The sequence below is a fragment of the Rhodococcus sp. WAY2 genome (assembly GCF_009859915.1).
Taxonomy (GTDB): Bacteria; Actinomycetota; Actinomycetes; order Mycobacteriales; family Mycobacteriaceae; genus Rhodococcus_F; species Rhodococcus_F oxybenzonivorans.
Map to the genome: position 1 here is coordinate 6,409,483 of NZ_CP046572.1, position 112,990 is coordinate 6,522,472.

Sequence of the window (112,990 nt, forward strand, 5' to 3'; positions counted from 1 at the left end):
GATGCCCTGGCACTCGCCATCTGTCACTGTTGGCGAGCGCCGATGATCGAACGCATGGCCCGGGCCGAGGCGGCCGCGGCCGAACAGAAACGTCGATACCAGGCCCGGTTGGCCGAGGTGAAGAAGGCAGGTACACGATGATCGCGTCCGTCCGCGGCGAGGTACTCGAGATCGCGCTCGATCATGCGGTGATCGAGTCCGCAGGGGTGGGATACCGCGTCAACGCGACCCCCGCCACCCTCGGCGGGCTGCACCGCGGAAGTGAAGCCCGCCTGATCACCGCCATGATCGTGCGTGAAGACTCGATGACGCTGTACGGCTTCCCCGATTCCGAGTCGAAGGAACTGTTCGGCCTCTTGCAGACGGTGTCGGGGGTGGGACCGCGGCTCGCCATGGCCACGCTGGCTGTCCTCGAACCGGACGCATTGCGCACAGCCCTGGCCGAGGGCAACGTGACCGCGCTGACCCGGGTACCGGGGATCGGCAAACGGGGAGCGGAACGAATGGTGGTCGAACTGCGCGACAAGGTGGACGCGGTTGCGTCGTCGTCGGGGGCGGTGACGATCGCCGCTGGGAGCGGTTCGATTCGCGATCAGGTCGTCGAAGCCCTCGTCGGCCTCGGATTCCCGGCCAAGCAGGCCGAGCAGGCCACCGACTCCGTCTTGGTGGAAGCGCCTGAATCGACGACGTCCGCAGCGTTACGCTCCGCCCTGTCCCTGCTCGGGAAGACACGATGAATCTCGAATCCCACGCGGACTTCGAAGACGAGTCACCGGTATCGCCCGACCTCGTTGCCGGCGACGGCGACATAGAAGCCAGTCTGCGCCCCAAGAACCTGCACGACTTCATCGGTCAGCCCCGTGTGCGGGAACAACTCCAACTCGTCCTGACCGGCGCGAAGATGCGCGGCGGCACCCCCGACCACATTCTGCTGTCCGGACCACCCGGCCTGGGAAAGACCAGTATGGCGATGATCATCGCCGCCGAACTCGGGTCGTCGTTGCGGCTGACCTCCGGACCGGCGCTCGAGCGGGCCGGTGATCTCGCCGCCATGCTCAGCAACCTCGTCGAAGGGGACGTGCTGTTCATCGACGAGATCCATCGCATCGCCCGTCCGGCGGAGGAGATGCTGTACCTCGCAATGGAGGACTTCCGGGTCGACGTCGTCGTGGGCAAGGGCCCGGGCGCTACGTCGATCCCCCTGGAAGTGGCCCCCTTCACGCTGGTCGGTGCCACCACCCGCTCGGGGGCGCTGACGGGGCCGCTACGCGACCGGTTCGGGTTCACGGCGCACATGGATTTCTACGAACCCGCCGAACTCGAGCAGATCCTCATGCGGTCGGCAGGAATTCTCGGTGTGCAGCTCGGTGCGGAGGCCGGGGCGGAGATCGCCGGCCGGTCCCGCGGAACCCCCCGCATCGCCAACAGATTGCTGCGCCGGGTGCGTGATTACGCCGAGGTTCGTGCCGACGGCGTCATCACCCGCGACATCGCCCACGCGGCACTCGCCGTCTACGACGTCGACCAACTGGGCCTCGACCGTCTCGACCGTTCCGTTCTCAGTGCCCTCGTCCGAAGCTTCGGTGGCGGCCCTGTCGGCGTGTCCACCCTCGCTGTCGCGGTGGGTGAGGAGCCGGCGACGGTCGAAGAGGTCTGCGAGCCGTTCCTGGTCCGGGCGGGCATGATCGCCCGCACACCCCGCGGTCGAGTGGCAACGGCCGCCGCGTGGACCCAACTCGGGCTGACGCCGCCGCCGGACGCCGTCGCCGGTGGAATCGAGGTGCGGGTCAACGAACCGCAGGCCTCGTTGTTCGATCCGGAAGACCCCTGATCGGCCGGGCGGAACGCGCCGCCGCATGCCGACCGAACCGATGTACGGGACGGTAATGGCACACTGGTGTACTGCATCGGTCCAACCGGGACCGGTGCGCTACGGATCGTGCGACATACCTCGAGGTTGACTTACCGATGGACTTTCTCTTCCCGCTGCTCATTCTGGCGCTGCTCGTCCCCATGTTCCTGGGGATCCGCCGGCAGAAGAAGGAGATGGCCAAGACCACCGCTCTCCAGGAATCCCTCTCGGTCGGCGACCGCATCCTGACCACTGCGGGGCTGCACGGGACGATCGTCGCGATGAACGACGACACGGTCGACCTCGAGATCGCCCCCGGCGTGATCACGACCTGGTCGCGCCTCGTCATCCGTGAGCAGATCGTCGACTCTCCGATCGAGCCCGGGGAGCCCGCGTCTGACGCTGCGCCCGATGACCGCGAGAACGGCGGAGACACCACGCCGCGGTTGACCAAGGATTGATCGACGCATCCGCTGCGTACCGCGCGTAGCCGTCGCGTCCGAGGCGCGGCGGGCGTTGCACGGGGCCGAGCCCTGCAGGGGCGGCGGGGTGCCCACCGAACGTTCCACTCGAACTGCACGTACTGAGGAGACATAGAGATCGTGGCACCTTCCACAGGATCGGTGCATCCCGTCCGCTACCTCACCGTTTTTGCGGTGCTCGTAGCGGTTCTGTATGCCCTGGTGTTCTTCACTGGCGACAAGTCCGCGACACCCAAGCTGGGCATCGACCTGCAAGGCGGGACCCGAGTCACCCTCACGGCGCGCACACCCGACGGTAGTAAGCCGACGCCGGACAGCCTGCGTCAGGCGCAGGAGATCATCGAGACCCGTGTGAACGGGCTGGGAGTCTCCGGCTCGGAGGTAGTCATCGACGGTGACAACCTGGTGATCACCGTTCCTGGTGACGACAGTGCTCAGGCGCGTTCGCTCGGTCAGACCGCCCGCCTCTACGTGCGTCCTGTGCAGACGTCGCAGGCGGCGGCTGCCCCCGGCGCGCAGGCTCCCGCCGGCGAAACCCCGGCCGAGCCCACCGGGACACCGGAACCTGCCACGCCGGCACCGGCACCACAGAACCGTCCGTTCCCGGCGCAGGATCCGTCCGCACCCGCCGAACCGACCCCGTCCGACGAGGCCGCCCCGGCCGACGGCTCCGGGTCCGAGACCGCTGAGGCCGCCGACGAGATCGCAGCGGCACGCGCGAGCAGACAGAGTACGGACCCCGCAGTACAGCAGGCGGCGATGGCGACGCTCGACTGCTCGGTTCCCGACCCGCTGCGGGGAAACGACGATCCGGCGCTGCCCTTGGTGGCGTGCTCCACCGACGGCCAAGCGGTGTACCTGCTCGCGCCGTCGATCATCGACGGGCAGGAGATCGCCGACGCCACGTCCGGCTACAACTCCCAGCAGTCGCGGCACGAGGTGAGCCTGACGTTCAAGACGGAGGGCAGTAACACCTGGGCCGCGTTCACGTCGCAGAACATCGGCAAACAGGCAGCTTTCACCCTCGACTCCAAGGTGGTCAGTGCGCCGGTGGTCCAGGGCGCCACACCCGCCGGCAGCTCCACCTCGATCACCGGTTCGTTCACGGCGACCAGTGCCAAGGAACTGGCGAACACGTTGAAATACGGCTCGCTGCCCCTCTCGTTCGCGGCATCCGAGGCGGAGACGGTGTCGGCGACGCTCGGTCTCGCCTCGCTGGAGGCGGGTCTGATCGCCGGCCTCGTGGGTCTGATCCTCGTGCTGCTCTACTGCCTGCTGTACTACCGCATGCTCGGGGTGCTCACAGCGTTGTCGCTGGTGCTGTCGGGTGTGATGGTGTACGCGATCATGGTTCTGCTCGGCCGGTACATCAACTTCACCCTCGACCTGGCCGGTATCGCTGGTCTGATCATCGGTATCGGTATGACTGCAGACTCGTTCGTGGTGTTCTTCGAGAGAATCAAGGACGAGATGAGGGAAGGCCGGAGTTTCAGGTCGGCTGTTCCCCGCGGTTGGGCTCGGGCGCGCCGCACGATTCTCTCGGGAAATGCGGTGAGCTTCATCGCCGCCGCCGTCCTCTACGTGCTCGCGGTCGGTCAGGTGCGCGGGTTCGCGTTCACGCTCGGACTGACCACGATCCTCGATGTCGTCGTCGTCTTCCTGGTGACGTGGCCGCTGGTGCACCTGGCGTCGAAGTCGCCGTTCTGGTCCAGGCCGGGCGTCAACGGGCTGGGAGCCGTGCAGCAGATCGCCAAGGAACGTAAGGCTGCCGCAGCGTCGGCGAAGGAGTCACGAGTATGAGCGAATCGACCACGTCCCAGGCCGGATCCCCGGCGGACGCCGAAACCTCGCTGTCCGACTCGGGTGTCGACCAGGCGTCCATGCCGAAACACAGCCTGCTCTCCCGGCTCTACACCGGAACCGGCGCCTTCGAGATCATCGGGAGGCGACGCTTCTACTACATCCTGACGGGTGTCATCGTGCTCATCTCCCTGCTGAGCATCCTCGTCCGTGGGTTCACTCTCGGTATCGACTTCGAGGGAGGGTCGCGCATCCAGTTTCCCGCGGGTGACGGCGTCGACACCGCGCAGGTGGAACAGGTGTACAGCGAGGCGCTCGGAACGGATCCCGTCACCGTGCAAACGGTGGGGTCGGGATCGAGCGCAACGGTGCAGATTCGCTCCGAGGCGCTCAACGCCGCTCAGGTGATCACGCTCCAGGACGCGCTGTACGAGGAGTTCCAGCCCAAGGACAGCAACGGCGCGGTGAGTAAGAACACCATCAGCGTCGCGGATGTCAGCGAGACGTGGGGCGGTCAGATCACCCAGAAGGCGCTGATCGCGCTGCTGGTGTTCCTCGTCCTCGTCAGCGTGTACATCGCCGTCCGTTTCGAGCGGGACATGGCGATCGCGGCAATCGTCGCACTGTTCTTCGATATCGCCGTGACGGCGGGCGTGTATTCACTGGTCGGCTTCGAGGTCACGCCCGCGACGGTGATCGGCCTGCTCACCATCCTCGGTTTCTCGCTCTACGACTCGGTGGTGGTGTTCGACAAGGTCGAGGAGAACACTCGCGGCATCCTGCACCTGACCCGCCGAACGTACGCGGAGCAAGCGAACCTGGCGGTCAACCAGACGCTGATGCGCTCGATCAATACCACGCTGATCAGCGTCCTGCCGGTCCTTGCGCTGATGGTGATCGCGGTGTGGATGCTTGGTGTGGGCACCCTCAAGGATCTAGCGTTGGTTCAGCTCGTCGGCATCATCGTCGGTGCGTATTCGTCGATCTTCTTCGCGACGCCGTTGCTGGTGTCACTCAAGGAGCGGTGGGGTCCCGTGGCTGCACACACACGTAAGGTGCTCGCTCGCCGAGCAGCGCTCGCGGAGGGCGCGTCGGTGAAGACGGCCGCCGCAACGTCCCCGACCGGAGTGAGCGCCGGGGCCACGGCGGGGGCCGCGCCGCGGCGTGCCGCCGGCGGTGCGCCCCGGCCCGGAACGCGTCCCACCGGGAAGCGCCACAAGAAGAGGCACTGACATGCGCGCATCGGCCCGAGTTCGAACCCGACACCACCGCGCTGCGGCGGTGTCGGGCGCCGGCCTGCTCGCCACCGTCGTGCTCGCGGGCACGCTCGTCGGATGCTCCGACGAGGGGGAGCAGATCCCGTCCATCGGGTACGCGATCGACAGCACCGTTACCACCTACAACGCCGGAACCGTGGCCGGCTCGGTGTCGGGGGCACGGCAGGCGTTCGCCCGCGTGCTGCCCGGATTCACCTATACCGGGCCGGAGGGTGGGCCAGTGGCCGACACCGACATCGGCACGGCCAACGCCGTGCCGGGGGACGCGCTGACGGTGCAGTACAAGCTGAATCCCAATTCGGTGTATTCCGATGGAGTTCCGATGTCCTGCGATGATCTCGTGCTCACCTGGGCCGCGAACAGCGGGCGGTTCACCCGACCCGGCGAGGCAACGGTTCCGCTGTTCGATGCGGCCAGTACCGCCGGCTACTCGGACATCGACCGTGTCGACTGCCAGACTGGGGCAAAGGAAGCCACGGTGACCTTCAAGGCGGGGCGAAACTTCACGGATTGGCGGTCGCTGTTCGGGGCGACGTCGATGATGCCCGCCCATGTGGTCGCCCGCGCCGCCGGTGTTCCCGACCTTGTTGCCGCCGTTCAGAATTCGGACAACGAGGCGCTCGCCCGGATCGCAGACTTCTGGAACGACGGATGGACGATGACGCCCGGCGAGCTCGATCTCGCCCTCTTCCCCGCGTCCGGGCCTTACAAGGTCGAATCGTTTTCCGCGGACGAAGGCCTGGTGCTGGTGGCGAACGACCGCTGGTGGGGAAATCGTCCCGCCACCTCCCGAATCGTCGTGTGGCCCAAGGCGGCCGATTTGGCTGCGCGCATCGCAGACGAGTCCGTCGAGGTGGTCGACGTGGCCACGGGATCGGTCCCGGACATCGAACTCGGCGGCTTCGACGTGACAGACGTGCCCTCGCGCAGCGTCGAGCAGTTCGTGCTGTCCACGTCGGGGCTGTTCGAGACCCCGGCCGGGCGCCGCGCCTTCGCCTCCTGCCTGCCCCGCGAGGAGTTGGCCGCGGAATTCGGAAAGGCCGCGGAGGACGGTGCCGCCGCGGCCTCCGTCGACACCCGGTTCACGGCACCCGACAGCCTCGTGTACGAGTCGGTCGCGGCAACCGCCGGTGGCCGGTACGAGACGTCGGATACGACCGCAGCCACTGCGGCGCTGGCCGAGACCGACAACACCGCGGCCACCGTGCGGATCGGATACCTGGGACCCGATCCGCGCCGTGCCGCGATCGTGGCTGCCGTGGCCGCGGCGTGCGCCCCGGCCGGAATTACCGTGCAGGACGCGGGGTCCGAAGAGTTCACTCCGTCGATGCTGCGAGACGGACAGGTGGACGCGCTGCTCGCGGGAACGGCGTCCGCTCCGGGCGCGGCCGGGACTGCGGCGCCGACTACCTCGATGTACGCACTTCGCGGCGGTAGCAGAAACAACTTCGGGGACTATGCCAACAGCCGGGTGGACCAGATCGTCGATCAGCTCGCGGTCGACAGCTCCACCGCAACACAGCTGGCCTTGTCCACCGAGGCCGAGAACATCCTGTGGTCGGAGGTGCCCACCGTGCCGTTGTTCAATCAGCCTCGCACCGTCGGGTTCGCAGCGGGTCTGGAGGCCGGAACGGTCAATCCGACGCGTTCCGGCGCCGGATGGAATATGGACAGGTGGGTTCTGCGGCGGTGACCGACACTTCTTCCGCACATGACGTCGTCACCCGGCTCACCCGGTGGGCGGACGACTTTCCCGAGCCTGGGGTGCGGTTCGCGGACCTCACGCCCGTCTTCTCCGATGCCACCGGATTCCGCGTCGTGGTCGATGCGCTGGCCGCATGCGCGCCGGATGCGGAGGTGATCGCCGCCGTCGACGCGCGAGGATTTCTTCTCGGCGGCGGGGTCGCACGGGAGCTCGGCTCCGGCGTGGTGGCGGTGCGCAAGGCGGGCAAGCTACCGCCGCCGGTGCTCGCACAGTCGTACACCCTCGAATACGGTACGGCGACGCTCGAAATCCCTGCCGACTCCCTTAAATTGGACGGCCGCTCGGTGCTCGTCGTCGACGACGTCATGGCCACCGGTGGGACGATCGAGGCCACCGCTCGCCTCCTCGAATCGGCAGGTGCCGTAGTGATCGGTGTGGCGGTGGTTCTCGAGATCGCGGCCCTCGGTGGCAGGACGCGGCTCGGAAAGTACCCGCTCACGTCCCTCGTCACGGTCTGAGTACTAAAGTTGTGCCTGGTGGTGCCGAAAGGCCCAGCTAACCAGTGGTAGGAGGTGACGGCATGACTTCGAATCTCGATCGGTCGCAGAACGCGAAATCCCCTTCGTCTGCACAGTCCGATGCCGAGTCACCTGTAGCGGATCCCGCTTCCGGCAACAGCCGCGGAGCGCAGGGATTCGCCGTTCCGGCGTCTGCATCGCGCCGGGTACGAGCGCGACTCGCCAGGCGTATCACGGGGCAACGGAACGCGACCATCCGGCCGGTTCTCGAGCCCCTCGTCAGTCTGCATCGCGAGCTCTATCCCAAGGCCGATCTGGCCCTCCTCCAGCGCGCGTACGACGTCGCCGAGGAAAAGCACGCCAGTCAGAAGCGCAAATCCGGTGATCCGTACATCACCCATCCACTCGCCGTCGCGAGCATCCTCGCCGAGCTCGGCATGGATACGACCACTCTGGTCGCGGCGTTGCTGCACGACACCGTCGAGGACACCGGGTATTCGCTCGCTCAGCTGACCGAGGAGTTCGGCGACGAAGTGGCGCACCTCGTCGACGGCGTCACCAAACTCGACAAGGTCGTTCTGGGTAACGCGGCCGAGGGTGAAACCATCCGCAAGATGATCATCGCGATGGCGCGCGACCCCCGCGTGCTGGTGATCAAGGTGGCGGACCGCCTGCACAACATGCGGACCATGCGGTTCCTGCCGCCCGAGAAGCAGGCTCGCAAGGCACGTGAGACTCTCGAGGTGATTGCCCCGCTGGCGCACCGGCTGGGAATGGCGACCGTCAAGTGGGAGCTCGAGGACCTGTCGTTCGCGATTCTGCATCCCAAGAAATACGACGAAATTGTGCGGCTGGTCGCCGACCGGGCGCCGTCGCGGGATACGTACCTGGCCAAGGTGCGCGCGGAAATTAACGCCACCCTGACGGCGTCGCGTATCAACGCGGTGGTCGAAGGCCGACCGAAGCACTACTGGTCGATCTATCAGAAGATGATCGTCAAGGGGCGCGACTTCGACGACATCCACGACCTGGTCGGTGTGCGGATCCTCTGCGACGAGGTCCGCGACTGCTATGCGGCAGTGGGTGTGGTGCATTCGTTGTGGCAGCCCATGGCAGGCCGGTTCAAGGACTACATCGCGCAACCCCGCTACGGCGTCTACCAGTCGCTGCACACCACCGTGGTCGGGCCCGAGGGCAAGCCACTCGAGGTGCAGATCCGCACCCACGACATGCACCGTACCGCCGAATTCGGGATCGCAGCGCACTGGCGGTACAAGGAGACCAAGGGCAAGCACTCCGGTGATGTCGCCGAGGTCGACGACATGGCGTGGATGCGGCAGCTCCTCGACTGGCAGCGTGAGGCCGCCGATCCAGGCGAGTTCCTCGAGTCTCTCCGCTACGACCTCGCGGTCAAGGAGATCTTCGTGTTCACCCCCAAGGGGGACGTGGTCACGTTGCCCGCAGGGTCGACGCCCGTCGACTTCGCCTACGCAGTCCACACCGAGGTCGGGCATCGCTGTATCGGCGCCCGGGTCAACGGGCGGCTTGTCGCCCTCGAGCGCACCCTCGACAACGGAGAAGTGGTGGAGGTCTTCACCTCCAAGGCGGTCAATGCGGGCCCCAGCCGCGACTGGCAGTCGTTCGTGGTGTCCCCGCGGGCGAAGACGAAGATCCGGCAGTGGTTCGCCAAGGAGCGCCGGGAGGAGGCGCTCGAGAACGGTAAGGACGCGATCGCGAAGGAAGTGCGACGCGTCGGTCTCCCGCTGCAGCGACTGATGAACGCCGAATCGATGGCGGCCATCGCACACGAACTCCACTACACGGACGTGTCGATGCTGTACACCGCGGTCGGGGAAAGCCACGTGTCTGCGCAGCACGTGGTGCAGCGACTGGTGGCCCACCTCGGTGGTGTCGGAGACGTGGAGGAGGAGCTGGCCGAGCGGGCCACGCCGTCCACCATGCCGATGCGCCCGCGCAGTACCGGCGACGCCGGTGTCCTGGTGCCGGGAGCGGAAGGAACCGTCGCGAAGCTCGCCAAATGCTGTACGCCGGTTCCGGGCGACGAGATCATGGGCTTCGTCACCCGGGGCGGCGCGGTCAGCGTGCACCGGACCGACTGCACCAACGCCGGGTCTCTCCAGGAGCAGTCCGAGCGCATCATCGAGGTCCAGTGGGCGCCGTCACCGTCCTCGGTATTCCTCGTTGCCATCCAGATCGAGGCCCTCGATCGGCACCGGCTGCTCTCCGACGTCACCAAGGCTCTTGCGGACGAGAAGGTGAACATCCTGTCGGCGTCGGTGACGACGTCGGGTGACCGGGTGGCCATCAGCAAATTCACCTTCGAGATGGGCGACCCGAAGCATCTCGGCCACGTGCTGAACGTCGTCCGGAACGTGGAGGGCGTCTACGACGTCTACCGGGTGACCTCCGCCGCCTGACAGCTCCGCCCTGTCCCGCATGCACGAACGGGACGTTCGTTCGGTTAGACCGAACGAACGTCCCGTTCGTGCATGACGGGGTACGGGACCGGGCGCCGGAAAGTCGGGCGGTCAGCCGACCTTCGCGGTCTCGATCTGAACCGGGGTGTTCGGCTTGCCGCCGCCCGCGGACATGGAGCCGTCGTCGCCGTCGGCCGCCACCTTCTCGACCGTTGCGAGGCCCTCCTCGGAGATCGAACCGAACACGGTGTAATTGGGCGGGAGCACCGAGTCGGCGTAGACGAGGAAGAACTGGCTGCCGTTGCTACCCGGCTGTCCGCTGTTCGCCATCGCGACAGTGCCGCGGGGGTAGACCACCGGCTCGGCCAGCGCCGGATCGTTGCCCGCGAACGCTGTTTCGGGATATTCGGTGTCGAACCCGTAGCCGGGACCGCCGGTGCCGACGCCGCTCGGATCACCACATTGCAGGACCTGCAACCCTTGTTCCGTCGTCAGGCGATGGCACGGGGTGTCGTCGAAGTATCCCTGCTCGGCGAGGCTCACGAAGCTGTTCACCGTGCACGGTGCCTCGGCCCGATCGAGGGTCAGACCGATGGGGCCGGCGCTGGTGGTGAGGTTCACCGCGACGGTGCCTGCGGTGGACACACCGGTGGCGGACGGGGCGGTGACGTCCTTGGCGGGTGGTCGACCCGCCGGGTACGAGCAGTCGACGGTTGGCGCGGCGGGTGCGGGGACCGGTGGCAACGTGCCGAATCGAGAGAGGTCGAGCGACTGCGCCGCGGCGCTCGTGGGGGATGCCTTCGAGGTGCCGGTTGCCGAACCGCCGGAGTCGGACGAGTCCGAACAACCGGCGAGGAGGACCGCGAGGCCCACGCCTGCGACGAGAATCGAGGTGCGTTTCATCGGTCCATCCTCACATGTGGCGGCCTCAGTCCATCCGGACGGACTTGATGTCGATCGGCAGGTTCGGCTTGCCGCCGCCCGCCTGCATCGAGGCATCGTCACCGGCGGCCGCGACCTTCTCGATGGTGGCGAGGCCGGTCTCGTCGATGGTTCCGAAAGCGGTGTACTGCGGAGGCAGCTGGGAATCGGCGTAGACGAGGAAGAACTGGCTGCCGTTGCTGCCGGGCTGGCCGCTGTTGGCCATCGCGATGGTTCCGCGCGGGTACGTGACGGGAACCTGCAGCGACGGATCGTCGGCGGGGTACTGGTCGGTGGGGAATTCGTTCGTGAAGCCGTAACCGGGTCCACCGGTACCGGAACCGGTCGGGTCACCACACTGCAGCACCTTGAGGCCTTCGGAGGTGACGAGCCGGTGGCACGGCGTGTTGTCGAAGTAGTTCTGGCTCGCGAGGCTGAGGAAGTTGTTGACCGTGCAGGGGGAGTCGGCGTTGTCCAGCGTCAGTCCGATATTGCCCTGGGTGGTCTCCACGCTGACGCTGACGTCGCTGACCGTGGTGTCGATGTCCTCGGTGCGCGGCGGGTTCACCTGTCTGGCCGGCGGCTGACCGTCCGGGGTGTAGGTGCACGACACCTTCTCGGGGAGCGGCTCGGCGCGTCCTGCGGGCATGACACCGGGCGACTGGGGCGAGGCGGACACCGAGTCGGCGGAGGCTTCGGTCGTGTCGTCGTCACCGCTGGTGAGGGCGAAAACGACCGCGCCGGCCGCCACGACGAGCACTACACCGAGCACCGAACCGGCAATGGTCAGCTGCTTGCGCTTGCGTGCTCTGTTCGCGCGGCGCTCGAGTTGACGCTCGAGCTTTCGTTTCGCTGCTTCCCGGCGCTGCTCGTTGCTCGGCACTGCGGTGGTCCTCCCGTATCGGTCTTCTCTGGCAGTCGGTCGATATAGCAGTTGGTCGGTGTGATCTACCCCCGGCACACGACCTCCAGAGTGTGCCATCCAAACCTGAGAACGAGCTGGCGGGGCGGCAGCTTAGGCTGTAGCGACTGCAATGATCACTCGAACAGGAGCGTCGCGCGTGCTCGTCACAGGATTTCCGGCCGGGATGTTCCAGACCAACTGCTACATCCTCGCCCAGGACGATGCCCGCGAGTGCGTCGTCGTCGACCCCGGTCAGGATGCTGCCGGCCCGCTGATCGACTTTCTCGCCCAGTCGAATCTCACACCGACGGCGGTGCTGCTCACACACGGTCACCTGGACCATGTCTGGAACGCGCACGAGGTGTGCGACAAGTTCGGCATCCCCGCGTACATCCATCCCGGGGACCGGTACATGTTGTCCGACCCCGGACGGGGCATCGGGCCGACGATGAAACCGTTCATCGAGGGGATGGATTTCGTGGAGCCGAGCGAGGTGATCGAACTGTCGGACGGCGATCACATCGAGCAGGCGGGCATCTCGTTCGTCGTCGATCACACTCCGGGGCACACACAGGGTTCCGTGGTCTTCCGGACCCGGGTCGAGCAGGAGACCGGTGGGGTCGAGCTCGCCCTCACCGGGGACACCCTCTTCCAGGGATCGATCGGGCGCAGTGACCTGCCCGGTGGCAACCACGAACAGTTGTTGCAGTCGATCGCCGACAAGCTTCTGGTCCTCGCCGACGACACGGCGGTGCTGCCCGGGCACGGCGGATCGAGTTCCATCGGGGCCGAGCGCACATCCAACCCGTTCCTCGTTGGACTCCCGGGCTCGAAGTAAGGAAAAGTAGCGACAGTGAGTAAAGCCAGCACCTTCTCCGCCCCCAAGGGCGTTCCCGACTACGTCCCGCCGCAGTCCGCCGAATTCGTCGCGGTCCGCGACGGGCTCACCCGCGCTGCGCGACTGGCCGGCTACGGCCACATCGAGCTTCCCATCTTCGAGGACACCGGACTGTTCGCGCGAGGTGTCGGTGAATCGACGGACGTCGTCAGCAAGGAGATGTACACCTTCGCGGACCGGGGTGATCGATCGGTGACCCTGCGCCCCGAGGGGACCGCGGGCGTGATGCGCGCTGTGATCGAGCACGGTCTCGACCGGGGCCAGTTGCCGGTCAAGTTGAGCTATGCCGGTCCGTTCTTCCGCTACGAGCGTCCCCAGGCGGGACGTTACCGACAGCTGCAGCAGGTCGGGGTCGAGGCCATCGGTGTCGACGACCCGGCCCTGGACGCCGAGGTCATCGCAATTGCCGACGCCGGGTTCCGGGGTCTCGGGCTCGAGGGGTTCCGGCTGGAGATCACGTCACTCGGTGACGACACCTGCCGGCCCCAGTACCGGGAACGTCTGCAGGAGTTTCTCTTCCGCCTTCCTCTCGACGAGGAGACGCGTCGCCGCGCCGAGATCAATCCACTGCGAGTTCTCGATGACAAGCGCAAGGAGGTGCGGGAGATGACCGCGGATGCGCCGCTCATGCTCGACCACCTCTCGGATACCGCGAAGGCGCATTTCGACGAGGTCCTTGCCCACCTCGACGCATTGGGCGTGCCGTATGTCATCAACCCGCGGATGGTTCGCGGCCTCGACTACTACACGAAGACCACGTTCGAGTTCGTGCACGACGGTCTCGGCGCGCAGTCGGGCATCGGCGGCGGCGGACGCTACGACGGCTTGATGGCGCAACTCGGCGGTCAGCCGTTGTCCGGCATCGGTTTCGGGCTCGGCGTCGACCGCACCGTCCTGGCGCTGGCTGCGGAGGGCAAGACGGCGGGGTCGACCGCCCGTTGCGAGGTTTTCGGGGTTCCGCTGGGTGACGAGGCGAAGGCGAAGCTGGTGGTGATCGCCCAGCAGTTGCGCGCGCAGGGCATTCGGGTCGATCTCGCCTACGGCAACCGTGGCGTGAAGGGCGCGATGAAGGCCGCGGACCGTTCCGGTGCCGCACTCGCACTCGTGCTGGGTGACCGTGACATCGCCGAGGGCACCATCGGGATCAAGACTTTGGCCACCGGTGACCAGGAATCGATCTCGGCGACCGATGTCGTCGCGCACGTCGGAGCGATCCTTGGCGCCTGAGCACGATCCGCCGGTGTCACTCGACCTCGTCCCCATCGAGCTGATTGCGCCGCGCCTCAGGCGGGTCGCGATGATCGCCGTACTGATCGGCGTGGTCGTCGGTGCCGTGCTGAGCCTCTTCACTCCGTTGTGGCTGGCCGTGGTGGTGGGTGGTGTGATCGCCGTCCCTACCGCCCTGTCGGCGCTCGTCACCCTGCGCCGCAAGGTCGTGCTGGAACGCGGTGTCATTTTTTCGACCGGGGGTGTGCGAACCCGTCACGTCGATGTCACGAAGGCGGTCGCGGTCGAGGTGGTGGTGCGCTCGGCTCGGGTCAGCGAAGTGAGTGTCCGCATCACCGATTCCGACGGCGTTCTCGCGGTGCCGTTGGCGTTGTACACCACTGACGGCGGCCGTGAACTGGACGTGCTGGGGCTGCGGAAGCTGGCCGACGCACTGACCACGAGCGAACTGGTGGCGGCCGCAGCGATCGCCTCGGTGCTCATCGAGCAGTTACGTGCCGAGGCGCGCGACGCCGCGCTGACCGAGCGCCCGTTGTTCCGGGCGGTGGAGTTGGTACGTGCAGCCGGACGAGTCCCGATGACCACGCTCACCGATCACGAAGTAGCAGCGCTCGTCGAGTAGACAGACCCAGGTGGGGCGGCAGTGCCTCCTCCCCACCTGCGGCTGTCAGTTCCTGGCGTCGATCTGGCCGTCGTCGAGTTCTTCGCCGCCGATGACGGCCGGAGCCACCATTGGGAGGTCGCCGACGAAGGCGTTGCTGTCGCCCGCGTTCACGAGGTAGCCGGGTGTGGTTCGGCCGCTTAGCTGTTCGTCGCCCCCGCGACCAGCCCCCGCCATTCCTGCGCCGCCGCCCATCGCGCCCACCGGCCCGCCGGCTGTTCCCACTCCGGTCGTTGTCGACGTGCCGAGTGCTCCTGGCGTGCCCGTGGCAGCCGGAGTCGCCACACCGGCAGCGCCTGGCGGAACGGAACCGGCCACCGGTGCGCGCGGCACGGAAGCGACGCCCCCAGAAGCTGTTCCGCCGCCGGCGCCGTACATGCCGATTCCGGTACCACCTGCGATGCCCACCGAGCCGGGGACACCGTGCGCTGCACCGGCCGGCGCGGGCGAGCCGGACCTGGCCGCGACGGAGTCGGCGGACACGTCACTGGGCGACACACTCGCGGCTTGCGTCGTGGCCGAGACGAGTTGATCGAGGCTGTCGGTGACTGTGGAGACCATCGGGGCACCGACGCTCTCGAGCACAGTGCTCGCGACAGCAAACGGTGATGTCGCCGCTGCGGCGGACGGTCCGGGCGGCGGCGGCGGTGGCACGGGCACCGGTGCCGCGAGGCCGTTCATGGTGAGGGTCTGCTCGTTCAGCTCGGTTCGTGTCTGCGTGACCACTCCGATCGCGGCCTTGATGTGTTCGGCGGCCGACGCGAGAAGCATCGCCTGCCCGGGCGGCGTCATCACCATCGGTGCTGCAGCGACCGCGGTGGACGCGAATGATTCGGAGATGGTCATCAGATTTGCGTTGCCACGGGCCACCGAAGCAGCGGCGGTCTGGGTGGTCCCGGAAATCTGCGTGCCGCGCTCGCTCAGTTCTGCGCCGCTCACCTGAGCCTGCTGTCCCTGGACCTGCGCGGCCTGCGCCGCCTGGCTCTGCCAGATCTGATCGAGCGCCTTCAGTCCTGACATGCTCAGCGACATGGCCTGGTCGATCAGTCCGGAGGACATGTCGAGCACCGATGTCGGATCGACGGAGCCGAACGTCCCGGTACCGAAGGCACCCGCAAGGTCGGTGAGTGGCTTGAACAACTCGTCGATTCCCGGCAGTCCGGGCAGGCCTTGTCCCTGGAGGAGGGCCTCCACCGGATTGGGCGGCAACGGCGGAAGAGCAGGCAGCGGTGGGAGTTCGGGCAGCGACGGCACGCCGATCGGGGTGTCGAGTAGCGGGCCGAGCGGCGAACTCTGCAGTGCCTCGAGCGGCGTGCTCGGCAGAGGCGTGTTCACCGCCGCACCGAACGCGGAACCTTGCAGCAGATCCAGGATCGACGGGTGCGCGATGTCGCCGGCGGGCTCGGGAGACGTCACGCGAGGTCTCCGATGGTTCCGCTGATGTCTCCGAGGGCGCCGCCGTTGGCGTCGTCGACGGAATCGTAGGAGTCTGCGGTGGCCCCGGACGCGACAGCGGTGTGCGCGTAGTGGGATGCGAGTTCGGCGACCGACTTGGCGTGGTTGCCCTGCGCCACCGCGAAGGACGCGAGGAAGTCGGCTCCGATCGGACCGAACACCGGCGCCAGCGCGGCGAGGTCGGCACCGAGGTCGATCGCTGCAGCACTACTGATCTGCTCCGCGGCCTGCGCCGCCGTCGCACCGTAACGCCGAATGCCGTCTGTGACGACGAAGACATCGCTCAAGATAACCCCCCAGGTAGTAAGCGTTCGCCAGACTTTATCTCACAGATCCGACGCCGGCGGCGGAAGGTCGCGGGAGGTGCCACCTGCCGTGTGGTCGAGGAGAATCCGCGACTGCGCTCGGATTTCGTCGAGTGGCTGCGACCATCCGAGTGCGCGCAAGCAGGCGTCGGCGAGGAGGGCAGCGGCATCGGTGTTCTCGGGTGTCGGTACCGCTCCGCTTTCGACGTCCGCCCGGGTGGCGATAGCGCTCTCGACGATGCGAAAAGGGAGATCGGTGAGGCCGGGTGCTGATTCGGTGTCGCCGGCCGTGATCTCGGTGAGCGCCTGTTCGGCGCAATGCTGATAGTGCGAGCGCAGAAGAGTGCGTTGGGCCCGGAACGGGGCGAAGCGTTCGGTGCGTAGCTCGGGCAGGAGGTAGAGGGCTCCGAGATTCCAGCGCGTGCCGGTGAGCTGGGTGACGTCGTAGGTGGCGAGTGCGTGCAGGCGTACGACGGCAGGCGCATCGATCTTCTCGAGGACTCGGGCGGCGGCGAGCGCGGGCGACACTGTTTCCTCGAGGAGCGCCACCAGGATCTCCTCCTTGTTGGCGAAGTGGTGATAAAGCGATGCCTGTCTTATGCCCACCATGTCGGCGATCTCGCGCGTGGAGGTGGCGGCAAAGCCCTTGGTGGTGAACAGCTCTCCGGCGGCGTCGAGTATCTCCTCGGGCGTCGTCCGACCCGGCCTGCGTTGACTGGTCAGTCGCGGTCTTCCCGGCCCGGTGCTCACCTACTCATGATGTCAGGTCGGTTTTCCACGCCACCGTGGACACCCGCCGTGAGCTTTTCGTCATACCTTCGAAACGTTCGCAACGATCCTGTTACGGCGGGGGCCGATCTGTATACGTCCGCGTCACCCATCCGGTCGGGCGCGAGAGAAAACTATCGATCGACAGATATTGCTCTCGCCGAAGGAGAAGGCCCTTGAGTACACCTACGAGGACTGCGCAAGTGCCGTCCGCACCGGTACTTGCACCTCCTGTTCCGACCGGGGCCGGGAGAATCGACGACTCCGGCGACCTCGGTAAATTCGGCTACGAGCAGCAACTGCACCGGAAACTGGGGAAGTTCGCTTCGTTCGCGGCCGGTTTCTCCTTCGTGTCGATCCTCACGACGATCTTCCAATTGTTCGGTCTCGGTTTCGGATTCGCCGGACCGGCGTTCTTCTGGACGTGGCCGGTGGTATTCGTCGGTCAGTTCATGGTGGCGCTCAACTTCGCCGAATTGGCTGCTCGGTATCCCATCTCCGGTGCCATCTACCAGTGGTCGCGCCGGATGGGCGGGGAGGTGGTGGGCTGGTTCGCCGGCTGGTTCATGATCCTGGCGCAGATGGTTACGGCCTCGGCCGCGGCGATCGCACTGCAAGTGGTGCTTCCGAACGTGTGGAGCGGATTCCAGATCATCGGCGAAGACAGCACGTTGACGTCCGCCAGCGGTGCCGCCAACGCGGTCCTGCTCGGATCGGTCCTGCTGGTACTCACCACCTTTATCAACTGCATCGGTGTGAACTGGATGTCGCGCATCAACAACATGGGTGTCACGTGCGAGATCGTCGGAGTCGTCGCTGTGGTCGGCATGTTCTTCACGCACGCGCAGCGGGGACCGCAGGTCGTACTCGACACGGGTGCGGCGGGCACCGACTCCGGATACGGCTGGGCCTGGATCGTCTCCGGCCTCATGGCCGCCTACGTGATGGTCGGGTTCGGTTCGGCGGGCGAGCTCGCGGAGGAGACGCGGAACCCGCGGCGGGTGGCCCCGCGCACGATCCGGCTGGCGCTGTCTGTCTCGGCGCTCGGTGGTGGCCTGATGATCATCGGCGCGCTGATGGCGGCTCCGAGCTTGACCGACGGACGCCTCGCCGCGGAGGGTCTGCCGTACGTGTTGTCGTCGATTCTCAGTTCGCCTTGGGGCACATTGCTTCTGGCCGATGTCGCGGTCGCCGTGTTCGTCTGCACACTCGCCATTCAGACCGCGGCGTCGAGGTTGGTGTTTTCCATGGCCCGCGACGGTCGGTTGCCCGCCTCGCAGGTGCTCTCGAAGGTGAACGCGCGCACAGGAACTCCCATCGCCCCGTCCGTCCTCATCGGTGTCGTCTGCATCGCGATCCTCGCGGTGAACGTCGGAAACTCCGCAATATTCGCCACCTTGTCGAGTGTCTGCATCATCCTGATCTACCTCGCGTATCTGATGGTCACGGTGCCCCTCCTGGTCCGCCGCCTGAAGGGCTGGCCGCACGGTGGCCCGCAGGTGGACGCGGACGGCCGGAGTTTATTCTCGCTGGGACGACTCGGCCTACCCGTGAACATTCTGGCTGTCGGCTACGGCGCCCTCATGGTGGTGAACCTCTCGTGGCCGCGAGCCGAGGTCTTCGACCCGAGCGGTGCCTACCCGCTTCTGCGGTGGGCCGCACCCGTCACCGTCGCCGCTGTGATCGCACTCGGAATTCTGTGCTTCCCGCGCGGCCGCAGCACCCCCAACCCCGTCACGATCGGAGCCTGACATGACCTCAGCGGATACCTCGACCACCACTGCCGCGAAAGAACACGCGCGCGCCCAGGCGGGCGCGGTCACCGGATCGATGCCCGTGGTCCCGGCATCGGCGTGGCCGGCGCCCCCCGCCGATGTCGACCCGGCGGCCCTGACGTGGGCCGAGACGGTTCCAGGCGGCCGTTACACCAGCAAGGTTCTCGAACGCGGAACACGTGTGCGGTTGCGAGATGTGGAGGGGTTGGCCTGCGCACACCTTCTGCTGTTCCGCGCAGACGCGCCGTGGGAGCGGTTGAACGTCGCCGACACGGTCAAAGTGCCGTGGCAGGCGTATATCGGTGAAGGACATCCGCTGCTGTCGGATCAAGGCAGGTTGCTCGCCACCGTCGTCGCCGACACGTCCGGACACCACGACGCACTGTGCGGCACTACGTCGCTCGCGTCCAACGCTGCGAAATACGGTGACGGTTCGTTGCATTCACCGTCACCGGCAGGCCGCGAACTCTTCACGGTGGCCGCGGCGAAACACGGGCTCGAACGACGTGATCTGCCACCGTCACTGTCGTTGTTCCACGGAGTACGAGTCGGCGCGGACGGCTCCCTGAACAGCATCGGTTCGGCGGGACCGGGCGCAGTAGTCGAGCTGGTTCTGCATCTCCCACTCGTCGTCCTGATCGCGAACACCGCTCACCCGCTGGACCCGTCGCCGACCTTCGACACGACCGCGCTCGAGATACTCGCGTGGTCGGGCGGACGCTTCGAAGTACCCGCAGCAGCCGAGCCGGAATACCGGCGGGCATTCCTCAACACTGAAGACATCTGGGCTGCCGCGCAGTCGCAGGGGCAGGAGCAGGCATGACCACCAGCATCGACACCGCCGCCCTGGTACCGGGTACGGTCGTCCTGGACGAAGAAGTCGGCGCCCGTGGGCCGTGGTCCGCCGTCGTCGAGGCCGGCGACGTCCTCACCATCGTCGACCTGTACGGCAATCAGGCCGTGGACACCCTTGTCTACGCCGCAGACGACCACCGGCAGCGGTACTCGGCGGCCGCGACCGTGTCTGCACAGCGCAATCTCTTCCTCACCACCGGAAGTGTCCTGAGATCCGACGACCACGACGCCTTGATGACCCTCGTGGCGGACGAAGTCGGCTCCCACGACACCGTCGGTGGAGCCTGTTCGCAAGAATCGAACACGCTGCGCTACGGCCACCACACCAAACACCAGCACGCGTGCGTGGAGAACTTTCTCGCCGAGGGTTCCAAGTGGGGGATAGCCAAGCGCGACCTCGTGTCGAACATCAACTTTTTCATGAACGTCCCCGTCGAGGCGGACGGGACACTGGGGATCGTCGACGGCCTCTCGGCCCCCGGCAAGCGGCTCGCTTTGCGCGCGGAACGAGATGTTCTGGTACTGGTGTCCAATTGCCCGCAGATCAATAATCCGTGCAACGGTTTCGATCCGACACCGGTGCGCATGATCGTGACACGCCCGACGGGAGTCCGGCGATGACCGGCAAAATCACCGTGCAGCGGCCGGGCATGCTCACCACGGTGCAGGACTTTCCGGGCCGGACCGGCTACTGGCACATCGGAGTTCCGCCGTCGGGCCCCATGGACGATCTGTCCTTCCGGCTCGGTAACAGTGCGCTCGGAAACGACGAGGGCGCCGCCGGACTCGAGTGCGCCATGGCAGGTCCCGCCCTGCAGTTCGACAAGGACACGGTGGTGTGTGTGACGGGTGCACCGGCACCGGTCACCGTCGACGGTGACCTGGCGGCGCAATGGCGCCCCATACACGTACCGGCTGGGGGAGTTCTCGACGTCGGTACCGTGTCCGGTCCCGGACTGCGGATCTACGTGCTGGTGCAGGGCGGTCTCGAGGTCGAGGACTACCTCGGGAGCGCCTCGACGTTCACCCTCGGCAAGTTCGGCGGTCATCAGGGCCGGACCCTGCGACCGGGTGACATCCTCGCAATCGGTGACGCGAACGGGTCCGTGAAGGGCGTTCCCGCGGAATATGTTCCGGCGATGTGCCGACGCTGGGAGATCGCGGTCACCGAAGGGCCACACGGCGCTCCCGAATTCTTCACTCGGTCCGATATCGACACGTTGTACCGAACCGATTACGAGGTGCATTTCAATTCGGACCGCACCGGGGTGCGGCTGATCGGTCCGAAACCCGACTGGGCCCGGACCGACGGCGGCGAGGCGGGACTGCACCCGTCCAACATTCACGACAACGCGTATTCCGTCGGCGCACTCGACTTCACCGGGGACACCCCGATCCTGTTGGGACCCGACGGACCGAGCCTCGGGGGTTTCGTCTGCCCGGTCACCGTGGTCGCGGCGGAACGATGGAAGCTCGGCCAGCTGGCCCCGGGCGACACGGTGCGATTCGTACCCATCAAAGCAAATAGGGCGGCGTCGACCCGCGCGCTCGGTCCTGCCCGTCGCGCTGCGCACTCCTCGGTGTTCTCCACCGCGGGTGACGGCGACGACGGCGTGATCGCCCGCCGCGACGGTGACACCGCCGTCACCTACCGTCGATCCGGCGACGACAATATCCTGGTCGAGTACGGTGACATGACCCTGGATCTTGCTCTTCGGGCCCGGGCCCACGCACTGCATCAGCGGCTCGAGATCGAGAAGCCGGCCGGCCTTCTGGACCTCACCCCGGGGATCCGTTCTCTGCAAGTCCGGGTCGATCCGGATGTGTTGCCCATTCCCAAGCTCATGGGATTGCTCGGTGACGCGGAGGACGCATTGCCCGCGGCGAACGAGCTCGTCGTTCCGAGTCGGTCCGTTCGGATGCCGCTGTCCTGGGACGACCCCTCGACGCGGGAAGCAATCCAGCGGTACATGCACGGAGTTCGCGCCGACGCCCCCTGGTGCCCGTGGAACATCGAATTCATCCGCCGTATGAACGGTCTAAGCAGTGTCGACGACGTCTTCGACACCGTGTTCGGCGCCGAATACATGGTGCTCGGTCTCGGCGACGTCTACCTCGGCGCGCCCGTGGCAACACCCCTCGACCCACGTCATCGGCTCGTGACGACGAAGTACAACCCGGCACGTACCTGGACCCCCGAGAACGCGGTCGGGATCGGCGGGGCGTACCTGTGCATCTACGGAATGGAAGGACCGGGGGGATACCAGTTCGTCGGCCGCACGACCCAAGTGTGGAACCATCGCCACCCCGAGAAGTCCGGTCCGTTCGAGGACGGAACTCCATGGTTGCTTCGCTTCTTCGACCGGATCTCCTGGTATCCCGTGGAACCGGAGGAACTGATGGATCTGCGGTCCGACGTCGCAGCAGGGCGCGGGGGTGGCATCGACATCACCGACGGCACATTTTCGCTCGCCGATCATGAGCGGTTTCTCAGCGCGCACGCCGATTCGATCAGCGAATTCCGCGCTGGGCAGACCGTCGCCTTCGCCGCCGAACGGCAGAGATGGTCCGCGGCGGGGGAATTCACGACAGTGGGGTGAGGAGGGCGCTACCCGTCAGAGTCCACCGAAATCGGACAGTACTTCCAGCGCGGCGTCGGTTGCCTGTGCCAGTGCCGCCATCTCCGCCTCAGCGACCGGCGCCGAGTTGGGTGACTGCAGTGCGAAGCCGTTGGCGAGAGTGAGAGTGGTGTAACCACTGTCCGCAGCGCGTAGGAGAAGATCCGAGGGAACATCGGATCCGGCCAGGCGATCGAGACCCTCGCCGACGAAGTAGAACCGCCACAGAGGCCCGAGATCGGCACCGTAGATTTCTTTGGTACGGGAGACGATGGTGTCGCCGTCGCGAGCAATGGAATCGACGATCTCGTAGTAGTCGGGAATGTCATCGGCGGCGGTGCCGGAAGACGCAACTGCCCGTGCCAGATCTATCGTGATGTGCGCGTTGTACCCCACCATCGCGACACGGGCGGGACTCAGCGAGCACTGCTTCGACAGCGAGAAGTACCGCTCCCACTGTGGCTCGACGGCAGTGCCCGTGAACTCGGCATGCAGGTTGCGGAGATACCGGCGCAGCAGATCCGAACTGATCGCAGGTGCCCACCGGCGATCCGCGAACGCAGTGGGGTCGCGCTGCAGAGGCATCACCGCAGAGTGTTCCACCGCGTCGAGTCCGAGGGAGAACAGTCCGCGCCGATCGTGATGGCGCACAAGAACGGCGGTGATCTCCGCGTGACGGGCCACCTCGTCCTCGAGGCGTTCCAGTGACGGGGTGTCCGGGAGAGTCGACAGGTCGGAGAGTTCGATGATCCGCGCGAGCTCCAGCTTCGTCAGTGCCTCACCACATGCCGTGCTCACGGAACTTGGCGGCTGCGCCGAAACATGCGCGGGAAGGGCTCCCGCGCTGATGATCACTGCGCAGAGTGAAATGACCGAGCGTACGGCGATCGACGATCTCGCAGAGTGCATCGCCGGAGCATAGCGAGTCGCCGCCGGTGTTGTGCGGTGACTGCACGGCATCTCGGCGCGATCAGGCCACCGTCTTGAACGGGTCGTGTTCGGCAATCAACTTCTCGAGCCGCGCCTCGTCCACGCGAACGCGTACCGTCGATGCCTCCTGATGCTCACGCACCACCTTGGCGAGCGTGAACGTACTCGTCACCAGGAACAGCAACGTCATGCAGAGAAAGCCACGCTGCCACGGATCGATGGGCAGATAGGCGATTCCGATGAGCGATCCTGCGAAACTGATGGCGAAGGCGATACCCGCCTGAACGAAGAAGGCGGTCGTCGTTCTGGGTGTCGGTGTCGGTGTCATGCAACCCAGTTTGGCGGTTGACTCTGCGCGAAACATGAGTAGCACTACCCGACTTCCGTAGGGTAGATCCGCGTGGTCGCGCCGGATTCCGGCCGGGCAGAGGATTACCTCCCACGTCGAACGGAAACCGGCGCCGAGCATGCGACTCTAGGTGTGGCTGAGTCTGCGGTTGACCTCACGAGTGAGCCACGCGGGGGAGAAGCGGGACCCCAACGACAGCGCTTTCGATTGCAGGCCCACCGGGAAATGCACCTTGTGGTACGGCCGCTTCGAGGGACGAGTCGCCTTGAAGATGCTCGTTGACACGTCGTCGGCGCTCAGTTTGATACCGAGCGAGTTGGTGGTGCCCGTGGATACGCCTGCAGTCATGGCGGTGTTGACGAACAACGGCCACATCGCCTTCACTGAGATGTCGTACTCGGCCCATTCGAGGTCGAGTGCCTCGGTGATGCCGCGCACGGCGAACTTGGTGGCACTGTAGGTGGCGAGTTCCGGTTGACCGTAGATCGCCGAGGCGGAACACAGATTGATCACCTGTGCGCCCGGCGTTGCCTTCAGGTAGGGGAAGGCGGCGTGTGTTCCGTAGACGACCCCGTTGACGTTGATGTCGATCTGCCGCTTGTGTACCTCCAGCGGAATTTCCTCGAACCGGCCCGCGACCAGAATGCCGGCATTGTTGACGAGGATATCGAGACGACCACCCGCTTCGGCGTCGAACTCTCTCAGGCGCTTCTCCCACTGCTCGGGGTCGGTGACGTCCAGAACGCCCGTGACGACGCGCCCACCGGCCGACGTGATCGCCTCCTGCAACGAGGCGAGGCCCGTCGCGCCGATGTCGTAGGCCCCGACGAGGTATCCGGCGCGGGAGAATTCGAGGGCAGTGGAACGTCCGATCCCGGCTGCAGCGCCGGTGATGAAGACCGTTGGAGTGGGCATCTCGACAGGATAGACGTTACCGCGATTATCGGTAAGACCTCGTCGACGTGGCGTGAAACGGAGCATGCGGAACGCGATCGAGTTCGATGGGTAGCCTTCTCCCATGTCGGAGCTTCCTCCTTTCAGTCCCACGGTCGCGCTGCTGACGGTGGGCCGAGTGTGGGATGCCGCGTTCGCCGAGGGGTTGAAGCCGCTCGGGTTGACCACCCGGAGGTACGGGTTGTTGGGGCACATTCGCGGAACGCCGGGTATCTCGTTCAGCGAGCTTGCTCGGCGGTCCCGCATCACTGTGCAGAGCGCTCACACGGCGGTCGCGGCGTTCGTCGAGTCCGGGCTGGTCGACGACGGGACTGCGCATGCCGGGGCGGCGTCCACTCTGCGGGTCACGGCGAAGGGGGAATCACTGCTGGCTCGGGCGGCCGAGGTGGTTGCCCGACTCGACGCGGAGTTCGCCGCGCAGCATCCCGAGCTGACCGAGGCCCTGCGGGTGCACATGCTGCGGGTGATGTCGGCCACCGACTGACCCCCATCACCAACCTTCAGTTAGGCTGAAGGTTATGGAATCGCTGTTGCTTTCCGTCCATGTCGTGGCGGGCATCCTCTTCGTGGGTCCGGTCGCGGTGACCACCAGTCTGTTCCCCCGATACGCGCCGGTGACCGCCCCGGCAAGTGGTGCGACGCAGGTCGAGCGGAGCATCCACGCCGCCCGTGTGCTGCACCGGATCACCCGCGTCTATGGGGTCCTGGCGCTCGCGGTCCCCCTCGTCGGCCTGGTCCTCGCATCCGTGCAAGGCCGCACGAGCGAGGTCTGGGTGGTGGTCGCGATGGTGCTCACTGCCCTTGCCGGTGGACTACTCGCCCTGCAGATCGCCCCAATGCAGCAACACGCGCTCACCGCACCCGGCGACGGAGACCACCTCCGGCGCCTCGGCATGGTGACCGGCCTGTTCAACCTGCTGTGGGTGGTCGTCGTTGTGCTCATGATCGTGCGGCCCGGATCGGATTACGTATGACCGGGTTGCTGCGCATTCTTGCGGCGCTCTCGGCGCTCGAGACCGTCAGTGTCCTGGCGTTGCTGGTCAACCTCGGCACCGTGCACGACGCCACGGTGGCTCGCATCCTCGGTCCGATCCACGGTGCGCTCTACCTGGCCGTCGCTGTCACGGCGCTTCTCGGTCGCGGTCTGACGACCCAGACCCGCGTCGGTGCGCTCGTGCCCGTGCTCAGCGGCCCCCTCACGATGGTCAACCTGCGGCAGGAGGCTCGCAGCGCATGAGTTTTCGACATTACCTGTACCGGCCGCCGGCAGTCAGCGCCGCGGAGGCGGTTCGCCTCGTCGAAGATGGCGCGCTCGTTGTCGACGTCCGACGCCGGTTCGAGTGGAATCGGGTCCACATCCCCGGCGCCGTGCATGCGCCACTGGAGGAATTACTCGATCGGTGCCTGGAGTTCCCTGACGACCGCCTGCTCATCACTTTCTGCACGGGCGGAATCCGCTCGGCCGGTGCTGCGAACCTGTTGGTGGAGAACGGATTCGACGCGGTCAACATGAGCGGCGGCCTCGTCCACTGGCGCACTGCGGGCGGGCCCCTGATCGCCCGGTGAGGGTGTGATGTGGCGGCGCAGCCAAGCGCAGCCCCCGCCAACGATGTATATCAGCGGACGGGGGCGCTACACGGACAATCTGCACGTAGTAACGAGCAGCGCAACAATGATTTTCGATAGCCGACGCCCCGAAGTCCAGAGAGTGTGACCCACGCCATTGCACTATTTTCGGCGCACCTCAGTAACCGACCGGTAGGTGCGATGTCGACTATTCGTGAGAACGTGTGGGAAACGACTGACCTCAGGTTCGAGGCCCCCGTCATGTGACGTATAACACAGCTCAATTCTTCGGAGAAGCCTGGCGTTCGGGGATGTTGGGTTGCCAACCTATACCGGGACCCAAACCTCCAGACCTGATTTCGGGTATGGGTGTAGGTAGTTCGGCCGATGTGCAGGTGTCGAAGACGGTCCAAGGTAGCTGGTAGGCCGTACGCCACCGTCGATGTGGCAGTCGAGAATATTTGCACGTGAGGAAGAGATGTCATGGCACGAATTACCGAGAACCTGGGCTCGAATCTGCTGAATACTTTGCGGGTCGGTGTGGTTGGCACCGTTCTTTACGCCGCACTCATCATGGGCGTGATTGTGGTGGCGGTGTGGAAGTTCCCGATGCCCGGCGTGTAGTCCCGCGGCGCTTCATGGTCTCCCGCCGATGCCTGGCGTCGCGAAGTAAGACGCGGGGCGGTGGCCGTGCAGCGATGGAGCTGACGGGGGCGGCGTGGTTGTGCCTGTGGGTACCGCCTGGCCTGTGATCAATGCGGGGTACCTGTGACGGTGCCTGTTGGTATGAGAGGAACGGCAGTGTTCGGGACGGGCATGGGTGCGATGGTGGCTCTACTGGTGGCTGCACTGTTGATGGTGCCCGTCGCGTTCGGTGTGGCGGCGCGAGCGGACGCGAAGGTTCGCCGCCTCTCGACGTCCCGAGCGTCCGATCCGAATCTGAGCGGCTCGGACGTAGACGTGGACGAGCGGTGCGAGCGGTGGCGGCAACTGGCGACGCGGGCGTGGTTGATCTGCGGCGGCGCTTCGCTGGTTGCAGTGGCGGTCGTGGGTGTGCTGGTCTGTGTCGGGTGACGGCGGCATCGACCACGCCAGTCTGTCGGAAAGCCGAATCGAGTGGTCAGCTGATTGAGTCGTCTTCGGCCTCGCCGGCGGTAGGCAGGTTTATTCGCAAGGGTGTACCGCCTTCTTCGCAGAGGACGGTGACAAACGCCGGAAACACTATTCGCCAGGAACCGGCAACGAGCGTGAGAGCGCTCGCACCGAAGTCAGCCCATTGATTCGGCAGCAAGGTCACCGGCTCGTCCTGTAGCCAGTGTGGCGTCGGAATGCGGCGGTTCCGCTCCTCCGCGGGGTCGATGACGAATCGCACGTCCGTGACCGTGCCGCCCCCGACATTCCGAAGCCGGAACCGGTCGACCGCTCCCCGGATGCGTTGTACGTGGAAGTCGACGTTCTGCGGACGTGGGCATACCTGCCGCACGGCAGTCCGCCTTATTTCGGCAACTTGCGCTAATGCCGCGTCCCGCTCGGCTTCGGCGTCGAGCCTTGCCTGATCGGCAAGGTATGCCCTCCGCCACGCTGCGGCAACGGCGGCGCCGGACAGCACCCCGGTCGCCACGCTCAACCACGATGCGGCTCTCATGTGCGGAAACATACCTGAACCCGCCAGCCCCCTTCCGGCAGCCTGACGTCCACCTGATGCCGGAACTCACTGCCCGTCTCTTGGACGAGTGACCGCAGTGAACGATGTAATGACGTCCTCGGTGGCACCGTGCCGGTGAACGGTGCCCGATGCTGGCAGGATCATGCATGAGATCGGGGCTTCGCTGTGAGGTCCCGGCTCGCACTTTGCTGCAGGGAGACGAAGCATGGCACAGGGCGTTGTGAAGTGGTTCAACGGTGAAAAGGGCTTCGGATTCATCACGCCGGACGATGGCGGAGCTGATCTTTTCGTCCACTTCTCCGAGATTCAGGGCAGCGGCTACAAGTCGCTCGACGAGAACCAGCGTGTCGAGTTCGAGGTCGGCCAGGGGCAGAAGGGTCCGCAGGCCCAGAGCGTGCGGGGAGTCTGACAATCCTCCACGGGGCCGCATCCACTCGGATGTGGTCCCGTCCTGGGCGTGTACCCCCCGGTCTTCACAAGATTCTCCTGCAGTGAGCTTGGTCTGACCCATCGCGCCGCACAGAAAGACTGACAAGGGTAGCCGGTCGATGACCGGCCCCTGAGCCCGTCTCGGACGGCGAGTGCGTCCTCGGCCGTGTCCGATCGCGGCAGGTTCTGCCGATGTCGAGCGCGCGCGGGCCGTCGTGCACGACGTCGCCGAACTGCGGTCCGGCACGCAGGTGATAACCGCGCTACCGCCGCCGTCGACATGAACGGGCTCGAAGGACCGCAGATAGATATCGACTGCGGGACAAAAGAACCCGACGTCGATCACTGGGAGCTGGGCATCACCCGACGTGGGAGCAGTTCCTGGCGCCGTGCCGGTTCACCGCAACCCCGATCTCCTTCTTCCTCCGCGAGCCCCCGGACCTGCGCGCGAGCGAGCCGACCCTCCTCTGTCACCTGCCGGCGAGGATGCTGCGTGAACTCACCGCGTTCACCCGGGAAGCGATCGCCGCGACCCTGGCCGGCCGCGTCTACACGTTCTTTACCGACGGCGGATTCAACGCGCGAGCGCAGATCACCGCCTTGATGCGGACAGTGTCGGCGTTTCCGGCGTTCTGGCAGTTCATCGGAATCGGCAAGTCTAGCTGTGGGATTCGGCAACTCTCGGACCCGGAAGACGAGGTCCCGGGCCCGCACGTGCGGCACTGGTCTGACCGCCCAGGATGAAGCGCTGTCAACGGACAGGAGGGTGCCTGGGCCGGCGGACATGAGCTCTCCGCATCTGTGGACATCAACAATCCGGATGTGTAGTCGTAAAGACCGGTGGTGACCGGTGCCGTTGGTCCGGCGTCGTCTGTCGAGTGGGTGCACTCCTTTGCCGGTGAGGGCGTCGGGGAGGCGGTGTGAATTGCCCTTGGTCACGATGACGTGGGCGTGGTGCAGGAGCCGATCGACGGGTGAGATCGCGCAGCGGCAGTACCGCACCATGGACGCTGAAACCGTCGCGTTCCTCGACCTGTGCGCGAGCCGAGCCGGGGTCGCCTCGGTCACCACCTCGGCCGAACAGGTCCCGGTTCATCCTCACGTGGATGAATGGGCTGGTGTTGCGCTGGCTAGTCGATCGGGACGAAGCCGCCGCCTCGTTGCCGCGACGACCTCGTGTAGATCATCACCGGCAAAGCCCGCTGACCCCCAGCCGAAGCCGCATTGTTGTTGATACGTCGGAACCACGGCGTGAGACCACGACCCTGCACGGGCCCGGCGGGCCACGGCCGCAGGGTCGGTGGCGGCTCCTCGACCCTTAGGTGATACCGACTCCCGCGGCGGATTCCGAGCATCTCCACGTTCGACGTCAACGTCGATAATCGACCTCCGCCGTGTGCCTTACGACGACCGACTCAGCGAAATTGCGTTTCCGAACAAGCCGCGCGGGTATCCCGTTCGAGGGACGAGGAGGTCTGAGGAATGCCTGTTTGGGGATGGATCTTGATCGCGGTCATCGTCGTGATTGCCGTGGTGGCGGTCATCGTTGCGCGCTTGGTCAGCAGCCGTCAGCGGACGGAACGGCTGAGGGGACGCTTTGGTCCCGAGTACGAGCGGACTGTGGGAGAGGTCGGCAACCTAGATGCCGCGGAGGACGAGCTCGCCGCACGCGAACGAAAGCGGGAGAAGCTCGATATCGTCGCGTTGCCGCCCGAGGCGCGTGCGAAGTACGTCGACTCGTGGCGGACGGTGCAGATCGAGTTCGTCGACAATCCGTCCGGTGCGGTCGGGGCTGCAGACCGGCTCGTGATCCGGGTCATGCGCGAGCGTGGTTACCCGATCGACGACTTCGATCAGCGGGCGGCCGACATTTCGGTGGATCACCCGAAGGTCGTCGAGAATTACCGAAGGGCACACAGCATTTATCTGGCGCAGGAGCAGGGCGACGTCGGTACCGAGGATCAGCGTGAGGCGTTCGTGCACTATCGGGCGCTATTCGAGCAGTTGCTCGAGACGGATGAGAACAAAGACAAGCCGAAGGAGACCCGCGCATGACCACCCCAGATCAGCAACCCGAGAGCGCCAGCGGAACCGGGCGGGTGGAATCACCGCCGACGGCGCCCGGCACGTCGGGTGAGGGAACCGCACGGCGGACCGAGACAACCGAATCGTCGACCGAGGCTCCCGGCCCTGCAGCCGAGAGCACCCAGCGGTCCACGGACACCTCTGGTTCTCCGGTTGAGGAGCAGCGGTCCACTGACACCTCTAGTTCTCCGGTTGGGGACCAGCGGTCGACTGATGAGCCCGTCCGCTCGACGGAGAAAGCCCAACCGTCCGCTGAGGAGACCGAATCAGCGTCTAATCAGACACTTTTTGGTGAGGACGAGTTGTCGGTCCTCCGCTTGCGTTGGGACGAGGTTCAGTCGGGCTTCGTCGATGATCCGAGAGAGTGTGTTCACAAGGCCGATGGTCTCGTGTCGGACGTCGTCGATCGGATCACCACCGGATTCTCGGAGGCCCGTTCCCGGCTCGAGGAGCAGTGGGCTCGGGGCGAAGAGGGCTCGACGGAGGATCTTCGTCTCGCGCTTAAGCGGTACCGCGAGTTTTTCCAGCGGCTGCTCGCACTCTGAGGAGGACAGAGCCAGGACAATGGGCTGCGGAGTTACCCCGGAACCACTGCATCCCGCCGCAGTGTTGGCGTTCTCATCGGGGCACGATATGACACGTTCGAAGTTCGTCGAGCACCGGGGAGCGAGACCGGTGGTTGGCGCGGGGGTATCGGTCGACCCGACGGGGACGGCGCAATGTGACTGTGCCGCAGTCACATTCGAGCATCAAGATGCCAAAAGTGGGGGGGAGCTGGTGGATGCGCCACGAGCTTGTCGGATAGGTAGCGCTGAGGGCCGCGGCGCCGATACACAGCACGGTCGGGAAGTTATCCCGAACTACGCAGTCATGACCGGTGCAGTGTTCGACCTTCCTGCAGGTATCGGGAACGTGACGTTCTGGCCGTGGACGTGGTGGAACTCGTTCGCGTCCTAGTGGAATCAGTTCTAGTGGAGTTGGTGATGATCGGACTGTTGCCGGACCTCTTCTTGGCGAATCCACTCGAGGAGGGCGTATGGCCGTTGATCCTTGAGTGGAACAACTTCGTCCGATGGTGGAACCCGCTCTGAAATCCCGCCAAACCGCGTCGCATGGAGACTGTCGCGCACGCCGCGTCGAGGATACGACTGTCCTATCGAGCTCCGACGTCGGCGGGATGCTGCGGTTCAACGGTGCTCGGTGATCACACCGACCTCCCGGGCCTTCCAGCCTCGACCCCCGACCCGTCATCGCCACGTCGCGCCGACGCCACCGACTGCGGTGACGTGTCACCTTTCTGCGGCGCGCCTCATTGTCATGTCAGGTCCTGATGCGAAAACAGAAGTGGCACTGCATAGGTATAGGGCGGATATATGGCGGGGCAGTGTCATTGGTCAGCGCCGAGACCGAGACCGATGGCGGCGCGGCCGATCCGCCGGTGTGGGAGGCACTGCCGGCGGGGGAGGCCGCGGATGGGCATGCGTTGATCGTGACCGCCGCCGGGACGTATACCCCGTCGGGGCGGGAGTTGACCGGTCCGGTCGTTTCACTCGAGAAGCTGGACAAGCTGATTCGGTGGGCCTCTTTGACCCCGTTGGGTGCACCCGCGCAGATCTGGGTCGTCGGGTTGGCGGCGTGTGAGCTACTCGGGTGGGTCATCGATCCGGGCAGTGAGGACGACGTCGACGACATGGAAGCGTTACGGACCCGCGCCGCAGCCGAGTTGACCGCCACCCTGCATGCCACCCTGCCACCGTTGCTCGATGCGGGGTGGGAGCTGCGCGGGGAACCGGGGCATGTGGTGCATTTGTCCCGCACGATCGGGAACTTCACGTCGATGGTCGATGTGGTGATCGAACCGTATGTGTGGACCTATTGGAACAAGGACTTCGGCTGGCACAACCGGGTCGGCGATATGGGTGTCCTCGGCTCACCCACTGCAGGAACGTATCTCCCGGACGACGACCTACCCGCTGCCCGGGAGTTGGGCCGCCGGCTGGCATGGTGCGCACAGCATCTCGGGGTGCTCCCCGGGCCGACACCGGCCCGCACCGGCGCGGCGATCATCGACAAGATCAAGCGGGAACGCACCCGCAGCGGTAAGGGCATCGTCGTGACGACCGCGGGACCGGTGCCGCCGCTCGATGTGGCGCCGCGTGGGGACCTCGAGCCCGCGGTCGGCTGGACCCGGGTACCGGAGGTGAGTGATCTCGCGGATGCGTGCCGGTTGGTGTCGATCGACCAACGCGCCGCCTATTTGGCCTCGGCCGGGATGCTCGAACTCGGTTACGGGCAGCCGAAGCATCTGATCGGCGGTGCGGTGGTGGGGGGCAAGGGCGCCCCGTTCGGGTTGTGGCGGATCACCCTGCCTGCGGGGCAGACTTTGTCGCTGCCGGAGAAGCTGCTCTGCCGCATCCGCACATGCTCGCCGATCAGCTGGTGCAGACCTGGGTCACCGCCGTGACCCTCGATGCCCTTTCGGGAGCCTGTGGCGGATGGTGGGATCGGCGCGGATCTCGACGACCTCGAGATCGCCGAGGCGTGGGTGTATCCGCAGCAGGGGCGGGTGCTGGACAAGTGGGCGAAGATCCTGCGGGAGGCCCGCAAGACCGCGGTGGACACCCGGGATGCGGCGATGAAGGGGTTTATCGGGTACTGCTACAAGGGGTATATCGGGCGGATGGTGAACCCGGACATGTGGACCGCGACCCGGATGCAGCATCATCACCAGCCGTTGTGGCGGGCGTCGATCATCGCGCATTGCCGGTGGCGGGGCCGCCGCGTCGCGATGCGGATCGCCCGCGAACATCATCGTTGGCCGGTCCGCACCGTCACCGACTCCTGGGTGTACCTCCTCCCCGGTGGTGAGGACATTGCCGACCCGAGCGAGGCGCTGGGAAAGATGACGGTGGAAAAGGACGTAATCCTCACCGACACCCGCCTCGCCTCCATGGCGTCGGCTGCGGATGTGCACGAGGTGAATCTGGCGATCAAGGCCGCCTTCACCGACCACGAGGACACCGACGACGATGAAGGGGCGGGGGTGCCCTGATGGCTTTGCATCTGCCGAAGCCGCGGACCAGGAAACCGGCGCAGCAGGCGGTCGGGCTCGACGGCCTCAAAGTCTCGGTGGCGAATGCCGCGACCAGTGGGGTGGAGAAGTCGAAGCAGGTGAAAACCGGGGGTTTGGCCGGGCTGACCAGCAAGGTCTCCGTCAAACAGCTGCGGACCGAACTCGGCAACGAGGGTTTACGGCAGGCGGCGGTCGACGCCGGCCGCACCCCGCCGTCGGATCGCACGTTGCGCCGGTGGGCGCAGCAGGGCCGGATCCCGCACGCGGATGTTCTCGAGCGGGCGCAACGGCGGGCGGCGATCGAACGATTGGGTGGTATCGATGCGGTGGCCGCGAAGATCGGACGGTCCCGCTCGGCGGTGTCCCGGTACCGGTCGGGGGAGACGAACGAGTTACGTGCCGACGCCAGCAAGAAACTCAAGACCGTCAAGGCTGAGGACATCATGAAACGTGCCGGGGTATTACGCCCCGATGGAACACCGAAGACCGCGGTCATCCGCGTCAGAGGCGGCGTCATGGTCCGCAACGGCGCCGACGAGGGCTACGACTACCGGGTCCGGACCCTGGACTTCGCGAACTCCGACACCCCGTTCACCCCTGACGAGTCCCGCGAACTCGCCGCCGCCCTCGCCAACGACGATCACGCCCGGGTCGTCGCCTTGCTCGAACGGCACGCCACCCTCGACTACCCGGAGAACAAGGCTTCGACAGATACAGCGACCAATTCGGATTCCACTTCGACCACATCGACTCCGTCCACATCGACTGGATCTGGGCTGAAAGGGGACGTGCCGTTTCTGCATACCGCGCTGATTCGCCGTTTCGTTCTACGGCGCCGCGGGTTCGTTCGCGGGCGGTGATGGGAAGATGCTGCGCATTTTCCTTCAGTGTCAGAGACTGGGTGGCGTCTTCATTGTGTGTTGATCGTGCGCGCGCGGTTGCGCGTCCCGTAGCCGTCCGCTGAGGGGAGCCTTCGGATAGGGGATCCACCTCCCGTGAAGAGGGGGTTGTTTCGTGAGGACGCTTCACGTGCGGCTGGCGCGGCGGCGGTCGCGCTACTGCTGCTCTGCGCCCGAACTTCCTCCTTGAGTGCCGCACGGAGCGAACTGGTGCTACCGGAATTCATAAGTGCCTTGGTTTCGGCTAAAGCCACCGGAGGTCCTGCGGTGAGACGTGGGCCACCACCGAGGACCGAGATTTGTCTAGCCCGCGGGAGAACCTTGTCCTCGAAGGGACGTTCAGCTGGCCGGGCCTCAGCCAGCGGCTCATGCGGGACCTTGGGTACGCCGACTAGGAGAAGTTCACCATCCTCACCCGGTGGTGGCGGGGCGGGCAAGAAGCGCTGCGCGGCGGCGACGGGTTCGGTGGCCGGTTCACCCCGAGATTCGTCATCGACGCCCTCTACACCGGCAGCTCCGAGGAGGTGGTGTGCGCGCGAAACGCCCGGGCCGCATTTGATCACCCACTGTCGGAGGAGATACCGACCTTTGAGCTGCTCGTCGAGCATGCCAACGGCGTCGACGAGACGTGGGTGAAGGAGAACTGCGTCGTGGTCTACCTGCAGACTCCGGCCGACCCACCCGAGCCCTAACCGTCCCGGTCAGCGAACGGACGGTCCCCGCCTCCCGGTGCGCGCCCCGGTGGTCTCGCACCGGCCTGGGAGGATGAGCACAGGCGCATCCGAGCCGCGCGGCAGTGACTATACTCATAACTGAGGTAAGTCATAGTTTTCTCAGGAGGAACACTGATGCCAGTCGCGCCCCAGCCGCTCGGGCGACGCGAGCGGAACAAGCAGGCCAAACTCGAACGCATCACTGCGGCCGCCAGCGAACTCTTCGCCGAGCACGGCGTCGACGAGGTCACCACCCAGCAGATCGCCGATGCGGCCGACATCGGCACCGGCACCCTGTTCCTGTACGCCAAGACCAAGGGCGAACTTCTGCTTCTCGTGCAGAACGCCCACTACGCCACCGCACTGGTCCGCGGCCGCGCCGCGGCCGCGGGCACGGCGACCACGTTGGACGGGGTGCTGGCGCTGCTTGAACCGATCGTGGAGTGCAACCGTGTCCAGGTCGACAACGGCCGCACCTACCTGCGGGAGATGGTCTTCGGTGATCCGGCCGAACCCCACCACGCCGAAGCGCTGTCCATCGTCGCGCAGACCGAGGAGGCGATCGCCGGCATCCTTGCCGATCGGGCGCAGCTCGGGGCGCCTGAGTCGTCGACACTGGCTCGAGTGATCTCGGCCATCATGTTCCTGGACATGGCGGCGAGCGTGAACGCGGGCTCGAGCACCGAAGAGATCCTCGCGAGCATCCGTACCCAGGTCGCTGCCGTTCTTCCCGGCTAACCGCGGTCGGGTTGTCGGCGTGTTCCTGGATGGTGGCCCCGGAGTGCGCCGTTCGGGTGGTCATGAGTTCACCTGTTGCGGGCTTTGCGGATGGCGATGGAGATGATGGCTGCGACGGCGCAGAGACCGGCGGCGGTGGTCTGCGGCATGCCGTGATCGTGCCCGCTGGGGATTAAGTACGTTCCTACCAGCCCGTTAGGGTGGCCCGCGGATCGCGAAGCCCGCCCGCTAGCGCCCAGAACGTGCGCGACCGGCTCGCTTCACGCAGCGCCGTCAGTGCGGCGTTCGCGGGATTCCCCGCAGGCCGTTCCGGTGGCCGCCACCCGTCGGATGTGCCGAACGGGGTGATGCCGAGCTGTTCGGATCGGTCGCGCAAGAGCCCGGTCACGAACGGCACCATCATCAGCGGCGCCCGATGCCACGGCTAGGGTCGCCCACCGCCACGCGGAGGTCTCCACGACCACCGCGACGAGCGGGAGGAAGACGAGCTGCCCCGATCGCCAACCTGCCGTGAGGATGCCCACGACGAGCCCGCGGCCTTTGAGGAACCGGTGTCCGCGATCGATGCGGCGCACACCTGCGCCATCGACCCGGTTCCCCAACCCCCCCACGTCATGGTGCGCATCCACGGTGCCGTCGCGAACCGACTGGCCGGCACCAACTGCCATGAGGTGGGCGTGAGCGTGAGGGTCGTGGCCCACCGCACGCCGAAGCGTTGGATGAGTGCCGCCGCGAATTGGGCCGTCCACCGCGAACAGCAGCACGCTCACGGTCACGGCGAACGAGATCGCTGACGTCGACCACCTGAACTCCGACTGCAGTGGCGGGATCAACGCCGACGGTGTGGCACGAAACCCAGCTGCCGGCCACCAGCGCCAGGACGTGACAGCGGCGATCAGCAGCGCCGGATGCACCCGCCGCGGCCGAGACACTTCGACCTCGTCTTCCCTCATGCCGGCGATGTCGAAGGACACCAGGCGCGGGAGAGTGCTACGCCTTCAGTGCTGAGTAGTCGGCCCCGGTGGCATCAGCGGAGACCTCCCAGAGGCGGCTGGCAGTGTCTCGGTCACGGGCTCGGCGGCTCCGTGGGACGAGTGCGGCCGAGCCGGAGGATTGCAGCAGACCGTACGGTCCGTAGAACTCGTCACCGACAGCGGATGGGTCTGTGGCGGCGCGAAGGATCGGGAGCGCGCCTTCTTGCGGGGGTTGCATGAATCGCCTCGCCAGCGGGCGGGCGGCTGCGGAGGAGGTGCGGTCGCTCTGCCCGATGCTGGTGGCAGATAGACCCGGGTGCGCGGAGAGGGCGATCGTGTGCGCGCCTGCCGCGTGCAGGCGCAGGTTGAGTTCCGTGGTGAACAGCAGGTTCGCGAGCTTGGATTGCGCGTACGCAGTCTTCGAGGAATACCGGCGTTCACTGTGGAGGTCATCGAATCTGATCCGACCGAAACGGTGCATATAGCTGCTCACCGAGACCACGCGAGAGCCCGGCGTGGACAACAGCGCTGGGAGGAGGCCCGCGGTGAGGGCGACGTGACCCAGATGGTTGACGCCGAGCTGCGCCTCGAAACCCTGGGCGGTGACCGACCGAACAGACGCGGCGATTCCGGCGTTGTTGATGAGCAGGTCGAGCCGGTCATGCTTCCCGGCGAATGCGGCCGAGGCCGTCTCGACGCTGCGGAGGTCCCCCAGATCGAGGTGGACGACCTCCACGGTTGCGGTCGGTTGACGCTCGCTGATGCGATTCGCGGCATCAGCTCCTCGGAGCGGGTCCCGGCAGGCCAGCGCGACGTGCGCGCCGTGCTCCGCGAGGGCTCGGGCGATCTCGAACCCGAGCCCGCTGTTGGCGCCGGTCACCAGGCACACACGGCCTTCCTGGTCAGGGATTTCCGCCTCGGACCATCTGGACCGCACCATCGATATTCTCGCTCCCTCCATGACTACGCGGAGTGTGGGCAGGTCAGTCCTCGTAGTGGGGCAGGATTTCGCCGTTCCTCACGTACGTCAGGGTGGCGGTCACCTCGTACGCGTGGATCGCCGAGGCGTACGGGACGATGAGCTCCGTGAGTTTGCTGACCCGGGTGCCGGTGAAGAACGTGTCCCGGGCGTCGTTGTCGGTGAATCCGAGGATGAGTGAGGCGTGCAGGTGCTGTCCGGCGGGGTTGTCGTGGGCGACGTTCGGGGTGTCCCAGAGTTTCTCGCTCCACGGCAGGAATACCTGCGTGCGTAGTTCCTTCAGAACATCGGTGCTGGCCAGGGCGGGCGCGAGGCTCTTTTTCACGAACCGGTGGGAGTCCATCGACCCGACGTCCCCGCGGCGGCGAAGGTAGACGACGGCGCGCGATCCGGGTTTCTCTCCGGGGGCGACGTCGTACCAGCGTGACGAGTTCGGGGGACCGGCGTAGAGGAGGGTGCGGCGGAACACGTTGATCTCGTCGTCGAACGCCAGCGCGGTCTGCTTGCGGCCGGCCAGCGGGGACAGCGCGTTCTCGAAAGTGACTTCGGCGATGCCGTCGATTTTACGGTCGGCTGGTATCGCGGTCTCCACGCCATCGATGGCGGGCCAGCGGCCGGGGTTGTCCGCGGCGAGGTGGATTTGCCGGTACTCCTCCAGACCCGGCGTGTTGGCGATGATGCCGGAGTGCGGGCCTTTCCAGTAATCCATGCCGGTCTGGCGTGGCTGGTCGGTGCGCATCCACAGCAGGATTGAGGAGGAGAAGTGCTTCGACACGTCCGGCTTCATCGTCGTGGGCTCGCTCATGGTCATGCCTTCCGTTCCTCTTGTGTGCTCTCGGCGGTTAGGGGGTGAGGAACTTCGCGGCGACGGGGGCGAACTTCTCCCAGTACTGGAAGATGCCGCCGTGGCCGGAGTTCGGGTAGATGATCAGCTCGCTGCCGGTGATTCGCTGGTGCAGGTCCTCGGACAGTACGGAGGGGACCATGCGGTCGTTGTCGCCGTTCGCGATCAGCGTCGGTTGGGTGATCTTCGACAGGTCCGACCGGGCCGAGCGTCCATACCGCTGGATGGCCTTGAGTTGGGTGCGCAGGGCCTTGACCGTGATCGGCTTGTCGCGGTCGACGGTGCGCTCCTCGAGGCGCTCCACGAAGGCCTTCCCGGCCTGCTTGCCAGTCTTGTCGCGGTTGAAGAAGAGGAACTCCTTCGGGTCCGACCGCGTCACCGCGGCGCGGAGCATGTCCCAGTAGGTGACGCCCACGACCTTGTCGATTCCCTTCCCGCCGCGCGGACCGGTGCCGGTCAGGACGAGCTTGCGGACCAGGTCGGGGTGCTTGACGATCAGGTCCTGCGCGATCATTCCCCCCATGGAGAAGGAGAAGATGTCGATCTTGTCGAAACCGAGAGCGGTGATGAAGGTGTAGGCGTCGTCGGCGGCCTCCTCCATGGTGCCCGGGACGGTGCCGGAGGAGGCGCCGACGCCTCGTTGGTCGAATGTGATTACGTGCCGGGTCTTTGCGATGGCGTCGACGATGCGGGGGTCCCAGTTGTCCAGGGTCGCGGCGAGGTGCACGAAGAACACGACGGGAATACCGCCCTTGGGCCCCAATTCCCGGTACGCGAATGTCGTACCGCCTGCGGTGATGGTCTTCGCCGGGGCTTTCGCGTAGGAGGTGATAGCGGGTTCGGTGTTGCTGCTGCTCATGATGGCTCCTTCAGAGGTTTGTATTGCTGGCTGGTTGTGATCGGTGTGATGGGGTCAGGGGCCGGTGATGACGGCTTTGCCGCGGATACCGCCCTGAGCCAGTGCTTCGAGGGCCTGCGGGGTGTCATCGAACGAGAAGGTCTGTCCCACAACCGGTCGCAGCACCCCATCGTCGACCAGACCAGCGATCTCGCGTAGCTGGTCTCCGCTGGGGCCCATGAAGAGGAACTCGTAGGTCACGCCGAGCTTCTTCGCCTGCCTGCGGATCTTTCTGCTCAGCGCGGTGATCGCGAGGCGCAGTACCGGGTTCAGGCCGGCCTCGCGGGCGAAAGCGGGGTCGGGCGGGCCGGAGATCCCTATTGCCTTCCCACCGGGACGGAGGATGCGCAGCGACTTCTCTAAGTTCGCCCCGCCGAGACTGTCCAGAACCAGATCGTAGCCGGAGAGTTCGGTCTCGAAGTCCTGCGTGCGGTAGTCGATTACCACGTCGGCGCCGAGGTCGTGGACGAAATCCGCGTTCTTCCCGGAGGCGGTGGTCGCGACGTGGGCGCCGAGGTGCTTGGCCAGCTGGATCGTGATCGACCCGACCCCGCCGGCGCCGGCGTGGATGAGGACCTGCTGGCCCGGCTTCACGTTGCCTTTGACCACGAGCGCTTGCCACGCGGTCAGTGCCACCAGCGGCAGGGATGCTGCCTCGACGGGGCTGATCGTGGTGGGCGCGAGGGCGAGGTCGGACTCGTCGATCGCGATGCGTTCGGCGAACGTTCCGATCCGGTGGTCCCGTGGCCGGGCGAACACCTGGTCGCCGGGCTTGAAGTTCCGGACCTGCGCCCCGGTGTGGATAACGGTGCCGGCGACGTCGTGGCCGAGCGTGAGGGGGGTCTTGTAGGGCAGGATCGCCTTGAACTCCCCGCCCCGGATCTTCTCATCCAGCTGGTTCGCCCCGGCAGCGATCACGCGCACCAGCACGTCCCGGTCGCCCACAGTGGGTTCCGGCACGTGCGCCTCGTGCAGGGGCTGCTTGTACTTGTCGAAAACGAATGCTCGCATGATTTCTCTCCTCAGAAACGGCTGTGTGGGTTATGGCAGCGCCGTGGTGTTCAGCGGCGGAGGAACCGGTCGATGGTGTCGGTGACGGCCTGTCGGTTCTGGAACACGACGCCATGCCCTGAATCGGGGAAGATCCGCACCTGGGCGTCGGGGAACCGTGCCAGCAGGGCGTCCGCGTTCCCGAGTGGGACCATGCGGTCGCTGTCACCGTGCAGGATCAGTGCCAGGCCGCCGGCATCCGCCGGTGACGCAGGTTGCTGCCGTCCCCATCGATTCACGGCGCGCAACTGGGCCCGAAGTACGCCGGCGGCGACGGGATTGTCCCGCCCGGTGCAGCGCCGCTTCAGCCTCGCCTGGTAAGCCCCGGCAGCCTGCTTGCCGTTGCGGGTGCGGGTGAAGAACAGCAGCGTCGTCGGGTTCGTGAACGTCACCGCTCCGCGCAGGATCGCGCGGACCATGACTCCGGTCATCCGGGTCAGCCCGGGACCTCCCTGCGGGCCGGAACCGGCCAGGACGATCCTGTCCACCAGGTCGGGAGCCTGCTCGATGATCGCCTGGGCGACCATGCCGCCCATCGACAACCCGAACAGATCTACCTGGGAGAGGCCGAGGGTGCGGATCACGGCGATCGTGTCGGCGGCCATGTCCTCGAACCGGTCCCGGACGGTGCCGGTGGAGCTGCCCACCCCGCGGTAGCCGATCAAGATCACCCGGCGCTCGGCCGCGAGCGGATCGATGACCTCCGGGTCCCAACTATCCAGGTTCGCGCCCAGGTGCGTCAGCGCCACCAACGGCACGCCGGCGCCGCAGTCGGCGCCGAGGTCCCGGTACACGAACTGCGCACCCGCGGCCGTCACCGTTCTGGTCGGCGCATCAACGAACTGCGCCGAGGTGGACCCCGCTTCATCCGGTGACGTCGTCATAGCTGCTCCTGGCTTCCCGTCCTGTTCGGTTCGGCATCGAGGTTCCGACGCCCACTCATCCGAGTATACTCAATCATGAGCGTACTCAGTTATTCTGTCAAGGAAGGTCGTCATGGGAGTGGACGGTGCCCAGCTGGGGCGACGTGAACGCGCGAAGGAGGACAAGCGTCGCCGGATCGCGGCCGCCGCCCGTGCCCTCTTTGCCGAGCACGGCGTCGGGGGTGTGACGACGCAGCAGATCGCCGACCGTGCCGATGTCGCAATCGGGACGCTGTACCTCTATGCGGCAACGAAGGCGGAGTTGTTGATCATGGTGCAGAACCAGAAGTTCGCCACCGCCATCGACGAGGGTCTCGCCGCCGCAGCGGCCGCCGAACATGGCACTGTAGAGGAGCTGTTGGCACTGCTGGAGCCGGTGGTGGCGTCTATCAGAGACCATCCCGAAAACGGGCGCACCTACCTGCACGAGCTGGTCTTCGGCGACCCGGGAGAACCCCACCGCGCCGACGGCCTGGTCTTCTCCCTGCGGTTTAAAGAGGGCCTCGCCCGGGGTCTGGCCCGCGACGCCGGCATCAGCGCAATCGACGCGGTCACGCTCGCGCGGGTGATCACTGCGATCATCCACGTCACCACCACCGTGTGCACCTGTACGACACGCTCCCGGAGATCCTCGGCCCATCCGCCGGCAGATCACCTCCGTCCTGCCACACCAGCACCGGCGGCACGAACCCCCACCATGCTGGAAACTGGGTCACACCAAGAAGGAGAACCCACGAGCACTACCACCAGTCACGTCGGCGTCGTCGTCTCGGCGCCGGTCCTGGCGGGTGCGTCGCCGCGATCCGCGCCGCCCAACTCGGCGTGACTGTCGGCGTGATCGAGCGGCAGGGGGTGTGCCTCAACGTCGGCCGCATCTCCTCCAAAGCTGCGGGAGAAAGGGACTCAAACACAACGTCCTCGCTGCTGCTCGCAGCGGCGCAGGAACTCCGACAGCAACCCGGCGGTCCGCTCGGGTTGTTCGTCGACGAAGAAATGCCCACCATCCACGGCGGCCGTCTCGAGTTCGAGACATCGGGCACGCCACGTGGCGGCGATGTCGTAGCGCCGGGCCATCAACCCCCGTGCTCCCCAGGCCGCAAGGGTGGGGCAGCCGACGGTGCGGTGTAGATCGGCACTGTCATGGTCGTAGTCGATCGTCAGCGCCGCGCGGTAGTCCTCACATGACCCGCGGATCATCTCGGGGTCGTTCCAGCAGCGGCGGTATTCCGCGAGCAGCGCCGGGTCGAACATCTCGACGGATCCTGCGCCCCAGGTCGCAATACTGTTGTGGAAGAAGAGGTCAGGATCGTGCCCGATCAGAGACTCGGGTGTCGGGCTGGGCAGGCTGAGAAAGAACCAGTGCCAGTATCCGGCTGCGGTGTGTCGGTCGATCGAGTCGATCAGAGTGTGAGTGGGGACGATGTCGAGGACGGCCAGAGATCGCAGGGCGTCGGGATGGTCGAGGGCGGCTCGGTGCCCGGTCCGGGCGCCGCGGTCGTGCCCGACGACGTGGAAGGAGCTGAAGCTCAGGTGTCGCATCAGCTGGACCTGATCGGCGGCCATGGCGCGGAAGGAGTACGTCGAGTGGTCCGGGACGGACGCGGGTTTGCTGGAGTCGCCGTACCCACGCAGATCGCTGCACACGACCGTGAAGTGTTCTGCGAGTACAGGTGCGATCGGAGCCCACATCGCCGAGGTTTGTGGGTAGCCGTGCAAGAGAAGGACCGGCGGACCGTCCCCGCCGACACGGCAGTGGATCTCGGCGCCGTCCACGGCGATCGTGAGGTCCTGGAACTGCTCGAACAACGCCATCGGTGAAAATCGGCCCTTCTCTGTCGATGTCGATCAGCTTCTGACTGACGTAGTTGGTGCGCACCTTCCAGACTGGGTGTCGAGGCAGTCGACGAGGATGACCGAACGGATCGATACCAGAGCGCAGGCCGCCCCGGCACGCTTGCGACATCTCCGGAGGTGTCACCGGGCAATGCGTCCTCGGTGCCGAGCAGGTCAACGATTTCCTCTTCTTCCTCACGATCTTACGGAGCTTGGACTCGGACATCTCTGCATGTGATAAAGATGCTTGAAAAAAGCATACCATTGACAATATTACTTGGAAGTTCTTACTGTGATCTGCATCAACATAGTCAGCCGGCGTCGGTCGGTCGCAGGCGCGGAGGAGATCTGATGGATGACAACGAGAACCGGATGTCGGTCGACGGAAAGGTCGCGGTGATCACGGGTGGTGCCCGTGGCGTCGGCGCCGCGACTGCGCAGCTCCTGGTGGACAAAGGTGCGCGCGTTGCGATCATCGATCTGGAGGAGTCTCCGGTCGTCTTCGATCGCGGGTCCGCGAGCATGTTGTCGCTCAAGGGCGACGTGACCGACGCCAACGATATGGCCGCCGCCGTCGAGAAGGTGCTGGATCATTTCGGACGGATCGACATCGTCATCGCGAATGCCGGTGTCGCCGCGCGCGGATCGACCGTGCGCGCGTCGTCGACTCAGGTCAACGATCGGCTGTGGAACATCAATGTCGGGGGTGTGCTCACCACCGTTCAAGCGTGCCTGCCGTCGGTCATCGCCAACCGAGGACACGTCGTTCTCCTGTCCTCGGTGTTCGCGTTCTTGAACGGTGCCGGCACCCTTCCGTATGCGATGAGCAAAGCGGCCGTTGAACAACTGGGACGGGGACTGCGGGTGGAGCTCGCATCTCAAGGCGTCACTGTGACGACCGTGTACTTCTCGCTCGTCGACACGGAGATGATCCGTCGGAGCGTCGACAGCGATCCCACCGCGCAGAAACTGCTCGGAACCCTGCCTCGCTCGTTTCGGAAACGGATCACGCCCGCGGAGGCCGCGGCGGCGATCGTCGGCGGAGTCGAGCACCGGAAGGCGAGGGTGTTCCGTCCACGACGATGGGCCGGCGTCTCAGCCTTGCGAGGCGTGGTGGGTATGGCGCTCGATGCCCATCAGGCCGCCGATGTTACGACGCAGACAATGCTGCGCGAACTCGACCAGCGAGACGGCGAAGGCCGATTGACCAGCTGAGCATGACTCCTGAGCGGGCGGTTGCCTAAACAGCTAGTTAACGCTATTGTTTTTTAAAGTTTGCTATCGGAGTTGAGCTTCGGCCCGCCACCCTTCAGGAGGATCACCGCATGTCTGTCGCATTCAAACCGGTACGGATCGGATCCTGGGATCTGCCCCAGTCCTTCGTCATGGCGCCGCTGACTCGCAGCCGCGCGGGCGAGGGCAACGCGCCGACCGCGCTGAACGCCGAGTATTACGCCCAGCGCGCCGGGGCGGGCCTCATCGTCACCGAGGGCACCGCGCCCAGCGCGGTCGGTCAGGGCTATCCAGCGGTGCCCGGCCTGTATACCGACGAGCAGGTCGCAGGCTGGCGGCTCGTCGCCGACCGCGTGCACGAGGCCGGCGGAACGGTCGTCGCGCAGTTGATGCATGTCGGCCGGGTCGCCCACGCGAGCAACAAGGGCGGGGTCGAGACTGTCGCACCCAGTGCGGTTCAGGCTTCCGGGCAGATGTTCACGTTTTCGGGCATGGTGGACCACGACGTGCCGCGGGCGCTCGAGTCGGGGGAGATCGCCGGCGTGATAGCGGAATTCGTTGACGCGGCCCGGAACGCGATCAGCGCCGGGCTCGACGGGGTCGAAATTCACGGGGCGAATGGTTACCTGCTGCACCAGTTTCTCGACCCGACGGTCAACGTGCGCGACGACGAGTTCGGCGGTTCGCCGGAGCGGCGGGCCCGTTTCGTCGTTCAGGTCGTGACGGCGGTGGCCGATGCCGTCGGGGCGGACCGTGTCGGTCTGCGGCTCTCGCCCGGCCATCAGTTGAACGGTATGGGTGAGGTTCCCGGGGAGGACCTGAGCGCCACCTACCGGGCGGTCGTCGACGGGATCGCTCCGCTGGGTCTGGCGTACCTGAGCATCCTCGCCAACCCGTTCGAGGCCATCGAACCGCTTGTCCGCGAACTGCGTCAGCGATTCGGCGGCTCGGTGCTCCTGAACCTCGCTGCTCCAGCTGCCACCTCGCTGCAGACGGTCGAGGAGCTTCTCGACAAGGAACTTGCCGACGCGGTCGTCGTCGGGCGGGGTTTTTTGGCCAACCCGGACCTCGTGGAGCGGTGGCGCACCGGTGCCGAGCTGAACGAGGTCGACTTCGGCACCCTCTACGGCGGCGACGCCCACGGATACACCGACTACCCGACCCTGGCCGAGATCTCTTGACAAGAAACTTCTTTCGTTGACCCGATGCGGGTCGACCATCACAACCTCTGCGAGGAAACGACATGAGCACCTACACACCGATCAACACCGCTGAGAACCTCCAGGTCGACGGAGCGCTGGGTCGCTTCACCTACCGCCGGTTCGGCCCGCGCGGTGGTATCCCACTCGTTCTCGTCCACCGCTTCCGTGCCACGGTGGACTGGTGGGATCCGGAGTTCCTCGACATCCTCGCCGCCGACCGCGACGTCATCCTCTTCGACAACATCGGGATCGGCTACACCGGCGGTGATGCCCTCATCACTGTGGAGGGCTTCGCGGCCGGCGCGATCGACTTCATCGACGCACTGGGACTGAGCGAGGTGGATCTGCTCGGATGGTCCTTCGGCGGCGTCGTCGCGCAGGCCATCACCCTGATGCGACCGAGCCTCGTCCGTAAGCTGATCGTCGCGGGAAGCGGATCCGGACTCGCCCCCGACATGCCGAGCATCACCGAGCGCGTCCTGCAGATCATGGCGAAACCGAACGCCGACCTCGAGGACACCCTGTACCTCTTCTACCCGGAGACCGAGGAAGCTCGGAAGCTGGGGCTCGAGCACTTCGACAAGGTCTCCGCCGCGATGCCCCCGGGCGCACCGGCCGTCAGCGAAGAGGCCGCCATGGGTCAGCTCCAGGCGATCACCGCGAGCCTGGCGACTCCGTGGGAACAGGTGGTGGAGAACCTGAAGACGATCACCCAACCCGTCCTCTACGCCAACGGGATGCACGACGTGATGATTCACGCCTTCGCCTCCTACTCGGCGGTCGAGCACCTCCCGTCGGCCAAACTCGTGCTCTACAGCGATGCCGGTCACGCGTTCCTCTTCCAGCACCTCGACGAGTTCACCACCGAGGTCAAGCGGTTCCTCGCCGACTGAGGCGCCGGTGGCGACCGTCGCGATGAGTTGCGGTGTCTGACCGCTGCGTTCGACTCATCTGGTGCCGCGACGAAAAGCTGGCCTCTCGGCGTGGGTCTCCCGCGGACGTGGTGGTCGGCTTCGTCGCGGCACGCTTGTCCACGGATGTCTGGTGGAGAATGCAAGCAGAAACAACGTGAAAATGAAGTAGTGACTATACTATGGGTATGAATGCTCGAACGTACGGCCAGAATTGTGGGCTCGCTCGTGCGCTCGACCTACTCGGCGAGCGGTGGACCCTGCTCATCCTGCGTGACCTGGGAATGGGTCCCCGCAGGTACAAGGACTTGGCGTCGGGGCTGCCGGGTATCGGCACGAACCTACTCGCGAGCCGTCTCAAGAGCCTGGAAGAGGCCGGTGTGATCGAACGAATCGTGCTACCTCCGCCGGCATCGGTCGCCGCGTACGCACTCACCAACGCCGGTGAAGAACTGCGTCCGATGTTGGGGCAGTTGGCCGCCTGGGGACTCCGGCACGGTGCGGGGTTCGATGACGCGGACATGACTCGCGCAGAGTGGATCATCCAGGGGATGTTCGCGCGCGCCGACGCAGACGCGGCCAGTCGCTTCGGTGGCGTGGTCCAGTTCGACGTGGGCGAAGAATCCGCATGGATCGGTCCGTCGGCGAACGGCATCGTGCTCAGGCCGGGCGCCGCTCCCACGACACCGAAAGTGCGTCTTCAGACCGATATCTCGACACTACTCGCCGTCGCGAACGACGAGATCACAGTGGCAGAGGCCATGAAGTCCGGCACGCTCTTCGTCGAAGCGAGCGCCGAGGATATGGACGAGTTCCTTCGCGTGTACGCCCTCGGCGGCGTGGGGGCGTCGGCGAGCTGATCCAGGCGCGCCACGAGAGATCGCGGGGAGTTCGCCCCCTGGATTACGTGCGAAGGACCATGTCGGAGGCGATTGGTGACGCCGCTCAACTCGACCCGCCTGACTTCGTTGTGGGGCCGAACCGGCGAGCGACGGGGCCGAAGCCTTCGGCTGCGGTGAGAGCCAACGAGCCGGTCATGACGCACCAATAGTGCGCACATATGCGCCCAAAAGCCAGTGCCGCACGGTATGGGGTGACCGCCGGCGTGGTCCAGATCGTGGGTGGCGACGGCGCGTAAAGCGTGCAGCTGCCATGTATTCGGCACTTCCCAGATGTGAGGTCGAAATGGCTCTGCTCCGGGAACTTCGGTTACACCAACGCTTGCGTTTCGGTCAACGAAGGCGAACCGGGGTGGTCGGCACGTCTGTGCGGTCGCGACCACGTGCTCAGAAGTCGAAGTCAGTCCGCCACAGCGCTCGAGGCCTCGAGTGCGGAATCGTGGGACGCGTAGGCCACCTCGACGGTGTCGCCCAGCCCGATCAGGACGTTCGTTGCCATTGGCCGCAGGACACGGCGCACAGGGTTGCGGAATTGGGTGAAGAGGCCACTCAATTCCAGACTGATGAAGCCGTGGACGCAGCTCCAGAGTTGGGTGGCGACGATCTCGGGGTCTTGGTCGCCACGGATGCGGCCGCTGCGCATGAGACGAGTCCATGCCTGGACAACATGGGTAACGGCGGCCTGGAAGGTCTCTGACCGTGCGTTGGTGCCGGGAATCGGCGATTGAATCGGTCGGTAGCTTCCGCGTGTAAGAAGCCCGAACACCAGATAGTAGAGGTGCGGGTTCTGCTGGGCGAGTCGGCGGCTGGACAGTGCCATTGTGACGAGTTCGGCCACGTGTCATCGCTGGGACGGACCGCTCCGAAGGCCCGGTCGAGGTCACGGAATCCTCGGTCGACGACGGCCTGAATAGCTCAGGTAGTCCGCCGAGTGGTAGTAGACCGCCACGTGGATACATTCACCGTCTCGGCGACCGATCGTGCTTTGATCTCGGCAGGGCCCTTCTCGGCGAGCAATTTGGTGGTGGCGGCGTCGACGAGTCGCTCGGCGATCTGTTCCCGGGCCAATCAGGTGGTGGATTCCCTAGTGGGCCTCGGCACGACGCCGCGAACCTCCGTTTGCAGGACTCCGCTGGTGTTTTGTAGGAACGAGACAAGGCTGACGGGACGGGCCTGGGTGTCGCCCGATCGACGTCGCCCACCTCGAAAAGGGGGCGCCTGGAACGCGCTCGCCGTCCGTGCCGGGCGGGTCCATTACTCGAACAACCCCAAAGTTTCACCGCCGAGGGTGAGGGGGACCAGATCGTAGTCGTGCAGGATCTCCGTGAAACCGTCCTTCTTGTGGTCGATCACGGTTTCCGCACTCAGGCGCTTGGCCCACTCGGCATGCGTCGTGCTCGTTGTCGTGGCCACGGACGCACACAGATGCTTGGCCAGTTGCCGCACCCCGGATTCGACGCGGACGACGGGACCGGCAAGAACATTGCCAAGCACCGGTCGGCAGACGGTACGGCAGAAGGGGTTTGATATTCCCCGGAACTGCCGGCGCCATACCGTGAGTAAGAGCTTCTCGATGCGGGTCGGCGGCGCCGCGCTCCTGACCGACTCTCATCAGTTGGTTACGGATGTGCCGGCGGCACGGTGGGGCGCGAGCTGAGCTCGCGCTTGAGGATCTTGCCGGTGGCGGTCATCGGCAGTGACGCCACGATCTCGACGATGCGGGGGTACTTGTAGCCCGCCATCTGCTCCCTTCCCCAGGCGACCAGCTCGTCGTCGGTGGTCCGGGCACCGGGATTGAGGATGACGAACGCCTTGACCTCCTCGCCGTGGCTCTCGTGCGGCACGCCGACCACGGTCGCGAGGCTGACGTCGGGGTGCGTCATCAGCACCTCCTCGATCTCACGGGGATATACGTTGAAGCCGCCGCGGATAATCATGTCCTTGGAGCGGTCGACGATGTAGAAGAAGCCGTCTGCGTCCTTGGCTGCGAGGTCGCCGGAGCGGAACCAGCCGTCCTTGATGACCTCGGCGGTGGCCTCCGGACGCCCGTAATAGCCCTTCATGACATTGTGGCCCTTGATCGCTATCTCCCCGATCGCACTGCCCGAGCCGTCGTCTGTGATTTCGTTCCACTCGTCGTCGACGAGTTTGCACTCCACACCCCAGATGGGGACGCCGATCGAGCCTGCCCGTGGCTCCCGGTCCGGGTCGCTGAATGTCACGACGGGGGAGGTCTCCGAGAGTCCGTAGCCCTCGAGGATCTGGACGCCGAGCCGCTCCTTCACCTTGGTGATGATCTCGAGCGGAAGGCTGGCCCCGCCGGAGACGCCGATGCGCAGGTTTCCGGCGATCCGGTCGATGTCGACGTCGTCGGTGAGCGCATCGAGCAGCGCCCACCACATCGTCGGTACCCCGGCGAAGAAGGTGACGTCCTCCTTCTGCATGAGTCCGATCACCTGCTGCGCGTCGAAGCGGGGGACCAGGAGCAGCGTTGCCGCCATGGAGAAGCCGGCGTGCATCTGCACGGTCGCACCGAAGGTGTGGAAGAGCGGAAGGGTGAGGACGTGGGTGTCCCCGGCAGGCTGGTTGTCGAAGAGCCGGTTGACGGTGAGGGTGTTGAGCATCGTGTTCGCGTGCGACAGTTCGGCGCCCTTGGCCTGCCCGGTCGTGCCGCTGGTGTAGAGGATGATCGCGGTGTCGGTGGCCTCCGTGACAACGGAGTCGAAGGTGGTGGGCTGTGCCGCCAGCGCCTGGCCCAGAGTCTCGAGGCCCTCGATCGGGCTCGGCGCCGCGGGATCGGCGGTGATCAGGAAGAAGTGCTCAGCGGGTGACTCCCGGAATCCGGCGTGGCCCTCGGTGCCGATAGCCAGGTCGGGTGTGCCTTCGAAGCAGAAGTACGCCTTCGCGTCGGCGTCGGCGAGGTGGTAGGCGACCTCGCGGCCCTTGAGAAGCACGTTGAGCGGGACGACGACCGCGCCGGCCTTGAGGACGCCGTAGTAGATGATCGGGAACCAGGGCAGGTTCGGGCAGCTGAGCGCAACCTTGTCGCCCGGCTGGATGCCGCGTTCGACGAGGAGGTTGGCGACCCGATTGGCGTCGGCGTCGACTTGGGCGTACGTGAGCCGCGTGTCGCCCAACACCAGCGCGGGACGGGTGGGATACCTGCGGGCGGAGTCCTCGAGAAGGATCGACAAGTTCAACATGACACTCCCTGGGGTCAGCCGCGCTTGGGCAGGAAAGACGTTCGACCGTTGCGCCGCACCATGGCGACGGCAGTAGTGAGGCGTCCGCGGTTCGGATCCGGTGCAAGTCCGGCGCCGAGGCGGTGCAACTGGTCCGTGTGCCAGTTGAGGTCGAGCAAGCCGTCGAGTGCCTTGACGTCGGCGATCTTGCCGAGCACCCGGCGCATGCCGAGGCGTAGCTGATGGGCGACGAGGGCCGGAGCGCGTCCGGTGAGGATGACCTCTGCGGCATCCGGAGTCGTGACCGTGGGGCGACCGATGCCGACGACATCGCATTCACCATTTTCGATGGCGTTGTCCATCGCAGTACGCGATCGGAAGCCGCCGGTGACCGCCAAGGGGATGTCACCTACCAGTGCGCGGACGGTGCGGGCGTACTCGAGAAAATAGGCCTCCCGAGCCCGCGTCGATGCCGCCGCAGTGCCCATCATCGCCGGAGACTCGTAGCTGCCGCCGCTGACCTCGATCAGATCGATGCCCTCCTGGGCCAGTGCGGCGAGAACGCCGCGGGACTCCTCCTCGGTGAAGCCGCCGCGCTGGAAATCGGCCGAGTTGAGCTTGATGCCGACGGCGAAGCTCGGTGAGACGCGGGACCGGATGCGGCGAACGACCTCGAGTACGAAGCGCATGCGGCGCTGCGGGTCGCCTCCCCACTCGTCGGTGCGCTGATTCGACAGTGGCGAGAGGAATTGCGCGACAAGGTAACCATGGGCTCCGTGCACCTGGACACCGTCGAAGCCGGCCTCCTCGCACACGGCCGCGGCGTTCGCGAAACGCTCGATGATGTCCTCGATCTCGGCCGGAGTCAGCTCGCGCGGCGCAGTGGCACCGGGAAAGTCGAGCGGGATCGGGCTCGGGGCAACGGGAGTGTGGCCGATCGCGAGTGGGTTCGACTGGCGGCCGGGATGATTGAGCTGCACCCAGATCGGGACGCCCGCGTCCTGTGTGGTCTTGGCCCAGCGCTTCAGCGCGTCCAGATCCCGGTTGTCCTCGATCACGACGTTGCCGGGCTCGCCGAGCTGACGGCGATCGATCATGACGTTCCCGGTGATGATCAGCCCGTACCCGCCCTCACCCCATGTTCGGTAGAGCTGTTCGAGCCGGTGGTCGGCGGAGTTCTTCTTGTCGCCGAGCGCCTCGCTCAATGCGGACTTCATGATCCGGTTGGGCAGCACCCGGCCGTTGGGCAGGGTCAGGGGTTCGTGCAGCGAGGTCACGATGTGCTCCTTGGGATGCGGATTCGACAACCATGAAACTTCATAAAAGAAGAGTTGATGGTGTCGCTCATGAACTGGAATGGTTTCGAGGGTGGTGAGGGACCTCTGGGCCGTGACCGTCGAGCAGCTGGTCAAGCCCGGCGTCCGGGTCACGATCGGCGAGCCGCCGACTTGCGCGGAGCGGGGTGGACCTGGGATGCGCCGGCGCCTCGCGGGCACGAATGCCGCTGTCGGGCAGGGCAGGATGAGATGCACGCTGGCGTCGGCACCGATAGCGACTGGCCTGCTGAGTTTGCGCCCCGCCGCATTATGAGTAGGCCGGTGGTGGCACGTAGCCCTCCACCTCACGGCCCAGCAGCGCCGCGAACTCGATCGTGGTGAGATCGCCCCCGGCGGGACCCAGTACCTGCAGCCCGACCGGCAGTCCGGTCCGCCCCCGGCGCACCGGGATCGTGGTGGCCGGCCCACCCGAGATGTTCGCGAGGGCGCTCCACTTGACCTGGTCCCAGTAGGGGCGCTGTTCGCCGTCGACGTCGATCGAGCGGCCGAACTTGTCGACCAGCCTGTTGTGGTGGGGAGGTGCGACCGTGGGGGCGACGGGCATCAGCACGACGTCGAAGTCCTTGAAGAACTCGATCCATCGCAGTCGGATCGCGTGGCGGGCAGTGTCGGCCTGCATCCAGCTGTAGTGCGACTGGAACGTGCCCTTCAGGGCGTGCCCGGCGTCGCCCCGGGGGTGCTGCAGCAGCCGACCGAGGAGTGCGGCGTTCGAGGCCGGTGTCAGTCCGGAGCGGTCGTAGCTGAATGCGCCCATGATTACCGCCCCAGCGGCGCGGAGCCTGGTGACCGCCTCGGCATCCTGCTTCGGCACGTAGCCCTCGAGATCCCGGCGTCCGCACACCGTTCGCATCCCCTGCGTCTCGAAGCTGTCCTTCAGGGTGATCGGCAGGCCGTGCAGCAGTCCGAGCTCCTCGCCCGCGGCGCGCTTCGAATCCGCGGCGGCGGCCTCCGCGCGCGCCCGGTCAGGATCGAGGGTCACGATCGCGTTCAGTCGGCGATTGTGAGCAGCGATCCGCTCGAGATGCAGGTCGACGAGCTCCACGCTCGATACCTCACCGGAAGCCACGGCTCGGGCCTGCTCACGGGCCGGCGCGAAAGTGATGTCACTCATCGGAACTCCATTTTTCAAGTAATGACTTGAAAAAAACGTAGCACATTTGACGGTGTGAAGGAACCGTACAGATTCGCGCGGGCACCGGGGCGAGATGGCTGTTGATCTTGACTGCTGTGTGCCGGTGTTGTTTTCGCCCGGCGATCGGGCAGCGTTGCGCGGAATGAGCTCGTCGCGCTCGCGGACCTTCGTGCTGCCCGGGGGGTGACCTTATAGAACAGGTCGCCGCTGGCGGTATGCTTCCATTATGGAACGTACCAGCTACCGGGACATGGATTGCCCGATCGCGCTCTCGCTCGAGCGGGTGGGGGATTGGTGGAGCATTCTCATCCTGCGCGACGCCACGCACGGCATCACCCGTTTCGACCAGTTCCAGAAGAGCCTCGGGATATCGACCAACTCGTTGTCTCGTCGGCTCGGGGTTCTGGTCGAGGCGGGTCTCCTGGAGCGGCGTCAATACAGCGAACGCCCACCGCGGTACGAGTACGTCCTGACCGAATCCGGGCGGGCGTTCCGTCCCGTGTTGATCGCGCTCTACGCCTGGGGAAATGAGCACTTTCCGCCTGAAGCGCCCAACGTCCTTCTCGTGCACAAGGAGTCGGGTGACGACGTCGAGCCACTGCTCATCGACCGCACTACGGGGGATCCGCTCGATGAGGAACACACGAGCTTTCGGCCCGGACCATCCGCCGATGACAGATTGCGCGCCCTACTCGATCGGCAGAACGGGGTCAATGCCTGAAAGGCGCAGTCAGCAGCGGACGGTGACACTTACGGCGACGGAACGGCGGGTGGACCAGTATGGCTGGGCCACCCGCCGTCCTGTTGAATCTCTATGATGCGCTCAGGCGTTGACGTCCACCACTGTCCGTCCACGGATGGTCCCGGCGAGGACCTGTTGTGCCACCGCCGCAGCCTGATCGAGCGGGACCGTGGTGGTCATCTTCTCGAGGAGGGCGTCGTCGAGATGTTTGTCCAGTAGGTCCCATGCCTCGTCCCGGCTGCCGGTGGGGGCGTTGACGGAGTCGATCCCGACGAGGGTTACGGCTCGGAGGATGAATGGCGCGACCGAGCCGGGGAGGTCGAGTCCTTGGGCGAGCCCGCAGTTCGCCACCGTTCCTCCGTAGCGGATTTGGGCAAGAACATTGACCAGCGTGTGGCTGCCTACGGTGTCCACCGCCGCCGCCCACCGTTCGGCGCCGAGTGCGGCCTCGGCAGGTTCTGCCAACTCCGAGCGGGCGATAATCTCCTCGGCTCCCAGAGTCCGCAGGTACGGCTCCTCGGTCGGCCGCCCGGTCGAGGCATGCACCTCGTATCCGAGCGCGGCCAGCAGGGCGATGGCCACCGAGCCGACACCGCCGGCGGCGCCCGTCACCAGCACGGGACCCTGACGCGGGGTGATGCCGCGGCGCTGGAGCGCGACGACACTGAGAGCCGCCGTGTATCCCGCTGTCCCGATCGCCATGGCCTGCCAGGTGGTGAACCGTGCAGGAATCCTGGTCAACCAGCCCGACGGTACTCGTGCGCGTGTGGCGAACCCGCCGTTGTGGTCGACGGCGAGCCCCCAGCCGTTTACCGCGACGGCGTCGCCCGGCGCGAAACCCGACTCGGCGGGGGCGTCCACGACAGTGCCGGCCAGGTCGATTCCGGCGACGACCGGGAACCGCTGAACGACCGGAACGATGCCCGTTACGCCGAGGCCGTCTTTGAAATTCACCGCCGAGTAGTCGACTGCGATGGTCACGTCACCCTCGCCGATGTCATCGTCGGCGATCTCGGTCAATTCTGCGCGCTGCCCGGATTCGTCCTTCACGATCTGTACTGCTCTCACTACACAGTTCCTTTCACATACGGGTAACACTTTGATGGGATGGTGTCGCCCGGCGTCACGCCAGGCAGAATCCGGCGTCGATCTTCATCTCGAGGCCGGTCACGTAGCGCGCCTCGTCGGATGCGAGGAACAGCACCGCGTTGGCGACGTCCTCGACATCGACCCAGGGCGTCGGCATCGGGTTGAGGGTGGCGAACGCCTCCGCGGCCTGCTCGCGGGTCGGGTCTTCGACGTCTGGGACGAAGAGCTGATGCACGGCGGGGTTCTGCACCATGAGCGTGTCTGCGATGCTGGGGTTTACGGTGTTGACCCGAATCTTCTCGGCGGCGAGCTCGAGCGCCATCGCCCGCATCAGCCCGATCACGCCCGTCTTCGCGGCGACGTAGTGCGGGAGGTTGGGCATGGCACGGATCCCGAGCGCAGAGCTGCTCAGGATCAGCACCCCACCTGCGCCGCCCGCTCGGATGTGCGGGATCGCGGCCTTGGCTGCGTGGTAGACACCCGTCAGGTTCACATCGATCATGTCCTGCCAGCTCTGCTCCGCCAGGGCCTCGGTGGGCGCCGCCGAGAGAATGCCCGCGTTCGCCACGGCGATGTCCAGGCGCCCGAACTCGGCGACACCCGCGGCCACCGCCGTCTCCAGTGCGGCGAGGTCGCGCACATCGGCCCGGCTTGCCACGATCCTTCGACCGAGGCCCTCGACCAGGCGCACTGTCTCCTTCAGGTCGGTGTCGGTCGCCAGCGGGTACGGCACCGAATCGATTGCCTCGCAGAGGTCTACGGCGATGATGTCGGCGCCCTCCGACGCCAGCCGCACGGCATGCGCACGACCCTGTCCACGGGCGGCGCCCGTGATGAATGCAACCTTGCCCTCGACACGTCCGGTCATGATTCGTCTCCTCAGTTCTTGTTGTTGAAGCCGGCGTCGACGGACAGGGTCGTTCCGGTGATGTAGCGGCCGTCGTCGGATACCAGGTAGAGCACTGCGTTGCTGACGTCCTGGCACGGCAGTAGGTCGATCGGCATGGGGTTGGTGATGTCGGGCGCAAGATGCGGATTCGCCTCGACGAAACCGATCATCGATTCGGCGGTGATCATCGGCGTCTCCACGCCCGAAGGGTTCACCGTGTTGACCCGGATCGAATGGGCTGCAAGGTTGTTGGCGTACGAGCGCATCAACCCAACCAGGCCGTGCTTGGAGGCGACATAGCCGAGAGCTGCTCGGGAAGAGCCGAGGATACCGCGCAGGCCGGCGGTGGAGCTGGTCAACACGATGGCGCCACCCTGTCCCCGCTCGACCATGGCAGGCACGACAGCCTCCAGCGTGTTGAAGACGCCCGTGAGATTGATGTCGATCGTGTCCTGCCAGGCCCCGTGAGCCTCGTCCACCGCGAAAAGAGCGACGCCGGCGTTGGCAATCACGATGTCAACTGGGCCGATCTCCGACACACCTTCGCGGAGTGCCTGCGCGAGTTGGTTCTCGTCACGCACGTCGGCCTCGACGCTGACGCAACGTCTCCCGAGGGCCTCGACCGACTTACGCGTGTCTGCAAGATCGTCCGGCGACGCTAGCTCGTAGCGAGCCGACGCGAGTGGCTTGCACATGTCCAGTGCGATGATGTCCGCCCCCTGCTCTGCGAGCAGCAAGGCGTGGCTCCGGCCCTGACCACGGGCAGCACCGGTAATGAAGGCGACTTTCCCTTCGACTCGTCCCATGTGGGTTCTCCTTATTGTTGGGACGACACGGCACGGTGACGTGGACAACTTCCGTGGGGTTCGTCCTCCGGGTGAACGGACCCGGGATCGGGGCCGTCTCGGGTCTGTCAGGCGTCAGTGAACCGACGCCGGGAAAGTGCTGCGAAGTCGTTCCAGCACAGTGGCGTCCTCGATGGTCGGCGGCACGTGGACAGGCTCACCGTTTGCCAGGTCGCGCAGGGTCCGGCGCAGGATCTTCCCGGACCGGGTCTTGGGAAGTTGGTCGACGACCAGTGCGGTGCGAAAGGCGGCCACGGCACCGATCCGGTTGCGGACCATCTCGACGAGCTCGCTGACGACGGCCTCCGGGTCCCGGCTCACCGAAGACCTGAGCACGACAAGGCCCACCGGCGACTCACCTTTCAGCGAGTCGGTCACTCCGATCACCGCGCATTCGGCCACGTCAGGATGGGCCGCGAGTACCTCTTCCATCGCACCGGTCGAAAGGCGATGCCCCGCAACGTTGATGATGTCGTCGGTGCGGCCCAAGACCCACACGTCCCCGTCCTCGTCGACATGCCCGGCATCGCCCGTGCGGTACCAACCGGGAAAGTCATCGAGGTAGGACGCGCGGTACCCGTCGTCGTCGCCCCACAGGGTCGGGGCGCACCCCGGTGGCAGCGGTAGCCGCAGCGCGAGGTTGCCTGTCTCACCCGACGGCAACGGAACGCCGTTGTCGCCCAGAGCCCGAACCTCGAAACCCGGACTCGGCCGCCCCCCTGAACCGGGCTTGAACGGCGTGAGCTCACCCCCACGGAAGCGTGCGGTGATCGGCCAGCCTGTTTCGGTCTGCCACCAGTTGTCGATGACCGGCAGGGCGATCCGGGACTGTAGCCATGTCGCGGTCGGCGGGTCGCACCGCTCACCGGCCAGGAAGACCGCACGAAGGGAAGACATGTCGTACCGGTTCATCAGCTCGAGATCTGTGTCCTGCCGCCTGATCGCGCGGATCGCGGTGGGCGCCGTGAAGAGAACATTCACCTGATGCCGGGCGATCATGTTCCAGAAAGCGCCGGCGTCCGGGGTGCCGACCGGTTTGCCCTCGTACATGACTGTCGTCAGACCGGCGAGGAGTGGCGCGTAGACGATGTAGGAGTGACCGACCACCCAGCCGACATCCGATGCGGCCCAGATGACGTCGCCCGCCTGTAGGCCGAAGATCGTCGCGATTGATGCGGTGAGTGCCACAGCGTGGCCACCGTTGTCCCGGACGATGCCTTTAGGCCGCCCCGTCGTTCCCGACGTGTGCAGGATGTACAGCGGGTCCGTGGCCGCGACGGACACCGGATCGTGCGGTTGCGCCGCTGCCTCGGCCACCAACAGGTCGTGGTCGCGGCCCGGGACAAGCTCGGCGATCGCCTGTGAACGCTGCAGGATGAAACAGGCCTCGGGACGGTGGCGCGCCTGCGACAGTGCCGCATCGAGCACGGGCTTGTAGGCGACCACGCGGCCCGGCTCCACGCCGCAGGACGCGGCAATGATCGCCCGCGGGGCGACAGCATCGATCCGGGAGGCGAGCTCGGAGGCGGCGAAGCCGCCGAACACGACCGAGTGGACTGCTCCCAGCCGTGCGCACGCCAACATGGCGATCGCCGCCTCCGGCACCATCGGCATGTAGATGACGACACGATCGCCCTGGCCGACGCCCACTGCTGCCAGCGCACCCGCGACTTTCGCGACACGGTCGCGCAGCTCGCGGTAGGTGTAGCCGGCACTTTCGCCGGTCATCGCGCTGTCCCAGACCAGCGCGAGCCGGTCGCCGGCGCCCGCCTCCACGTGACGATCGAGACAATTGTGGCTGGTGTTCAAGCGGCCACCGGGGAACCAGCGGCCATAGGGACCGGTGTCCGCGTCGAACACCGCGCTCCACGGAGTGTCCCACTCGACGCGGGTTCCCTGCTCGCCCCAGTAGCGCAACGGGTCCGCACGCCAACTCTCATACAGGCTGCTGTAGTTCGTCATACAGCGGCTGCCGTGTCCTGGACGTGTAGAAATCGCGTGACCTGGCCCGCGACCGCATCGGGGTGCTGCTGGTGCGGTGCGTGCCCGGCCTGGGGGTATACCGCGAGCTGCGCGTCGGGTAGCTCCCGGTAGAGCAGCCACTGATTCTTGACCGGGAAGAAGTGGTCGTCGTCCCCGGAGACGATGAGCGTCGGCTGGCGCATCTCGCCGAGCCGGGCGTAATGGTCGGTCTTTCCGCCCATGAAGTCCATGATCAGACCGGCCATCGACTGAATGGTCGCCGGTGCGACGGGAGGTTCGCGGTCGGTTCTGAGGGCGTGGCGGTCAATGTAGGCCCGAGTCTCGGCATCGCGACCCTCGGCGAAGAACAGGTAGCGGATGTCTTCGAAGGAGTACTCGGGTGTGAGGGCGATGCCAAAAACGATGTCGGTGTGCGGTTCGGTCTCGACGTTGCCGCCCGGGCCGGTGCCGACGAGGACAACGCTGCGTACCAGAGCCGGTTCCCGCATCGCGAGGGCCTGCGCGACGAAGCCACCCATGGAGAATCCGAGCACGTCGACGACGTCATAGCCCAGTGCCCTCACGAAGGATGCTGCGTTATCTGCCTTCTCGTCCACAGTCGTGGCCGGCAACCCGGTGGACGAACCCACCGCCGCGTCACTGAAAAGAATGACGTGCCGTTGCTCGGCCACGGCGTCGACGAACGCCGGATCCCAGTCATCGAGGGTTCCCCGGAAACGGTGCAGGAAAACCAACGGGGTCGTGCCCATGTGCTCGGCTTGTCCCACCTCTCGATAGGCGTACCGGACGCCGTCTACCTCGACGTACTGGGTTTCGACCTCGACTGAAAGGTATTGCTGGACAGGTCGATCGCTCACGGAAGAACTCATGTTGCACCTCATCAATTGGCAGCGAGAAGTGGCCGACTCGGAGAGCCACCGTCGGCGCTCTGCCCGACGGACGGTCAGATCGATCAGCACCGCAATCCTCGCGTTTGGGCTGGGAAGCTAAATGTAACCCTAGTCACTTCCATGATGCAAGTAACAGTTGGATCGGGGAGGGCTTGGTGGGCGAAACGGCCTCAGCCAGATGCACATCGGTGAATTGGGTCGGCAATGCCACGAGCCTCGGAGTTATAAGGCGTTTCCCCGCAGTTCACGCTAACTGCACCGCGGCCATTGGATGGCCCACCCAATCGCCGCAGATGACCCTCGGTGGTGGCCTTGACGGTGCGCTGCCCCACCAGATGGCCGATATCGTCGACAGCGACGAACGTATGAATGGATTTGTTGGCGTCGACTCCGAACACGATCAACGGGCAACTCCGATCCAAGTTGACGGGCTATAGGGCGTCGGATCGGTGCGTTCGCGGGCAGGCCTCAATGGGGCATCAGCGGCAGGTTTCTATAAAGCCACGCGAACGACCCTCGGGGCCGGGACTACCCGCGTGCCAGTCAGCGGCAGTGAACTCGTCGTTGACGATCGTCGGTGCGCCATCTTTGGCAGTGTGCGCCCATGAGCACGACGAGCTTTTTCGCGCGGTGCACGAGATCCATAGCGCGCCGCCCATCCCTTTGACCATGTGACCGGGAATCATCCAGTTGGCGGTGTCGCCGGCAGCAGCCACCGGCATGCGCCGAGGGCCGCGACATCGATTCGTCCACATCTGATCATCTCGAAGCTTGCCGCAGAGTCGAAGAAGGAGGCACCTGGCCGAACGGTGACGGTTTCTTGCCCACATTGATCAGGTCGGGGTCTTTGTCGCCCTCGTATGGCTACGGCCTATACCGAGGCTGCCATTCTCCGGGGGGGCGACTGCAGGGGGAGGGGCAGATGCTGCTCACGGAGGCCGCTGGCTGCAGCACCAGATCCGTACCGGCTGGCATGTAGTTGGGGATCAGGGTAGGAAGCCCAATTTCAAGACTGACGTATTCGCCGTCACACAGTTTCTCGGCGGCGCGCCACGAGGAATGAGCCCTCGGCCGTCGAGCAGGACAGCGGTCACGGGCATGTCGGCGAGGGCGCGGAGCCAGTCTGCGATGTACACGCAGAGGGTTTCTCCGAGGTCGGCGTCGATAGGTTTGCTGCTGCCGCTGAACTGTGTGTTTCGGCAGGCCAGCTCAGCGGCGATGGAATCTGGAGCACGAAAGGCGTCTTCCAGGTCTGGAACACTACGGCGGCGAGGTCGACGACTTTCTTCGTTGAAACGACATCGGCCAGCGAGGTCGTGAGGAGGCGTACCCGGTGCGCGAGCGCGCGGACATCGACGACGTCAGAGTTTCGTTCTGTTCGATCAAAACATTTGTCGGACATGCCCTCGCTAGGTCGCGGACTCTTACAGGGGGTTGTCATATGTGACGGAGTCCACTAGCTTGAAATAACGAGGTTTTATAACAAAGTTCCGCCGCCTTCACGCCTATTCCTTTCCGGGTGCAGTTTTCTCGTGGACGAAGTGAGTAAGGAGACAACATAGTCATGTCGGATCTGCATCGCGCGGGGTCCCGCATCCAGACCGAGGCAGTCGGCGGCGGGGTGATGGTTGCACGTTTCACTGGCGATAGTCTCGGCCTGTTCGGCCGTGCGGATGCTTCGGAATTCTTCGACCTCGTCGATCGAGCAGACCGCGATCCCGACGTTCGCGCGGTGGTGTTCTCAGGGTCGCATCCGGACCGATTCATCAGCCATGCCGACCTGCAATGGCTACAGGAAGACGGCTCGGTCATTCCCCCGGTGGGGCGCGGGGTCACCAGCATGGTGGCGAGGGTCGCCCACCTGTTCGGGCGGACCAAATTCACCCGATGGCTGGCAAGTCAGACGCCGATGACCGGCGCGGTTCAGCTCGACCTCATGCATGAAACATTGCTCCGAATGAGCACCAGTTCCACAATCTTCGTTGCGGCCCTCAACGGGTCGGCAATGGGTCTGGGCGCCGAGATCTCCTGGGCCTGCGACCTACGATTGATGCCTGAAGGCGACTATTTCATCGGTCATCCCGAGGTTCTGCTCGGGTTTGCGCCCGGCGCCGGCGGCACTCAGCGCCTGCCTCGGCTTATCGGATCACACCGTGCGCTGGTAGCAATCCTCGAAGGAAGGCCCTTCCCCGCCGAGGAAGCACTGGCAATCGGGGCGATCGATGAGATCGTTCCCGCCGATCGGCTTATTTCACGGGCCGTCGAACGTGCCGCCCATCTTGCGGCGCGGCCGACTGAGGCGATTGCCGCCGCCAAACGCGCGGTCAATGTGGGTGGATCGTTGTCGATGGCCGAGGGACTGCATCTCGAACGGACCGAATTCCTGGCTTCGCTGCCGCAGCGGCAGGCACAGGAGATCATGCTGCACTACCTGCGCGACACCGCAGTAACCGGCGAGTTGCCGCTGTACCAGCCCGGCGGGTACGGCGCGGCCCTCCGGCACGGAAACGCCGCGTTCGACACCACAAACAAGAAGTGAAGAAATGACACGAGAAGCAACAAGTAATTTCAGCCGCCGTACTGTGGACTTCAAGTCCGGCGACTCTTGGTGCTCGGCCTGGTTGTATGTGCCGGCCACTGCTTCCAAAGCGCCTGTGCCCGTAGTCGTCATGGGGCACGGTTTGGGCGCCACGCGGGAGATGGGGCTCGCGCCTTTCGCGGAGCGATTCGCCGCAGCAGGCCTTGCCGTGCTGGTATTCACTTACCGCAATCTGGGCGACAGCGGTGGCACGCCTCGTCAGGTGCTGTCGATGACCAAGCAGTTGGCCGACTGGGACGCCGCGCTCGAGTACGTGGCTGGGCTTCCGGAAGTCGACCGACACCGGGTCGCGGTGTGGGGAAGCTCCCTCGGTGGAGGACATGCGATTTCCGTCGCCGCACGGCATCCAGAACTTAGTGCCGCGGTCGCTCAATGCCCATTCACCGATGGTCTGGCTTCCGCGGGCGGGCTGGGGCTGCGCGAGACGCTGGCGTTGCTCGGTTACGTAGCTCGCGATTTCCTGGCAGCGGCGCGGGGGAAGGAGTCGGTCACCGTGCCTGTTGCGGCGCAACCGGGCGAACTGGCGCTGATGAACGCACCAGATGCACTGCCAGGGATGCTCGCACTGCTGCCTGCCGGCTACCAGTGGGTCAACCGCGCCGCCGCCCGCAGCGTGACGAGCCTGATCCGGTATCGGCCCGGCCGATCGGCCAAACACATCGCCGCGCCGATCCTGATTTGCATCAGCGCAACCGATTCGGTGGCCCCACCCGCACAGACCGAACGCTACGCGCGGCAGGCGCCACACGGCGATGTTCGGCTTTATGACGCCGGGCATTTCGACTTCTACCTCGGGGCGGCGTTCGAGCAACTGGTCGCCGACCAAACCGAGTTCTTGGTCAGCCACCTGAAACCCACGCGCGGTTCAGGGAAGGCGCGATAGCCGATGTCGAATGTGGCGCTGCAAATGCTGTTGTGGATCCTCGGGCATTGCATCGCGCAGGGATCCCGGTTCATGCCATCGGTGAGGTCGCAGATCACCCGCACGTTGACATTCGAATTGTCCGCCGGAGACCGGGTTGCCCGGCATTGGGTCTTCGACGGTCAGCTAAGGCGCGCCGCAACGTATTCCGGGCATGCTGCCGCTCCGGATTGCGCGTTACATATCCGCTCGAGTTGGCAGGCGCTGACGACGCTCAGCTCACCGCGAACGGTCGACAAAATCGTTCGCGGCCTCCACGACGGCACAGTCGAGCTTCAGGGCAGCGCCTTCGTGCTGCTGTGGTTCTACGGCTTGACCCGAAAGTTCGTCAAGATCGGCCGCGCGAGCGGACCCCACCGCCGCATACCCGATCCGTATATCGACCACGATGACGCCGCCTGCGGTGCCGAGACGATCGTCATCGAACCCGCCGTCGTGCGCCTGGATCCTGCGTGGACGGCAGCCTGGAAAGCCCGTACCACGCTATCGATGGTCCGCGCCGCGACCGACGAACCCATGCTGGAGCCCTGATATGACAACAAATACAGCCACGACACGCACTTTCGATCCGTATAGGACGACGACGACGGCAGCCGGGCTCAACGACCGATCCTTGGGCTGGCTCAGATTTATGTGGGACAAGGCCACAACCGACGATGATTGGTCCGATCAGGGCGAGCCGCATCCGTGGTGGGACCGATACAGTGAGCCGCCGATGTGTGCCTTCCCGCGTTTCGACCTCGCTGAAATGGGTTATGTGCTGCCCATGATGCTGGAAGCGACTCCGGCTTGGCGGGAGGGCTACACCCGCATTCTCGACGAGCTGGCCCGGCGCTATGTCACATTCTGGGGCGGCATCGACTGGAATACCCTGATCGGTCCCGACCCGAACGTCGATAGATATCCTCCTGAATGGCTGATGGTTGCCCCCGAGCACCTTCGTGGGCGGTATTCCCTTCCAGGTTGGACCGGAAACGGTATCGAGCCGTGGGGTCTGCAGCCGGACCCGGTCGGCAGCGACGGTAACCTGTTTTACCGGGGCTGGCTGAACCTCCTGTTGGGCATGCGCCATTACGTGTCGGGACAGCCGACACACACCACGCCGTTCGAGGTTTCCGGATACCAGAACCGCAGGTTTGAATGGACGCATCAGCGGATGGCGCAGTTCATCTCTGATCAGCTGGCGGCGCGACCGCAGGGCGCACATTGTGAAAACACTAAGATCTGGCCCTTCTGTATGAGTGCCTCCGGTCTGGGTCTCAAGATCTACGACTCGCTCCTGCACACGTCGCTCAACGAGCCGTTTATAGATTGGATCGCGTTCGCCAAGAAGCACTACATGGGACTCGACCGGCAAGGCCGCATCGATTGGGTCGCGTTCTATTACGATCCCATCGAGAACGCGACAATGACGTTCCCCGGACCGGTGAACGGTTACAGTGCGCTCTGCCTCCTGCACTACATCTACCCGCAGGACCCCCAACTCGGCATCGACCTATATGAGTCCGCGATGCGACAGCTGGGCTGGAGTAACCCCAAGGTGCCGGTCGTCCAGTTGGCAGACGACCCGCAGATGCTGTCGATCGCCCTGTGGATGGCCCGCGAACTCGGTGACATCACATCCTGGGAACGTCTCCGGGCCGTATCCGAAAGTCAGTTCGAGCCGAAATATTTCGGCGAGGACGACAGCCGCTTCGCGTTCTGGCTCGGCGAGGGCGGACAATGGCCGCGCGGCCAGATCAATGCGACGATGCTGATGATCGAATGCGCAGAACCCGGCGCCTGGTCCCGGGTTTTCAACTCCACGAACACCGCCATATTTGACGAGCCGACAGTGCGCGACGTCGATTACCCGCTGATTGGTATACGACGCACACACAACGACACGAAACACCGGGTGCTGGAGATCGACACGTTCGCTGCCACCCCGTCGCGCCGCGGAACACCGACCTCGTTGACGGTCGACAACTTGCCGCATGACACGACGATCTTGCTGGAGATCGATAACCAGGCCTCGGACTCCTGGCGTCGATCAGCAACCGGTGCAGTGGCGATCGACCTTGACATCGATTCCCACAGAATCCGTCTGACTTACCCATAACGCCGCTTCCTCACAGACGACACGAAAGGCATTCCATGAGCACCTACGCCGAATCGGCACGCCGACTGTCCGAACTCCTCGGCCTCACCGAGGCGCCTGTCGCGGTGAGCTTCGATGAATCCACAGCTGGGAACCTCACCGAGCGGGTCCCAGCACAACCTGCCGGATGCTGTTTCTGGGCACCGGCGGAGCAGCAACGCCTCGACACCGTCGCGGCCGATCACGCACACTGCAGCGTGGGCAGCTACACACATGGACTGATCCCGCTCGAACAGGCCGCCGCGGGCGCGGACACCGCGGCTCTCGTCGGCAGCGGCTGGGTTGGCGAGGCCGATCTGATGGCCGCCGCCACCCTGCCCTTCCGGCCCTCCACGATTAGCTACCAACCCCTGGCGGGAGCGGGGAAGGCGGACGTGATCCTGGCCAAGCTGTCGCCGACCGCATTGATGACTCTGCTCGGCGCCGTCCCCGATCTCACCCTAGCCCGGAAGCCGCAATGCGTGATCGTCCCCCTCGCCCACGCCGGGCAGGTCGCCGTGAGCCCAGGGTGCGCGGTCAGCCGAACCCGGACCAGCCTCCCGCAAGATGAGCTGACGTGTGCGATTCCGTCCCGTGAACTCGAATCAGTCCTCGAACGCCTGGAAGCCTCCACCGCCGCGGATCGCACCGTCAGCGAATTCGCGGCGGCGGATATGGCCCAGAACTTCAGCACAGTCTGATCGCACTCCTGTCAGCAAATCTCGGATACCGGAAGGTTCGACGATGGTGGATTCCGCTTTTGAAATCTTCTCGCCCGCACCCAAATCGGCGCATCGCCGGACTATTGGTCGGTCCCCTCACCGCTGGTTTCACACCGGCGAACCCGGCCGGGCAGATGACAACGGCAACTACTTCATCGTCGACGCACTGCTGAAGGCCCCACCGGGAAAATCCTCAAGTTCAGAAAGGAAGCTAGATATGCCGCTGTATCAATGCATGGTTCCAGCCGGATCGCTCGACACCGACCACCGTGCCAGGCTGGCCGAAGCAATTACAACCGTGCACACCGAGGTCACCGGCGCTCCTCGCGGATTCGTCAACGTGGTGTTCACCGAGTACGAGCCGTCCTTGTTCTTCACTGCCGGTAGGCCAAACACCGTGTCGGTGATCAGTGGAAACATCCGGTCCGGCCGGGACCGGCGGTCGCGAGCCGAACTACTGACCCGGCTGTCCGAAGCGTGGACCACGATCACGGGTCAAGACGCCCGGAGCCTGCTGCTCGGACTCGACGAAATGGATCCCACATCCATTATGGAAGCCGGGCTGATCATGCCCCCTCCCGGTGAAAGAAGCGGACTGGCTCGAGCGCCACAAGCAGGAACTCGGAGACTTGCTGTCGAGCAAATAACTGCCCCACGAACCTTGATATCGAGTTGTAAGACCGGGAGAAACGTGATTAACAGTAGTGTGTTCGTCGTCGCCATAACCGGTTTCGAATAGCCCGCCAGACCTGACCTTCAGGGACCATCTCGCCATAGCAGAGAAATTCGGCACCGATGCGGCTCGCCGGCCGCAGCCATGCGCTTCGATCAGGTGGAGGAAGCGCGCTTGGCGGCCACGTCCTGGGCGAATCCAGCTTCGGACAAAAAGCATGCGATGTAGCGGCATGTCAGGGCAAGGTTGGCCTCGCACGGAATGGGTGCCGCGAACGCCGCGGCACGAGCCACCATGAACCTTCGCCGCCCGGCACTCGCCGCGATCCGACTAACGAATGAGAACATATGACGAAGACCCAACAGGCGCGGCTCGCGAGGCGGCCTTCCGGACTGCCCGACGCGGACACTTGGAGCGTCGCGACCGAGGAACTTCGCGCCCTCTCGGCCGACGAGTTTCTGGCAAAGGTCGACCTCGTATCGATAGATCCGGCGATGCGTGGCTGGCTCGATGATGTCCGATCATACCTACCTCCGGTCGGGTATCGATGAGGTCATGTGATCGCTGGCTATTGCCACCGTCGTTGACTCGACCCATCCTGGTTTCTCGGTGGGGGACATAGTCAGCGGTTCCTTCGGGTGACCGAATACGCGATCAGCGACGGCAGCGGCGTCCACAAAGTCAACGTCGGCATAGCACCGGCCGCGATGTGGCTGGGCGCCCTCGGGATGCCCGGCATGACAGCGTTTCGGACTGCTCGAAGTCGGTAAACTGCAGGCCGGTGAGACCGTGGTGATCTCGGGCAGCCGCCGGAGCGGTCGGCGGTGTCGCCGGTCAGATCGCAAAAGCGTTGGGGGCAAAGGTCATCAGAATTGCGGGCGGTCCGGAGAAATGCCGCATGCTGACCGAAGAACTCGGCTTCGGCGCTGCGATCAACTATCGCGGCGAGGATGTGTTGGGGCGGCTTCGCGATCTGGCGCCGCAAAGGGATCGATGTGTACTTCGACAATGTCGGCGGCGTTTCCTGGATGCCGCGCTGGGCAACCTGCGGCGGGGCGCCAGGGTTGTCATCGGCGGTGCGATTGCGTCGTACAACGCAACGGAGCTGCCACCCGGCCCCACGTGCTACATGTCTTTGCGGATCTTCCGCGCGTCCATGTCGGGGTTGGTCGTATTCGACTATTTCAACTGCTATGGCGAGGCCGTCGCGAGGATCGCGGAATGGTTGACCGATGGCACGATCAAGTCACGAGAGCATGTAGTCGAAGGCGGTGTCGCGCGGTTCGGCGAAACGCTTAACATGCTGTTCACGGGTGCGAACACCGGCAAGCTCGTGTTGGCGATCTGAGCCTACTCGGACCGACGTAGATCGACCTTACGCGCCACTGATCAATTTCCGTCTTCGGTTTGGCGATCCTGCCGCCAATAAGTTTCTGGGCCGACGTTGTCGCGCTGAATGCCAGTCGCTTGTCGAGGCAAGAAAACCCCTAGCGTTGTGTCAACGCAGGCCCCGCGGAACGTTTCTGCTGCAACTGCTCGCGCCGTTGGGGGCGGATGCCGCACCGTCCCAGCCGCCGGCGGATTACTGGGCCGCCCGGCGGCGCCTGTGGCGATGACCATTGCGGCGTAGGGGACTTGGCGATCCCCGATATGAACATGGCGCCGATCGGTGTCGAGTTGCGTGGCCGGCGACCGAGGACGAGACCCACTCCGAGGCACTGCTTCAGAAATTCATGTGACCGGAACTCGGTCGACGACCGTGGTCGTGGGCGTCCGATGGGAAGGCCTTCGAGAGAGGGGCCGGTCGGTAAAGGAGGTGGTCTTCGGGGATCCGATCAGGGTGATGGGTCCGTCGAAACCGGTCTTGCGGGCGGTCGCCAAGCCTCGGAGACAACGCGGGAGGCGCCGACGGCCTCGAGGGGGCGGGTGCTCATCGCACGTCTACCTGCTGGTGCGGAGGCCGACGTCGGGCAGTTTGCCACGGCTCTCTCGACGTCCTGTGGTCTGCCTCGGAGATCTCGTCCTCGAGCGCTTCACGATGCCTTCCTCGACCACCTCGAGATGCTGGGCGCAATGGAGTCGCATTAGCCCAGCCCGGTGCAGTTCGTATTGTCGGCAATCACGTTCTTAGGAATCAACTGTCGGAAGCGCACGCGTGACGGGGTGTTTCCCGGCCCGGGGTCTTGGACCTCAGCCTTGTGCTACAGGGCCAGTGTTTTGCCACGGCTACGGGTGCTCTGCGCCTTGGGCATCGAAAGTGGGTATCCCTCATAGTTCGCCGCGGTTGGCCGGCGGCAAATTTGGGAACGCCGGAGCGTCGATCCCCAGGCTTCCGGTGCTTGCCAGTGGTCGAACTCGCAAGAAACACCCGACCTTGTGCGTGTTCGTCTCGAGGGCATGTTTGAGCGCCTTGGCGTGTCCGCCAGGTGAGTAGGCGTAGTCCTGGGCCAGGGCGAGTGTCTTCCACAGGCTGATCGAGGTGTGTTCGAACGGCAGTTTCGACGACACGTCGACACTGCCGCGGTGCCCGGGGTGGTGGGCGGCGCGACTGGCAGCGTGCATGTTGTTGTGAATGAAGTTCGTCAGCTCGCGAGGTCGCACGATTCCGTGCACGATCGCTACCATCGGTTCGTCGTCGGCGAGCGGTTCCGTTCCGAAATCCACCGGCCTCCATCCATGCCAGTCGTCGTTGTCGCTGTTGAACTTCACGCGGACAACCTCGCCGTCCAGACTGAAGCGGTCATTGCCTTCGGCTGCCACGCGTAGCGGTCCGCGGAAGGCTGCATGCGCTGCCTCGGCGGAGTCCCAGGCAGCAACGAGAGCGACGCCCCCGGGAAGGATTCGTGGCGCGAGTGAACGAGTAGCGTTGTTTGCGTAGTTCACCGTTGCTGCGCGTAGCCCTTCGAGCCCGCCATTCAGCGCACCCTTCACGGTGCGGCTCCAGCGTATGCGTCCGCGTGGTGGACGCTCGTATATGTCTATCGTCAGAAAGTCGGCAGTTTCCATTGTGTGCTCCTCAGTTTGTTGCCGTCGTTCTCAGCGTTGATCCGTGCCGCCAGGATGTCGTCGTCTAACGGTGCGGCATGTCAGTCGACCCACTGGTGCTGCCACCAACACGGCTCGGCGACCAGTCCGTCCGATGCGCGACCACATGTCGACAACTCCACTGCCGGTGAGGCATTCGCGGTCGAAGAAATGCTCTGTTCGCAGAGTTGCTCTCCGGTTGGATCCGGGCGCGATCTATGACTTAACCTCTCGTGGTGCTGATTCCGGCTGTGGTCGGACTGCGTCGTAGAGGTGTCCGCAAGCGTGGATAAGGATCGGGATCAGTGCGGGTGAGAGCATGAAGACGACCAGCGGGATATACCAAAGTAGGAACTCTGTCATTGTTGTACCTCTCTGTCTCTCGCAATCGTTGTGGAGGTATGCAGTTGACGGCGCGATTCGGCTTCTGGTAGGTCAGTGTTGATTGGTACGGTCGGTCGCTGCGAGGACGCTCCCGACCACGCGATCGTTGTGTCGGGTGAGCATGTCAAGCCCGCCCTCTCAGCGACCGCCTTCGAGCTTCCGAGCGGTGGCCGCGAACAGCTTCGGAAGGCCCGAGCCTTTCACCAACACGCGGGCTCACCGGCGAGGCGCGCTTCCGCCGAGTTGAGCGTGCCCATGGTCAACGCGATAGAGATCTCAGACTCTGATTCCGATTCCCCGGACGCAACTGGCAGCCCAGACTTGCACACGCGCATAGTGGAGACCTCACGAGCGTGTACGAAGCACCCGAGGTTTAGGCGTGACAGCAGATTCGGCGACACCGCGCCCGTCATACACCGAGCGACCGTGTCGGGTCGGGGCCGTTCCGGGGCGAATTCTTCTGGAGCCAGACCGAGCCCCAGAGATCCAAGCCGATGACGGGGCAGCGGCAGTCCCTCGCCGAACTTCGTCAACGCGTAGGTACCGCTGGACGTCTTCTCTACGACGCCGACGCCCTGAAGCCGACGGAACCGGACCGTCAGTCGGTTCGGTCCCGCGGCCGGCAGCCTCGCGCCGAGGTCGGTGAAACGCTCGGTCCGAGGAGAAACGATCGAACGATCAGCAGGGTCCGTCGCTCGCCCAGCACATCCAGGGCGCTCGCGAGCGGACCCTCTTGTCCGCAAAGACGACCATTCGCCACAGGGCTGACTGTAGGGACGGTCAGGAGTCGACTCTCGACCACCGTGGCTGTGGAGCCGACGCCATGAGATCTCGCGGCGGACGATGCGCTTCCATGATGCGGCCGAGACACGGTCAAGCACCATAGTCCGCAGGGCCGGATGCATCCGCCGAGTTGCCCAAAAGCGCCGCGAACTCGAACGTTCCGAGATCGCCGCCGGCGGGTCCCATTGCTTGCAGGCCCATAGAAAGCCCGGACCCCCAGACCAGTGGGTATCGGCGTGCCCAGCCGTCGGTGACCACCAAAGGGGGGCGATGCCTCCCGCCCAGCCGGGCGACACTCAGGCGCAAATGCGCCGAACGTTTTCGAGGACGACGTGCATCCGGTGCTCGGCGTCACTGGCCCAGTCGTCGTCGCGTCTGGCTCGGCAGGGGCGAGAGGAGCTGTGCGATGAAGTAGCCGCGTGCTGCACCTATACGCCGTCGAATCCCGCTGTCCCGCAGACCGCCGCGGCGGTCGCGAAGCGCTCGATGATGTTCTCGATGTCATCGCGTGTCTACTCACGCGGGTTCAGTGGAATACGTTGGTCCCGGCGCTGCAGAGTCCGTATGGGCGGCCCGCAGTGTGTTCTTGTCGATCTTGCCGACCGCGTTCTTGGCGATGGCTTCGACGACGACGATCGACGTCGGCCGCTTGTAGCGGCTGAGTTTCTGCGTGCACAGCGCGTGCAGCGCAGCCGGATCGACGGTCGATTCGGGTGCTGGTTGCACGTAGGCGACGACGACCTCGCCCCAAATGTGGTCGGGTACGCCGATCACGGCGGCCTCGAGCACGGACGGGTCGCCGGCGAGAACGTCCTCGATTTCCTTGGGGTAGATGTTCTCGCCGCCGCGGATGATCATGTCTTTCGATCGCCCGACCAGTGTCAGATAGCCTTCCGCATCGAGGTGGCCGATATCGCCGGTGTGCAGCCATCCGTCGACGAGGACCCGGGCGGTGTCGTCCGGGCGGCCGAGGTAGCCGCGCATAACATTGGGGCCGCGCACGACGACCTCTCCGTCCACACCCACACCCATGTCGGTGCCGTTCGGGTCGACGATGCGAATTTCTTGACCTGGGAAGGCAATCCCGACCGTTCCGGCGCGCCGGGGCCCCGCAACAGGGTTGAGGGTCGACGCGCAGGTTCCTTCGGACAGCCCGTAGCCCTCGAGGAGGGGAAATCCGTACCGGTCCTCGAATCTGGTCAGTAACTCCGCTGAGGCGGGTGCGGCGCCGCAGATGCCGAAACGCAGTGAGGACGTGTCGGGCCGGACGTCGTCGGGGAGGGCCGCCAGGATGCTGTAGATCGTCGGCACCGCGCTGAAGAAGGTCGGGCGTTCTGATTCGACGAGATCGAAGAAGGTCCGGGGATCGAATCGGCCGGCGATGACGACGCTGGCACCGACGAGCAGCGGGGTGAGGACACTGACGACGATGCCGTTGACGTGGAACAGCGGCAGGATCAGCAGGCATCGGTCTGCCTCGCCCAGCTGCAGTGCCTGCGCGCCCATCTCGGCCATGGCGTCGATATTGGTGTGGTCGAGCATCACCCCCTTCGGCACTCCGGTGGTGCCGCTGGTGTAGATCAGGAGGGCGGGGGCCGACGTATCTGCGGGAGGTGCGGGGTCCGCCGCCACGGGCGCGTCGTACAGATCAGCGACGCGCAGAGTGACGACATCACCCGCCGGAGTCGGGGCGTCCTCGACGACGAGCAAGCGTGCGCCGGAGTCGCCGAGCTGCCGAGCCACCTCGACGTCGGTCAGGGCCGGGTTGATCGGGGTGACGGTGGCGCCGAGTCGCCAGGTCGCGAACAGCAGCACCACGAACTCTGTACGGTTGGTCAGCTTCACGGCAACGACGTCTCCCTGCCCGATTTTCAGCTGATGGAGGTGGCGGGTGGCCGCGCGTACTCGGTCGAGCAACTGCGCATTGGTGAGTGCGCTCCTGGCGTCGGAGACCGCGGGTCCGTGCGGGTCGAGATCGGCGCGGCGGTCGGGCAGCGATGCGAACGTCATGGTTGTCGTGTTCACCTTCGGTGTGATGCGGCCCGGCCCGGTGCGGGTGTGGCGGGCGCTGCATCGAGATGGCGGGTGAGGAACTCGGTTTGATCGCGGACCAGGTCTTCGAAGGGTTCGCCGAGGTAGAAGTCGAAGTGTCCGGCGTCGTAGGTCTTGATCTGTCCGTGCGGTGCGGTACGCGCGTATCGGAGGGTCTGAGCGGGTGGGGTGACGGTGTCGGTGTTGCTGATGCAGAACAGGATCGGGAAGTCGATGTTCTGTGCTGCGCGCCCCGGCCGGTAGGTGACCAGGCGGGGAATCACTCGGGCCGCTACCTCGTTTCGGAACGTCGCCCCGGTCGGCACGATAGCCCGGTAGCCGGGAAGTGCATCCGGGGCATTCATCAGGGCCAGTGAACCGGGTGCGCCGGCGAGCGGAATCATGACCGGCTCGCGGCGGCGAACCTTGGCCGCCAGATCCCGGGCGATCAGAGGCGAGGCTTTCACCGAGGCGGCCGGGCCGAGGGCGAGCGCGGAGGCCAGCCCGTCGGTGAACGGGCATTGGGCGACGGCGGCTCGCAGTTCCGGATGCCGTGACGCGACGGTGATGGCGTGTCCACCGCCGAAGGAACTGCCCCACACGGCAATGCGTGTGCTGTCGAGACCGTCACGAGCCTTGACCCACGCAATGGCGGAATCCCAGTCGGCAAGCTGCTTCTTGATCGACAGCAGCTGACGGGGATGGCCGCCGCTGTCACCGAAGTGCCGGTAGGTGAACGCGAAGGCGGCGATGCCTGCCTTGGCGAAACGCTCGGCGAAGGCGTCCAGGCGCATGTCGCGGGTGGCTCCGAGGCCGTGCCCGAGGATGACGACGGGCGGCGACGTGACGCCGGTGGGCAGATACAGCCATGCCGCGCAGGAACTGTCACCGGAGGAGAAGAGGACGTCGTGACGGGTGTAGGGCTTCTTGGTGGCCATGGCTGGTCTCACTGTCCGTTCGTCGAGCGGGTCCCGGGCACGCGCCCGGATTCGAGCGCCTGCTTGTAGATGTCCGGGTTGTAGAGGGGCAGCTCACCGGTGGAATCGGTGCTCTCGAGGTAGTCGAGCATCAACTGCTGGCCGTCGTCGGACTGATCGGTGCCGAGGAACTCGGTGCGCTCGACATGCAATCCCTCCGACAGCGACATCGAGCCGCCGAAATACACCGACCGCTTGACCGCCGCCACCGCTTCCCTCGGGCGAGCGCCGAAGTATTCGGCGAGCTCGGCCGCCCGAGTCACCACGTCGCCCGGCGCAACAACCTCGTCGACGGCTCCGTTGGCGAGGGCCTGCGCGGGCGTGAACGGTTTGCCTTCGAGGATGGCGACCAGGGAACGATGGGTGCCGATCAGTCGAGTCAGGCGCTGGGTGCCGCCACCGCCCGGATTGATTCCCAGCAGTACCTCGGGCTGACCGATGAAGAAATCTCCGTCGGCCATGACCCGCAGGTCGCACGCCCAGGCGAACTCCGCACCCAGACCGAGCGCCGAACCATTCAGGCCAGCAACGAAAATGACGCCGCTCGCGTTCATCCGCAGGAATGTCGCATGCAGACGGTCGAGCTGGACTGCTCCCCACAGCGGGGTTTTGCGCATCACGGGCTCGAGGGCACGGGCACGATCCGCACCTCGGGCCACCCGCGCGATCGCCGAGGCACCGCGCCGGCCGAACGGCGGGACCGCCGCCCCCTCTTCCTGTAGCCACCGCACATCCGCATGGCTGACGAATCGGCCCGGGCGTGTGCCGGTGAACACCACGGCGCGGATGCCCGGATCCCGGTCCACCCGGTCTACCAACTCCTCGAGCTGGTTGGCGATATCGATGCCGAACAGGCTGTGCGGACCGCCGTCGACCCGCACGATCAACACCTCTCCGCGGTCCTCGACCTCGAGATGTCCCTTGGTTTTGTATGTCATGAGATTTCACCTTCGTGAATGGAGGAAGGGGGAAGCATGTCCAGCGTGCCCGAGTCGGTGCCGGCCGCCAGTAACTTCGTTATAGGAGTACTGTAACCTCGTTATTGGCTAGTGGCAACCGTCACTCGGATAGATGGATGCCCCAGCGGAGCGAAGTCAGGTGTAGATATGGGAGAGACGTCGTCGGTGCCGGTTCCGGGGAGTGTTCCAGAACGGTTGGTTCTGGCCACGGTCGGCCTGCTGGCCGAACAGGGCCCGTCCGCGATCAAGGCGCGAACCGTGGCGTCCTCGGCCGGTCTGTCGACCATGGTGGTCTACCACCACTTCGGCGGGATACCCGAGCTCGTCCGCGCGGTCGCAGACCATGGGTTCACCGAACTCGGCACCGCCTTTTCCCGGGTGCCGGAGACTGAGGATCCGGTCGTGGATCTGTTCGCACTGGCATTGACGTGTCGGCGTCTGGCGCGCGCGAACCCCCATCTATACGACCTGATGTTCGGACTGTCCACCCGCTCTACCTACCGGCCGCTGGAGTCGGACGTGCGATTGAGCGGACATTCCCTGGCGTTCCGCGAAGCCTACGCACGCGTTATCCACGCATGTGCACGTCTCGAGAGCTCCGGCAGAATCGAGCCCCACGCCCCGGAGGTGGTCGCTGCACAGCTGTGGAGTTACGTCCACGGTTACATCACCCTGGAGCTGGGCGAGCATTTCGCCGAGTTCGACGACGCGGTGCTGCAGGTTATGTTGCCGATGGGAGTGAACTTTGCCGTCGGCCTCGGTGACACACGCGAACTCGCCCAGGCTTCACACGAGCGGGCGGTGCGCCTGTACGGGTCGGACCAGTCGGCGGGAAGTTCGGCGGGCGAGTCGGCAGTGGCCTCGGGCGCGTAGCGAGCTCGCCGCAGTCAGTGGAAGATCCGGACCGGAGGACCATTGCGCTCGTCACATAACGAAGTTACAGTCGAGCCATGAAACGAGATCTGGTGGGACGGAAAGTGATTGTCACGGGGGCCGCGCGCGGCATCGGCGAGCAGGTGGCGCGCCTGGCCGCGGCCCAGGGGGCCCGTGTCGCTCTGATCGGCCTCGAGCCCGACAGACTGCAAGCCCTTGCCACGGAACTGGGGCCGTCGTCTCATTGGTGCGAGGCCGACGTGCGCGACAGCACGGCGTTGCAGTCCGCGATCGACGAGTGCGCCGGTGCCATGAACGGTGTGGACATGGTCGTCGCCAACGCCGGAGTGGCCGCCTACGGAACTGTGCGGCACGCGGCCGAAGCGTCCTTCGAGCGAGTCGTGGACATCAACCTGAACGGCGTATTCCGCACACTCAAGCATGCGACACCCCATCTGCAACGCAGCGGAGGCCACGTGCTGATCGTGGCATCGGCGCTGTCCTTCACCTCGATAGGCGGCCTTGCCTCCTACGGTGCGAGCAAGGCCGGGGTCGAGGCGCTCGCGCTCGCCTACCGCGGCGAAGTGGCCCATCTCGGGATCACCGTCGGTCTGGTTCATCCGTCGTGGATCGACACCGACCTCGTGCGAGGCGCCGAGGTCGACATTCCCTCCTTCCAACAGATGCGCAACCGCCTGCCGTATCCGGGGAACGTCACGACCAGTGTCGATCGGGCGGCCTCGGCGATTGTGGACGGACTCGCCTACCGGCGCAGTCGCGTCTATGTGCCGCGGGCCGTCGTCGTCGCCAATTGGGCGAAGGCACTGTTGAACTCACCGCTGGTCTGGCCGTGGACGAGGCGGTTCTCTGCCCTGACAATCCCGTCGCTCGAGACCGAAGTTGCCGCCTTGGGCCGCAACGACCAACTCGTTCCCCGCTTCGAGTCGTCCAGCCGGGAACGATCCCCGGTTTCCGCCTGAGCGACGCCCCGACACAAAGAGCAAGGAGAAAAAGACGATGAAGGCATTCGTTCTCGATCGTTACGGAAACAATGACGGCGTGCGGTTCGGCGACACTCCCGACCCGGAAGTGGGCCCCGGTGACGTCCTGGTTCAGATTCACGCCGCGAGTGTGAACCCGCTGGACCTGAAAATCAGAGAGGGAAAACTCAAACCCGTCCTGCCGTATCGCCTACCGATCGTGTTGGGCAATGACCTGGCCGGAGTGGTCGTCGAGGTTGGACGTGATGTACAGAGATTCCGGCCAGGCGACGAGGTGTACGCGCGGCCGGATCAAGGCCGGATCGGCGCCTTCGCGGAACTCATCGCAATGCGGGAGGACGATGTGGCTCTCGCGCCACGAGAGCTCACCATGGAGGAGGCGGCTTCGATACCTCTGGTTGGCCTGACCGCGTGGCAAGCGCTGGTCGAGAGGGCGAATCTGCAGGCCGGACAGAAGGTTCTCATCCATGCCGGCTCTGGTGGGCTGGGTACCTTCGCGATCCAATTGGCCAAGCACCTCGGTCCGACCGTGGCCACAACGACGAGCACCGCGAATATCGACTGGGTGCAGCGCCTAGGTGCCGACATCGTCATCGACTACAAGAAGGAAGACTTCGCGGTGGTCCTGCGCGATTACGATCTCGTCCTCGACACCCTCGGTGGGGACACACTCGCGAACTCGCTGCGCGTTCTCAAACCGGGCGGCAAGGTCATCTCCGTTGCAGGTCCGCCGGATCACACTTTCGCGAAAGAAGCCGGCCTGAACTGGATCGTGCAACAGGTGATGCGCCTTCTGAGCTTTCGAATCCGAAGGAACGCCAAGCGTCACCACGTCACATACTCCTTCCTCTTCATGAAATCGAGTGGAGACCAGTTGCGCCAGCTCACGTCCATCATCGATTCCGGCGCCATACGTCCAGTGGTTGACCGAATCTTTCCGTTCGAACAGACCAAAGAGGCTCTGGCATACGTCGACCAGGGGCGCGCAAAGGGCAAGGTCGTCGTCAAGGTCAGGTGAGATTCTGCGCAGCACCAGGCCGAACCGGCTCATCGAAACCCATGAGTTGGCGACGACCAAAACTTGCGGATCTGTAAGCGCAAATTTCACTACCGTTGGACTCCATGGTTAGGTGCTGCAGGCAAGCAGGAAGCGGGCGAGATCGTTCGGATACATCAGCACGGCACAGGTTTCGGCGTGGCGAGTGATGTCCGGTCGGTCGAGATTGTTCCGGGTCAGACGCTTCCGGCCGATGCGGCGGACCGGACGGCGTGCCCTCCGAACTGATTACGCAGTGCCGAAACCGCTTTCATGGCGGGGGAGTCGTCCTGGCGGGACGCGAACCGTGCGAACAAGGCTGCGGAGATGACCGGCGCGGGGACCGCGCGGGCGATGGCCTCTTCGACGGTCCAGCGGCCTTCACCGGAATCCTCGGTGTAGCCGGAGATCGCGGCCAATTGGGGATCATCGGACAGCGCCTGCACCAGGAGGTCGAGCAACCAGGAACGGACCACGGTGCCCTTGGACCACGCGCTAAGGACCGCGGGCACGTCGACGATGGATTCCTCCGCCGCGAGCAATTCGTACCCCTCGGCGTAGGCCTGCATCAGTCCGTATTCGATACCGTTGTGCACCATCTTCGCGTAGTGGCCGGCGCCAACAGGCCCGGCGTGCACGAATGACTCCTCCCGTTCACCGTCCGGGCGCAGCGTATCGAAGACCGGCATCAATCGGTCGATGTCGGCCGCGTCGCCGCCTGCCATCAGCGCGTACCCGTTCTCGCGTCCCCACACCCCGCCGGAGACGCCGCAGTCGAGGTAGCGGATGCCGTGTTCGGCGAGAATTTCCGCGTTGAGCCTGTCGTCGGTGAACCGTGAGTTGCCGCCGTCGACGACGAGGTCCCCGGGTGCCAGCAGGCGAGAGAGCTGCCCGATGACCTGACGGGTCGGCGCCCCAGCCGGCACCATCACCCATACCGCGCGGGGAGCGGGAAGTGACTCGACCAACGCTTCGAGGCTGTCCGCGTCGCTGTCGGCGGAATTCGGGTCGTAACCGATTGCCTCTAGTCCACGGTCGCGCAGACGCTCCCGCATGTTCAGTCCCATTTTGCCCAGACCGACCAGTCCCAGTTTCATCGTCACCATTCCCGTTTCACATCGGCGATCTTGCCGAGATCTATGTCTACGGGGGAATCGGGACGACCTCACCTGTCCGGACGGGCAGCCGGCACTGGCCGCTCGGCCAAGTGCATTCCGGCTCGCCGCCTTCGACACTGGTACCCGACGCATTGTCTGAATGCGCCTGTAGTGGAGCGAAAAAGACGGGGTGCAGCTGAAGTGACCGTATCTGAAGTGCAGGAGCGGAACCCGCTGGCAGGCGGCTCGGGCGTTGTCGGCGAGGCATTGATCGGCAACACCGGTCAGGTCGCCGAGCCGGCGTCGATGGTGATTTTCGGGGTCACCGGTGATCTCTCGCGCAAGAAGCTGATCCCAGCCATCTACGACCTCGCGCACAGCAGTCAGCTGCCGCCGGACTTCGATCTCGTCGGCTTTGCTCGCGACAGTACAGACTTCGATTCCCGATTGCGGGATTCTGTGATCGCGCACGCGCGCACACCATTCGATCCTGCGGTGTGGGCGGGGCTCTCCGAGCGCATCCACCTCGTACAGGGGTCGTTCGACGACACCGCGGCGTTCGCCCGGCTCGCCGCCCGGCTGGCCGAGCTCGATGTCCGCCGCGGCAAGCCCGGCAATTACGTCTTCTACCTGTCCATCCCGCCCTCGGCGTTCGAGCCGGTCTGCGACCAACTTGCGATCACCGGACTGAACAGGACTGCGCACGGCTGGCGCCGGGTGGTGGTGGAGAAACCGTTCGGGCACGACCTGGCCAGCTCGCAGGCTCTCGGTGCCGCACTGGAGAGGGTGTTTCCGCCGTCGTCGATCTACCGCATCGACCACTACCTGGGAAAGGAGACGGTGCAGAACATCCTCGCACTGCGCTTCGCTAACGGGATGTTCGAGCCGTTGTGGAACAATCGGCACATCGACCATGTGCAGATCACCATGGCCGAGAGTGTCGGAGTGACTGGACGTGCCGGGTACTACGACGGTGTCGGTGCCGCCCGCGATGTCATCCAGAATCACCTGCTGCAACTTTTGGCGTTGATCGCGATGGAAGAACCGGTCGCGTTCGACGCCGCCAGCATCGCCGCCGAGAAGATCAAGGTTCTCTCTGCCACCGAACTCCTCGGCCCACTGTCGGAGACGTCGGTCCGCGGCCAGTATGGTGCGGGTATCGAGAACGGTGTTCCTGTAACAGGGTTGGTTGACGAGGCGGGGTTCCCCGCCGACTCGGCGACCGAAACCTTCGCGGCCCTGACGGTCGGTGTCGCGACCCGCCGATGGGCCGGTGTTCCGTTCTTCATCCGTACCGGAAAACGCCTCGCTCGGCGGACGACTGAGATCGCAGTGACCTTCAGACCGCCCGCTCACGGTTCGCCGGCCGCGCGAGCTGCTGCGGTGTCCAATGTGCTCGTCTTCCGGGTACAACCGGACGACGGCATCGAGCTGCACATCGGCGCAAAACGCCCCGGCGGCGGCATGCACATCCAGCCGGTCAGCCTCGGGATGGATTTCCGGTCGGTGTTCGACCCTGCCCCGGAGGCTTACGAACGGCTGATCTGTGACGTGCTGCGTGGAGACGCCACACTCTTTCCTCGCCGGGAAGAGGTCGAATGGTCCTGGCGGGTCATCGATCCGCTTCTCGACTACTGGGCCGGTGTCGGTCGACCGGACAACTATCCCTCAGGAACATCCGGCCCGGAGTCGGCGGATCGGATGCTCAGCCGGTCCGGCCGTGCGTGGCGGTCACTCTGACCCGATAGGGCAGGGAGGTTCGGCGAGGTGGGACCGATCGAGGGGTTCGGTCCCACCTCGCTCGCGGACAGAAGCTGATCCAGTCTTGGACACAGGCACACTGCAGCCGACACCGCACCGTCGATAGCGACGGGCCCCGAACACGATTCGTGTTCGGGGCCTTCGCGATTCGATGACTACTTGGTGAGGGCGTCCTTGAGTGCCTTCGCGGCCGCGGCCGGGTCCTCGGCGCTGTAGATGGCGCCACCGGCGACGGCGACGTCGGCACCGGCGTCACGGACGGCGGCGATGGTGTCGACCTTCACGCCGCCGGCGACGGAGAACGGGACACCGGCGATCTTGCCGTCGTCGAGGAGCGTCTGGATGGAGTATCCGGGCTGGGCCTGCTCGTCGAGACCGGCGTGGATCTCGACGAACGCGACACCGAGCTTGGCGATCTCACGGGCACGCTCGACCCGGTTCTCGACGCCGATCAGGTCCGCGACGACCTTCTTGCCGTGCTTCTCACCGGCCTCGACCGCACCCTTGATCGTGGCATCACCGGCGGCACCGAGGACGGTGACCAGGTCGGCGCCGGCGGAGAACGCCAGGTCGGCCTCGAGGAAGCCGGCGTCGGCGGTCTTGAGGTCGGCGAAGACCTCCTTGTCCGGGTGCGCCGCTTTGATCGCGCTGATGGCACTGAGGCCGGCGCTCTTGATCAGCGGGGTGCCGAGTTCGATGATGTCGACGTACGGGGCAACCTTGTGGGTCAGCGCCAGCGCATCAGCAGTGGTGAGCAGATCGACTGCAACCTGCAGCTTCGTCATATGTTTCTCCTGTTATCTATCTTCGGGGGGTTTGGGGGTTCGGGTCAGCCGATGTTGGCGTGGCGTTCCCACAGCCGCTCGGCGGTCTGGTCTTCGTTGTCCCACAGCGCCTGGAACAGTGCGTCGAACGCGAGGAGCACCGACTGCTCGAACAGGCTGCCGGCGTATTGGCGGGTGATGGTCGCGCTGTGGTCCTGCTTGTCGGCCGCCGGCAAGACCAGCACCTCGTCGGCACGCCGGGCGAGCGGCGAGTCGGATGCGGTGGTGACGACCAGGATCGAGGCCCCGACCTTCTTCGCGGTGTCGGCGGCGCCAACCACCGATGCGGTGGTACCCGATCCGGACACGGCGATCAGTACGTCACCGGCGCCGATCGCGGGGGCCGTGACCTCACCGGCGACGTGCACGCGCAGGCCGAGGTGCATCAGCCGCATGGCCGCCATCTGAACGGCCAGGCCGCTGCGTCCGTTGCCGATCACGAACACCGCCCGAGCGGAGGTGATCAGCGACCCGGCGCGGTCCCATTGTTCCGCCGCAACGGAATTGAGCAGCCGCTCGTTCTCGTCGAGCACGATGCGGCGCCCGTCACTGAACCGTGTGCGTGTCTGCTCGACGGTGACGGTCATGATCCTCCTCGGAGATAGCCGATCTGTGGTGAACTCGACACTGCCAACTACCGCCTGCTTCGACACCCGGCCGCTCGGCGGGTTCGGGCTGGCCGATTGGCCAGTGCCCGCCCGTCCCTACCGGCGATACGGTAAATGCGTGGTAAGTACGGAGGACTCTGTTCGGTTGCAGGTCGACCCCTGGGTGGAGATGCGGAAGGTGATCACGGGACCGCTCCCGGACATCGCGACGCGCTTCTCCCGGTTCCTCGGCCAGTTGTGGCCGCACGAAGCCCTGGTCATCTTCACCCGCGAGTGCACCGGGCGTCCCCGCAAAGTAGCCGGTAAGCGCGAGATCGTCGATCGGGTCACCATCGACGAACTCGACGAGATCAAGCAATCCCTCGAACCCGGTGGCGTTTACGACGGCGTCGCCATGCTGGCCGGCGTCCGCCGCCGAGTGTGGGCCATCCGCGACCTCTGCGACACCCTGCTGGTCCTGGTTCCGCGGCCGTCTCAGACGGGTACACCCGACCCCGATGAGGTCGCCGCCGTGTTCGGGATCGTCGCCACGTCGATCCAGCACCAGGTGGCGCAGGCCAGCCCCGACTATCTCGCCGAGTCACGGGCCGCGTCGAGTGAACGTGCCCGCACCATTGCCGAATTGACCGAGGTTCACGAGGCGACCCTCTCTTCGATCCTCGGAACCCTGCGCTCGAATGATCTCGACGACCGCCGCTCGCGGATCACCGCCAGCGAGACAGCCTCGGCCGCCTTGATTTCGCTGCGATCCGCGAGTGCCGCCGACCGTGTCCTTTCCGAGGAAGCGGTCACCACCGCATTCGCCAGACTGCACGGGGAATTGCGGCCACTGCTCAAGCACCGTGAGGTCGACGTCGAATACATCGAACCGCCGGCCGACGGCCGTCCACTCCCCGGTGAGGTGGCGCACGCGGCGCGGGCGATGGTCCGGGCCATCGTGCTGGCATTCGTCGCCCAACCGGTGCTCACCAGAATGCGGATCGCGTGGGACTGCGACGGCGACAACGTCCTGATCGAGGTCCGCGACCAGGGTCCCGGCAACATCGACCGCAACGCCCTGACACGGCAACTGTCCGGGCGCCTGAACACCTTGCGCGGGCGGATCGACATCGAATCCATCCCCGCGTGGGGGAGCCGGGTGACCCTCACCATTCCGTTGGACCCACCCGCCGCCCGACCCGACGAGCACTTACTCTCCACCCTGAACCCGCGTGAACTCGAAGTCCTCGCCCACCTCGCAATGGGCAAACGCAACCGCACCATCGCCGAAGAACTCGGAATCAGCCAGAGCACCATCAAGTTCCACGTCGCCAAAGTGCTCGAGAAACTCGACGTCGCCAACCGTGGAGAGGCCGGGGCCATTGCAGCGCGCGCCGGCATCGTGCCGTAGACCCAGTGCTTGGCCGGCGCAATCGAGGGCCATGGTGTTCCCGCTCGAGGAGCCGGCGGCGGCATCAGGCCACGACGAATGATCGAATGTCATTTATCGAACGGCTCGGCCGCGCTGAGTGCGAGGAGTTGGTCCCAGCTTTTGTTGCTGCAAGAACTTCCGCAGTGCTGCACTGCTGCGGTCGGTTCGTCCCAGAACAGCATATGGGCGGCGCCGGGCACCTCGATCGGTTGTGTGGCCGGATTGGCTAGTGCCGCTTCCTTCGCGTCAGCCGGTGTGACCACCGGGCTGATGCCGCCGTAGATCAGAGTGGTCGGTGCGGGAACGCTGCGCCTGGTGTCAAAGAAGTCTTCGGTTCCGAATCCGTGGTGCGTGTGATCGACAGAGTTGTTGTCGCAGCTGCATAGCCAGCGTGCTCGGAGTTCGTGATGACGTCGCGGCCAACGTGGCCAAAACTGAGCCACGTCATCGGCGTACCGCTTCTGGCACGGTGGGAGGTGCTCGCGTGATTGGCATGCTGCCTGACATCGCTTCGGGTTCTTGGATGACACGTGGGCTGACCTATGGCAATCAGCACCTGTGACCGCGATGCGCTACCTACACGCCGCGCATCCACACCGCTCTCAGCCACCCACTGAACTTCGGAACCGATTCCGGCTGCGCCATCTCATGACATCCGGGCACAAGAGATCGGGTGTGACCGTCCATCCGGCTGCGATCAGCCATCGTTGCACCGGTTTGGAACGGTCGCAGTTGTTCGCCTTCTCGGCGAGAGTTCCGGCGAGGATGGGTCCGACTGACCCAGTACGGGTTAGTCATGTCTCATGACCGAGAATCCGGGAACCGCGCGGGTTCCTAACCAGGTGATCGGTTGGCATTTGGTGCCAGCGAGACGGCGGAGGTCAGATGGCGCTTGTTCAGGCAAACGTGCGGGTGAACTAGTCGGTAAGATTGTCGCCGAGTGGGTCGGCCCATGTTGTCCAGATGTCGGGGCCGAGTTCAATCTCGGTGGTGGTCAGCAGGCACGCGTCGAGTTGCTGATGCAGTGTGTCGGGGTCGATTCCTTGGCCGATGAAGACTAGTTCTTGCCGGCAGTCACCAACGGGTTCTTCCCATTTGTCGAGTATTCCTGCGCGGCGGTACTCGTCACCAGGCCAGTAGGACTCGGGTAGGAACTTCCACCAGCGTCCGATGTAGCCGTGTCGGATCAGATGGCCGGCCTGGGAGATGCTGCCGATCTCGGTGAATCGGCTCGCGTTCCAGAAGTAGCCTTTGGCGCGCAGGAGACGTCCATTGCCCCATTCGCCGGTGACGAACTGGTGCAGCCGCCCGGGGTGGAAGGGGGCGCGTTCCCGGTAGACCACGGAGCTGATTCCGTATTCCTCCGTCTCGGGGGTGTGTTCTCCCTGTAATTCTTGGAGCCATCCGGGTGCCTGGGCGGCCTTCTCCAAGGAGAACAGGCCGGTGTCCAATATGGTGTCGAGCGGGATCAGGCCATGGGACATCGACTGTATGCGGGCAGTGGGATTGAGTGAGCGCAGGACCGCGATCAGTTCGGTCAGGTGCTCTGCTGTGACGAGGTCGGACTTGCTGACCAAAATGACATCGGCGAACTCGATCTGATCGACCAGCAGGTCGGAGATGTCGCGTTCGTCGTCTGGTGCGTCGGCCTCGACGCGGCCGCCGGTCCGGTAGTCGTGAAGGAAGCTGTGGGCGTCGACGACGGTCACCATGGTGTCCAGGCGGGCGACATCTGCCAGCGCGTGTCCGTCGGCGTCGATGAAGGTGAACGTCTCAGCGACCGGTAGCGGCTCGGAGATACCGGACGATTCGATCAGGAGGTAGTCGAATCGTCCGTCAGCGGCCAGTGCACCGATTTCCGCGAGAAGGTCCTCGCGCAGGGTGCAGCAAATACAGCCGTTGGTCATCTCGACGAGCTTTTCTTCCGAGCGGCTCAGTGAGATCTCCCGTTCGACTTCGGCGCTGTCGATGTTGATCTCACTCATGTCGTTGACGATGACGGCCACCCGCCTGCCTTCACGGTTGCGCAAAATCTGGTTGAGGAGCGTGGTTTTCCCGGCGCCGAGAAATCCTGACAACACGGTCACGGGAAGTCGTGTGTCGGCCATTGCGTTGAATCCTTCCGAGAGGTCGGGGAGATCCCGGCTGTGGAGGTGGCGGCGGCGGGCACGCGACTGGATGCGTACCCGCCGCCGCAGTTGGTGACAGTGTGGGAGCGGGTCAGGCTGCCGGTTCGAGGTAACCCTCGAATAGGTCGACTACGACGCTGCCGGCGTCCGTGTCGTCACCGAAGAGTTCTTCGGCCGCGAACTTGACGTGGTAGGTCGATTCCTCGCCGGCGTCCGCGCGGCCGTGGCCGATGGCGTCGGGGAAGGGCCACTGGTCGCTGGTGCGGTGGGTGACGGTCCCGACCCGGCCGCGGCAGTAGCCCGGCATGCGGATGTGCCCCGGGACGTACTCGTCGCGCACCCGGACACGTTGCCCGACCTCGAAGGTGATGGTGTCGGTGCGGGCTGGACGTCCCTCCGACTCGGCCGGCCGGGACAGCGGGAACGGGCCCCCGGCGAGCGTTTCGAGTTCTTCGTGGGTGAGGATGCCCTTTTCGACCATGAGGGTGGCAACGCCGATGGCGTACCTCTCGTAATACGGCGTCATCATGTAATGGCGGGGTTCCATCCGTTCGACGACGTAGCGGACCTCGTCGACACTGAAGGCCCCCAGCTCCGCCACTCCGAGGAAGAACAGGCTGTAGGGCAGGTGTTCCCAGTCGGCGTGGAAGGTGGGACCGATATCGGCGTTGACGGTGTGGGGCACCTTGCCGAACCCTTGAACACCGGCGAGATCGTGAACTCCATCCATGGGTTTAGCTCCTTTGATTCGGTGGATCAGTTGGCCGGGACCTGCGGGACTGCGACCCCGATCAGGCAGTCCTTGGTGACGATCTGCTGCAGTTGCTCCTGGGTCCAGCCGTCGGTGCCGGCGGGCCGTTGGGGGAGCACGATATAGCGGGTCTCGGCGGTGGTGTCGTACACGCGGATCTCGACATCCTCCGGGATAACGGTGCCCATCTCGGACAGCACTTTCCGAGGTTCACGGACCACGCGGGCACGGTACTCGAAGCTCTTGTACCAGGTCGGCGGCAACCCGAGGATCGGCCAGGCGGTGCACGAGCAGAGGGAGCAGACGATCACGTTCTTGAGGGTGGGGGTGTCTTCCAGCGCCACAATGTATTCGCCCTGAGGCCCCAGATAGCCGTACTGGTCCACAGCCGCGGTGCCGTCGGTGAGGAGCAGGTCGCGGAATTCCGGATCGGTCCAGGCCCGCGCGACGAGTTCGGCACCGCGTTTGGGGCTGAAGTCCTCCTCGAAGGTCTTCTTCCACCCTTCGGTGTAACCCTCGGGGACCAGGCCCTTTCCGTCGAGGGCACGGAACAGTGCCCACGCGCGATTCGACGCCGGGGCTTGAGCTGGCGCCGCATTGTCTGGTGTGTGTTCGATCGTTGAGGTCATTGTTTCCACTTTCTGTAGGGGCTGGTACGTACGAAGTGGGAATTTGGTGTGTCGGGACGCGCTGTGGGGTAGGTCAGCGGCTAAATGTCCACTGTTTGTGCATCGCGCAGCATGCCGGTCCGGGGATGGCAGTTGATGTACTCGTACAGTTGGTCGCGTGCATCGGCTACCGAAACCTCGTGATACAGACGCAGCTTCGACAGACCGGCCGCGACTCGAAAAAAGGTAGTGAAGATTCGCAGGTGGGTGGGATGGGATTCTGCCCAACGCTCCAGTTGGTCGAGCGAAGCCCACTGCCCGATGTTGTAGCTCGAGTCGAGGAAGTTCCCTTCCAAGTCGATACTGCGCACGAACCTGTTGCTGTAGCAGCCGACCGTCTCACCGTTGTCACGGAGAAAGTCCATGCCCTGCTGCAATGTGGGGAGGATGTCGTCGAGATACAGGGCGCGTTCTTCCGATTCGGCCTCCTTCCAATCCTGACCGGAGCGAATCAATGCGATGTTGTCGTGGCCCTGGATCACTACCCGACCACCCGAGGCAGGATCACCACTGATCACGCGCAATTCGCCCGAAGGCTGCATCCAATCAGTTTGGGACAGCGGGAAACGTTCGCGCATCGAGCCCCAGTACCCGTGCTCGTTGATGTCGCCGCTGATCCCGTCCATCACCGCGCCGATACCAGGAAGGTCTTCCTGGAAGGCGTACAAAGTCTCGAATTGCTCGGCCCGAGGGGCGACTATCTCACGGAAGTAACCTAGCCCCTCGGATAGTCGTTCGTCCGATGCCCACCAGTCGGCAACATTGGAGCTTCTCATCCACCGAGACTGGGCAGCAACGTCTTTCCAGTACCCCGCAATCATCAGGTTCTCGTAACCCTGGTTGTCCTCATGGTGGGTCAGGTCGTGGTGCAGCGGGCCGTCCTCCAGATCGAAGCTGGAGACGATGCCGCGCATTGCCGCAAGCGCGGCCTGGCGGTGTTCGTCGCCGCGGAACTGCACGCCGAGATACGCCATCACCACCTGCTGGAGTGTCTCATCGGCGCGCCCGACCCACATGGGGAAGGGAGGTTGGTAGTTGTCGGGCACACGTCGGTTCAATGTTCGGGGACATACGAGGTGGTCGCTGATTGCAGATTCCATAAGGACTCCTGTTTCATCGAGTTGGGGCTTCGAGAGAATCTCGGGAACTCGTATAGGTCAGAAGCTACCGTCCTCTGACGGTGTGAATTTGACCACGAGCGACTGATAGTTCGACGATGAGCGACAGTCAGTGAAGAAGCCCGAGAATTGCCGGAAACGGACCGGAATCGCGGCCTTCTCCTATTTGGCACGGAAGACAAGTTCGTCCGCGCCAGGACAAGGCCGAGCCCGTCCGTGTCCTGAAGACTAATACTTCGTTTACGCGAGACTTCTTGCGGTCGCGGCGGCCGGTGGCGTGGGGAATACGCCGACCGCCTGTTCATAGGTGTGTGCCACGCGCAGGACCGTGGCATCGTCGAAACGCTTGCCGACGATCATCAAACCGGTCGGCAGGCCGCCGACCAGACCGGCTGGAACCGAACACGCCGGGTGCCCGGTGACGTCGAAGGGGGCAGTATTGCCCACCATCGACAGCGCGACGTGCAGGTAATCGGCCAGGCCGGCATCGGCCGGGGGGATCTCTCGGGCCGTGTAGGGGACGGTGGGCATGACCAGGACGTCGTAGTAGGCCAGCGCGGCGTCGTAGGCGGCGCGCAACTCGGGGACGAGCTGGCGGGCCATGGCGTAGTACTTTCCGCCACCGACCTCGAAGGTATAGCGACCCGACAACCCCACCAGCTTCACGGTCTTGGACAGCTCGTGGCCGCGGGCGAGGCGCTGGGCGGCGAAGTGCGCGACCAGCTCCGGATCGTAGAATCCGTCGGTGTTCATCCCGTAGGCGTTGCCGTCGAGCATCTGATAGGCGGCGCCCTCGGTGGCGATAACGTTCCACACGTGCACGGCGTCGAGATGCCAGGGAATCGACACCTCCTCCGCCGCCAGTCCGGCACCGCGCAGGACGTCGACCGCGGTATGGACGGCAGCGTCGACGTCCGGATCGGACACGGGTGTGCCGAAGCCTTCGGTGACGACACCGACACGGAGCCCGTCCGCCGATTGTGTGATCGCCGACAGGTAATCGACGACCTCGATCACGGTCGGTTGACGGGGATCGGCGCCATCGGGTCCTGCCAGCACACCGAGCATGACGGCCGCATCGGCAACGGTGCGGGTGATCGGGCCGAGGTGATCGATGGTTCGCTCGATGGGAAACGCCCCGGTGTAGGGGACCAGTCCGTGCGTCGGCTTGTGACCGACGGTTCCGCAGAACGCTGCGGGGATCCGGATGGAGCCGCCCTGGTCGCCGCCGACGGCCATATCGACGTCTCCGTTCGCAACGAGTGCTCCACTGCCGCTGGAGGAGCCGCCGGAATTGCGTGTAGGATCCCATGGGTTGCGGACCGGTGCGGGCTGTGATGTGAAACTGGCCCCGGAGAAACACAGGTCCTCGCACACTGCCTTACCGGTGATCGTCGCACCGGCATCGAGGAGTCGGCGGACCACCGTCGCATCGCGGCGAGGGATGAAACCCTCCACGGTGCGGGATCCGTTCATCATCGGGACACCGGCGACCGCGACATTGTCTTTGACTGCCAACGTCTTTCCAGACAGTGGACCGTCCGGCGCGCCGGCGATCTCGGTGGTGACGTACCAGGCACCGAGACGGTTACGCTCCGGTGCGGCCGGCGCCCATTCCCGCTGCGGGGTCGGTGGGGCAGAGCGCCGATAGAGGTCCTCGACGGCGGTCGACGCACCGAGGGACGCTTCGACCGCAGGCGCAAATTCCTCGAGTTCCGCTGCGGACAGACCGAACCGAAAGTGCCGGTCAAGCGCGGCCAGGCGTGCGGAATCGGGTGGGGGCAATGTCGACATGAAAACTGTGTCTCCTTCGGTTGAACCGCGGCACGCCCGCAGGGGCATGTTCCGAGGACAGTTGAGAGTCCTGTGCTGCCGGGGCAGTAGATCTCATCGGCAGTGGCAGGGGTCGGATGGGGCCGTTGACGAGGCCGCGTGCTCGCGAGCAGGCATCAGGTGTCTCGGTGGCGATGAACCATCCGACGGTGCAGGCGCGGTCGATGACTTGTTCGTCCACATTTGCGCAGCCTCCAGCACACATCATCTTCAGTCCAGGAGATCCTTGAACACCCCCGGCATTTCCGGCGTACTCGAACGGTAGGCGCTTCCGGGGCGTGGCGTTTGACGCTGAGCGCCAGCCAACTTTGCACGTTGCGACACTCGTCGCAGGGGCCAATCACCTGAGTGGGAATGGAGGACTCAGCGGATCGGGTCATAGCACCGCGCGGTGAGGCGGCTCGTCCACAAAGCGTTGCCTGCTCCTCGCCGCCGGGTCGGGGGCATGCCGCTTCGACGTAGGCAATCCGTGCAGGTTGACATGTGATTTCATCGCTCTTAGCGTGGTGTTCGCGCGAGCAGAAGGAGCCGTTCATGTCGTCGTTGCCGCCGCCGGATGGTGACATGGTGGACGATGACTGCCCGGACTGCCGCCGCTCGGACGAGTTGATCAAGGTAGCGCCTGCTCCAGTCCCATCGACACCCCGCCAGGGCCGCGAAGTGGTGCGAACCACCGCTCTCGGCACCTGGATCGAAACGATCCGCGACACGTTCGTGGCACTGGACATCGCGCCGATCGAGCCAGAGAACTTTACCGGGGCGGTGCAGACCCGCCATTTCGCGCACCTGATGGCGGCCGACGTCACGGCCACATCCCAGATCTTCCGCAGAACGGCCAGGCTTGCCAACCGCCATCCGCTCGAGTTGATGCAGATCGGCATGGTCGTCGCCGGTGAGGGGCAGCTCATCCAGGACGGGCGCACGTGCACCCTCGGCCCGGGAGATTTCGCCCTATACGAGACTTCGCGGCCATTTACCTGGAGTTTGCATCCGGAGTGGCACCTGCGCGTGTTCACTTGGCCACGGGCCTCGTTGTCGCTCACCGAGACTCAGTTGCAGGACTTGACGGCGCGGACCGTACGATCCACGTCACCCGTGGGACAGTTGCTCTCACCGATGCTCTCCACCCTCCTGGTGGCCGATGGAGAGGTATCGCACGCCGGTGCCATCGGCCTGGCAAGCGGACTGGCGGACCTGGCCATCACGGCGGCCCAAGAGGAAGGTCAATCCAAGGACCCTGATCCAGGTCTGCAAGACCTCTACGTAAGTATGGTGCAGCACATCGAACGCCACCTGGACGATCCGGATCTGTCCCCCAGCGGCATCGCCCAGGCGTTCTTCGTCTCCACTCGTACCGTTCACAGAGTGTTCGCACGCTTCGGCGCAACCGCTGCGGCCACGATTCGCGAGCACCGGCTCGAGGCCTGTCGTCGTGCGATGATGGCTCCACGCAACAGATCCCGATCCCTGACCGACATCGCCTTCCAGTTCGGATTCGTCGATCTATCGGTCTTCAGCAGAGCATTCACGGCGACCTACGGCATCAGTCCGAGCCGGTACCGCGAACAACATCGATGAACCATGGACCGAAATACTCGACCAGAGCCGGTTCGACTGTGCAGCAACAAGAGATGTGGTTGAACTACTGAGTGCGCAACGAGCGCCGCTACCGGGGCCGGTCGGATTCTCGATTCCCCTCGTCGGCAGGCGTTTTCAGTAGCCGGTCCAGTTCGCTGCCTGCCTCGTCGTAGCCGGCGTCGGAGATCCGTTGCAGTTCGCGCAGGTCGCCGGCCGACACTGCGCGTCGAGTGAGCAGAAGCCCGGCGCGCATGGATCCCTCGTCCAACAACTCCCTCAGCTCCGCGAGGTCGCCGGCCGCGTCGGCGAGGTCGGCCAACCGGTCCTGAGCGGTCTCGTTGCCCTCATCGGCCAGCGCGCGCAGGGTCTCCCGATCGATGTTCTCCATGTGGCCATTCTGCAACCTTCCCCAGGGGAAAGGTCAAGTGGAACGATTGGCCGGGTGATCACCATCGGCCAGCTGGCCAGATACGTAGGAGTGTCGATCAAAACGTCCGCGTCTATCACGACAAGGGGCTGCTCCCTGAACCCGACCGCGATGCGTCCGGCTACCGGCGGTACGGCGCGAATGACGCCATCGACCTGATCCGAACGCTCGCCGAAGCCGGTATTCCCCTGTCCCGTATCCGGGACCTGAGGTCGGCGACCGAGGTGGAGTTCCGGCCGGTGCTGCGCGAGATCGACGACGAACTCACCGCCCACATGCGGAACCTGGAGGCAACGCAGGGCCGTCTGCGTCAGCTCGCCGCCGGGCAGCTGGCGCCGCTGCCCACGGAGGTCGGTGCCCATCTCGAACACCTTGCCCGATGGGGATTTACACCCCGTTGGGTCGACCTGCACCGCGACCTGTGGATCCTCGTGTTCGCCACCCACCCGGACCATGCGATGACACTGTTTCACGACCAAGCCGACATTCTTGCCGACCCGCTGCGCCGACAGCTTTTCCGCGACTACGACCACGCGTACGACCTCGACGCCGATGATCCCCGTATCGACGACCTCGCGCGCCGGATCGTGGCGGCGACGCGGGAACGCTACGGAAAGGGCGAACTCCCGGAGCTGCATGAAGCCTCCGAGATCCCGGCCCTGATCCAACAGACTGTCAACGCCTCGTCCCCGGCATGGCAGCGACTCGACTCGCTCATACGCGCACAACTGGACCCGTGACTCGAAGCGACGGACACCGGTGCATCCGTCACCGCGCGCCGCGGAACATCGGGGCCGGTGGTGAAGAAGCCACGAGAGCGATGTCCTTGTCGTTGCCGAGTCGGCTGTGTCAGGTCATCGATCGACCTGAGGGGGCGAATACGGATAGGTGTAGGCGAGTTCTCTGACAGTTTCGGCATCGAGGCCGGCCTCGACGATGAAGTGGCCAAGCATCTGTACGAAGCGAGTACGTGTCATGCCGAAGCTGACGAAGATGTCCTCGTCAGTCGCACCGCCGTAGGGAGTCCACGCTCGAGCGAATTCGATGAATCGAGCGGCTTCTCCTCGGGACTTGTACTCCGTCTGTATCTGTCGCCTGGTGTGTTTGGTCCGGCGCAATTTCCGATACTCGCGCGTGGAGGTTTCGACGCCCGTAGAGTCTGCGCCGTTCTTTGTTGGCTTCAAGGGACAGCTTTCTGGCATCCGCTTCTACCTGGCGGTCTGTTTGCTGATGTGGTCACCCGTGAAGGTGCGGCAGTCGGCGGAATGGCGGACTCACCGGAGACTGCCGCACCCGAATTTCGACGACGTCGAGTCGACGACTACTTCTGACGTAACCCGGGGGTCAGTTCAGTCGGTCGAAACCCTGGTGGTGACCAGTGGTTCTGCTCCTTGTGCCGAAGTTGTCACTTTCCGTGGCAGAAGCAAGCAGCTGACGGCAACCAGCGCTGTGACGACGATGCCCATCACGAACACGATCGTGAAGGAAGTCCAGGTCGGAGCAGCCGTACTGGTGCCGGTAGTGAGGATGCTTCCCGAAAGTTGGACGCCGAGTGTGCCACCGACCGCCTTGACGACAAACGCGAGACCGCTGAATGCCCCGATCCGGCTGACCGGAGACGTCAACGCCACTGTGTTCATTGCCTGCGTCAGTGTGATCCCACCCGAAGCGCCGATGAGGATGGTCGCTCCCATGACCATGAGGAAATGTCCGTCTGCAGTGAGAAGAAGGACGAACGACGCCCCGGCCAGAATGACACCAGTGAGCATGGTAGTTCGTCCACCGACCCGAAGATCGAGCCAACCGGTCAGCGGTGCTACAACGGCGCCGGCCAAGCCGAGGGGGAGCAGGAGAAGGCTCGTCGTGAACTCGGAGGCGCCGAGACCGAACCCTGTGTCGGTCGGTTGCTGCACCAGCATGGGTACCGCCAGAAACAGTGCATTCGTAGCGAACCCGCACAGCAGATACACGAGGCAGCTCACTGCAAGTGGCCGCGTCGCAAGCAAGCGCACGTCGATGAGCGGCTCGGACGAACGAAGCTCGAGGACGACGAAGGTTGTCAACAGCGCAACGCACGCGAGCACGGTTGCTCCGAATTCAACGGAGAGCCAACCCCATTCGGGCGCCTTGGTGATGCCGATGAGAATGACGGCCATTCCGCTGCCGAGGAAGGTGGCGCCCGTGTAGTCGACGCGGCCGTGATTGGCAGGTGGACATGATGGGACCAGGCGCCACGCGGCGACGAAGATGATGGTGATGATCACGAAGGGGACCGAGAACAACCAACGCCAGGGGAGAACGCTCACGAGCAGCCCGGAGCCGACGAGCGCAAACGCCGTCCCAGCGTAGATGAAGGCAATGACCGAACCATTGCCCGACTTGATCCGGGCTTCGGTCTGAGTATCGCGAATAATTCCGAAGGCAAGGGGGACCACCGCAAGGCCAACACCCTGCAGGAGCTGTCCCAAGGTAAGCATCAAGATCGAGTTCGAAAGACCCGAGACTGCGGTTCCGGTTGCGACGATTGCCAGTACGGCAAGGAGGATCGACTTCTTGTCGCGAATGTCAGACAGGCGGCCGATCAACGGGGTGGCCACCGCACCCGTGAGCAGCACACCGGTGATTACCCACGCGATCTGTGCTTCTGTTGCGCCGAGGGACTCTTGAATCAGCGGCAGAGCAGGGGAAAGGATCGATTCAAGACCCTTGTAGGCGAATACTGAGGCAACAACGACCGCAAGCGTCAGCGTTGGATTGACGCGGCGCCCCTGCGATCTTTCGGATAATGTCACTTCTGGTCCTCCGGAGAGATGATGGTGATTGCCGTCGATTGCACCCGACTGAACTTCACTGATCATCTAGTTTCTGTTGCGTAGCGCGACTCCTTGGTTCCGGCGAGCAGGGTTGGTCGGGACCAGAGCTGATCGGGCAGCCAGGCCGTCAGCTCGGACGTGCGAGACCGTGGTGATCCGCGACACACAGAGACAGTATTCCTGGTTGGAGCAATGACAAATGTCCGCCGGAGACACACTGCCCTCGACTTTGTGTCCCCGAGGGGGTAGCCAGCCGTTAGAGCGAGTGCGTGACGGTGCATTCGAGGATTACGGGGCCGTCGAATTTGCAGTTTGCGGCCTTCAGCCCACGGCCGTCGCACACTGTTGGGTGATGCGTCCAGCGATATCCTGGTGATCCAGGAGGTGTCGGCCGACACCTCGTCGAATCCCTCAACAGGGCGAAGAGCGCATCGTAGATGGCGACCGACAATGATCCCTTCGCAACACAGCGTGTCGACAACGCTGTGTTGGTGACGGACCTGGAATCGGCGGGATTTTCCGATGCCGAGGAAATCGGGCGCGGTGGCTTCGGCGTCGTGTATCGCTGCACGCAGACCGCTCTGGACCGCACTGTCGCGGTGAAGGTTCTTACCGCAGACTTCGACGACAACGAGAATCGGGAACGATTCCTTCGCGAACAGCGGGCGATGGGGAGGCTGACAGGGCACCCGAACATCGCGAACGTCCTGCAGATAGGTACCACGGACAGTGGCCGGCTTTTTCTTGTGATGCCCTACTACGCCCGTGGCTGCCTCGACACGCGAGTCCGCCGGCACGGACCTCTCCCACTGGACGAGGCCCTTCGCTTCGGGGTGAAGATCGCGGGCGCCCTCGAAACAGCGCACCGGCTCGGCATCCTGCACCGCGATATCAAACCCGCGAACATCTTGCTCTCCGACTACGACGAGCCCGCACTGGCCGACTTCGGTATCGCGCGCATTCAGGGGAGTTTCGAAACCGCCACCGGTACCGTCACCGGCTCACCTGCGTTTACCGCGCCCGAGGTTCTAGCCGGAAAGTCGCCGAGCCCGGCCTCGGACGTCTATGGGCTGGGCGCCACTCTCTTCTGCGCATTGACCGGTCATGCTGCTTTCGAGCGGCGCAGCGGTGAGCAGCTGGTCGCGCAATTCGTTCGCATCACCACCGAGCCCGTGCCGGATCTACGGGAACAGGACATCGCTGAAGACGTCAGTGCGGCGGTGGAACGGGCGATGGCCACTTCCGCACCAGACCGGCACTCCGCCGCCACCCTCGGTGAGGCCCTCCGGCGCGCGCAGTTCGACCACGGTTTCGCGGTCGACGACATGGCGCTCCACACCGGTTCCGGAGGTGAGCGGCCGCAAGAGGCCCTGCCGAACTCCATGGTTGTTCGTCCCGCCGGAGGCAGTTCCTATCCTGGCCCGACTCGGTTGCCGGGCAGGACGACAGGAAACTTGCCGGTGGAGCTGACTAGTTTCGTCGGTCGCAGGCATGAACTGTCGGAAGTGAAACGCTTCCTGGAAAAATCGCACTTGGTGACACTGACCGGTTTCGGAGGCGTCGGCAAAACACGCCTCGCACTCAGGGCAGCTGACAGTGTGCGACGCGGATTCAACGACGGAGTATGGCTGGTGGAGTTCGCCGAGCTATCGGACGGTTCATTGGTGGCAGACCTTGTGGCTGCAGCTTTAGGCTTACGGGATCAACGGGCGAGCAACCAGCGCGACGGACTGTTGAACTTTCTGACTGCACGCGAGCTCTTACTGGTGCTCGACAACTGTGAGCAGGTAGTGGACGCGGCGGCAGAGCTGTCCGCAACCCTTCTTCGCGGTTGTCCGCAATTGCGTATCCTCGCCACCAGTCGCGAGCCTCTCGGCATCGCCGGGGAAGCTGTTCTGCGCGTCCCGCCGCTCACCATTCCCGAGCGCGTGCCCTCACTTCGAGGAACACCTAGCTACGACGCCGTGACATTGTTCGCCGAACGCGCCGCCACGGCTCTCCCGACGTTCACACTGACCGAGGACAACGCGGGCACGGTGGCCCAGATCTGCCATCGGCTCGACGGATTACCGTTGCCCATCGAACTCGCTGTGGCACGGGTGCGAGCCATGTCGCCAGAGCAAATCCTCCAGCGGCTGACCGACCGCTACACGCTGCTGTCCCGCAGCAGCCGAACCGCCCCGACCCGGCAGCAAACGATGCGTCTGTGCGTCGACTGGAGTTATGACTTGTGCAACCCCGTAGAGCGGTTGCTGTGGGCCCGGCTGTCGGTGTTTGCGGGGAGCATCGAACTGGATGCGGCCGAGCAGATTTGCGGCAGTGACATGGATGCGCAGGAGGTACTCGATGCGCTGACCTCTCTGGTCGACAAGTCGATCCTTATTCGGGAGGAGTCCGGCGCAGTAGTGCGCTTCCGGTTACTCGACATCCTGCGGGACTATGGCAGGGAACTCGCGCAGAGAAACGAGGAGTACGCAGATCTGCGCTGTCGCCACCGAGACTGGTACCGGCAGTTGGCGCTCGAGGCGGAGTCGGAGTGGATCAGCCCCCGACAGCTCGACTGGATCTCCCGCCTGGATCGCGAACAGACCAACCTTCGCGAGGTGATGGAGTTCTGCCTGAGTGACAATCCTGGAATCGGACTGACGATCGCCGCCGCCCTCCAGCCGTTCTGGCAGGCGCGCGGACTGTTCAGCGAGGGTCGGCGCTGGCTCGACCGACTCCTTGCTGCGCCGTGGAAGACTCCGACGGTGGAGCGGGTGAAGGCCTTGCATGCACACAGCGTCCTGGCCGAACTGCAGGGCGACCTGACCGCGGCCTCCGCCTCGGTAGCCGAGGCACGCATGGTGGCCCAACGGGTTTCCGACTCGACGGCAGATGCATTCGTCGCCCGAGCCGAAGGAACACTCGCTCTGTACCGCGGCGATTTTGCGCGGGCGCGATCACTGCTGGAAACCGCGATCGAGAAGTTCGGCGCTCACGATTTCTCGCACATCGAGGTGCTTCACATGCTCGGACGGGCATGTGACCAGGCGGGTGACGAACGACGAGCGAACGAGTGCTATTCACAGGCACTCGCGATCACCGAGTCCTGCGGCGAGGTCGTGCACCGCGCCGCGACCCTCCGGGCACTGGGCATCGCCGCATGGCGACGATCAGACCACCCCGGCACGGTTGAACTGCTGCGGCACGCACTGCAGTTGTCCCGTGAGGTAGGCGATCTCCGTACGACCGCAACGTGCCTCGAGGTCCTTGCCTGGGTCGCAGCCGAGAACAAAGATGCGCGGCGTGCAGCTGTACTGATAGGTGCCGCGGAGGAAATGGCGCAGTCCGTAGGGACTTTCACGCTGTGGTTCCCGAACCTGCTCCATTATCACGACGAGTGCGAGCTCAGGACGCTGCACGCGCTCGGCGAACCGACATTCGCGGCATCCCGAAGGGACGGCCGAGGCCTGGGATTCAATGCTGCCATCGCCTATGCCCTCGGCGAGAAAACGCCCACGCCGCCGCCCACACCTGGGGAGACCGCGAAGTTGACCAAGAGAGAACGTCAGATAGCAGAGGCCGTCGCGGAGGGCCTGACCAATAGGGCCATCGCCACCCGATTGGTCATTTCCCCGCGCACCGTTCAAGGCCACGTCGAGCACATTCTGTCCAAGCTCGGGTTCACCAGCCGCGCGCAGATCGCAGCGTGGGTAGTCGAGCAGACTTCTACCTAGCCACGAAACAGAACCGCTCGACTAGCTGCCGGCCGAGGCATCGCCCCTGTGCGGAGCCGACTGGGCACCAGCCTCCAGTGTGTTCTGATTGAGCCGATGAAGTTTCAACGCGAGACGGAGTTCGCTCGTTCGATCCACAGTTCTCCAATCGTCTCCCAATAGGTCCTTCAACCGCTGCATTCGCTGTTTCACCGTACTCACGTGAACATGCAGAACTTCCGACGCTGCTGTCGGACTTCCATCCGTTGCAAGGAGGGCCTCGAGAGTGCTCAACAATTCGGTGTGATGTGCCACGTCGTACCGGGCCACCGGGCCGAGCGTCGTCCGCACGAATCGGTCCACATTCGGTCGATTACTCAGAACCAGTCCGACGAACCCGAGATCTTCCAAGGTGCCGGACATGGCACCGCCCTGTATCCGTTCCATCGCATCACTGCAGGTCACTGCCTCATCGAACAGCTCACGAACGCCGGCTACCGCGCGCGTCGGTCCCGCGCCGGCCACCGATGGCGTCACCCGTCCAGCGCGTGCGATTGCCGAGGACAGCTCCGCGGAATTCGACCGCGGATCATTTCCTGGTATCAGGGCTACTACCGCCGACTTGTTTCCGCGCTGGAGGATATGGCTTTGCCCGGCCAAGCCCCCTCGGATCTTCGCTGCTTCGTCTGCGAGGTAAGCAAGCCGACGTTGCTGCAAGGGTGCTCGCACGACATGAACGGTGTACGGCTGACGCAGTTCCATTCGCAGCTGCGCGGCTCGGTGGATCAGGCGGCTGGGAGCTTCGTCACCAGACAGGAGATCGTCGATGAAGTCGTCGCGACGAAAACCCGCGGCTCCGGCCTCTGCCTCGGCCAAGAGTAGAAGCAAAGCAGCGACGACTGCTGCACGTTCGAGGATCTGAATGTCTGGCTTCGCGGGAGTCCCGTCACCTTGGTAGTACAGAATGCCGAGAAGTCTGGCGGCCGCCAAGATCGGGATGGCTACCAGGCTCCCGGACGTTTGAGTGGTCCGCGCGAGAGCGGCGAGACGAATCAACTCGGGAGGCTGCGCAGTTCCGCTGAGGTCGCCTGCGTCAGCGAGTAGGCGGTCGTCCGGATCGAACACAGCCAGCTCACCGCCGACGATCTTGACGACTTCCTGAACGAGATTGTCGATGTTTCCGCCGGCCAAGGCGACCTGGGAAAGCGTGAAGTGCGCCGTGGTCGCGCGCTCGGACTCGGCGTTGCTGCGGGCCAGCTCGCGGTTCGCGTCCTCGAGTGACCGGAGTGCAGTCTTGGTTTCCTCAGCGAGCCTCGAGCGTTCGATCGAGATGGCGGCATGCCCGGCCAGCGAGTGCAGAAGGTCCAGATCCGCTGGAGTGTACGCACGTTCGTCACGGTTGGCAGCAATCAACGCACCGAGTCGTTTAGATCCGTTCACCAGGGGCACGCCGACGGTCGCAACGATTTTCTCCCGCTCCATCACTCGGTCGACGTCTGGAAAATGAACAAAATTCGGATCGCCGAAGTACCTCGAAACGATCAACGGCATTCCGCTCTCTATTATCCGCCCTGTCATCGCCATCCCCGCCGGTACGCGCAGATCGAGAAGCTCGGAAGTCATGCCCCCCGAGGTCGCACCCAGGTAAGCGTATTCACCGTCTCGTTCCGCTAACCAGAGGTAGACGACGTCGGCGCGAAGAAGCCTCCGCGCACGATCGGCAATACCGCCGAGAAGCCTGTCCGGATCGTCTTCCGAGGTGATGTCAGCGACGGTGTCCAACAGTGCTCGATACCGATCATCTCGCGCCTCGTGCTGACCGGCGACTTCTCTGAGGAGAGCAAGCAGGGCCGGATGGAACCCCGGCTCCTCAGCGCTGACCGGGAGCTCCGAAGCCGCGCTCAAGATCTCGACGACAGTGCGCTCGACCTCCCCGAGATCCGAACCCGTGCGGGAGACGGCGCGCACCAGCTCTGAAGCGACTCGCAGGATGTCGGTGGCTGTGCCACCCGCCAGATTCTCGGAAGATGTGAGCCGCAATTCGTGTTTCATGATCGCCTCATCTCATCCTGCGCGCATTCAGCCGCAGCAGTTGCCTTCACCATACGGTGTATGTCCACCACGGACCAGAATCGGCGCAAGTACCGTCTCCATCGGACATATCGACACGGACGCGACGAACGTAGGCTTCGGCGGAGGCCCGATCGACGCACGAAGTGTAGGGCCGACCGAACGTTGTGGGTGCACGACAAGGCACCGAGAACGATCCGAGATATGTACGACAATCTGTGAGGTGCACGTTGGACGCCGTTGCCTGCGCAACATTCGCACGAACCTGGAACGAGACGGTCGCAGTTCACGCGAGCGAGACCTTCTTGGTCTTCGAAGGGTCGACGAACGAGGTCACGCAATGGACTTATGAGGAGTTCGATCGAATCGTCGATTCGACGGCCGCCGCGCTCGAAGAGGCGGGAGCGGTGCCCGGGTCAGCGGTCCACGTCGTCTTGAAGAATTGTCCCGCCTTCGTGGCAGTGTGGCTCGCTGCGGCGCGCATCGGCGCAACCGCCATCTTCGCCGATCCGGCGTCCTCCGCCAGGGACATCGCGATGCATATTCGTCGTACGACACCGACTGTGGCGCTGTGCGGATCCCGGAATGCCGACACGTACCTCCAGGGCGTCAAGCGTGCATCCGACGAGGGTGCGGCGTCGGCACTCGATATAGAACTTATTGTCCTGAAGGAAGACTCGGTCGACGTGCTTCCTGGCAGCGTCCTGGTCTCCCGCGACCGCCTCCCACGTCTTCTCGACGAACCAGGCCCGCATGACCGACTCGCAGTGATGTTCACGTCCGGAACGACATCTGAGCCCAAAGCTGTTGTGCTGACGCAGTGCAACTATGCACACGTCGCCCAGGCGATGGCGAAGGCCACCGACCTGAGACCGGGGGACCGCTGGTTGGTCACACTCCCACTTTTCCATGCGAACGCCCAGTACTATTGCTTCGCTCCTGCGATCGCCGTGGGTGCGAGTGTGGCCCTGACCCACACATTCTCGGCCTCTCAGTGGGGGAAGCAGGCCGCCCGACTCGAGGCCACCCACGCCAGCTTGTTCGCTGCACCGATTCGGATGATTCTTGCGCGGCGTCCCGAGGACACACCACAATTGAATCTCAGGCATGTGTGGTTCGCCCAAAGCCTCGCTCCCGGTCACTTCGACGAGTTCGCGTCGATGGTGGGATGTGCACCGCGCCAGTTGTACGGAATGACCGAAACCGTTGCCATCGTCACGGCGGAAAGCCCCGAAGACGCGAGTCCGGTCTTCATCGGCAACCCCAGCGACGCAGGACGCAGAACCGCCATTGTCGATCCCCACAGCCTCGAGCCCGTCGAAACGGAGACCACCGGCCTCCTGCTGGTTGCCGGCACCCCCGGGTGTGACCTTTTTCAGGAGTATCTCTCGGACCCGAAGGCGACGTCGGCCGCACTTCTCGAAGAAGGCGGCGAGACGTGGCTACGAACTGGCGACCTGGTGGTGTCCGATCAGGACGGGCGCCTGCGATTCGTCGGCCGGGTCGACGACGTCATCAAGGTGTCCGGCGAGAACGTCAGCCTCACCGAGGTCGAGGCCGCATTGGCGCAGGCACCCGGTGTCCTGGAGGTCGCGGTCGTCCCGCGGCCGGACCCCATTCGGGACGTTGTTCCCGTCGCTTATGTAGTAGCGCGCAACGTGGAGACTCCGCTCGACATCGACGAGCTCACCGCTTGGGCATCGAACAACCTTCCACCACAGGCATGTCCACGCGATTGGCACCAGGTGGCGGAACTTCCACGAACAAGTGTCGGTAAGATCAGACGCTCACAGCTGAAGTCCGAGGACGCGTAACGGTCACTAGTTCCAGTCCACTACCTGGTCCAGCACCTCGGGACAATTCTTCTCCAACGCGTCGACATAACTCCGAATATGATCACGCATGAGGCGCTCAGCTTTTTCAGAGTCACCACTCTTGATGGCGTCGGCGATTTGATCGTGCGATACCGGCAATTCTTCTCGGGGAATCTTCTCGTCGGCGGATTCATCGACATATATGCTGCGGAGTCCGTCCGCGAATAACAGTAAAATCGGGTCGCCGGTGAACCGGGCCACTGAAAAGTGGAAACTACCGGACTCCGCGTTGTCCCCGTCCGCCTCCTCAGGATCCCAGGGTATACCCGACTTCACGCGTTCACTCGCGAGCCGAGCCATCAAAGGCTCGACCTGCAGGCGCGTGTTCAGCACATTTCGGAGCGTCAGGCCGAGTAGATGGAAATACAACGATGAAGCGCTCGCAAATTGCGAGCTTGCGACCTGATTTACTCGGGTACCCCCACCCGGGCCGGGTCGAATGGAGATGACTCCGTACATTTCGAGAATACGAAGAGCTTCGCGAAGCGACGGCCGGCTGACCTCGTAGCGTTCGAGCAACTCCGCTTCCGAGGGAAGCCGAGAGAGCCCTTCGTCTCCAATGTCCTGCACGATTCGACCCGCCACGAGTCGCGCAGTCTTCCGGCCGACAACTTTCATAACGCTCATGATAGCCCTCGCCCTAGGGATTACCGCTGCGTGACGCGATGAAGACGGGTGAGGTGGCCGATTCGTCGGCACCGCCGACGAATCGATGGTGCCTCAACACATCCCAAGATCGCGCCTACACGAGAACGACTCGGGAGGCGGCCCTTCCGCCGTGGCCGAAATGCGGCGCTGACGAACTTGCCAGGAATCGGGCCCGACGAGTGGCCCGTCCCGCTTCGGAGGAATCGATCCGACGGTGGTCTGCGTTCCGGGGTCATGTGTGCGCACTGCTGCGCAGGGTGTTGAGCAGGTGTTTCAGCCGGTGGTGGGCGTGCCCCGGAAAGTGATGGTTGACACAAGACCCAGTTGCTGTAGATCATCTATAGGAACTGTTCCTGAGTCAGCAAAGGATTGTGGTGCCATGAGTAAGTACCGGGTTATCGACACTGATACCCATCTCATCGAGCCGGCGGATCTGTGGACCGAACGCCTGCCGAAGGCGTGGGGCGCGGACGTTCTGCACGTCAAGTTCGATGAGAAGACCCAGTCGGACCTGTGGTTCTTCGGTGATCAACCGCTCAAGGGCGCGTGGACGTGGGCGAACTGGAACTGGAAGAACTTCAACTCCGAGCTGCACGACGGGAGCGGTCCCACCCGCCTCGACGAAGCCCATCCGGCGACCTACGACGTCGACGAGCGCGTGAAGTTCATGGACGATCAGGGCTTCGAGATGCAGGTGCTGTACCCGAACCTCGCCGGGTTCGACTGGAAGCCGTTCGTGCAGCACCCCAACCGGAACCTGGCGATCGCGCACCTGGCCGCCTACAACGACTTCCAACTCGAATGGGTGGCCAAGTACCCGGGCCGGTTCATCCCGATGATGGTGATCCCGTACTGGGACGTGGCGGCGTCGGTCGCGGAGATCGAACGCCTCGCCGATTCCGGCTTCGGCGGCATCGTGACCACCGGTGCCCCGCACGAGCACGGTCAGGCGCCCCTGGGCAGCCGCAAGTGGGATCCGCTGTGGAAGGCCTGCGAGGAGGCGGGCCTGTCGGTCAGCTTCCACACCGCCAGCGGCGACTTCCGCGAGATGCTCAAGCACGACGAGGACGACGGGTTGGTCGGCGGTGTGCGCGTTGCCGCCGACGGACCCCACATCTACCTCGCCAACGCCGTCATCGTCAGCGACCTGCTCGTCTCCGGAATCCTCGCCCGGTTCCCGACCCTGCAGTTCGTCTCCGTGGAAAGCGGAATCGGCTGGGCCCCGTTCGTTCTCGACGCCCTCGACAAGCGATTCCAGAAGAACGGCGTGTTCCGCTCGCACCCCGAGTTCGGTGACATGCTCCCCAGCGACTTCTTCAAACGGCAGGTATCGCTGAACTTCTGGTTCGAACAACTCGACGACTACCACCTCGAAACGCTCTCACTCAAACCACTGATGTTCGAAACCGACTTCCCCCACCCCACCAGCTTCCACCGGCCCACCCTCGCGGAAAACATCGAACTCGTCCTCGGCCGCCAGCCCGAAGAGGTCCGCCGCGCCGTCCTGTGGGACAACGCCGCCCGCCTCTACGGCAAGGCCATGGAAAAACAGGGAGTCAACCCCAGCCAAGCCCTGCCCAGCCTGACCAGCTGACCACACCCCACACCACCACCAACAAGAACCGGGCGCTCTGGGGCACTCCACCCGCACCCGACGGTGCCCCAGAGCGCCCACCCCCACCACCGGAACATCGCCACCTGCCAGCCACCCAGCGGAATTGTGTATCCGTGCGTTGATCGGCGACTGCTACTCGCCGAGAGCGAGGAGAACTATCGCCATGATCTTAAGACGTAACCACCTATTGGAAACCTTACAAGCTGGTCGAATCGCGTTAGGCTGCAGTCTCAATGAGGCGCGGGACCCGGGAATGGTGTACGCCATGGCCGCTGCGGGTGCGGACACGGTGTTCATCGACCAAGAGCACAATCTTCACAACACCGAGACGGTGTTCGACTTGGTCGCGCATGCCCATGCCGCCGGAATCAGTCCGTTGGTCAGGCCACCCCAGATCGACTACGCCTGGATCACTCGTTTGCTGGACGGGGGATGTCAATCCTTGCTGATTCCGCATGTGCGACATCCTTCGGAGGTCGAGCACCTCATCGACCTGGCGTTCTATCATCCAAGGGGTCGACGCGGCGTCGCCTTGGTCGGCGGAGCGGGCGTCAATTATCAGGAGGTCACCAGCGCGACAGACGTCATGCGCTGGGCCAACGAGAATCTGCTTGTTGGGTTGATTATCGAAACCCCGGAAGCGGTCGAGGCGTTGGACGAGCTTCTTCTTCCGGGCATCGGCCTGGCACTGGTGGGGCACGGAGACCTTGCCCAACTGTATGGAGTGCCCGGAGATCCGCGACACCACCTTGTGCTCGAGGCGCAGGAACGGGTGCGTGCGCTTTGCGCCGAACGCGGAATTGCCTACGGCGTGTTCCAGCCGAGCCCCCATCTTATTGCCTCCGAGGTTGAACTGGGAGCGCAGTTGATCGTCCATGGTGGGGTCTTCTCCTTCATCCGCAAATCGGTGGGGGATTTTCATAGGACTGTCGAAGGGGCCTTGACTGCGGACTCGACATCGGCGATGGTCCAGCCCTGCGGCCGACCTTCAGTGCACCGTTGAAATATCAGAGTGTGGAGTTCGAGGTAATCCGATGACCAACGAAGTGGTAATTGTCGAGGCAGCGCGATCACCGCTCACCCAGCGGCAGATGTACGGCAGAACCTCCTGCGAGCTCACGTTGGAAAAGCTGTTGGACGTCACCGTCAACGGCCTACTGCAACGCACCAAGATCGATGAGGACGTTGTCACCACCGTGGTCACTGTGGGTGACGGGGCAGCGTCGCGCCGGTATGCCGAATCGTGGCGAAATGTGTTCGATCATATCGATCTGCACCAGGCGATTTCGTCTACTTCTGCAGTCAGATTGGCCAGTGAAGCGATCAACGACGATCCGCGGAGGGTGGTGTTGGTGGCGGGAGCGGTGGGCGGGCATTCTCTCCATGAGCCTGGACGAGCTGCGGGTCAGCCGACGCCGCCGGGAGCGGACCTATGGTCCATCACGCGAAAGAAGCAAGGCGACTTTGCTTTCGCGTCGCACCGACGCGCCCGGGAATGCGCCCTGTCGGGCGATTTTCGACGCGAGATCATCCCTCTCGAAGTTCACCTCGACCACGAGATGACCGAGTTCATCGCGAGCGACGAGCTTCGGCAGGTGTCCGAGCCGGGCGGTGCCCTTACGCCAGCCGGTGCACCGGCTTCGAACGGTGGAGCCGGCCACGATTGTCGCCCGTCCCATCACAACGCTCGTGCTGCGAGTGGCGCCGGCGCGCTGGTGCTCACCAGCGCCGCCCGCGCCGACGACCTGGGGCTGCACCCTCGCGGGCGTCTGGTGGGAGTCGAGATGCTGTTCGACACGCCGCTGACGGATGTATCGGTCTCTCAACTCGAATCGGTGCGCTCGTATCTGCGGGCGCTCGAAGTTCCGCTCAACCGGATCGATCAGTTCGAGGTTCCGGAAGAGGTGGCGGCGACACCGCTGATCTGGCTCGAGCACTTCCGCCTGAATCCCTACATGCTCAATCCGCGGGGTGGGGCGTTGGCCTTCGGTCACTTGGGTGGACTCGAAGGAATTCGGTGTGTGACAACCATGCTCAGCGCCCTGGAAGATACCGGCGGAACCTACGGCGTGGTGGCCACGTCGGAACCCGAAGGATCTGGCGTCCTGCTCGTGGAATGCCTGAACAGCCCCTGACGACACGTAGGTCAGCACGGGTCTACATGCTCTGCAACCGCCGTCGCCACGGCAACGGCAACTGGCGGTCTTCGCCAAATTTCGATTTCCAAGATACAAGAGAGGTTGAGAATGAAGGCAATGGTCATCGATCGAAAGTCGAATAGCCCTGGACTGGATCTGGTCGATGTGGTTCCACCCGAGATAGGGGACACACAGGTCCGCATCGCAGTGCGAGCGGCTTCGGTGAACCGCGCCGATCTGGCCCAGCTCGCCGGAACCCATGCCGCTGGTGGTGGTCCACAGGCCCAGGTGGTGGGGCTCGACGCGGCAGGGGAGATCATCGAAGTCGGTCCCGGCGTCACCGACTTTGCGCGAGGCGACCGCGTGATGACGATGGTGGCTGGTGGTCTGGCGGAAGAGGTGGTGGTGGATGCCTCGATGCTCATCCCGATACCGACGAATTGGAGCTACCCCGAAGGAGCTGCGGCAGTACTGGGCTTCATGACAGCCCACAACGCGTTGATGACAACTGCGCGGATGACCGGGGGCGAATCGGTTGCGATACACGCGGTGACATCGGGCGTGGGCATGCAGGCCGTCCAGCTGGCTCGTTACTTCGGAGCCCGGCTCATCGTCGGTACCACCCGTTCGGATCGAGGCCACGCGCTCCTTGACGCCCTGGGCGTCGACGAAGTGATCAACACCAGTGCAACGGATTTCGCCGCGAGAGCGCTGGAGATCACCGCCGGCAACGGAATCGACATCGTTCTCGACCACGTCGGTGGCAGCTACCTTCCGATGAACATTCAGGCCGCGGCAGTGAAGGGCCGAATCGTGGGGATCGGACGCCTCGGCGGAGCGGAGGGGCTCCTGGATATGGAGGCGCTGGCATTCAAACGGATCGAATTGGTCGGCGTGACATTCCGCACCAGGACTCCCCAGGAAAGGGCCGAAATCGTGCGCGCGTTGCGGCGGGACATTGCACCCTTCCGCCCGCATGCCGCCCACCGCGATATCCACGAAACGCTCCGCCCGGTCATCGCCCGCGTCCTGCCCTGGAGCGCAGCGGATCAGGCCTATCAATTGATGTCCGACAACGAAGTACTGGGCAAAATCGTGCTGGAAGTGGGTTGACATATGCAGGCCAACATCTTCGATGTAAAAGAAATGATCGGTTTCAAGCCCGTGCAGGGCATGGATGGGCGTGCCGTTTTCGGCGCACATATGCAATTGACCTATGTCACCTTCGAGCCCGGCACGGTGGTGCCGATCCACTCCCATCCGCAGGAACAGATCGGGTTACTCCTCCGCGGCGACGCGACGCTGTTACTCGACACCGGCGAGGTGCAGTTGACCGAGTTGTCCAGCTACGTGGTGCCCGGCGATGTGCGACACGGTCTGGTCGTCGGCTGGGAGGGCGCTGTGTTCGTCGAGGCGTTCCATCCCGTGCGGCAGGACTATGTCGATGCCGCCCGCGGGAAAGATGTGGTGCCGTTCCAATGACATCGACCCACGTGGGGCGCCTCAACTCACGTCACGAAGTGCGTGAACTCGGTGACGAACGGGCATCGGGCGAGTAGCCGTCGCTATGACCGTCGTGCCGAATGCTGCTGCGTCGGCGCCTGCCTGGTCATGGACGCGAGCGGTTGCTGGTGGCGCTCGGCTGTGTGACAGGGCCCGCCTCGAGCAGTTTCGGGGCGACCCGGGTGCCGGGGCATCCGGGTCGTGATCGTTTCCCGTGTCCGACCGAGGTCATCGGGCAGATGGCCGCGGCCTGCAGAACCAACGACAAGGCGCCGGGCCAGAACGTGTGGATCAGTTGGTGCGCCGGTGCTGCACGGATGCCACCAGCCCGTCCAGATCTTCCATGCTTCCCACCAGACCGAGGCCGGGTTGTCACTATTGCGCTGTTGTGCAGCCAACAAGGCGTGCACGGCCTCCCGGTCGAAGGCGTCGGAGCCGTACGCGTACAGGGTGTCGGTGGGGAGAACGATCAGGCGACCTGAACGGAGCGCGTCACCCGCGTGGGAGAGTCCGCGCTGCCTGGCCTCACGGACGTGGCAGTTCAGCGGTTGGTCACCGTCGAGGGCTCATCGCCGCTGATGTCGCGGTGTCCGAACGCGTCGGCAATTCCACCGTCAGGAGGCGCTGGCTGACCTCGATCAAACGATCTTCGCGACAGGCCGCGGCAACGATGAACTTTCTGAGCGCACTGCGTGCGTCGACCAACTCCCAGAACATGGCATCAGTGCACGTGCCCACTGGTGAGAGCTTCGCGTATTGCGTCATCAATTCATCGATGCTCCTCGCGGGTACGTCCCGAAGATCTGCGAGTAACCGATTTCGGTCCCATGCTTTACCGGCGAGGCCTGATCGTGGTGTCCTTGACAGGCACGTCATTCTAGCTGATAGCACCCCGGAGGCGTACGGGACGACTCGTCGAGCAATGATGACCTTCGCGGTCTTCGCAACGGCACTGGCAGTCGCCACAATTTCTCGTCCGGCCATGATCAAACGCTCCTACTCGAGAGTGCGCCCGGCGAGATGGTGGGGTCGCCCTTCTTCCAGTTGCTGCAGGCGCACAGCTGGTCGGATTGCAGGGGCATGACAGTGGTTCGGTTGTAGGCGGGAACCTGATCACCGATGGTCAGCAGGGCCATGGGAGTTCCTTTCGGAGGACTTGGGTGTGGTCGAGCTACGGTGGCCGGATCAGCCGGCTCGGTCTCTCGGCTCTACCGTGTCGAGGTCGGGCGTTCGGGGTTGAGCGTCTCGAGGGGTACGTCGGGGACTGTTCCAGAACACGGACGTATGGCTTGCCGCCGATGCCGCACCCACGAGCAGTGTGGCCAATGCGGCTCTGCCACCGCGGATTCGTCCGAGCCGGAGATGCCGATCCAGACCGAACATGCCCGCGGGGAGACTGACAAGCGCCACACATCCGGCGACAAGGCCCGCTGCGTACTCATATCCCTCGGCAGTGATGAAAAACCCGTTGGGGGCATGCACGGTTCGGATCGCTACACCCATAGTGCCAATCACCGCCGCCGCTGCCACGGGGGTCATGGTCCCAGCGATAAGGGCGCTGCCCGAGAGTATTTCGACGCCGGCACTGGTGGCTGCCTGAAACTTGGGATCGCGGAAACCGATCGATTCGAACCACCGCGTCGTGCCGTCGAGCGAGCGAGCGTGTTTCACTCCGTGTGCGACCATGGTCGCTCCGATAGTCGTTCTCAATAACAGTTCCGCGACATCAACGCCACCAAGCACGCGTTTCTGCCTGACTCGATCCGACTCAGCTCTCATGGATACCCCTTGGGTTGTGCTGTTCCACCTCGGCGCGCCGACCTGTGAGGACCTCGATGAGACGCGACGGGCATGACTTTGACATTTCGACGATTTACCGGCCTGCGCATGGGCATCGCATGCATCGGGGATTGCTCTCGCAGCAGGACACCTTCGCCCTCCGGTTCGCGATATCGTCTCTGAACATGACGTTGATCGGCCAATCCTTTGGTACGTCATGCGCGAGGCGCAGGTTTCCGTCGTGGCCCTAGACCCCTGTCAGCGCGAAGAACTCTTGGCGTGATCGCGGATCATCGCGCAACGATCCCGACAGCGCCGAGGTGACGGTGGTAGAGCCGATGGCGCGTATACCGCGCATCGACATACAGCTGTGCTCGGCTTCGATCACGACCCCCACACCCTTCGGCCCGAGTTTTGTCGTCAAGCAATCCGCGACTTGCTTCGTGAGTCGTTCTTGCACCTGAGGCCGACGGGCGAAGAACTCGACGATGCGGGCAAGTTTCGACAGGCCGAGGACGCGTTCGCCCGGCAGGTATCCGACATGCGCGACACCGCTGAACGGCAACAGGTGGTGTTCACACACCGAACGGACCGGAATGGATTTTGCCACCACCAGCTCGTCATACCCTTCATCGTTCGGGAAGGTCGTCAGCTCGAAAGAGTTGGGGGTAAAGAGATCAAGGTAAGCCCGTGCCATCCTGCCGGGTGTATCTCGCACACCGCTGGCGCCGGTATCGATCCCGAGGGCGTCCAGAAACGCACGCGCAGCGGACTCCGCAGCGCCCAGGTCCGCGTTCCGCGGATCACCTACGCCGGCCAAGCCGTCGTATAGAAGCAAATCGATCGATTGCGTCGAGCTACCCTCGACTGCGCTCCTCGTCTCCGTCACGCCGGATTCACGCGGAGTGCGGGGACAGGGTTGGGATCGCGGAACCAGTCCGTCGGTTGGTGAGATTCCCACTTCGGGTTGCCGAGGTCGAAGGTGGCAATTTCGAGGGGGATCCCGTCCGGGTCGTAGAAGTAGAGGGACTCCACCCACGCCTCGTGATCGCGGGCAATAATCTTGCTCGTCTTGACACCGCAGGCCTGCAGGTGGTCTCGGAACCACACCACGTCGTCGTGACTGTCAACGTTGAATGCGACATGGTCGAACTTTCGCGGAGTCCATTGGTTTTCCGGAACACCGGGCCACAACCATTCGGCACTGACCGAGGGCTCTGCGGTCGTGGGTGTATCGCTGATGCCAGCTCCACCTACCACAATGAGCGACAGCAGGTTTCCGTTCCCCATGTCAAGAAAGGTGTTTTTCAGGATCTGGTATCCGCGCCCGGGTGCTGGATAGTCGGCGGTGGTGCGAACAACGGTCAACCCCAGGACGTCGCGGTAGAACCGGACACTGGCGTCCATGTCGCTGACGATCAGTTGCAGGTGATTGACACCGGCGAGGCGGCCTGTCGCAGCACCGGCCTGTGTCAGGATCGCCGGTTTAGAATCCGTTGCCTCGGTGGTCATTTACGCTTCCTCACTTTGCTTAGAAGAGGTTCCTCGACATGGTTCGCACGAGTCCCGAGGAACCGTGTCGGGTGTTTGGATGGGCGCTCTGGGGCACCGTCGGGTGCGGGTGGAGTGCCCCGGAGCGCCCGGTTCTTGTTGGTGGTGGTGTGGGGTGTGGTCAGCTGGTCAGGCTGGGCAGGGCTTGGCTGGGGTTGACTCCCTGTTTTTCCATGGCCTTGCCGTAGAGGCGGGCGGCGTTGTCCCACAGGACGGCGCGGCGGACCTCTTCGGGCTGGCGGCCGAGGACGAGTTCGATGTTTTCCGCGAGGGTGGGCCGGTGGAAGCTGGTGGGGTGGGGGAAGTCGGTTTCGAACATCAGTGGTTTGAGTGAGAGCGTTTCGAGGTGGTAGTCGTCGAGTTGTTCGAACCAGAAGTTCAGCGATACCTGCCGTTTGAAGAAGTCGCTGGGGAGCATGTCACCGAACTCGGGGTGCGAGCGGAACACGCCGTTCTTCTGGAATCGCTTGTCGAGGGCGTCGAGAACGAACGGGGCCCAGCCGATTCCGCTTTCCACGGAGACGAACTGCAGGGTCGGGAACCGGGCGAGGATTCCGGAGACGAGCAGGTCGCTGACGATGACGGCGTTGGCGAGGTAGATGTGGGGTCCGTCGGCGGCAACGCGCACACCGCCGACCAACCCGTCGTCCTCGTCGTGCTTGAGCATCTCGCGGAAGTCGCCGCTGGCGGTGTGGAAGCTGACCGACAGGCCCGCCTCCTCGCAGGCCTTCCACAGCGGATCCCACTTGCGGCTGCCCAGGGGCGCCTGACCGTGCTCGTGCGGGGCACCGGTGGTCACGATGCCGCCGAAGCCGGAATCGGCGAGGCGTTCGATCTCCGCGACCGACGCCGCCACGTCCCAGTACGGGATCACCATCATCGGGATGAACCGGCCCGGGTACTTGGCCACCCATTCGAGTTGGAAGTCGTTGTAGGCGGCCAGGTGCGCGATCGCCAGGTTCCGGTTGGGGTGCTGCACGAACGGCTTCCAGTCGAACCCGGCGAGGTTCGGGTACAGCACCTGCATCTCGAAGCCCTGATCGTCCATGAACTTCACGCGCTCGTCGACGTCGTAGGTCGCCGGATGGGCTTCGTCGAGGCGGGTGGGACCGCTCCCGTCGTGCAGCTCGGAGTTGAAGTTCTTCCAGTTCCAGTTCGCCCACGTCCACGCGCCCTTGAGCGGTTGATCACCGAAGAACCACAGGTCCGACTGGGTCTTCTCATCGAACTTGACGTGCAGAACGTCCGCGCCCCACGCCTTCGGCAGGCGTTCGGTCCACAGATCCGCCGGCTCGAT

The 112,990-nt window shown here is 64.7% G+C and carries 104 protein-coding genes and 7 pseudogenes (2 of these 111 running past the window's edge); 60 read left to right on the forward strand and 51 right to left on the reverse strand.

Annotated features, from left to right (window positions below):
* The 9 genes from ruvC to GFS60_RS28980 form a co-directional block, all read left to right on the forward strand.
* Positions 1-141, forward strand: partial view of a crossover junction endodeoxyribonuclease RuvC gene (gene ruvC, locus GFS60_RS28940; protein WP_109330564.1) — the final stretch only. 429 nt of this gene lie to the left of the window's left edge; 141 of the gene's 570 nt are visible here — the last part of the coding sequence; its start codon lies off the left edge, out of view; it ends in the stop codon at positions 139-141.
* The gene (gene ruvA / locus GFS60_RS28945) at positions 138-737 is read left to right on the forward strand and encodes a Holliday junction branch migration protein RuvA (protein WP_159926461.1); all 600 of its coding nucleotides are present in this window, start codon (positions 138-140) and stop codon (positions 735-737) included. Before ruvC ends, ruvA begins: the two co-directional genes overlap by 4 nt.
* On the forward strand, positions 734-1,831 hold the full coding sequence (ruvB, locus tag GFS60_RS28950; RefSeq protein WP_109330560.1) for a Holliday junction branch migration DNA helicase RuvB: 1,098 nt from the start codon (positions 734-736) through the stop codon (positions 1,829-1,831). Before ruvA ends, ruvB begins: the two co-directional genes overlap by 4 nt.
* 137 nt (positions 1,832-1,968) lie before the next feature.
* Positions 1,969-2,313: a preprotein translocase subunit YajC gene (gene yajC, locus GFS60_RS28955; RefSeq protein WP_159926463.1), complete on the forward strand. Its 345-nt coding sequence runs from the start codon at positions 1,969-1,971 to the stop codon at positions 2,311-2,313.
* A 141-nt stretch (positions 2,314-2,454) separates the two neighbouring features.
* Positions 2,455-4,134, forward strand: coding sequence for a protein translocase subunit SecD (gene secD / locus GFS60_RS28960; protein ID WP_159926465.1), 1,680 nt, complete (start codon positions 2,455-2,457; stop codon positions 4,132-4,134).
* Positions 4,131-5,366 (forward strand): protein translocase subunit SecF, encoded by a 1,236-nt coding sequence (secF, locus tag GFS60_RS28965; RefSeq protein WP_159926467.1) that lies wholly within the window; start codon positions 4,131-4,133, stop codon positions 5,364-5,366. The genes secD and secF overlap by 4 nt, the downstream gene beginning before the upstream one ends.
* Position 5,367: 1 nt before the next feature.
* On the forward strand, positions 5,368-7,104 hold the full coding sequence (locus tag GFS60_RS28970; RefSeq protein ID WP_159926469.1) for an ABC transporter substrate-binding protein: 1,737 nt from the start codon (positions 5,368-5,370) through the stop codon (positions 7,102-7,104).
* Complete coding sequence (locus GFS60_RS28975) at positions 7,101-7,634, forward strand: adenine phosphoribosyltransferase (RefSeq protein ID WP_201453474.1); 534 nt, start codon at positions 7,101-7,103, stop codon at positions 7,632-7,634. The genes GFS60_RS28970 and GFS60_RS28975 overlap by 4 nt, the downstream gene beginning before the upstream one ends.
* Positions 7,635-7,696: 62 nt before the next feature.
* Positions 7,697-10,072: a RelA/SpoT family protein gene (locus tag GFS60_RS28980; protein ID WP_109330548.1), complete on the forward strand. Its 2,376-nt coding sequence runs from the start codon at positions 7,697-7,699 to the stop codon at positions 10,070-10,072.
* Between the two features lie 111 nt (positions 10,073-10,183).
* On the opposite strand, the gene GFS60_RS28985 is transcribed toward GFS60_RS28980, so the two are convergent.
* Complete coding sequence (locus GFS60_RS28985) at positions 10,184-10,975, reverse strand: peptidylprolyl isomerase (protein ID WP_159926473.1); 792 nt, start codon at positions 10,973-10,975, stop codon at positions 10,184-10,186.
* 25 nt (positions 10,976-11,000) lie between these two features.
* On the reverse strand, positions 11,001-11,876 hold the full coding sequence (locus GFS60_RS28990; protein ID WP_159926475.1) for a peptidylprolyl isomerase: 876 nt from the start codon (positions 11,874-11,876) through the stop codon (positions 11,001-11,003).
* A 178-nt stretch (positions 11,877-12,054) separates the two neighbouring features.
* Between GFS60_RS28990 and GFS60_RS28995 the strand changes: the two genes are divergently transcribed.
* Genes GFS60_RS28995 through GFS60_RS29005 form a run of 3 tightly spaced genes read left to right on the forward strand, consistent with a single transcriptional unit; the run spans position 12,055 to position 14,644 of the window.
* A complete protein-coding gene (locus GFS60_RS28995) occupies positions 12,055-12,735 on the forward strand; it encodes an MBL fold metallo-hydrolase (protein ID WP_201453475.1) in 681 nt (226 codons plus the stop codon).
* A 15-nt stretch (positions 12,736-12,750) separates the two neighbouring features.
* Positions 12,751-14,022 carry a histidine--tRNA ligase gene (gene hisS, locus GFS60_RS29000; protein WP_159926479.1) on the forward strand — a complete coding sequence of 424 codons (1,272 nt, stop codon included), beginning with the start codon at positions 12,751-12,753 and terminating at the stop codon, positions 14,020-14,022.
* Positions 13,985-14,644 carry a hypothetical protein gene (locus GFS60_RS29005; protein WP_159926481.1) on the forward strand — a complete coding sequence of 220 codons (660 nt, stop codon included), beginning with the start codon at positions 13,985-13,987 and terminating at the stop codon, positions 14,642-14,644. Before hisS ends, GFS60_RS29005 begins: the two co-directional genes overlap by 38 nt.
* Positions 14,645-14,689: 45 nt before the next feature.
* Here GFS60_RS29005 and GFS60_RS39965 read toward each other — a convergent pair whose 3' ends face one another.
* The 3 genes from GFS60_RS39965 to GFS60_RS29020 are packed head-to-tail and all read right to left on the reverse strand — an operon-like array spanning position 14,690 to position 17,193.
* Positions 14,690-16,099, reverse strand: coding sequence for a hypothetical protein (locus tag GFS60_RS39965; RefSeq protein ID WP_159926483.1), 1,410 nt, complete (start codon positions 16,097-16,099; stop codon positions 14,690-14,692).
* Complete coding sequence (locus GFS60_RS29015) at positions 16,096-16,425, reverse strand: type VII secretion target (protein WP_159926485.1); 330 nt, start codon at positions 16,423-16,425, stop codon at positions 16,096-16,098. The genes GFS60_RS39965 and GFS60_RS29015 overlap by 4 nt, the downstream gene beginning before the upstream one ends.
* Positions 16,426-16,464: 39 nt before the next feature.
* A complete protein-coding gene (locus tag GFS60_RS29020) occupies positions 16,465-17,193 on the reverse strand; it encodes a TetR/AcrR family transcriptional regulator (RefSeq protein ID WP_159926487.1) in 729 nt (242 codons plus the stop codon).
* Positions 17,194-17,414: 221 nt separating this feature from the next.
* On the opposite strand from GFS60_RS29020, the gene GFS60_RS29025 reads away from it, so the two are divergent.
* The 4 genes from GFS60_RS29025 to GFS60_RS29040 are packed head-to-tail and all read left to right on the forward strand — an operon-like array spanning position 17,415 to position 22,441.
* A complete protein-coding gene (locus GFS60_RS29025) occupies positions 17,415-18,962 on the forward strand; it encodes an amino acid permease (protein ID WP_201453665.1) in 1,548 nt (515 codons plus the stop codon).
* Between the two features lies 1 nt (position 18,963).
* Positions 18,964-19,809 carry an urea amidolyase associated protein UAAP1 gene (locus GFS60_RS29030; RefSeq protein WP_159926489.1) on the forward strand — a complete coding sequence of 282 codons (846 nt, stop codon included), beginning with the start codon at positions 18,964-18,966 and terminating at the stop codon, positions 19,807-19,809.
* A complete protein-coding gene (locus tag GFS60_RS29035; protein ID WP_109330528.1) occupies positions 19,806-20,462 on the forward strand; it encodes an urea amidolyase associated protein UAAP2 in 657 nt (218 codons plus the stop codon). The genes GFS60_RS29030 and GFS60_RS29035 overlap by 4 nt, the downstream gene beginning before the upstream one ends.
* A complete protein-coding gene (locus GFS60_RS29040) occupies positions 20,459-22,441 on the forward strand; it encodes a 5-oxoprolinase/urea amidolyase family protein (protein WP_159926491.1) in 1,983 nt (660 codons plus the stop codon). The genes GFS60_RS29035 and GFS60_RS29040 overlap by 4 nt, the downstream gene beginning before the upstream one ends.
* Positions 22,442-22,456: 15 nt before the next feature.
* Here GFS60_RS29040 and GFS60_RS29045 read toward each other — a convergent pair whose 3' ends face one another.
* The 3 genes from GFS60_RS29045 to GFS60_RS29055 form a co-directional block, all read right to left on the reverse strand.
* Positions 22,457-23,368 (reverse strand): DUF5995 family protein, encoded by a 912-nt coding sequence (locus tag GFS60_RS29045; protein ID WP_159926493.1) that lies wholly within the window; start codon positions 23,366-23,368, stop codon positions 22,457-22,459.
* Positions 23,369-23,429: 61 nt separating this feature from the next.
* Positions 23,430-23,717, reverse strand: a complete 288-nt coding sequence (locus GFS60_RS29050; protein ID WP_159926495.1) for a YiaA/YiaB family inner membrane protein — start codon at positions 23,715-23,717, stop codon at positions 23,430-23,432.
* A gap of 147 nt (positions 23,718-23,864) precedes the next feature.
* Positions 23,865-24,653: an SDR family oxidoreductase gene (locus GFS60_RS29055; protein ID WP_159926497.1), complete on the reverse strand. Its 789-nt coding sequence runs from the start codon at positions 24,651-24,653 to the stop codon at positions 23,865-23,867.
* A gap of 103 nt (positions 24,654-24,756) precedes the next feature.
* Between GFS60_RS29055 and GFS60_RS29060 the strand changes: the two genes are divergently transcribed.
* The 6 genes from GFS60_RS29060 (at position 24,757) to GFS60_RS29080 (ending at position 27,332) form a co-directional block, all read left to right on the forward strand.
* The gene (locus GFS60_RS29060; protein ID WP_159926499.1) at positions 24,757-25,176 is read left to right on the forward strand and encodes a MarR family winged helix-turn-helix transcriptional regulator; all 420 of its coding nucleotides are present in this window, start codon (positions 24,757-24,759) and stop codon (positions 25,174-25,176) included.
* A gap of 34 nt (positions 25,177-25,210) precedes the next feature.
* Complete coding sequence (locus GFS60_RS29065) at positions 25,211-25,666, forward strand: hypothetical protein (RefSeq protein ID WP_159926501.1); 456 nt, start codon at positions 25,211-25,213, stop codon at positions 25,664-25,666.
* The gene (locus GFS60_RS29070) at positions 25,663-25,929 is read left to right on the forward strand and encodes a hypothetical protein (protein ID WP_159926503.1); all 267 of its coding nucleotides are present in this window, start codon (positions 25,663-25,665) and stop codon (positions 25,927-25,929) included. Before GFS60_RS29065 ends, GFS60_RS29070 begins: the two co-directional genes overlap by 4 nt.
* Positions 25,926-26,258, forward strand: a complete 333-nt coding sequence (locus GFS60_RS29075; protein WP_159926505.1) for a rhodanese-like domain-containing protein — start codon at positions 25,926-25,928, stop codon at positions 26,256-26,258. Before GFS60_RS29070 ends, GFS60_RS29075 begins: the two co-directional genes overlap by 4 nt.
* A 483-nt stretch (positions 26,259-26,741) precedes the next feature.
* The gene (locus GFS60_RS38720; RefSeq protein ID WP_201453476.1) at positions 26,742-26,882 is read left to right on the forward strand and encodes a hypothetical protein; all 141 of its coding nucleotides are present in this window, start codon (positions 26,742-26,744) and stop codon (positions 26,880-26,882) included.
* 162 nt (positions 26,883-27,044) lie between these two features.
* On the forward strand, positions 27,045-27,332 hold the full coding sequence (locus GFS60_RS29080) for a hypothetical protein (RefSeq protein ID WP_236603311.1): 288 nt from the start codon (positions 27,045-27,047) through the stop codon (positions 27,330-27,332).
* Positions 27,333-27,378: 46 nt separating this feature from the next.
* On the opposite strand, the gene GFS60_RS29085 is transcribed toward GFS60_RS29080, so the two are convergent.
* Positions 27,379-27,903 (reverse strand): hypothetical protein, encoded by a 525-nt coding sequence (locus GFS60_RS29085; protein ID WP_159926507.1) that lies wholly within the window; start codon positions 27,901-27,903, stop codon positions 27,379-27,381.
* 226 nt (positions 27,904-28,129) lie between these two features.
* Between GFS60_RS29085 and GFS60_RS29090 the strand changes: the two genes are divergently transcribed.
* Positions 28,130-28,333, forward strand: coding sequence for a cold-shock protein (locus tag GFS60_RS29090; RefSeq protein WP_109330492.1), 204 nt, complete (start codon positions 28,130-28,132; stop codon positions 28,331-28,333).
* A 506-nt stretch (positions 28,334-28,839) separates the two neighbouring features.
* Positions 28,840-29,097: a VWA domain-containing protein gene (locus GFS60_RS29095; RefSeq protein ID WP_236603312.1), complete on the forward strand. Its 258-nt coding sequence runs from the start codon at positions 28,840-28,842 to the stop codon at positions 29,095-29,097.
* Between the two features lie 132 nt (positions 29,098-29,229).
* Here the strand turns inward: GFS60_RS29095 and GFS60_RS40405 are convergent.
* Positions 29,230-29,337, reverse strand: a pseudogene (locus GFS60_RS40405) (ATP-binding protein); the annotation flags it as partial.
* A gap of 498 nt (positions 29,338-29,835) precedes the next feature.
* On the opposite strand from GFS60_RS40405, the gene GFS60_RS29100 reads away from it, so the two are divergent.
* The 6 genes and pseudogenes from GFS60_RS29100 to GFS60_RS29125 all read left to right on the forward strand — a co-directional run bounded on the left by GFS60_RS29100 (position 29,836) and on the right by GFS60_RS29125 (position 35,861).
* Entirely contained in the window at positions 29,836-30,408 is a 573-nt protein-coding gene (locus GFS60_RS29100) for a hypothetical protein (RefSeq protein ID WP_159926509.1), read from the forward strand.
* Positions 30,405-30,983, forward strand: a complete 579-nt coding sequence (locus GFS60_RS29105) for a hypothetical protein (protein ID WP_159926511.1) — start codon at positions 30,405-30,407, stop codon at positions 30,981-30,983. Before GFS60_RS29100 ends, GFS60_RS29105 begins: the two co-directional genes overlap by 4 nt.
* 893 nt (positions 30,984-31,876) lie before the next feature.
* A pseudogene (locus GFS60_RS29110) lies at positions 31,877-33,490 on the forward strand (hypothetical protein).
* Positions 33,490-34,283, forward strand: a pseudogene (locus GFS60_RS29115) (hypothetical protein); the annotation flags it as partial. The pseudogenes GFS60_RS29110 and GFS60_RS29115, both read left to right, overlap by 1 nt.
* 654 nt (positions 34,284-34,937) lie before the next feature.
* Entirely contained in the window at positions 34,938-35,102 is a 165-nt protein-coding gene (locus tag GFS60_RS39300; protein ID WP_236603313.1) for a hypothetical protein, read from the forward strand.
* Positions 35,103-35,258: 156 nt separating this feature from the next.
* Complete coding sequence (locus tag GFS60_RS29125; protein WP_159926513.1) at positions 35,259-35,861, forward strand: TetR/AcrR family transcriptional regulator; 603 nt, start codon at positions 35,259-35,261, stop codon at positions 35,859-35,861.
* Positions 35,862-36,121: 260 nt separating this feature from the next.
* On the opposite strand, the gene GFS60_RS29130 is transcribed toward GFS60_RS29125, so the two are convergent.
* Genes GFS60_RS29130 through GFS60_RS29155 form a run of 6 tightly spaced genes read right to left on the reverse strand, consistent with a single transcriptional unit; the run spans position 36,122 to position 41,490 of the window.
* Positions 36,122-36,835, reverse strand: a complete 714-nt coding sequence (locus tag GFS60_RS29130; RefSeq protein WP_159926515.1) for a hypothetical protein — start codon at positions 36,833-36,835, stop codon at positions 36,122-36,124.
* A 16-nt stretch (positions 36,836-36,851) separates the two neighbouring features.
* Complete coding sequence (locus GFS60_RS29135; RefSeq protein WP_159926517.1) at positions 36,852-37,775, reverse strand: oxidoreductase; 924 nt, start codon at positions 37,773-37,775, stop codon at positions 36,852-36,854.
* A gap of 43 nt (positions 37,776-37,818) precedes the next feature.
* The gene (locus tag GFS60_RS29140) at positions 37,819-38,625 is read right to left on the reverse strand and encodes a strictosidine synthase (protein WP_236603314.1); all 807 of its coding nucleotides are present in this window, start codon (positions 38,623-38,625) and stop codon (positions 37,819-37,821) included.
* 31 nt (positions 38,626-38,656) lie between these two features.
* Complete coding sequence (locus GFS60_RS29145) at positions 38,657-39,517, reverse strand: alpha/beta fold hydrolase (RefSeq protein WP_159926519.1); 861 nt, start codon at positions 39,515-39,517, stop codon at positions 38,657-38,659.
* Positions 39,518-39,571: 54 nt separating this feature from the next.
* Complete coding sequence (locus tag GFS60_RS29150) at positions 39,572-40,567, reverse strand: NADP-dependent oxidoreductase (protein ID WP_159926521.1); 996 nt, start codon at positions 40,565-40,567, stop codon at positions 39,572-39,574.
* A 50-nt stretch (positions 40,568-40,617) separates the two neighbouring features.
* Positions 40,618-41,490 carry an alpha/beta fold hydrolase gene (locus tag GFS60_RS29155; RefSeq protein ID WP_159926523.1) on the reverse strand — a complete coding sequence of 291 codons (873 nt, stop codon included), beginning with the start codon at positions 41,488-41,490 and terminating at the stop codon, positions 40,618-40,620.
* Positions 41,491-41,602: 112 nt separating this feature from the next.
* On the opposite strand from GFS60_RS29155, the gene GFS60_RS29160 reads away from it, so the two are divergent.
* A complete protein-coding gene (locus GFS60_RS29160) occupies positions 41,603-42,355 on the forward strand; it encodes a TetR/AcrR family transcriptional regulator (protein ID WP_159926525.1) in 753 nt (250 codons plus the stop codon).
* A pseudogene (locus GFS60_RS39305) lies at positions 42,298-42,417 on the forward strand (FAD-dependent oxidoreductase); the annotation flags it as partial. The gene GFS60_RS29160 and the pseudogene GFS60_RS39305, both read left to right, overlap by 58 nt.
* Before the next feature lie 15 nt (positions 42,418-42,432).
* On the opposite strand, the gene GFS60_RS29165 reads toward GFS60_RS39305, so the two are convergent.
* The gene (locus GFS60_RS29165; RefSeq protein ID WP_159926527.1) at positions 42,433-43,341 is read right to left on the reverse strand and encodes an alpha/beta fold hydrolase; all 909 of its coding nucleotides are present in this window, start codon (positions 43,339-43,341) and stop codon (positions 42,433-42,435) included.
* A 372-nt stretch (positions 43,342-43,713) separates the two neighbouring features.
* Between GFS60_RS29165 and GFS60_RS29170 the strand changes: the two genes are divergently transcribed.
* From GFS60_RS29170 to GFS60_RS29185, 4 genes are all read left to right on the forward strand, one after another.
* Positions 43,714-44,577, forward strand: coding sequence for an SDR family NAD(P)-dependent oxidoreductase (locus tag GFS60_RS29170; RefSeq protein WP_201453477.1), 864 nt, complete (start codon positions 43,714-43,716; stop codon positions 44,575-44,577).
* Positions 44,578-44,687: 110 nt separating this feature from the next.
* Positions 44,688-45,776 carry an alkene reductase gene (locus tag GFS60_RS29175; protein WP_159926529.1) on the forward strand — a complete coding sequence of 363 codons (1,089 nt, stop codon included), beginning with the start codon at positions 44,688-44,690 and terminating at the stop codon, positions 45,774-45,776.
* 62 nt (positions 45,777-45,838) lie between these two features.
* Entirely contained in the window at positions 45,839-46,690 is an 852-nt protein-coding gene (locus tag GFS60_RS29180) for an alpha/beta fold hydrolase (protein WP_159926531.1), read from the forward strand.
* Between the two features lie 206 nt (positions 46,691-46,896).
* Positions 46,897-47,568 (forward strand): winged helix-turn-helix transcriptional regulator, encoded by a 672-nt coding sequence (locus GFS60_RS29185; protein ID WP_159926533.1) that lies wholly within the window; start codon positions 46,897-46,899, stop codon positions 47,566-47,568.
* A 439-nt stretch (positions 47,569-48,007) separates the two neighbouring features.
* On the opposite strand, the gene GFS60_RS29190 is transcribed toward GFS60_RS29185, so the two are convergent.
* From GFS60_RS29190 to GFS60_RS29210, 5 genes are all read right to left on the reverse strand, one after another.
* Positions 48,008-48,445, reverse strand: coding sequence for a TetR-like C-terminal domain-containing protein (locus GFS60_RS29190; RefSeq protein ID WP_236603315.1), 438 nt, complete (start codon positions 48,443-48,445; stop codon positions 48,008-48,010).
* A 416-nt stretch (positions 48,446-48,861) separates the two neighbouring features.
* Entirely contained in the window at positions 48,862-49,101 is a 240-nt protein-coding gene (locus tag GFS60_RS29195) for a hypothetical protein (RefSeq protein ID WP_159926535.1), read from the reverse strand.
* 125 nt (positions 49,102-49,226) lie between these two features.
* Entirely contained in the window at positions 49,227-50,810 is a 1,584-nt protein-coding gene (locus GFS60_RS29200; protein WP_159926537.1) for a long-chain-fatty-acid--CoA ligase, read from the reverse strand.
* A 14-nt stretch (positions 50,811-50,824) separates the two neighbouring features.
* The gene (locus tag GFS60_RS29205) at positions 50,825-52,066 is read right to left on the reverse strand and encodes an NADH:flavin oxidoreductase/NADH oxidase family protein (protein ID WP_159926539.1); all 1,242 of its coding nucleotides are present in this window, start codon (positions 52,064-52,066) and stop codon (positions 50,825-50,827) included.
* Between the two features lie 307 nt (positions 52,067-52,373).
* The gene (locus GFS60_RS29210; protein WP_159926541.1) at positions 52,374-53,237 is read right to left on the reverse strand and encodes an amidase family protein; all 864 of its coding nucleotides are present in this window, start codon (positions 53,235-53,237) and stop codon (positions 52,374-52,376) included.
* A 247-nt stretch (positions 53,238-53,484) separates the two neighbouring features.
* Between GFS60_RS29210 and GFS60_RS29215 the strand changes: the two genes are divergently transcribed.
* Positions 53,485-53,979 (forward strand): winged helix-turn-helix transcriptional regulator, encoded by a 495-nt coding sequence (locus tag GFS60_RS29215; protein ID WP_159926543.1) that lies wholly within the window; start codon positions 53,485-53,487, stop codon positions 53,977-53,979.
* Between the two features lie 102 nt (positions 53,980-54,081).
* Here the strand turns inward: GFS60_RS29215 and GFS60_RS29220 are convergent, their stop codons facing one another.
* The 6 genes and pseudogenes from GFS60_RS29220 to GFS60_RS39310 all read right to left on the reverse strand — a co-directional run.
* The gene (locus GFS60_RS29220) at positions 54,082-55,068 is read right to left on the reverse strand and encodes an MDR family oxidoreductase (protein ID WP_159926545.1); all 987 of its coding nucleotides are present in this window, start codon (positions 55,066-55,068) and stop codon (positions 54,082-54,084) included.
* Between the two features lie 55 nt (positions 55,069-55,123).
* Positions 55,124-55,957, reverse strand: a complete 834-nt coding sequence (locus GFS60_RS29225) for a mycofactocin-coupled SDR family oxidoreductase (protein WP_159926547.1) — start codon at positions 55,955-55,957, stop codon at positions 55,124-55,126.
* Between the two features lie 11 nt (positions 55,958-55,968).
* Positions 55,969-56,784, reverse strand: coding sequence for a mycofactocin-coupled SDR family oxidoreductase (locus GFS60_RS29230; RefSeq protein ID WP_159926549.1), 816 nt, complete (start codon positions 56,782-56,784; stop codon positions 55,969-55,971).
* A gap of 114 nt (positions 56,785-56,898) precedes the next feature.
* On the reverse strand, positions 56,899-58,785 hold the full coding sequence (locus GFS60_RS29235) for an AMP-binding protein (RefSeq protein WP_159926551.1): 1,887 nt from the start codon (positions 58,783-58,785) through the stop codon (positions 56,899-56,901).
* Positions 58,782-59,675 carry an alpha/beta fold hydrolase gene (locus tag GFS60_RS29240; RefSeq protein ID WP_159926553.1) on the reverse strand — a complete coding sequence of 298 codons (894 nt, stop codon included), beginning with the start codon at positions 59,673-59,675 and terminating at the stop codon, positions 58,782-58,784. Before GFS60_RS29240 ends, GFS60_RS29235 begins: the two co-directional genes overlap by 4 nt.
* Positions 59,676-60,222: 547 nt before the next feature.
* Positions 60,223-60,731 (reverse strand): annotated as a pseudogene (locus GFS60_RS39310) (CoA-transferase); the annotation flags it as partial.
* A 529-nt stretch (positions 60,732-61,260) separates the two neighbouring features.
* Between GFS60_RS39310 and GFS60_RS29245 the strand changes: the two are divergent.
* From GFS60_RS29245 to GFS60_RS39320, 8 genes are all read left to right on the forward strand, one after another.
* Positions 61,261-62,235: an enoyl-CoA hydratase/isomerase family protein gene (locus GFS60_RS29245; RefSeq protein WP_159926555.1), complete on the forward strand. Its 975-nt coding sequence runs from the start codon at positions 61,261-61,263 to the stop codon at positions 62,233-62,235.
* A gap of 4 nt (positions 62,236-62,239) precedes the next feature.
* The gene (locus GFS60_RS29250; protein ID WP_159926557.1) at positions 62,240-63,178 is read left to right on the forward strand and encodes an alpha/beta hydrolase; all 939 of its coding nucleotides are present in this window, start codon (positions 62,240-62,242) and stop codon (positions 63,176-63,178) included.
* A gap of 3 nt (positions 63,179-63,181) precedes the next feature.
* Positions 63,182-63,748 (forward strand): hypothetical protein, encoded by a 567-nt coding sequence (locus GFS60_RS29255; protein ID WP_159926559.1) that lies wholly within the window; start codon positions 63,182-63,184, stop codon positions 63,746-63,748.
* 1 nt (position 63,749) lies between these two features.
* Positions 63,750-65,318 (forward strand): linalool dehydratase/isomerase domain-containing protein, encoded by a 1,569-nt coding sequence (locus tag GFS60_RS29260; protein WP_159926561.1) that lies wholly within the window; start codon positions 63,750-63,752, stop codon positions 65,316-65,318.
* A 35-nt stretch (positions 65,319-65,353) separates the two neighbouring features.
* Complete coding sequence (locus GFS60_RS29265; protein ID WP_159926563.1) at positions 65,354-66,037, forward strand: DUF169 domain-containing protein; 684 nt, start codon at positions 65,354-65,356, stop codon at positions 66,035-66,037.
* 43 nt (positions 66,038-66,080) lie between these two features.
* Positions 66,081-66,797 (forward strand): tautomerase family protein, encoded by a 717-nt coding sequence (locus GFS60_RS29270; protein ID WP_159926565.1) that lies wholly within the window; start codon positions 66,081-66,083, stop codon positions 66,795-66,797.
* 281 nt (positions 66,798-67,078) lie between these two features.
* On the forward strand, positions 67,079-67,282 hold the full coding sequence (locus GFS60_RS39315; RefSeq protein WP_236603316.1) for a hypothetical protein: 204 nt from the start codon (positions 67,079-67,081) through the stop codon (positions 67,280-67,282).
* 299 nt (positions 67,283-67,581) lie between these two features.
* Positions 67,582-68,079 (forward strand): zinc-binding dehydrogenase, encoded by a 498-nt coding sequence (locus tag GFS60_RS39320; RefSeq protein WP_236603317.1) that lies wholly within the window; start codon positions 67,582-67,584, stop codon positions 68,077-68,079.
* A 920-nt stretch (positions 68,080-68,999) separates the two neighbouring features.
* On the opposite strand, the gene GFS60_RS29280 is transcribed toward GFS60_RS39320, so the two are convergent.
* From GFS60_RS29280 to GFS60_RS29295, 4 genes are all read right to left on the reverse strand, one after another.
* Positions 69,000-69,737, reverse strand: a complete 738-nt coding sequence (locus GFS60_RS29280; RefSeq protein ID WP_159926567.1) for a hypothetical protein — start codon at positions 69,735-69,737, stop codon at positions 69,000-69,002.
* A gap of 1,701 nt (positions 69,738-71,438) precedes the next feature.
* The gene (locus GFS60_RS29285; RefSeq protein ID WP_159926569.1) at positions 71,439-72,932 is read right to left on the reverse strand and encodes a class I adenylate-forming enzyme family protein; all 1,494 of its coding nucleotides are present in this window, start codon (positions 72,930-72,932) and stop codon (positions 71,439-71,441) included.
* Between the two features lie 11 nt (positions 72,933-72,943).
* Complete coding sequence (locus GFS60_RS29290; protein WP_236603166.1) at positions 72,944-73,891, reverse strand: alpha/beta hydrolase; 948 nt, start codon at positions 73,889-73,891, stop codon at positions 72,944-72,946.
* Positions 73,892-73,899: 8 nt separating this feature from the next.
* Positions 73,900-74,868 carry an enoyl-CoA hydratase/isomerase family protein gene (locus GFS60_RS29295; protein WP_159926571.1) on the reverse strand — a complete coding sequence of 323 codons (969 nt, stop codon included), beginning with the start codon at positions 74,866-74,868 and terminating at the stop codon, positions 73,900-73,902.
* A 168-nt stretch (positions 74,869-75,036) separates the two neighbouring features.
* Between GFS60_RS29295 and GFS60_RS29300 the strand changes: the two genes are divergently transcribed.
* From GFS60_RS29300 to GFS60_RS29310, 3 genes are all read left to right on the forward strand, one after another.
* On the forward strand, positions 75,037-75,762 hold the full coding sequence (locus GFS60_RS29300; protein WP_159926573.1) for a TetR/AcrR family transcriptional regulator: 726 nt from the start codon (positions 75,037-75,039) through the stop codon (positions 75,760-75,762).
* Positions 75,763-75,839: 77 nt separating this feature from the next.
* On the forward strand, positions 75,840-76,742 hold the full coding sequence (locus GFS60_RS29305; protein WP_159926575.1) for an SDR family oxidoreductase: 903 nt from the start codon (positions 75,840-75,842) through the stop codon (positions 76,740-76,742).
* A gap of 37 nt (positions 76,743-76,779) precedes the next feature.
* Positions 76,780-77,781 carry an NADP-dependent oxidoreductase gene (locus GFS60_RS29310; RefSeq protein WP_159926577.1) on the forward strand — a complete coding sequence of 334 codons (1,002 nt, stop codon included), beginning with the start codon at positions 76,780-76,782 and terminating at the stop codon, positions 77,779-77,781.
* A 215-nt stretch (positions 77,782-77,996) separates the two neighbouring features.
* On the opposite strand, the gene gnd is transcribed toward GFS60_RS29310, so the two are convergent.
* A complete protein-coding gene (gnd, locus tag GFS60_RS29315) occupies positions 77,997-78,896 on the reverse strand; it encodes a phosphogluconate dehydrogenase (NAD(+)-dependent, decarboxylating) (protein WP_159926579.1) in 900 nt (299 codons plus the stop codon).
* A 306-nt stretch (positions 78,897-79,202) separates the two neighbouring features.
* Here gnd and zwf point away from each other — a divergent pair, with 306 nt between their 5' ends.
* Positions 79,203-80,636 (forward strand): glucose-6-phosphate dehydrogenase, encoded by a 1,434-nt coding sequence (gene zwf, locus GFS60_RS29320; RefSeq protein ID WP_236603535.1) that lies wholly within the window; start codon positions 79,203-79,205, stop codon positions 80,634-80,636.
* 176 nt (positions 80,637-80,812) lie between these two features.
* Here zwf and hxlA read toward each other — a convergent pair whose 3' ends face one another.
* Complete coding sequence (hxlA, locus tag GFS60_RS29325) at positions 80,813-81,442, reverse strand: 3-hexulose-6-phosphate synthase (RefSeq protein WP_159926583.1); 630 nt, start codon at positions 81,440-81,442, stop codon at positions 80,813-80,815.
* Positions 81,443-81,486: 44 nt separating this feature from the next.
* Positions 81,487-82,068: a 6-phospho-3-hexuloisomerase gene (hxlB, locus tag GFS60_RS29330; RefSeq protein WP_159926584.1), complete on the reverse strand. Its 582-nt coding sequence runs from the start codon at positions 82,066-82,068 to the stop codon at positions 81,487-81,489.
* Between the two features lie 190 nt (positions 82,069-82,258).
* Here hxlB and GFS60_RS29335 point away from each other — a divergent pair, with 190 nt between their 5' ends.
* Positions 82,259-83,479 (forward strand): helix-turn-helix transcriptional regulator, encoded by a 1,221-nt coding sequence (locus GFS60_RS29335; protein WP_159927652.1) that lies wholly within the window; start codon positions 82,259-82,261, stop codon positions 83,477-83,479.
* Positions 83,480-84,417: 938 nt separating this feature from the next.
* Here the strand turns inward: GFS60_RS29335 and GFS60_RS29340 are convergent.
* The 5 genes from GFS60_RS29340 to GFS60_RS29360 form a co-directional block, all read right to left on the reverse strand.
* Positions 84,418-85,608, reverse strand: coding sequence for a GTP-binding protein (locus GFS60_RS29340; protein WP_159926586.1), 1,191 nt, complete (start codon positions 85,606-85,608; stop codon positions 84,418-84,420).
* 112 nt (positions 85,609-85,720) lie between these two features.
* Complete coding sequence (gene nthB, locus GFS60_RS29345) at positions 85,721-86,359, reverse strand: nitrile hydratase subunit beta (protein WP_159926588.1); 639 nt, start codon at positions 86,357-86,359, stop codon at positions 85,721-85,723.
* A gap of 26 nt (positions 86,360-86,385) precedes the next feature.
* Positions 86,386-87,009, reverse strand: a complete 624-nt coding sequence (gene nthA / locus GFS60_RS29350; protein WP_159926590.1) for a nitrile hydratase subunit alpha — start codon at positions 87,007-87,009, stop codon at positions 86,386-86,388.
* A gap of 80 nt (positions 87,010-87,089) precedes the next feature.
* Complete coding sequence (gene oxdA / locus GFS60_RS29355) at positions 87,090-88,148, reverse strand: aliphatic aldoxime dehydratase (protein WP_159926592.1); 1,059 nt, start codon at positions 88,146-88,148, stop codon at positions 87,090-87,092.
* A 258-nt stretch (positions 88,149-88,406) separates the two neighbouring features.
* Complete coding sequence (locus GFS60_RS29360) at positions 88,407-89,960, reverse strand: amidase (RefSeq protein ID WP_159926594.1); 1,554 nt, start codon at positions 89,958-89,960, stop codon at positions 88,407-88,409.
* A gap of 573 nt (positions 89,961-90,533) precedes the next feature.
* Here GFS60_RS29360 and GFS60_RS29365 point away from each other — a divergent pair.
* A complete protein-coding gene (locus GFS60_RS29365) occupies positions 90,534-91,577 on the forward strand; it encodes a helix-turn-helix domain-containing protein (protein ID WP_159926596.1) in 1,044 nt (347 codons plus the stop codon).
* An 88-nt stretch (positions 91,578-91,665) separates the two neighbouring features.
* Here the strand turns inward: GFS60_RS29365 and GFS60_RS29370 are convergent, their stop codons facing one another.
* Positions 91,666-91,965, reverse strand: coding sequence for a hypothetical protein (locus GFS60_RS29370; RefSeq protein ID WP_159926598.1), 300 nt, complete (start codon positions 91,963-91,965; stop codon positions 91,666-91,668).
* Between the two features lie 128 nt (positions 91,966-92,093).
* On the opposite strand from GFS60_RS29370, the pseudogene GFS60_RS40410 reads away from it, so the two are divergent.
* A pseudogene (locus GFS60_RS40410) lies at positions 92,094-92,159 on the forward strand (hypothetical protein); the annotation flags it as partial.
* Between the two features lie 69 nt (positions 92,160-92,228).
* Positions 92,229-92,744 carry a hypothetical protein gene (locus tag GFS60_RS29375; protein ID WP_236603318.1) on the forward strand — a complete coding sequence of 172 codons (516 nt, stop codon included), beginning with the start codon at positions 92,229-92,231 and terminating at the stop codon, positions 92,742-92,744.
* Between the two features lie 609 nt (positions 92,745-93,353).
* On the opposite strand, the gene GFS60_RS29380 is transcribed toward GFS60_RS29375, so the two are convergent.
* The gene (locus GFS60_RS29380; RefSeq protein WP_236603319.1) at positions 93,354-94,796 is read right to left on the reverse strand and encodes an MFS transporter; all 1,443 of its coding nucleotides are present in this window, start codon (positions 94,794-94,796) and stop codon (positions 93,354-93,356) included.
* A gap of 458 nt (positions 94,797-95,254) precedes the next feature.
* Here GFS60_RS29380 and GFS60_RS29385 point away from each other — a divergent pair, with 458 nt between their 5' ends.
* The gene (locus GFS60_RS29385; RefSeq protein WP_159926602.1) at positions 95,255-98,536 is read left to right on the forward strand and encodes a protein kinase domain-containing protein; all 3,282 of its coding nucleotides are present in this window, start codon (positions 95,255-95,257) and stop codon (positions 98,534-98,536) included.
* Positions 98,537-98,557: 21 nt separating this feature from the next.
* On the opposite strand, the gene GFS60_RS29390 is transcribed toward GFS60_RS29385, so the two are convergent.
* Positions 98,558-100,567 carry a helix-turn-helix domain-containing protein gene (locus GFS60_RS29390; protein ID WP_159926604.1) on the reverse strand — a complete coding sequence of 670 codons (2,010 nt, stop codon included), beginning with the start codon at positions 100,565-100,567 and terminating at the stop codon, positions 98,558-98,560.
* 248 nt (positions 100,568-100,815) lie between these two features.
* On the opposite strand from GFS60_RS29390, the gene GFS60_RS29395 reads away from it, so the two are divergent.
* On the forward strand, positions 100,816-102,399 hold the full coding sequence (locus GFS60_RS29395; protein WP_159926606.1) for a class I adenylate-forming enzyme family protein: 1,584 nt from the start codon (positions 100,816-100,818) through the stop codon (positions 102,397-102,399).
* A 6-nt stretch (positions 102,400-102,405) separates the two neighbouring features.
* Here the strand turns inward: GFS60_RS29395 and GFS60_RS29400 are convergent, their stop codons facing one another.
* The gene (locus GFS60_RS29400; RefSeq protein ID WP_236603320.1) at positions 102,406-103,077 is read right to left on the reverse strand and encodes a FadR/GntR family transcriptional regulator; all 672 of its coding nucleotides are present in this window, start codon (positions 103,075-103,077) and stop codon (positions 102,406-102,408) included.
* A gap of 409 nt (positions 103,078-103,486) precedes the next feature.
* Between GFS60_RS29400 and GFS60_RS29405 the strand changes: the two genes are divergently transcribed.
* The 5 genes from GFS60_RS29405 (at position 103,487) to GFS60_RS29425 (ending at position 108,342) form a co-directional block, all read left to right on the forward strand.
* On the forward strand, positions 103,487-104,701 hold the full coding sequence (locus GFS60_RS29405) for an amidohydrolase family protein (RefSeq protein WP_159926608.1): 1,215 nt from the start codon (positions 103,487-103,489) through the stop codon (positions 104,699-104,701).
* A 274-nt stretch (positions 104,702-104,975) separates the two neighbouring features.
* A complete protein-coding gene (locus GFS60_RS29410) occupies positions 104,976-105,725 on the forward strand; it encodes an HpcH/HpaI aldolase family protein (RefSeq protein WP_159926610.1) in 750 nt (249 codons plus the stop codon).
* A 31-nt stretch (positions 105,726-105,756) separates the two neighbouring features.
* Complete coding sequence (locus GFS60_RS29415; protein WP_159926612.1) at positions 105,757-106,857, forward strand: acetyl-CoA acetyltransferase; 1,101 nt, start codon at positions 105,757-105,759, stop codon at positions 106,855-106,857.
* A 120-nt stretch (positions 106,858-106,977) separates the two neighbouring features.
* Positions 106,978-107,973, forward strand: a complete 996-nt coding sequence (locus tag GFS60_RS29420; RefSeq protein ID WP_159926614.1) for a zinc-binding dehydrogenase — start codon at positions 106,978-106,980, stop codon at positions 107,971-107,973.
* 3 nt (positions 107,974-107,976) lie between these two features.
* A complete protein-coding gene (locus tag GFS60_RS29425; RefSeq protein WP_159926616.1) occupies positions 107,977-108,342 on the forward strand; it encodes a cupin domain-containing protein in 366 nt (121 codons plus the stop codon).
* Positions 108,343-108,425: 83 nt separating this feature from the next.
* Here GFS60_RS29425 and GFS60_RS40415 read toward each other — a convergent pair whose 3' ends face one another.
* The 7 genes and pseudogenes from GFS60_RS40415 to GFS60_RS29455 form a co-directional block, all read right to left on the reverse strand.
* Positions 108,426-108,908 carry a Sua5/YciO/YrdC/YwlC family protein gene (locus GFS60_RS40415; protein WP_159927656.1) on the reverse strand — a complete coding sequence of 161 codons (483 nt, stop codon included), beginning with the start codon at positions 108,906-108,908 and terminating at the stop codon, positions 108,426-108,428.
* Positions 108,909-108,915: 7 nt separating this feature from the next.
* Positions 108,916-109,128 (reverse strand): hypothetical protein, encoded by a 213-nt coding sequence (locus GFS60_RS29435; RefSeq protein WP_236603322.1) that lies wholly within the window; start codon positions 109,126-109,128, stop codon positions 108,916-108,918.
* Between the two features lie 221 nt (positions 109,129-109,349).
* Positions 109,350-109,439: pseudogene (locus GFS60_RS39325) on the reverse strand (peroxiredoxin); the annotation flags it as partial.
* Between the two features lie 109 nt (positions 109,440-109,548).
* Complete coding sequence (locus tag GFS60_RS29440) at positions 109,549-110,049, reverse strand: DoxX family protein (protein ID WP_236603323.1); 501 nt, start codon at positions 110,047-110,049, stop codon at positions 109,549-109,551.
* Positions 110,050-110,389: 340 nt separating this feature from the next.
* Positions 110,390-110,980 carry a GTP cyclohydrolase I FolE gene (gene folE, locus GFS60_RS29445; protein WP_159927660.1) on the reverse strand — a complete coding sequence of 197 codons (591 nt, stop codon included), beginning with the start codon at positions 110,978-110,980 and terminating at the stop codon, positions 110,390-110,392.
* A gap of 47 nt (positions 110,981-111,027) precedes the next feature.
* Entirely contained in the window at positions 111,028-111,654 is a 627-nt protein-coding gene (locus tag GFS60_RS29450) for a VOC family protein (protein WP_159926620.1), read from the reverse strand.
* A 160-nt stretch (positions 111,655-111,814) separates the two neighbouring features.
* On the reverse strand, positions 111,815-112,990 hold the 3' portion of the coding sequence (locus GFS60_RS29455) for an amidohydrolase family protein (RefSeq protein ID WP_159926608.1). The gene runs 39 nt beyond the window's last position; only the last 1,176 of its 1,215 coding nucleotides appear in the window; its start codon lies beyond the right edge, outside the window — the gene reads right to left on this strand; it ends in the stop codon at positions 111,815-111,817.

What these genes read in the sequence shown, in the direction of transcription:
- ruvA (WP_159926461.1), top strand. Translation starts at nt 138, where the DNA reads ATGATCGCGTCCGTCCGCGGCGAGGTACTCGAGATCGCGCTCGATCAT.
- ruvB (WP_109330560.1), top strand. Translation starts at nt 734, where the DNA reads ATGAATCTCGAATCCCACGCGGACTTCGAAGACGAGTCACCGGTATCG.
- yajC (WP_159926463.1), top strand. Translation starts at nt 1,969, where the DNA reads ATGGACTTTCTCTTCCCGCTGCTCATTCTGGCGCTGCTCGTCCCCATG.
- secF (WP_159926467.1), top strand. Translation starts at nt 4,131, where the DNA reads ATGAGCGAATCGACCACGTCCCAGGCCGGATCCCCGGCGGACGCCGAA.
- GFS60_RS28970 (WP_159926469.1), top strand. Translation starts at nt 5,368, where the DNA reads ATGCGCGCATCGGCCCGAGTTCGAACCCGACACCACCGCGCTGCGGCG.
- GFS60_RS28980 (WP_109330548.1), top strand. Translation starts at nt 7,697, where the DNA reads ATGACTTCGAATCTCGATCGGTCGCAGAACGCGAAATCCCCTTCGTCT.
- GFS60_RS28985 (WP_159926473.1), bottom strand. Translation starts at nt 10,975, where the DNA reads ATGAAACGCACCTCGATTCTCGTCGCAGGCGTGGGCCTCGCGGTCCTC.
- GFS60_RS29005 (WP_159926481.1), top strand. Translation starts at nt 13,985, where the DNA reads ATGTCGTCGCGCACGTCGGAGCGATCCTTGGCGCCTGAGCACGATCCG.
- GFS60_RS29030 (WP_159926489.1), top strand. Translation starts at nt 18,964, where the DNA reads ATGACCTCAGCGGATACCTCGACCACCACTGCCGCGAAAGAACACGCG.
- GFS60_RS29035 (WP_109330528.1), top strand. Translation starts at nt 19,806, where the DNA reads ATGACCACCAGCATCGACACCGCCGCCCTGGTACCGGGTACGGTCGTC.
- GFS60_RS29040 (WP_159926491.1), top strand. Translation starts at nt 20,459, where the DNA reads ATGACCGGCAAAATCACCGTGCAGCGGCCGGGCATGCTCACCACGGTG.
- GFS60_RS29045 (WP_159926493.1), bottom strand. Translation starts at nt 23,368, where the DNA reads ATGCACTCTGCGAGATCGTCGATCGCCGTACGCTCGGTCATTTCACTC.
- GFS60_RS29050 (WP_159926495.1), bottom strand. Translation starts at nt 23,717, where the DNA reads ATGACACCGACACCGACACCCAGAACGACGACCGCCTTCTTCGTTCAG.
- GFS60_RS29055 (WP_159926497.1), bottom strand. Translation starts at nt 24,653, where the DNA reads ATGCCCACTCCAACGGTCTTCATCACCGGCGCTGCAGCCGGGATCGGA.
- GFS60_RS29060 (WP_159926499.1), top strand. Translation starts at nt 24,757, where the DNA reads ATGTCGGAGCTTCCTCCTTTCAGTCCCACGGTCGCGCTGCTGACGGTG.
- GFS60_RS29065 (WP_159926501.1), top strand. Translation starts at nt 25,211, where the DNA reads ATGGAATCGCTGTTGCTTTCCGTCCATGTCGTGGCGGGCATCCTCTTC.
- GFS60_RS29070 (WP_159926503.1), top strand. Translation starts at nt 25,663, where the DNA reads ATGACCGGGTTGCTGCGCATTCTTGCGGCGCTCTCGGCGCTCGAGACC.
- GFS60_RS29075 (WP_159926505.1), top strand. Translation starts at nt 25,926, where the DNA reads ATGAGTTTTCGACATTACCTGTACCGGCCGCCGGCAGTCAGCGCCGCG.
- GFS60_RS38720 (WP_201453476.1), top strand. Translation starts at nt 26,742, where the DNA reads ATGGCACGAATTACCGAGAACCTGGGCTCGAATCTGCTGAATACTTTG.
- GFS60_RS29080 (WP_236603311.1), top strand. Translation starts at nt 27,045, where the DNA reads ATGAGAGGAACGGCAGTGTTCGGGACGGGCATGGGTGCGATGGTGGCT.
- GFS60_RS29085 (WP_159926507.1), bottom strand. Translation starts at nt 27,903, where the DNA reads ATGAGAGCCGCATCGTGGTTGAGCGTGGCGACCGGGGTGCTGTCCGGC.
- GFS60_RS29090 (WP_109330492.1), top strand. Translation starts at nt 28,130, where the DNA reads ATGGCACAGGGCGTTGTGAAGTGGTTCAACGGTGAAAAGGGCTTCGGA.
- GFS60_RS29095 (WP_236603312.1), top strand. Translation starts at nt 28,840, where the DNA reads ATGCTGCGTGAACTCACCGCGTTCACCCGGGAAGCGATCGCCGCGACC.
- GFS60_RS29100 (WP_159926509.1), top strand. Translation starts at nt 29,836, where the DNA reads ATGCCTGTTTGGGGATGGATCTTGATCGCGGTCATCGTCGTGATTGCC.
- GFS60_RS29105 (WP_159926511.1), top strand. Translation starts at nt 30,405, where the DNA reads ATGACCACCCCAGATCAGCAACCCGAGAGCGCCAGCGGAACCGGGCGG.
- GFS60_RS29125 (WP_159926513.1), top strand. Translation starts at nt 35,259, where the DNA reads ATGCCAGTCGCGCCCCAGCCGCTCGGGCGACGCGAGCGGAACAAGCAG.
- GFS60_RS29135 (WP_159926517.1), bottom strand. Translation starts at nt 37,775, where the DNA reads ATGGTGCGGTCCAGATGGTCCGAGGCGGAAATCCCTGACCAGGAAGGC.
- GFS60_RS29140 (WP_236603314.1), bottom strand. Translation starts at nt 38,625, where the DNA reads ATGACCATGAGCGAGCCCACGACGATGAAGCCGGACGTGTCGAAGCAC.
- GFS60_RS29145 (WP_159926519.1), bottom strand. Translation starts at nt 39,517, where the DNA reads ATGAGCAGCAGCAACACCGAACCCGCTATCACCTCCTACGCGAAAGCC.
- GFS60_RS29150 (WP_159926521.1), bottom strand. Translation starts at nt 40,567, where the DNA reads ATGCGAGCATTCGTTTTCGACAAGTACAAGCAGCCCCTGCACGAGGCG.
- GFS60_RS29155 (WP_159926523.1), bottom strand. Translation starts at nt 41,490, where the DNA reads ATGACGACGTCACCGGATGAAGCGGGGTCCACCTCGGCGCAGTTCGTT.
- GFS60_RS29160 (WP_159926525.1), top strand. Translation starts at nt 41,603, where the DNA reads ATGGGAGTGGACGGTGCCCAGCTGGGGCGACGTGAACGCGCGAAGGAG.
- GFS60_RS29165 (WP_159926527.1), bottom strand. Translation starts at nt 43,341, where the DNA reads ATGGCGTTGTTCGAGCAGTTCCAGGACCTCACGATCGCCGTGGACGGC.
- GFS60_RS29170 (WP_201453477.1), top strand. Translation starts at nt 43,714, where the DNA reads ATGGATGACAACGAGAACCGGATGTCGGTCGACGGAAAGGTCGCGGTG.
- GFS60_RS29175 (WP_159926529.1), top strand. Translation starts at nt 44,688, where the DNA reads ATGTCTGTCGCATTCAAACCGGTACGGATCGGATCCTGGGATCTGCCC.
- GFS60_RS29180 (WP_159926531.1), top strand. Translation starts at nt 45,839, where the DNA reads ATGAGCACCTACACACCGATCAACACCGCTGAGAACCTCCAGGTCGAC.
- GFS60_RS29185 (WP_159926533.1), top strand. Translation starts at nt 46,897, where the DNA reads ATGAATGCTCGAACGTACGGCCAGAATTGTGGGCTCGCTCGTGCGCTC.
- GFS60_RS29200 (WP_159926537.1), bottom strand. Translation starts at nt 50,810, where the DNA reads ATGTTGAACTTGTCGATCCTTCTCGAGGACTCCGCCCGCAGGTATCCC.
- GFS60_RS29210 (WP_159926541.1), bottom strand. Translation starts at nt 53,237, where the DNA reads ATGAGTGACATCACTTTCGCGCCGGCCCGTGAGCAGGCCCGAGCCGTG.
- GFS60_RS29215 (WP_159926543.1), top strand. Translation starts at nt 53,485, where the DNA reads ATGGAACGTACCAGCTACCGGGACATGGATTGCCCGATCGCGCTCTCG.
- GFS60_RS29225 (WP_159926547.1), bottom strand. Translation starts at nt 55,957, where the DNA reads ATGACCGGACGTGTCGAGGGCAAGGTTGCATTCATCACGGGCGCCGCC.
- GFS60_RS29230 (WP_159926549.1), bottom strand. Translation starts at nt 56,784, where the DNA reads ATGGGACGAGTCGAAGGGAAAGTCGCCTTCATTACCGGTGCTGCCCGT.
- GFS60_RS29235 (WP_159926551.1), bottom strand. Translation starts at nt 58,785, where the DNA reads ATGACGAACTACAGCAGCCTGTATGAGAGTTGGCGTGCGGACCCGTTG.
- GFS60_RS29240 (WP_159926553.1), bottom strand. Translation starts at nt 59,675, where the DNA reads ATGAGTTCTTCCGTGAGCGATCGACCTGTCCAGCAATACCTTTCAGTC.
- GFS60_RS29245 (WP_159926555.1), top strand. Translation starts at nt 61,261, where the DNA reads ATGTCGGATCTGCATCGCGCGGGGTCCCGCATCCAGACCGAGGCAGTC.
- GFS60_RS29250 (WP_159926557.1), top strand. Translation starts at nt 62,240, where the DNA reads ATGACACGAGAAGCAACAAGTAATTTCAGCCGCCGTACTGTGGACTTC.
- GFS60_RS29255 (WP_159926559.1), top strand. Translation starts at nt 63,182, where the DNA reads ATGTCGAATGTGGCGCTGCAAATGCTGTTGTGGATCCTCGGGCATTGC.
- GFS60_RS29260 (WP_159926561.1), top strand. Translation starts at nt 63,750, where the DNA reads ATGACAACAAATACAGCCACGACACGCACTTTCGATCCGTATAGGACG.
- GFS60_RS29265 (WP_159926563.1), top strand. Translation starts at nt 65,354, where the DNA reads ATGAGCACCTACGCCGAATCGGCACGCCGACTGTCCGAACTCCTCGGC.
- GFS60_RS29270 (WP_159926565.1), top strand. Translation starts at nt 66,081, where the DNA reads ATGGTGGATTCCGCTTTTGAAATCTTCTCGCCCGCACCCAAATCGGCG.
- GFS60_RS39315 (WP_236603316.1), top strand. Translation starts at nt 67,079, where the DNA reads ATGACGAAGACCCAACAGGCGCGGCTCGCGAGGCGGCCTTCCGGACTG.
- GFS60_RS29280 (WP_159926567.1), bottom strand. Translation starts at nt 69,737, where the DNA reads ATGGAAACTGCCGACTTTCTGACGATAGACATATACGAGCGTCCACCA.
- GFS60_RS29285 (WP_159926569.1), bottom strand. Translation starts at nt 72,932, where the DNA reads ATGACGTTCGCATCGCTGCCCGACCGCCGCGCCGATCTCGACCCGCAC.
- GFS60_RS29290 (WP_236603166.1), bottom strand. Translation starts at nt 73,891, where the DNA reads ATGGCCACCAAGAAGCCCTACACCCGTCACGACGTCCTCTTCTCCTCC.
- GFS60_RS29295 (WP_159926571.1), bottom strand. Translation starts at nt 74,868, where the DNA reads ATGACATACAAAACCAAGGGACATCTCGAGGTCGAGGACCGCGGAGAG.
- GFS60_RS29300 (WP_159926573.1), top strand. Translation starts at nt 75,037, where the DNA reads ATGGGAGAGACGTCGTCGGTGCCGGTTCCGGGGAGTGTTCCAGAACGG.
- GFS60_RS29305 (WP_159926575.1), top strand. Translation starts at nt 75,840, where the DNA reads ATGAAACGAGATCTGGTGGGACGGAAAGTGATTGTCACGGGGGCCGCG.
- GFS60_RS29310 (WP_159926577.1), top strand. Translation starts at nt 76,780, where the DNA reads ATGAAGGCATTCGTTCTCGATCGTTACGGAAACAATGACGGCGTGCGG.
- gnd (WP_159926579.1), bottom strand. Translation starts at nt 78,896, where the DNA reads ATGAAACTGGGACTGGTCGGTCTGGGCAAAATGGGACTGAACATGCGG.
- zwf (WP_236603535.1), top strand. Translation starts at nt 79,203, where the DNA reads ATGGTGATTTTCGGGGTCACCGGTGATCTCTCGCGCAAGAAGCTGATC.
- hxlA (WP_159926583.1), bottom strand. Translation starts at nt 81,442, where the DNA reads ATGACGAAGCTGCAGGTTGCAGTCGATCTGCTCACCACTGCTGATGCG.
- hxlB (WP_159926584.1), bottom strand. Translation starts at nt 82,068, where the DNA reads ATGACCGTCACCGTCGAGCAGACACGCACACGGTTCAGTGACGGGCGC.
- GFS60_RS29335 (WP_159927652.1), top strand. Translation starts at nt 82,259, where the DNA reads ATGCGGAAGGTGATCACGGGACCGCTCCCGGACATCGCGACGCGCTTC.
- GFS60_RS29340 (WP_159926586.1), bottom strand. Translation starts at nt 85,608, where the DNA reads ATGGCCGACACACGACTTCCCGTGACCGTGTTGTCAGGATTTCTCGGC.
- nthB (WP_159926588.1), bottom strand. Translation starts at nt 86,359, where the DNA reads ATGGATGGAGTTCACGATCTCGCCGGTGTTCAAGGGTTCGGCAAGGTG.
- nthA (WP_159926590.1), bottom strand. Translation starts at nt 87,009, where the DNA reads ATGACCTCAACGATCGAACACACACCAGACAATGCGGCGCCAGCTCAA.
- oxdA (WP_159926592.1), bottom strand. Translation starts at nt 88,148, where the DNA reads ATGGAATCTGCAATCAGCGACCACCTCGTATGTCCCCGAACATTGAAC.
- GFS60_RS29360 (WP_159926594.1), bottom strand. Translation starts at nt 89,960, where the DNA reads ATGTCGACATTGCCCCCACCCGATTCCGCACGCCTGGCCGCGCTTGAC.
- GFS60_RS29365 (WP_159926596.1), top strand. Translation starts at nt 90,534, where the DNA reads ATGTCGTCGTTGCCGCCGCCGGATGGTGACATGGTGGACGATGACTGC.
- GFS60_RS29370 (WP_159926598.1), bottom strand. Translation starts at nt 91,965, where the DNA reads ATGGAGAACATCGATCGGGAGACCCTGCGCGCGCTGGCCGATGAGGGC.
- GFS60_RS29385 (WP_159926602.1), top strand. Translation starts at nt 95,255, where the DNA reads ATGGCGACCGACAATGATCCCTTCGCAACACAGCGTGTCGACAACGCT.
- GFS60_RS29390 (WP_159926604.1), bottom strand. Translation starts at nt 100,567, where the DNA reads ATGAAACACGAATTGCGGCTCACATCTTCCGAGAATCTGGCGGGTGGC.
- GFS60_RS29400 (WP_236603320.1), bottom strand. Translation starts at nt 103,077, where the DNA reads ATGAAAGTTGTCGGCCGGAAGACTGCGCGACTCGTGGCGGGTCGAATC.
- GFS60_RS29405 (WP_159926608.1), top strand. Translation starts at nt 103,487, where the DNA reads ATGAGTAAGTACCGGGTTATCGACACTGATACCCATCTCATCGAGCCG.
- GFS60_RS29410 (WP_159926610.1), top strand. Translation starts at nt 104,976, where the DNA reads ATGGTGTACGCCATGGCCGCTGCGGGTGCGGACACGGTGTTCATCGAC.
- GFS60_RS29415 (WP_159926612.1), top strand. Translation starts at nt 105,757, where the DNA reads ATGACCAACGAAGTGGTAATTGTCGAGGCAGCGCGATCACCGCTCACC.
- GFS60_RS29420 (WP_159926614.1), top strand. Translation starts at nt 106,978, where the DNA reads ATGGTCATCGATCGAAAGTCGAATAGCCCTGGACTGGATCTGGTCGAT.
- GFS60_RS29425 (WP_159926616.1), top strand. Translation starts at nt 107,977, where the DNA reads ATGCAGGCCAACATCTTCGATGTAAAAGAAATGATCGGTTTCAAGCCC.
- GFS60_RS29435 (WP_236603322.1), bottom strand. Translation starts at nt 109,128, where the DNA reads ATGACGCAATACGCGAAGCTCTCACCAGTGGGCACGTGCACTGATGCC.
- GFS60_RS29440 (WP_236603323.1), bottom strand. Translation starts at nt 110,049, where the DNA reads ATGGTCGCACACGGAGTGAAACACGCTCGCTCGCTCGACGGCACGACG.
- GFS60_RS29450 (WP_159926620.1), bottom strand. Translation starts at nt 111,654, where the DNA reads ATGACCACCGAGGCAACGGATTCTAAACCGGCGATCCTGACACAGGCC.